The sequence below is a fragment of the Vibrio sp. WZ-1 genome (genome assembly GCF_052037695.1).
Lineage (GTDB): Bacteria > Pseudomonadota > Gammaproteobacteria > Enterobacterales > Vibrionaceae > Vibrio.
Genome location: NZ_JBQEQR010000053.1, coordinates 1 through 80,882 on the forward strand (window position 1 = coordinate 1; position 80,882 = coordinate 80,882).

Sequence of the window (80,882 nt, forward strand, 5' to 3'; positions counted from 1 at the left end):
TCAAACTTTTTTCAAGCGTTTCCGCTCGGCTAATTGGCTTGCTAACTCAACCTCGTTTCTTTCGAAGCGTTGCCGTGTCAGCGAGGTGGCATTATAGAGATTGCGATCACATTGGCAAGCCCTTTTTGACGTTTTTTTTGATTTTTTTATTGTTTGAATGTTTTTTGTTCTAAAAGGCGAGTTTTTGCTACTCTTCTCATTAGATATCACCGTAATTAGCGCTTTATAAGGAGTAAAGATGAGTTCAATTAGAAGTTATAAAGGAATACGCCCTCAACTGGGAGAGCGTGTATACGTAGACTCAACCTCTGTTTTAGTCGGTGATATCCGGATTGGCAACGATTCTAGTATTTGGCCACTCGTTGCAGCTCGTGGTGATGTAAACCATATCCATATTGGTGATCGCACTAATATCCAAGATGGCAGTGTTCTTCATGTAACTCATAAGAATGCCGAGAACCCAAACGGCTATCCACTAATTATTGGTAATGACGTTACTATTGGACACAAAGTGATGTTGCACGGCTGTGAGATTCACAATCGTGTACTGGTCGGTATGGGTGCGATAGTTTTGGATAATGTGATTATCGAGTCAGATGTAATGATAGGGGCTGGCAGTTTAGTTCCGCCTGGGAAGAGACTGGAAAGCGGCTATCTATATGTGGGAAGTCCAGTGAAACAAGCTCGCCCTTTATCAGAGAAAGAGCGAACTTTCTTACAAAAGTCTGCCAACAACTATGTGCAAAACAAAAATGACTACTTAACTGAAGTCGAAGACATCCAAGGTTAGTTAAAACCAAACAGCTAGTCGATGATGATATGGCCTTCTTCGTTGAAGGCTTCATCTTCTATTAACTCTTCTGCGATTTCTTCTAGATCAAAGCGAAAATCAACGAAAGCCTCAATGGCTGCTTGCTCATTATCTATAGCTGAGCCACTCAGCTTTTCTAATTTTTGTTTGGTTACGTAGCACTCAATCAATGCGCCAGACTGTTGAGCGGCAAAGTTTACCGATTGAGATGCTTCATCCCACGACTGCATGTCTGGGAATAGAATAGATTGGTTCATCGCTTATAGACCTTCAAGGTTCTTTCTTAATTCTCTGAGAATTTGTTTTGCGCCGGGACGCAAGCCACGCCATAACATAAAGCTTTCAGCCGCCTGTCCGACCAACATTCCAAGACCATCATAAGCATGAGCCGCACCGTGCTCTTTCGCCCACAGGTTAAAGCTTGTTAACCCTTTCCCATACATCATGTCGTAGCTAGTGCTGTTAGTGGAAAAGATAGCAGAGGAGATCGCGGGCAACTCGCCGCTTAATGAAGCAGAAGTTGAGTTAATAATCACATCGTACGCTTCTTCTATTGTAGTCATCTCTTTCGCTACGATAGAGCCGTGTGACTCGAATAGGTCTGCAAGCTGTTGTGCTTTACTAAAAGTACGGTTAGTAATAGTCAAAGAAGCAGGCTTCTGATCTAGGAGTGGTTTAATCACACCACGCGCAGCACCACCAGCGCCAATGATCAGAATTCGCGCACCTTCCAATACAACTTGATGCTGCAGTAGGTCTTGTACCAAGCCCGCGCCATCAGTGTTGTCACCAATGATTTCTCCGTCATCCAGCTTCTTCAGCGTATTCACAGCACCTGCTAACTCCGCTCGCTCGGTAAGACGGTTGGCAAATCGATAAGCATCTTCTTTAAAAGGTAATGTCACGTTACACCCTTTCCCACCGTCAGCGAAAAACGCTTTCGCAGCTTCAACAAAACCATCAACAGGGGCGGTTTCTGCGGTGTACACCAATGACTGATTGGTTTGACGAGCAAACAAGGTGTGAATGAATGGCGACTTGCTGTGTCCAATAGGATTACCAAACACGGCATAACGATCAATTTGCTGAGTCATTTCCTTACCTTTATATAGAAAACAGGGCCATCTGATTACCGATGACCCTATCACTATCTATCTATATAGAAAAGGAGATTCAGCGCTTACCACTCTCGCGGCGTTAGGTATCGCTCGTAAAGTTCAGCTTCTGGAGAACCCACCTGTGGCTCATAACTGTACTCCCAACGCACAAGAGGCGGCATCGACATAAGAATAGACTCTGTCCGTCCACCACTTTGCAAGCCAAATAGCGTGCCGCGGTCATATACTAGGTTGAACTCAACATAGCGACCACGACGGTACAGTTGGAACTCACGCTCGCGCTCACCGTATTCAATATCTTTACGACGAGATACGATTGGTAAGTAAGCTTGGCAATAACCTTTGCCAACCGCTTTGATATAGTCAAAACACTTGTCAAACTCCCAATGATTTAAGTCATCAAAGAACAGACCACCAACACCACGAGTTTCATGTCGATGTGGAAGGAAGAAGTATTTATCACACCACGCTTTGTGCTCTGGGTAAACTTCGTCACCAAATGGCGCACAAAGCTGTTTTGCTGTGTCGTGCCATGATTGGCAGTCTTCTTCAAATGGGTAGAAAGGCGTTAGGTCAAAACCACCACCAAACCACCAGATTGGGTCTTCACCGTCTTTCTCTGCAATAAAGAAGCGGACATTGGCATGTGAAGTAGGTACATAAGGGTTTTTAGGGTGAATAACCAAGGAAACACCCATCGCTTCAAAACGACGACCAGCTAACTCTGGACGATGCGCCGTCGCAGACGCTGGCATTTCATTACCTTCTACATGAGAGAAGTTCACTCCCCCCTGCTCGAAGATATGGCCATCACGCAATACGCGAGTACGGCCACCGCCACCAAGACGCCCTCCTTTTTCACGTTGCCATGCATCTTCGACAAAGACGGCCTTTCCATCTTCTTGTTCTAACTGCTGGCAAATGGAATCCTGAAGGGACATCAAGAACTGCTTTACGGCGTGCTTATCGATTGCTGACATACGTGTAATACCTATTGATTGCTGACTAGCAGGGTTAGCCCTGTCTTAATATTTGCGAGGTTTTAGCATCACGAATTTCACTAGGCTTGTCACGACCGCTGGTTTCACCACGTAAGATCGCCACAAGTCTATCGCCTAACTGTTCTTCGACTTCTTCCGTCGTCATACAAGGAGGCAGACCAGTAAGATTCGCGCTGGTAGAGGTTAGCGGCTTTCCGAACGCATTACATATCTTTTGTACTAAAGGATGATTCGTCACACGCACTGCGATTGAATCAAATTGCCCCGATACCCAGTGAGAAACTTTGTCACTTGCTGGCATGATCCACGTGTATGGACCTGGCCAAGTTGCATGGACTTTATCTAACTGCTCTTGAGTAAGCTGAGATTCATCAATGTAAGGCAGAAGCTGCTCATAACTCGCAGCAATTAGGATTAAACCTTTCTCTACTGGACGCTGTTTTAGCTCTAGCAGCTTTTGAATCGCTTCTGGGTTATCTGGGTCACAGCCAACACCAAATACCCCTTCTGTTGGATAGGCAATCACCTCGCCTGTTTGTAGTGCCTCTAGCACCTGTTCAAAGTTATCCACTGATGACTTCCTGATAGTATTGTTTGTTGTGTTTGTACTAAGTGTACAAATATTCATTCTCAGAGACTAAAGCAATTTGTTTATAAAATGTATCAATAGCATTTACAAACACACGCAAACGTTTGCTTGAGATAAAAATCCCCGTATAATGCGCACAAATTTATCAGCTCACCTAATTTTGCAGCTTGAAGGAGTTTGAGATGAAAGTCGGTATCATCATGGGTTCTAAATCAGATTGGCCAACCATGAAACTAGCAGCGGACATGCTGGATCAATTTGGCGTGTCTTACGAAACAAAGGTGGTGTCAGCTCACCGTACTCCTCAACTATTGGCTGATTACGCAACCAGCGCCAAAGAACGCGGCATTAAAGTCATCATCGCAGGTGCGGGCGGTGCAGCTCACCTACCAGGCATGGCAGCAGCATTTACTAGCGTTCCGGTACTTGGCGTCCCTGTTCAATCTCGTGCACTAAAAGGCATGGACTCACTGCTTTCTATAGTACAAATGCCAAAGGGTATTGCGGTAGGCACATTGGCTATTGGTGAAGCAGGCGCAGCAAACGCAGGCATTCTGGCTGCTCAAATCCTTGGTACACATGATGAAACGATCATGGCAAAAGTCGAAGCGTTCCGTAACGAACAAACGGAAACCGTATTGGCGAACCCAAACCCTGCTGAGGATTAATCAGATGCATGTACTGGTTCTTGGTGCGGGTCAGCTGGCCCGTATGATGTCTCTGGCTGGTGCGCCACTGAATATTCAAATTTCAGCTTACGATGTGAGTAGCGGTAATATCGTGCATCCACTGACTCAGCACGTGATCGGCAACGGCTTAGAGAATGCGATTGAACAAGTCGACGTTATTACTGCTGAGTTTGAGCACATCCCTCATGACGTGCTTGATGTATGCGAAACGAGCGGCAAGTTCCTACCAAGTACGCAAGCCATCAAAGCAGGCGGTGATCGCCGCATTGAAAAAGCATTGCTTGATGATGCTGGCGTACGTAACGCGAAATACTACGTCATCGAAACTCGTGAAGACTTTGACCGCGCCATTGAACACGTTGGTATGCCAATGGTTCTGAAAAGTGCCTTGGGTGGTTACGATGGCAAAGGCCAGTGGCGTTTAAAAGAAACTTCTCAAGTCAAAGACATTTGGACAGAGATGGCAGAGTGCATTGCGGCAACACCAACTCAAGCGATTGTTGCTGAGGAATTTGTCCCCTTTAACCGCGAAGTTTCACTGGTTGGTGCACGTAGTAAAGAGGGCAGTGTTGAAGTGTACCCTCTGGCAGAGAACGTTCACACCAATGGTGTATTGAGTCTTTCTACTGCGATAGATGCGCCAGAGTTGCAAGAGCAAGCAAAACAGATGTTCACGGCCGTTGCCAACAGCTTGAACTACGTTGGTGTGCTAGCGCTGGAGTTCTTCGACGTTGACGGTACTTTACTGGTTAATGAAATCGCACCACGCGTACACAACTCTGGTCACTGGACTCAACAGGGTGCAGAAACTTGTCAGTTTGAGAACCATCTCCGCGCCGTGTGTGGCATGCCTTTGGGTAGCACGAAGTTGGTTCGTGAAACCTCGATGATTAATATTCTTGGTGAAGACACACTACCAGAAGCATTGCTAGCGATGGATGGTTGCCACATTCATTGGTACGGCAAAGAAAAACGTGTCGGTCGCAAGATGGGTCACATCAACGTATGTGGTGACTACACTGGCGAACTTAATCGCAAACTCTGTGCATTAACAGATGTTTTGGATGAACAGGCTTTCCCTGCTGTGCATGAATTTGCCAAGCAGTGGCAAGCATAGAATAGCATCGGAATAAATAGCAAAAGGGTCGCATGATGCGACCCTTTTTAATTCGTACTGAAGGTTATTGTGATTGAGTATGCTGGCACTTACGACTCGCGCATTGCAGTTTAACCCCGCTGGCAAGTTTCTTTTCTACCAACAAGGTAAATCCACATTCCTCGCAGCGGCCTCTTACAGGCGGCAAGTTCACTGCAAACTTGCACTTCGGATAGTTATCACACGCATAAAATGTTTTACCAAATCGGGTCTTACGCTCAACCAAATGTCCTTTGCCGCATTCAGGGCAAGCATGTAACTCTTTTGCTTGTTGCTCAGGCTCAGGTTGGTTAATCGACTCAATATGATGACATTCTGGGTAATGGCTGCAACCGACGAACATACCGTAGCGCCCCTGGCGGAGAACCAACTCATTACCACACTCTGGACAAGGCACACCTAACTCTTTGACGATGTGGCCGTCATTGCTGTGTAATGGCTTAATGTAATCGCAACTTGGATACTGGCTACAACCTAAAAAAGGGCCATGTTTGCCATGCTTAAGCGAAACTTCCCCACCGCACTTAGGACACGGTTCGCGCTCAAGCGCATGTTCGTGTGCCGAGAAAAGGCTGTGATCTATTTTACTACTCATACTCACCGCTCAAGCAGAAGATATTAATGAAGAATACCTTGTTCCTTGGTGTATAGCAGCTCTTCCATCAGCGTGTAGGCGTTCTCGTTACCCGGAACATTAAACAGTACCATCAAGATAATCCATTTAAGGTCCTCAAGCTCAAACTCATTGGTTTCAAGCCCCATGACACGGTCGATAACCATCTCACGCGTTTCTGTGGTCAGAACATTGATTTGCTCTAGGAACAATAAGAAACCACGACATTCCATATCCAAACGCTGCATCTCAGATGCGGTATAGATACGTGTCGACGCCGCAGCAATGCAGGTTGAAATCGCTGAATGCGCATCGCTTTGTTGCAACGCCGCCAGTTCTTCTAACCAGACAAGGGCTTTGTAGATGTCTTTTTGCTGGAAACCTGCACGAAGCAATTCGTCTTCCAACTCGTCTTGATCGACCTGTAAATCTGCATCGCTATGGATGTAGGTTTCAAACAGATACATAAGTATATCCATCATCATAGCTAGCCCCTCCCCTTTCGAATATAGCCACCGGATACTGCAACAACATGCCCTGAAAGCTCAAGCTCTAAGAGCTGCATCATGACTTCTTGGACAGGTATATTGGTCCTGTTTGCAAGAATATCAACTGGTGTAGCCTCATTTCCTACGTTAGCTAACAGCTGAGGAAATGGCAATTCTTCTTCATCAATTGGCGCAGAAAATAAATCTAAGCTCTGATTAATAGACCAGTCGAGCAGTGACTGTATTTCATTTAACACATCTTGAGTAGTTTGTACGAGGCAAGCTCCGTTACGAATCAATTGATTGCCACCACTGGCGTTGGGTGCATTAATAGAAGCAGGTAGAGCAAATACTTCACGCCCTTGCTCTAAGGCGTAACGTGCGGTTATCAAGGAGCCACTTTTTTCAGCCGCTTCCACCACCAGCACTCCCAATGACAAACCACTAATAATTCGATTGCGGCGAGGAAAGTTTTCAGCACGCGGTTTCGCATCAGGACGAAATTCAGAGACTAGCGCACCACTCTCCATCACTCGTTGCGCTAAATTTCGATGTCTGGCGGGGTACACTTGCTCTAACCCAGAGCCCAGCACAGCAACTGTTTTGCCACCAGCCATAAGCGCGCCATCATGTGCATGACCATCAATGCCCAACGCCAAGCCGCTGGTTACAATAAAATCATGTTGCACCAAGTCAGATGCAAAGCTTCTTGCATGATGTAATCCATCAACACTGGCATTACGACTGCCAACCATGGCAATTTGGGGCTGAGATAAACAACTCGCTTCTCCCTTTACAAATAATAAAGGAGGCGGCGCGACGACTTGCTTAAGGAGCGGTGGATAAAGAGGATCCGTTAAAGTAAGAATATGATGAGAAGACGCTTGCGCCCAGGAAAGACAAGCATCAACTTCTTTGTCGACCTCTGCCCATACTTGTAACTGCTTCGCTGTAAAGCCCAAAAGCTGAAGTTGCTCAGTTGAGTATTGGACAATATTACTCGGCGTGTCTTTACTCAACAGCTTATTCATTTTAACGCCACCAATGCCTGGCAAACAGCTCAGTTTTAGCCAGGCTGCGAGGTCAATATCATTGTGTGGTTTCATTAGTGGCAGGTTCCTCCATCAGAGGAGAAACCACTGATACCTCTTTATTTATCGGCTTAGTGCTATTGGTGATCAGTGCAAGGCTAAAATATTCGTAAGGGCGGATAACAAGGAGCTCACCAACTTTACTCTTAGGCAGCATGACTTCGGAATCAAACAAGTTACCATCTTTTGTATAGCCATCACCGTTTTGATAGATAACATGGGCATCTTCCATCAGGTTTAGCATACTTCCCTGCCGTAAATTATCTTGCGTACCTACCCCCAAGACGACAACTTGATTCGTAGAGCTAAACCTAACTCCTTCAATATTCCCTAAGATTTTTGCCGATATATTTGCGGGAGCTGGTTGCGGGTAAAAGGTGGTTGAAAGGTTACGGTTTTCTACGGGCTCAATTGGTAGAGCAATATCGTTGCGCTCAATCTCCTGGCGTTGACTCATAATTCTGATGCTCGAAAAGTCGTTTTGAGACAAAACTAAGCGTCCTTTCGCAACCAATTTTAAAGCTGTTGCAGATATCGAAATATCTTCTCTATCGTACTCATCTACAGGTCGGTAAATAGCCCAATTCTGATCCGTTTGAGCCCCACTGATATACAACACTTCTTCACTGGTAAAGTACTTACGTCCTCTACTGCTACCCATCACTTTTGCAGCATTCTCTAGCTCGCTACGCTCAACTAATCGGTCTGAATTCAAATAAGGAAGTACCAAACCTTCTTCAATTGTCGGCACCGCTTTTTTTTCAGTAACCCTCACTTTAGGGCTCAATTTTTTAACTGGTTTTAAGCTTAATACTGGCTGACCGTTGATCCACACTAAAGATAATTTGTCGCCTGGGTAAATCAGGTGCGGGTTATCAATTTCTGGGTTCACCTGCCACAAACGAGGCCATAACCAAGGACTATCAAGGTACAGCGCTGAAATATCCCAAAGCGTGTCACCTTTGACTACAACATACGTTTTGGGGGCATCACCTTTGATGGTAAGTGGTTGGGAATCCGTGCTTGCTACCGCACCGAAAGAAAAAAGTAACGGCAACACAATGCGAGAAACACTGCAAAAAATTCGATTCATGACCCGGTCCCTTGGTCTGTTTGGCAGTTGTCGGTATGGAAATTGGTACCGGGATGCTGTCATTTAGGTCATAAAATGTCTAGAATTGAGCCAACAAGGTTTGTGCTGTTACGGCACAGTTCAATATTTCGAGTGAATATGTCTGTATTACAAGTATTAACATTCCCAGATGATCGCCTGCGTACCGTTGCAAAGCCTGTAGAAGAGGTGACACCTGAGATTCAAAAAATCGTCGATGACATGATTGAAACCATGTACGACGAAGAAGGTATTGGCCTGGCTGCAACGCAGGTTGATATCCACAAACGTATCGTAGTGATTGATATTTCAGAAACTCGTGATGAGCCAATGGTGCTGATCAACCCAGAGATTCTGGAAAAGCGTGGCGAAGATGGCATTGAAGAAGGTTGTCTATCGGTACCTGGCGCTCGTGCACTTGTGCCTCGCGCAGCAGAAGTGACAGTTAAAGCCCTAGATCGTGATGGCAACGAATTCACTTTTGATGCTGATGATCTACTAGCAATCTGTGTTCAACACGAACTAGACCATTTAATGGGTAAATTGTTCGTTGATTACCTATCGCCATTGAAGCGTAAACGTATTCAAGACAAGCTAGCAAAAATCAAACGCTTTAACGAGAAACAGCAAAGCGCTTAATCTCGATACAATTTAATTAGAAGGAAGCCTACCTTGAGTCAGTCTTTACGTATTGTCTTTGCAGGTACTCCGGATTTCGCCGCCCGTCATTTGGCGGCGTTGTTGTCTTCGGAGCACGAAGTAATTGCGGTTTACACTCAACCAGACCGCCCTGCTGGCCGTGGTAAAAAACTTACTGCAAGCCCAGTAAAAACCATCGCACTAGAGCACGATATTCCGGTTTACCAACCAGAAAACTTCAAATCAGACGAAGCAAAGCAAGAGCTTGCCGATCTGAACGCCGACATCATGGTAGTGGTGGCTTACGGTCTATTGCTTCCACAAGTTGTGCTAGACACGCCTAAACTAGGCTGTATTAACGTTCATGGTTCGATTCTTCCTCGCTGGCGCGGCGCAGCACCTATCCAGCGCTCAATCTGGGCTGGCGATGCAGAAACCGGCGTGACCATCATGCAGATGGACATCGGCCTAGATACAGGTGACATGCTGAAAATCGCAACACTGCCGATTGAAGCGAATGACACCAGTGCATCAATGTACGAGAAGCTTGCAGGCTTAGGCCCTGATGCTCTGACCGATTGTTTAACGGACATTGCGACTGGCAAAGCAGAACCAGTGAAGCAAGATGACGAGCTAGCAAACTACGCGAAGAAACTGAGTAAAGAAGAAGCGCGCATCGATTGGAATGACGACGCGGCACACATTGAGCGTTGCGTTCGCGCATTCAACCCATGGCCAATGAGCCACTTTGAAGCGGCTGAAAACAGCATCAAAGTATGGCAAAGCCGTGTGGCGGAACAAACCAGTGACAAGCCAGCGGGCACTATTGTGCAAGCAGATAAAACCGGTATTTATGTTGCGACAGGCAATGGCACACTGGTACTGGAACAACTGCAAGTTCCGGGTAAAAAAGCCATGTCAGTTCAAGATATTCTGAACTCACGTGCATCTTGGTTTGAAGTTGGCACTCAACTGGTTTAAAAACCAGGCAATAGTGTCAAAGACCAATAATACGAACTTTTAGAGGGCAGAGATGCCCTCCTTTACTTTAAGGTACTCATCATGAATGTTCGCGCTGCGGCTGCCAACGTCTTGTATCTTGTCGTCGACAAGGGCCACTCACTTTCAAGCGCTCTTCCAGCGGCTCAACAAAACGTACGACCACGTGACCACGCTCTTCTACAAGAGATCTGTTACGGTGCTCTACGTTACCTCCCTCGCCTAGAAATGATTGCAAACCAGTTGATGGATAAGCCGTTAAAAGGCAAACAACGTGTTTTCCATCACCTGATTTTGGTTGGTATTTACCAATTGAGCTTCATGCGTATTCCTGCGCACGCTGCAGTGGGTGAAACGGTTGAAGGTACTAAAGAGCTGAAAGGCCCCCGCTTGCGTGGTCTTATCAACGCCGTATTACGTAACTATCAGCGCAACCAAGAAGAGCTGGACCAAATGGCGGTCAGCAACAATGCGGGTAAGTACGGCCACCCAAGCTGGTTACTTAAACTGCTGCAAGAAGCTTACCCAGAGCAGTGGGAAAGCATTGTTGAAGCCAACAACCAGAAAGCGCCAATGTGGCTGCGTGTAAACCACCAGCACCACACTCGTGATGACTACCTTGCGCTACTCAAAAATGAAAACATTGATAGCACGCCACACACACAAGCAATGGACGCCCTAAAATTGGCCGCGCCATGCGACGTGATGAAACTACCGGGCTTTGAAAAAGGTTGGGTATCGGTACAAGATGCAGCGGCGCAACTGTCGATTAATTACCTAGAGCCAAAAGATGGCGAGCTGATCCTAGACTGCTGTGCAGCACCGGGTGGTAAGACAGCGCACATTCTTGAGCGTACGTCTGGCAGCGAAGTGGTTGCCATCGACTGCGATGATACGCGTCTTAAACGTGTGCACGAAAACCTGAAGCGTCTCAACCTTCAGGCAAAAGTGGTTTGCGGCGATGCGCGTAATCCTCAAGAATGGTGGCAGGGCGAACAATTTGATCGCATCTTGTTAGATGCACCGTGTTCTGCGACGGGGGTAATTCGTCGCCACCCAGACATCAAATGGCTACGTCGTGCTGATGATATTGCCGCACTTGCTGAGCTACAGAGCGAGATTTTCGACGCAATGTGGACGCAGCTGAAACCTGGCGGCACCATGGTTTACGCAACTTGTTCAATCACACCACAAGAAAACGTGGAACAAGTAAAAGCGTTCTTAGCACGTACTGCTGATGCGCAATTGATGGACTCCGATCCAAAGCAACCTGGTCGTCAGATTCTGCCAGGTGAAGAAGATATGGATGGTTTCTACTACGCAGTGCTAACAAAAAAACACGCGTAACAGCATGCTAAATAGGGCGATTGAAGTGAATTCAATCGCCTTTTTCAGATAACGAGTAAAGAGTATGAAAATCATTATTCTTGGTGCAGGTCAGGTTGGCGGCACATTGGCGGAAAACCTAGTTGGTGAGAATAACGACATCACCATCGTCGACAAAAATGGCGACCGACTGCGTGAGTTGCAAGACAAATACGACTTACGAGTGGTTAACGGTCACGCCAGTCATCCAGACGTACTGCATGAAGCGGGGGCACAAGATGCCGACATGCTCGTCGCAGTAACCAACACCGATGAAACCAATATGGCCGCTTGTCAGGTTGCTTTCACTCTATACAACACGCCAAACCGCGTTGCACGTATTCGTTCTCCAGAATACCTAGCAGAAAAAGAAGCGTTGTTTAAATCTGGTGCCATCCCTGTCGATCACCTTATTGCACCAGAAGAGTTGGTGACCAGCTACATCGAACGTCTCATCCAATACCCAGGTGCACTGCAAGTGGTAAGCTTTGCCGAGCAGAAAGTCAGCCTAGTGGCCGTAAAAGCTTACTATGGTGGCCCCTTGGTTGGTAATGCTCTGTCTGCCCTACGTGAACACATGCCGCACATCGATACTCGTGTTGCTGCTATTTTCCGTCAAGGACGTCCGATTCGTCCACAAGGCACCACCATCATTGAAGCCGATGATGAAGTGTTCTTCGTGGCTGCAAGCAACCACATTCGCTCGGTAATGAGTGAGCTTCAACGCCTAGAAAAACCATACCGCCGCATCATGATTGTTGGTGGTGGTAACATCGGTGCTAGCTTAGCCAAACGCCTTGAGCAAACTTACAGCGTGAAGCTGATCGAGCGTAACTATCAGCGTGCAGAGAAGCTGTCTGAGCAACTAGAAAACACCATCGTTTTCTGTGGTGACGCAGCAGACCAAGAGCTGCTGACCGAAGAAAACATCGACCAAGTAGATGTCTTCATTGCGTTAACCAACGAAGACGAAACCAACATCATGTCAGCGATGTTGGCAAAACGCATGGGCGCGAAAAAAGTGATGGTGCTGATCCAGCGTGGAGCTTATGTCGATCTTGTACAAGGTGGTGCGATTGATGTGGCGATCTCACCTCAGCAAGCGACCATTTCGGCTCTACTGACGCACGTTCGTCGTGCTGATATTGTTAACGTATCCTCTCTGCGTCGTGGCGCGGCAGAAGCCATCGAAGCCGTTGCACACGGTGACGAAACCACGTCTAAAGTAGTCGGTCGTGCGATTGGCGATATCAAACTCCCACCAGGAACCACCATTGGTGCTATCGTTCGTGGCGAAGAAGTACTTATCGCACACGATCGCACTGTCATCGAACAAGATGACCACGTCGTGATGTTCCTGGTCGACAAAAAGTACGTACCAGACGTCGAAGCGCTGTTCCAGCCGAGTCCATTCTTCCTCTAGGATTTTCCTATGGTCAACTTACGTCCCGTACTGTTTGTTATCGGGCTGGTTTTATCCAAACTGGCCCTTTTTATGTACGTGCCGACTTTGGTCGCGTTTTTCACCGGTACAGGCGGATTCCTTGATTTCGCTCAGTCCGTAGTGATCACCCACCTAGCCGCATTCATCTGTTTGACGATTGGTCGAACGGCTAAGTTCAAGCTTAGTGTCCGTGATATGTTCCTTATCACCAGTTTGGTATGGACCATCGCTAGTGCCTTCGCTGCGTTACCATTTGTGTTCATTAACCATATCAGCTTTACCGATGCCTACTTCGAGACCATGTCTGGTATCACCACCACAGGCTCAACCGTGTTAAGTGGATTAGACGATATGGCTCCGAGCATCTTATTGTGGCGCTCCATCCTGCAATGGCTTGGTGGTATAGGCTTTATCGTAATGGCGGTTGCTATCCTACCAATGCTTAACGTTGGTGGTATGAAGCTGTTCCAAACTGAATCCTCTGATTGGTCTGATAAAAGCAGCCCGAGAGCGAAAACCGTCGCGAAGAACATCGTATTGGTGTATTTGATGCTAACTGGCTTGTGTATCGTGGGCTACTTGCTAACAGGCATGAACCTGTTTGAAGCGATCAATCACGCCTTCACGACCCTCTCGACGGGCGGTTACTCAACGTCTGACGGTTCAATGAACCACTTCTCTAACGGTGCACATTGGGTTGCCACTACCTTTATGTTCCTTGGTGGGTTGCCATTTCTACTTTTCGTCGTCGCATTGCGCAAACGTAGTATCGATGTATTGGTGAAAGATGCGCAGGTTCGCGGCTTTGCCTATCTATTTTTGTTCTCGAGTTTGGTTGTGTCTGCTTGGTTAGTTATCCGCGATGGCTACACCATTTTGGATGCACTGCGCGTTTCAATGTTTAACATTGTCTCAGTCGTCACCACAACAGGTTTTGGTCTAGAAGACTTCACTGCATGGGGCGCGTTGCCAACCACACTATTTGCCTTCTTGATGATGGCAGGCGCGTGTTCAGGCTCAACCGCTGGCGGAATTAAGATCTTCCGTTTCCAAATCGCAATGACCCTGCTCAATAAGCAGATCATGAAACTCATCCACCCATCAGGTGTATTCGTTCAGCGCTACAACCAGCGCCCAGTGAACGATGACATTGTTCGCTCTGTTGTTGCGTTTGGTTTAATGTTCTTTATCACCATCATCTTTATCGCAGGTTGCTTAAGTGCACTCGGTCTTGATCCGCTGACCAGTATTTCTGGTTCAATTACCGCAGTCGCAAACGTAGGTCCTGGCATGGGCAGCGTGATTGGTCCAACAGGCAACTTTGCACCTCTACCAGATACCGCAAAATGGCTATTAAGCTTTGGTATGTTGCTGGGGCGCCTAGAAATTCTGACTATTCTTGTGCTGTTCTTCCCTGCGTTTTGGCGCCGTTAAACAGACTCAAACAAAAGGTATAACAATGAAAACATGGATCACTCTGGCGACCCTACTCGCCACCTCATCGGTTTACGCGGCAGAGGTCGTGCAACTAGCAGATGGACGTGAAGTAAAACTGAATGATGACTTCACATGGGAATACGTCGTAAAGAAAGCTGAGCCGGAAAGCACATTAGAAAAAGTTGAGGCTGTAGAAGCTGCGGCAGTCGTGGCTTCAACAACTGCTGTTGAAGCGGTTACCATGCAAACCACTAAAGCACCTGAGATTGCAGCAATTCCCGTCGTAAACAAGAAAGTCGGTACTACTGTTGTTATAAACGCGAAGAAGCCAACCATGCAGCTGTCTGATTCGGGTGTGGATGTCTTGATTGGTTCTGCAAGCTACGAAGACGGTGAGCTAGTTCTACCGACTTCTATCACCAACCAAAGCTCACAATCGGTCATTCAGGTTGAAGTAGAAGTACAGGTATTCGATATGTCTGGTAAGCAGTTGGCGAAAGAGAGCGTTACTGTTTGGCAATCTATTAAGCGAATCGCTGATACTTACCTACGCCCACAGCAAGCCGAACAAGGGAAAGTGATCAAACTGGCAGTACCACAATCGCAGCAATACCAGTTCTCAGCTGAAGTGTTGGAAGTGAAAACTCGCTAATGCGATAGTGGATGCTTTGTCGAACCTATCAGCTAGATAGGCTCGACAAAGTAATAAATCGCAAAGAAGTGACACACACAACCCGCCAACACAAAGCCGTGCCAAATTGCGTGATTGAACGGAATTCGCTTAGCAACGTAAAAAATCACCCCTATCGAGTACACCAAGCCACCCGCTGCTAAAAGCGTCAAACCACCAATATCCAGATTTATCGCCAGTTGGTAAATCACGATCAACGATAGCCAGCCCATCACTAAGTAAGTCATCAAAGACAGCTTCTTAAACCGGTAAACAAATGCGACTTTCATGATGATGCCGATCAGGGCAATGGTCCAAATCACAATCATCAATCCTATTGCCAGTGGGGTACGCAGACTCACCAATAAAAACGGCGTATAACTACCCGCAATCAGCAAATAAATGGCGCAATGGTCAAAGGTCTTTAGCCAACGCTTGGCTTTAGGAGACGGAATCGCATGGTAGAGAGTCGAGGCGAGAAACAAGACGATCATACTTGAACCATAGATCGCCATGCTAGTAATAGTCAGCGCATCAGCTTGCTGGTTGACCGCTTTTATCAGCAGTAAAACCAGCCCAACAATACCGAAAATCATCCCGATACCATGAGTAATGGAGTTGGCCAGTTCTTCGCCCTGACTGTATTGTGCTTTCTGAGGTGAAGACATCAACGCGCCTATACTAGAGTTTTGAATGTTAACTCTAGTATGTCACATTAAGCTTACACGTGTAAGCTTAAATTAAAACTCGGGCGCTGCCGTCGTTTGTTCTAAGTAATTCAGAATCATCGGACCGACTTCTTCCAGCTTAGTGTTCACCGGAATGCTCAGCTCACGCTTGAGTTTGCCGCTACCAAGTAAGCTAGCCAGCATACCGCTCGCACCACTACGAGTACGATCAACCTCAAACCAGAGTTTAAGGTTTTGCTCATCACGATGGGCAACAAACTCCAACTCACGCCATACACCATGATACGGGCCGTCGGTTGGTACCATCTCAAACTCTTGCACAAATGGTAGATCGAAGCCTTTCACTTCTTCACACTCAACTTGGCGAATGCGCAAACCTTGCGATTCAAAAGCAGATAACACCGCATCCATGAGTGGGTCGGGTCTGACGGTAAGAATATCTTTGTCGGTAGGGTCGAGCGCCATCGCAACATCCAACCCAGTTTCTAACCAGACTTTGGCATCACCAATGGTAACAGGAGTATTCCAAGGCACATCCAGCTTTACTTCAAAAGTACGCTCTTCACTTGGATGTATGGTAAAAGCGTAAGGTAAAGTCCAATTTGCTAGAACATGGGTTTGTGGAAGACGGCGTAAGCTATGGCCTTCACGAGCACCACGATCATCAGGGACTTCCGCGATGTATCGACAGCATAACTTCAAATCGATGTTATCAATCGCCTGATCACTGGATCCACCATAAACGTGAATTGAGATATCAACACTTTGGCCAGGATAAAGCACATCCTGATTAAGAACTGAATCTACCTTGGCGCTGCCGATTCCAAAACTCGCCAATGTCTTTTTCAAAAATGACATACGCACCTCCTTTGTCGAAATCTCATACTACTGTTGATCATGGTGGTAAAACAAACTTTTCACCTCAGTTCTTCGAAAGAAAATAGCAAAATTGAACGATTTCAATTGCTCAAGTATCGACCAATTATAGCAGGAGTGCTAACCTATACATGATATGCATGCATATCATTATTCCTGATTCATTATTTGGATTGGCGAGAGCCAAAAGAGCCACCCTTCAAGCAGTTGAAGCTCAACTCATAATGCATCAGGCCATTACATTGGCAATGGATATGCCTGGCAGTTAGGTTATTAAATGCGCCCAACAACAGTCAGGTTCGCACACACTAATCGTAGTGCAATGCGCCGTCGCAGTGGTTTCACTACTGCGTTTAAGGCAAAACAAGTTGCGCCAGCAATGACTCTGGTTGAGAAGACAGCGGTTATGCCAAGTGTTCCAAACAAAGTTATCAAAGCAGCTTAATTAAAAAGCGCGGAAATCACCGCGCTTTTTTCTTTGGTCTCCCCTTTTCCTATTTGGTGTTCGCCAAGCAATTTGATACCTTTAGTAGCAAATAACACCTATAAAATCTGTGGAGAAAGAAATGAAGTGTCATCGTATTGAAGAGCTACTTGAGCTACTAGAGCCTGAGTGGCACAAAGACCAAGAAATGAACCTACTGCAGTTCATCATGAAACTGGCAAATGAAGCTGGCTATGAAGGTAAACTGGAAGATCTAACCGACGATGTTTTGATCTACCATCTTAAAATGCGCAACAGCAGCAAAGACGAAATGATCCCTGGTCTAAAAAAAGACCAAGAAGATGATTTTAAAACCGCAATCTTACGCGCACGCGGCCTCATCAAATAAGCGACTCAAGCCAACATTGATTAAGCGACTCACTTGAGTCGCTTTTTTTATAACTAAAGCAAACAGTTCAAAAGCTAGTTATAACTGTTCAGTCATTTATCAGGTTAACTGTACTGACTTTTGTTGTTAAACGTTGACTACGTTAAAGAAACGGAATTGTTATTGATTGTATAATCGCCGTTCATCAGTACTTACTAAAATAATTATGTTCAGTCATGAATAATGGCGTGGACGAAGCAGCAATGTCATCGAGCGACATCGACAGAAGTGTCGCCGTACATTATAAAAGCCCAAAGAAGGATGTATACATGAGTCAGGACAAGATCGATATTAAAGATGTGACTCCAAAAACCTTTAACCCCAAGACTCATAAGGGAAAAGGGGATCGTTTCAACCCCAACAACCGAATTTACGTACGAGAAAGCAAAGGCACCTTCCAAAAGTTGCGCCGTTATGGTGGTTGGTTTTTGCTATTGTTGTTTGCACTGGTTCCGTGGATTCCTTACGGAGAGCGCCAAGCAATACTCTTAGACATTGGCCACCAACAGTTTAACTTTTTTGGCACGACTCTTTATCCACAAGACCTAACCCTACTTGCACTGCTGTTTATGATTGCCGCGTTTGGGTTGTTCTTTATCACTACCTTCTTAGGTCGAGTTTGGTGTGGTTACTTATGCCCCCAGACAGTTTGGACCTTCATGTATATTTGGTTTGAAGAAAAACTTGAAGGAAGTGCCAATAAGCGCCGCAAACAAGATTCAAATAAGATCACTGCGAATCTGGCGATGCGAAAAACCATCAAGCACATAGCGTGGCTCGCGATTGCACTTGCCACTGGTTTTACTTTTGTTGGCTACTTCGTTCCAGTCAAACACCTAGTGGTAGATTTCTTCACCTTTAATGCCAGCTTCTGGCCGGTTTTTTGGGTTCTCTTCTTTGCGGTTTGTACCTATGCTAATGCTGGTTGGATGCGCTCTATTGTCTGCCTTCACATGTGCCCGTACGCACGCTTCCAATCCGCTATGTTTGATAAGGATACCTTCATCGTTGGCTACGACACTAAACGCGGAGAGAAGCGAGGCCCACGCTCACGCAAAGCCGACCCAAAGCAATTGGGTTTAGGTGACTGTATTGACTGTGATTTATGTGTTCAAGTATGTCCAACAGGGATCGATATTCGTGATGGATTACAGTACGAATGCATCAACTGTGGCGCTTGTATTGACGCATGCAACCAAACGATGGATCGCATGGGTTATGAAAAAGGTTTGATCAACTACACCACAGAGCATCGTCTATCAGGTAAACACACCAAAGTGATGCGACCGAAACTGCTTGGTTATGGTGCCGTATTGTTGATGATGATTGGTTTATTCTTCGCCCAGATAGCAGCTGTTGACCCAGCAGGGTTGAGTGTCATTCGTGACCGCAACCAACTGTTCCGAGTAAATAGCTCAGGTGAAGTGGAAAACACCTATACTCTCAAAGTCATCAACAAGACCCAACAAGTTCAAGAATACAACTTGGAGGTAGAAGGGTTAAGTGACGTTAGTTGGTATGGGAAGCAAACCATCCAAGTTGAGCCAGGCGAAGTATTGAACTTACCAATGAGCCTTGGCGCAGATCCTGACAAGCTAGACTCTGCGATCACAACAATTCAGTTTATACTCACCGATAAGAGCAACGAATTCACCATTGAAGTAGAAAGCCGATTTATCAAGAAGCTATAACTTCGATGACCAATGGAAAAAGGCTCAGTAATGAGCCTTTTTATTTATATGTCCCAAGGTACTTTTAACTTTGATGCCCTCACGCCCGACTTTATGTGGTACGCGTTAGAGAGCATCGGCATTCGAGCAGAATCGGGCTTTCTTGCTCTAAACAGCTATGAAAACCGCGTTTACCAGTTCACTGACGAAGAACGCCAGCGCTACGTGGTGAAGTTCTATCGCCCAGAGCGTTGGAGTAATGAGCAGATTCAAGAAGAGCACGACTTTACGCTTGAATTGATTGATAACGAAATCCCAGTAGCACCACCTGTACGCATCAACGGTGAAACGCTGCATCACTATCAAGGCTATGGCTTTGCTTTATTTGAAAGTGTCGGCGGTCGTCAGTATGAAGTCGACAATTTAGATCAACTCGAAGGTGTCGGTCGCTTTTTGGGTCGAATCCATAAAGTGGGTAGCCGACAAGCATTCCAACATCGACCAACCATTGGTTTGCAAGAATACCTTTACCAACCGAGAGAGATTCTGCAAAACGCCAATATGATCCCAATGCATTTAGAAAACAGTTTCTTCAACGATTTAGATATGTTGATCAAATCGATTGAAAACCACTGGCAGGATGGGTTTAACACTATTCGTCTGCATGGCGACTGCCATCCGGGCAATATTTTATGGCGAGATGGACCAATGTTTGTCGATTTGGATGACTCACGTAATGGCCCTGCGGTACAAGATTTATGGATGCTGCTCAATGGCGAGCGCCAAGACAAGCTAATGCAGTTGGATATTGTTCTAGAAGCTTACCAAGAGTTTTGCGATTTTAACTCAGCAGAATTGAAACTAATCGAACCACTTCGCGGTCTACGAATGGTGCACTATATGGCATGGCTAGCAAAACGTTGGCATGACCCGGCATTTCCGCTCGCTTTTCCATGGTTCAATGAGCCAAAATACTGGGAAGGTCAGGTCCTTGCATTTAAAGAGCAGATTGCCAACTTAGAAGAAGCACCACTGTCTTTAATGCCTCAATGGTAAGTCAGGCCGAACAATTAAAAATGGAGATATTTAAATGAAAAAGCTGTTCGCACTGTTTTCTATGCTGATGCTAAGCCTGTCGGCACATGCAGCGCAATTCAAAGAAGGTGAGTATTACAAAGTACTGGATCTAGAGGCATCAAAAAAACCTGTAGTAACCGAGTTCTTCTCTTTCTACTGTCCACACTGTAATACGTTTGAGCCAATCATCCAGAAGCTTAAGAAGCAGCTACCTGAAGGCGTGAAGCTACAAAAAAACCACGTGTCATTTATGGGGGGCAACATGGGGCCTTCTATGAGTAAAGCTTACGCAACGATGGTAGCACTTAAAGTTGAAGACAAAATGGTGCCAGTGATGTTTAACCGCATACACAATATGCGTAAGGCACCACGTGATGATGCAGAAATTCGTCAGATCTTCCTAGATGAAGGTGTAGATGCGAAGAAATTCGACGCTGCATTCAAAGGCTTCGCGGTTGATTCTATGGTTCGTCGTATGGACAAACAATTTGAAAACAGCGGTCTAACAGGCGTTCCTGCGGTTATCGTCAACAACAAATACTTAGTTCAAGCACAAGGCATTAAATCAATGGATGAGTACTTCGAACTAGTGAACTACTTGCTAACACTGAAGTAATTCAGTTAGCGATAAAAAGGGGAGCAATGTGCTCCCCTTTTTATTTATGAATTTCTTTTAGGAGTTGGTCTTTCTCTTGCCACACATCACCTAGCCATTGTTGGAATTGACGCTTATACGGTTTGTCGTTGAAGTAATCACCTAATACGCGCTTATCAACTGGTAAAACATTCACGCGCACTACGATTTTAGTCATGCGCCCCATGAGTATGTCTTTAAATGGCTGATTTGTGTTGTCAGGGTAAGCAAGTGTCACATCAATAATATTCTCAAACTGCTCACCCATCGCCGCCAATGTATAAGCGATGCCGCCAGACTTAGGCTGCAATAAATGTTGGTAACCAGCTCGACTCTTGCGTTGCTTTTCTGCGGTAAAGCGTGTGCCTTCCACATAGTTCACTACTGTCGTTGGTGTATGTTTGAATTTAGCGCACGAGCGGCGCGTGGTTTGTAGATCTTGACCGCGTTTATGTGGATTACGAATCAAATACTCTCGAGAGTAACGACGCATAAACGGCATATCTAATGCCCAACAAGCCATTCCGATAAAAGGAACATAGAGCAATTGCTGCTTAAGGAAAAATTTTGGCATCGGAATGCGATCTTTAAACACGCAACACAGTACAACAATATCAGTCCAACTAAGATGATTACTGATCAACAGGTACCAGCCATCTTTCTTTAGGTTTTCACCACCTTGAACATCCCACTCAACACGATTGAACAAGGCGAGGATGCCAGCATTGACGGTTGCCCAGACCCACATCATTTTGTTGGCAGCTTCGGTGCCTTTGGCTTTGAGCTTCGCAGTTGGAAGCAACAGCTTAAAAATGGCGATGATACAAATTGCGATAGAACAAACTGCAGAATTTATAATCACAAAAGAAGCATTAAAAATGAGTAACAAATATGCCAACATGGTAACCAATCAGTAACTAGTGCGCGTGAATAATAAAACAGCGTGTAATTATACGAATCCGTTGCCACATTGAAACATTTGTAAGAATGGTCAGATTTGTTTCACTGTAAAAACTGGACCAATGCTCAAATAACATCTTTCATTCGATAGATAAGGAGAAAACGAATGAATCCAAGGCTAGCCATACTACCTTTGGCTTTTATCGTCAGTTCAGCTCACGCTCAACTTGCAGAGACTGCAGGTTTTAGTGGGGAAATATCGCTCAACGCCGGCTTCGTTTCATCAAAATCTCATTTTAATACTGATAACAGCAGCACCATCAACTCTCTCAATGAAAGTGCAGAGAGTGACAGTTCCTTTATTGCCGCGCCACTGGGCAACATTGCTTACACTTTTGGCAGCCAACTTAGCCAACAAGTGTACATTGGTACCACACGTGCCGACGTTGCTGTAGGTACGTTAGCGTTCCAGTTGGGTTATCAGTACCAGCTACCATCAGGCACAATATTAGACATCTCTTACCTTCCAACCGTTTTAGAAGGTGAAACATGGCGTGATCCATACAAAACAGGCTCTGCAAGACAAACCACTGACGAAGGTGGCAACGCGTACCGCTTCCAAATCAAACGCTTCTTAGATGACAACTTTAATCTTGATTTGGCGTACGCAGACAAAGATGTGGAAAAAGACGAAGTCACTGACCGAACTTTAGCTCGTGATGCGAAGGTGTATTACTTGAAAGGTGATTACCGCATTCCGCTTAGTCGTACTTCAATGCTGCAACCTGCGTTCACCTACATCCACCATGATGCGGATGGTGATGCTGAATCCTATCATTCTTACGGGGTCGATCTGAGCTGGTTCCAATTTATGAATCGTCATCGCTTTGCCTTAACCGCAGGCTACACCATGAAAGACTACCAATCATCGAGCGATACCTTTGGTAAAACACGTAACGACGACACATTGAGTCTATTTGCGGCATACGAATACGAAAACGTATTTGATTGGCAAAACTGGTCGTTCATTTCTCTGGCTGGCTACAGCAATACCGATTCGAATATCACTTTCTACGATGAGAAAGAGTATTTAATTTCAGTTGGTATGAACTACAACTTCTAAACGTTGGAATCGCAGTAAGTCGCTCTGCTCTCTGCGGTTCCAGTATCCCTTAAACAGCTTGCGCAGTTAACTGCTTAAGTAGCCTATCCATTGCTCGATAGCCCAAAGCTTCTGCAAGATGTGTTCGCTCAATTTGCGGTGAACCCTCCAGATCGGCAATAGTACGCGCAACTTTAATGATGCGGTGATAAGCACGAATTGACAATCCAAGACGATGCAGCGCATTTTCCAAAAACTCCGCATCACTTTTTTGCAGCGGGCAGAAGGCTTCAATTTCACGACTGCCCAATAATGCATTCACCTTACCACTGCGAGCCAGCATACAGTCACGTGCTTGATTCACCCGATCTTTGACGATAGCCGTTGGTTCCCCTCTATCGCCGCCTTCAGAGAGGGTTCCTTTCGGCAATGCAGGAATTTCTAATGACATATCAAAGCGATCAAGAAGTGGGCCTGATAATCGGCCAAGGTAACGCAGGATGGCTTGCGGATTCGTTCTAGCTTGGTTGCCTTCGTAATACCCTGTCGGACTCGGGTTAAGCGCTCCGACAATTTGGAACCGAGCAGGAAAACGCGTCTTACCTTGCGCCCGAGAGATAATAATTTCACCGGACTCCAATGGCTCACGCAAAGAGTCGAGCACCTTACGATCAAACTCCGGCATCTCGTCCAAAAACAATAACCCGTTGTGCGCTAGAGAGATTTCACCCGGTCTCGGCACAGACCCACCACCAACTAAAGCCGCCATTGAGCTGGAATGATGCGGGGCGCGAAACGGCCGCGTCTTCCAGTTGTGTTCATTGATTTCACTTTGAGTCAGTGACGCCACAGCAGCCGTTTCCATCGCTTCTTCATCACTCATCTCAGGTAACAAATCGCATAATCGAGAAGCCAACATGGTTTTGCCAGTACCTGGAGGGCCAAGGAAAAGCAGGTTGTGATTGCCAGCTGCCGCAATTTCTAAAGCGCGCTTTCCTTGCTGTTGACCAATGATATCCTGCAAGTCACGACCGTGTGCTTTGAGTTCTTTCTTCTTGGGCGTTTGGTACAAATTCAATTGATGTTGACCACAAAGCTCTGCACAAACTTCCAATAGTGATTGGGCAGATTTATGCAACTCTTTACCGACAAGTGCGGCCTGATCACCATTGGCATGAGGCACCACTAAACAACGCTGTTTTTTATTCGCGGCCAACGCTGCTGGCAGCACGCCTTTTACCGTTCTCAATCCACCAGAAAGAGCTAATTCACCAACAAATTCGTAGTTTTTGAGCTTATCTGTCGCGATTTGTTCTGAAGCGGCCAAAATTCCTAATGCAATCGGCAAATCGAAGCGTCCGCCTTCTTTGGGCAAATCCGCAGGAGCCAAATTGACCGTGATTCGTTTCGCCGGAAACTGAAAGTTGGAATTGACGATCGCACTTCGTACGCGATCTTTGGATTCTTTTACTGTGGTCTCAGGTAACCCCACCAAGGTAAAGCCCGGCATCCCATTACTGATGTGGACTTCCACGCTTACCGACGGCGCTTGTACACCCACACTTGCTCGACTATGAATGATTGCCAGCCCCATAATTTCCTCAAATTCTTGTACGTTATCTAACCAGACGTTTTTTATATGGATATGTTATATAGCCTGTCCAGAATGGTACTTAATGTGAAAAAAGAATGACTTTTTGCTTGTCATGCAGCAGATTTGTGTGTTACCACTAGTGACGCAAACATTTTCGTAGAACATTACACAATACTTATTAACGAAAAAAGAACGACAGACAGATGAACTTATTCGCTCACATCAACTCACTGCTAGCCCTGATTATCGTGGTCATTATTGGCACCGCGCGGGGTATTGTGGGCGAAAGATAACCACAAATCACAAAAAACCCCCGCACTGAAAAGTCCGGGGGTTTTTTTACAACTACAAGTTGTCATCTGTCTAACCCTTAGACAGCTTAACGGGAAGAATGGGAGTGCACATGAAGTGCAAAACACATGGCGATAGCTACGAGCCACAACGTAGCAAAGGAGGTTTACGATGACCGGTGCAGAACTAGTCGTAGCCGCTTTAAGACAGCAAGGCATCGAGACGGTGTTTGGGTATCCTGGTGGAGCCATCATGCCAATCTACGATGCGTTGTATGACGGAGGTGTAGAACACATCTTATGCCGTCATGAACAAGGGGCTGCAATGGCCGCCATCGGGATGGCCCGCGCGACGCAAGATGTTGCCGTATGTATGGCCACTTCCGGCCCAGGTGCCACCAACCTTGTTACTGGCCTTGCCGATGCCTTCCTCGATTCCGTTCCTCTAGTGGCCATTACAGGTCAGGTTGCTAGCTCTCATATCGGTACCGACGCGTTCCAAGAAATGGATGTGATCGGAATGTCTCTAGCCTGTACCAAACACAGTTATCTAGTGACTGAGATTGAAGACCTTGCCCCAACGCTTGCCGAAGCGTTCGAAGTAGCAAAAACAGGTCGACCTGGTCCGGTGATTGTTGATATCGCCAAAGACGTTCAGCTTGCTCAAGCACCCACAGAACTTCTGCTTCCTTTTGTTCCACCAACCGCTCCACAAGTCAGTGATGCCGATATCCAGCGCGCTCAAGAAGTACTAGCCGCTTCAACTCGCCCAGTTTTATACGTCGGCGGTGGCGTGCAAATTGCCAAAGCGACAGACTCAGTACGCGAGTTCCTACGTTTAAACCCAATGCCTGCAGTAAGCACGCTAAAAGGTTTGGGCACCATTGAACGTCATGACCCACACTATTTGGGGATGTTGGGCATGCATGGCACCAAAGCCGCAAACCTAGTGGTTCAAGAATGTGACCTTTTGATTGTAGTTGGGGCACGTTTTGATGATCGCGTTACAGGTAAGCTCGACACGTTTGCACCGCATGCGAAAGTGATTCATATCGATATCGATGCAGCTGAAATCCATAAGCTTCGCCACGCCAATGCACCACTTCGTGGTGAGATCAGTAAGATTCTTCCTCAATTAGAGCTGACTCAAGACATCACCCCTTGGGTACATCACAGTGAAAGCCTGCGTAGCGGATTCAAATGGCGTTACGACCATCCAGGCGAATTGATCTACGCACCGCTATTGCTTAAACAGCTGTCTGACATGATGCCTGATAGCTCAATTGTGTCGACTGACGTCGGCCAGCACCAGATGTGGGCAGCGCAACACATCCAGCCGCGTGATCCACAAAACTTCATCACCTCTGCTGGTCTTGGCACCATGGGATTCGGCTTGCCAGCTGCTATGGGTGCTGCTGTCGCACGTCCTGATGATCAGTCTATCCTTATTACAGGTGACGGTTCATTTATGATGAACGTGCAGGAATTGGGCACGCTGAAGCGTCGTCAGATTCCAGTGAAGATTGTCCTTCTTAATAACCAACGTCTTGGCATGGTTCGCCAATGGCAGTCATTGTTCTTTGACGGCCGCCACAGCGAAACCATTCTTGATGACAACCCAGACTTCGTGATGCTAGCAAAAGCGTTCGATATCCCGGGTAAAACCATCACCAAGAAAGAAGAAGTCGAACCGGCTCTCAAAGAGATGCTAGAAAGTAAGACTTCTTACATGCTTCACGTTTTAATCGACGAAGAAGAGAACGTGTGGCCACTTGTACCACCTGGTGCATCAAACAGTGATATGTTGGAAAACACTTAGGAGACAATCGCATGGACAGATATTTACTCGACATCAAAGCCGACGATAAACCGGTATTGTTGGAGCGCGTTCTTCGTGTGATTCGTCACCGAGGCTTTGTGATCAAACAAGTCGCTGCTACCCAAAACCACGAAAGCAAAGTAGCCAGCGTAGAGATCATCGTCGACAGCGATCGACCTATCTCGTTTTTGGTCAATCAAATTGAGAAGTTGTGGGATATTCGCACCGTTGAGGTACTCAAAATCCGCAGCGATGAGCTCCCAAATCACAACTTACAACAACATGTGAGTGCATAAGGAAGGCAATAAATGGCAACGAAAACTGCAGATTTCATTTGGTTTAATGGTGAGATGGTTCCATGGGCAGAGGCGAACGTTCACGTTTTGACTCACGCGATGCACTACGGTACCTCTGTATTTGAAGGCGTACGCTGCTACAACACGCCGAAAGGACCAATTGTCTTCCGTCACCGTGAACATGCACAACGTTTAAAAGACTCTGCCAAGATTTACCGCTTCCCGATCCCGTTTTCTGTAGAAGAAATCATGGAAGCGACGCGTGAAACCCTGCGCCAGAACAAACTCGACAGCGCTTACATTCGTCCATTAGGTTTTGTCGGTAATGTTGGCTTGGGCGTGTGCCCACCTGTTGGCACAGAGATGGACCTAATCATTGCCGCTTTCCCTTGGGGCTCTTACTTGGGTGAAGAAGCGCTAGAAGCTGGCGTTGATGCAATGATTTCAAGCTGGAACCGTGCAGCGCCAAACACCATCCCAACTGCGGCTAAAGCAGGCGGTAACTACCTATCTTCGCTACTAGTCGGTGGTGAAGCGCGTCGTCACGGTTACGACGAAGGTATCGCACTGAGCGTAGACGGTTATCTATCGGAAGGTGCTGGTGAAAACATCTTTGTTATCAAAGACGGCGTGATCACCACACCACCAGCAACCAGTGCAATTTTGCCGGGCATCACTCGTGATTCAATCATGACCATCGCACGCGATAAAGGTTATGAAGTGCGCGAAGCGAATATTGCGCGTGAAGCACTTTACCTTGCCGATGAAGTCTTTATGACAGGTACCGCAGCCGAAGTTGTGCCAGTAGCAACCATCGACAAAATTGAAGTGGGCACCGGTAAACGCGGCCCAATCACTAAAGAATTACAAGCGGCCTACTTTGGCCTATTTAACGGCACCACGGAAGATAAGTGGGGCTGGTTAGACTATGTGTACCCAGAACAGAAGTAAGAAGGATTAGGAAATGCCAAAATATAGATCAGCTACCACCACACATGGTCGTAACATGGCGGGTGCTCGCGCACTGTGGCGTGCAACAGGCGTAAAAGACGAAGACTTCGGTAAGCCAATCATCGCTGTCGTAAACTCGTTTACTCAATTTGTTCCGGGTCACGTACACCTGAAAGACATGGGTCAGCTTGTAGCGCGTGAAATCGAAAAAGCCGGCGGCATCGCTAAAGAATTCAATACCATCGCAGTTGATGATGGTATCGCAATGGGTCACGGCGGCATGCTGTACTCACTGCCTTCACGTGAACTGATCGCAGACTCAGTAGAATACATGGTTAACGCGCACTGCGCTGATGCGATGGTGTGTATCTCTAACTGTGACAAAATCACTCCGGGAATGTTGATGGCATCTATGCGTCTTAACATCCCTGTTATCTTTGTCTCTGGTGGTCCAATGGAAGCGGGTAAAACCAAGCTTTCTGATCAGATCATCAAGCTAGACCTTGTTGATGCAATGATCCAAGGCGCGGATCCAAAAGTGTCTGATGATCAAAGCGAGCAGATCGAACGCAGCGCATGTCCGACGTGTGGATCGTGTTCAGGCATGTTCACTGCAAACTCAATGAACTGTCTAACGGAAGCACTAGGTCTTTCTCAACCAGGTAACGGTTCTATGCTGGCAACGCACGCTGACCGTGAACAACTGTTCCTTAATGCAGGTCGTCGTATCGTTGAACTGACTCGTCGTTACTACGAGCAAGATGACGAATCAGCACTGCCACGCAACATCGCTACGTTTGATGCGTTCGAAAACGCGATGGCACTGGATATTGCAATGGGTGGTTCAACCAACACCATTTTGCACCTGTTAGCTGCAGCGCAAGAAGGCGAAGTGGATTTCGATATGGAAGATATCGATCGCCTATCTCGCCAAGTACCACACCTATGTAAAGTGGCACCATCTACCCAGAAATATCACATGGAAGACGTACACCGCGCTGGTGGCGTAATGGCGATTCTTGGTGAGCTAGACCGTGCAGGTCTACTGCACAACCAAGCTCGCACCGTTCTTGGCCTTTCAATGAAAGAGCAGCTAGCGAAATACGACATCATTCAAACAGAAGACGAAGACGTACTTAAGTTCTTCCGCGCAGGTCCTGCTGGTATCCGTACCACTCAGGCATTCTCTCAGGATTGTCGTTGGGATCGCCTTGATGACGACCGCGCAGAAGGTTGTATTCGAACTAAAGAAAATGCCTTTAGCCAAGAAGGTGGCTTAGCGGTTCTATCAGGCAACATCGCATTAGATGGCTGTATCGTTAAGACTGCAGGCGTTGATGAGAGCATCCATAAGTTCACAGGCCCGGCCGTAGTATTTGAAAGCCAAGAAGACGCCGTAGAAGGTATTTTAGGCGGCAAAGTTAAAGCCGGCGATGTGGTTGTTATCCGTTACGAAGGCCCTAAAGGTGGTCCGGGCATGCAAGAAATGCTCTACCCAACCACTTACCTAAAATCAATGGGACTCGGTAAAGAGTGTGCTCTTCTAACTGACGGCCGTTTCTCTGGCGGTACATCTGGCCTGTCTATCGGTCACGCTTCTCCTGAAGCTGCAAACGGCGGTGCCATTGGTTTGGTTAAACAAGGTGATATGATCGCGATTGATATTCCAAACCGTTCGATTTCACTCCAAGTGTCTGAACAAGAACTCGCTGAGCGCCGTGCGAAACAAGACGAACTAGGCTGGAAACCTGTTGACCGCCAACGTGAAGTTTCATTTGCACTCAAAGCTTACGCAAGCATGGCAACCAGTGCTGACAAAGGTGCAGTACGAGACAAATCTAAGCTAGAGGGCTAGCTTATGACTCTGACATCACAAACTGGCGCAGATTATCTGCGCCAAATCCTTCGCGCTCCTATTTACGAAGTGGCGACGGTGACACCACTGCAAGAGATGCCTCGCCTTACTGCGCGTATTGGTAACAATGTGCAGATCAAACGTGAAGATCGCCAGCCAGTGCACTCGTTCAAATTACGTGGTGCATACAACATGGTAGCAAGCCTGTCAGAAGCACAAAAAGCCGCAGGTGTGATTGCTGCATCAGCAGGTAACCATGCTCAAGGCATGGCTCTTTCCGGCACTAAGCTGGGCATTAAAACCACCATCGTAATGCCTAAAACCACACCCGACATCAAAGTCGATGCGGTACGCAGCTTTGGTGGCAATGTGGTATTGCACGGCAGTAACTTTGATGAGGCAAAAGCGGAAGCTGAACGTCTTTCAGAGTTACACGGTTATACCTTTGTGCCACCATTCGATCACCCACTGGTGATTGCGGGCCAAGGCACTATCGGCATGGAAATGCTGCAGCAAAATGGTCACCTTGATTATATCTTCGTCCCAGTCGGCGGTGGTGGTTTAGCGGCTGGCGTAGCGGTTCTTGTGAAGCAGTTGATGCCAGAAATCAAAGTGATTGCGGTTGAACCAGAAGACTCTTCATGCCTAAAAGCGGCATTGGATGCGGGTGAGCCAGTTGTGCTTGATCAAGTCAGCATGTTTGCTGATGGCGTCGCAGTTAAACGTATTGGTGAAGAGACTTTCCGTCTGTGTCAAAAGTACATTGATGGCCATATTGCGGTCTCCAGTGATGAAATCTGCGCAGCAGTGAAAGACATCTTTGAAGATACTCGAGCTATCGCTGAACCTTCGGGCGCACTTGCTCTGGCTGGTTTGAAAAAGTTTGCCGAGCAGAACAAGCTAGAAGGCAAAAACCTAGGCACGGTACTGTCTGGCGCAAATACCAACTTCCATGGTTTACGTTATGTTTCAGAGCGTTGTGAGCTTGGTGAGAAACGTGAAGGCCTGCTTGCGGTCACTATCCCAGAGCGTCAAGGGGCATTCTTTGAGTTCTGTAACTTGATTGGCGGCCGTGCCGTAACGGAGTTTAACTACCGCTACAACGACGACGCATTAGCGAATATCTTTGTCGGGGTGCGTTTGCAAGGTGGTCAAGAAGAGCTGGAAAACATTATTCGTGACCTGCGTGATGGTGGTTATCCTGTTATTGATCTCTCAGACGATGAGATGGCAAAACTACACGTACGCTACATGATTGGTGGCAAACCGTCTAAGCCACTCAAAGAGCGCCTCTACAGCTTTGAGTTTCCGGAGTACCCAGGTGCACTGCTTAAGTTCTTGAGCACACTCGGTACCCATTGGAATATCAGCCTGTTCAACTACCGTAACCACGGTGCTGATTACGGACGCGTTCTATGTGGTTTCGAGTTAGATGAAAGCGATTTAGCTCAGTTTTCTGCGCATTTACGCGAACTTGGCTATCAATGCAAAGACGAAACAGACAACCCGTCGTATAAGTTTTTCTTGTCCTAGAACCATCAAAGCCACTTTCCTTGAAAGTGGCTTTTCTATCAATATTGAAGCCAATCTTGGTGCAGTTTATTCGGTGCGCCGAGGTAATCCACCATCCACTGGATCAGCTTGTGATTGTCATCTTTACGCCATACCAAGCAGCATTGACTGATTGGCATATCATCCTGTAGTACCTTTTCCACCAATGTTCCTTCATGAATCAGTGGCATTGCAATATGACGAGGCATGTACCCGACTCCAACGCCATTCTTCAAGCATTCTATTGCGCTGTACCAGTTAGGCAATAACAAACGACGTTGCTTGGGGTAATGACCCGTGTGACGCTTTGGTAGCACGTTCGATGTATCATCAAGACAGATCGCCGGAAATTGACTGACAAACTCTTCAGTTAGAATTTGCTGACGAACACAAGGATGAGCAGGAGACATCACAAATGCCCAATCCAACACGCCCATGTCTTTGACCTCAAAGTCACCTCCCACAGGAATCGCAGATGTCGCTCCTACAACAATATCAGCACGCCCTTGAGCGATAGCTTCCCATGAACCGTTAAACACTTCCATGTTGATTTGTAGCTCTGCAAATTCGAACTCACGATAGAAGTCTTCAACCAAAGGCTTAAGCTTGTCGAGCTTAACCACGTTATCCAAAGTGAGTTTTAGTGTCGATTGCCAGCCATGCGCAGCGCGGCGGGTTTGCGCTTTAACTTCAGCCATTTGTCTGAGTAGTAAACGAGCTTCTTCGATAAACAACTCACCAGCAGGTGTCAGCTCAACTTTTCTTGGTAATCGGCGGAACAAAACCACGTTTAACTCCTGTTCGACTTGACGAACGCCATAGCTGATCGCTGACGGTACTTTATGCAGAACCTCAGCAGCAGCTGTAAAGCTTCCTAAACGAGCAACGGTATCGAGCATTTCCAACGAAGACTTGGAGAACATGATTTTAACCTTTCAAAAAATTTGATTGATAACCAACAATTTTAGCGTTTTATTTTATCAAAATCGAAAAATAGAATGAAAAGGTAAATAAATCGGGGTTGGCGCCAACGGATATTGACTAAAAAGTGATTAAATAATTTGATTGGTTGAATCATGAAAATCTCAAAATTACAGCTTGTTTATCTAGCAGCCCTATCTATGCTTGGCTTTATTGCCACAGACATGTACTTACCAGCGTTTAAAGCAATGGAAATAGACTTTGCCACTGGTCCTGAACAAATCGCACTTTCTTTAACCGTATTTCTTGTTGGTATGGCCTTTGGTCAGTTGATGTGGGGCTTAGCTTCAGACAAATTCGGTCATCGCAACACGTTAGCCGCAGGCTTGGTGCTGTTTACTATTGCTTCATTTGGCCTCGCGTTCAGTGAGCAAGTATGGCAACTATTAGCACTGCGCTTCGTTCAGGCGATTGGTGTATGTGCACCAGCCGTTATCTGGCAAGCGATGGTGATCAAACGTCACTCAAGCCAGAGCCAACAAATTTTTGCCACTATCATGCCGCTGGTGGCACTGTCTCCTGCGCTGGCTCCTCAGCTAGGTGTATTGCTTACAGATAACTTTGGTTGGCACAGTATTTTCGTTGCACTGACGCTTATGGGTGTGTTGTTGGTCGTTGCTACCATGGTGCAAAAAAATGAAAAGGTAGAAGCCAAACAAACCAGCATGTCTTCAGATATCAAATCATTGCTAGGTTCTAAAACTTACCTAGGCAACGTGTTTATGTTTGCGACAGCATCGGCGGCCTTCTTTGCTTACTTAACCGGTATGCCAGAAATCATGTCTCAGCTTGGCTATGAAGCGAAGGACATTGGTTTAAGCTTTATTCCTCAAACCATCGCTTTCATGGTGGGTGGCTACCTAGGTAAAGTTGGTGTACGTAAATTTGGTGATGAGAAAGTACTGCGTCAGTTAATTGGTCTATTCAGTGTTGCTGCACTACTGATCTTCATCGCATCGCAGTGGGAATTAACCTCAATTTGGCCAATTCTAGCGCCTTTCTGTCTGATCGCAGTAGCGAATGGTGCACTGTACCCAATCGTAGTAAACCGCGCTTTGGCAAGTGCGAAGCAAAGCCCTGCAACCGCAGCGGGTCTACAAAACAGCCTGCAAATTACCGTGAGCAGTCTATCAAGCGCTCTCGTAGCAGCAATGGCTAGCCAAGCTCAGATGGTAACGGGTATTGCAATCATCATCTGTATGGGTGGTTTATGGATGGGGTACATCCTGTCTAACCGTGAATTGTCTCAACACTTCACCACGCCAGATAACGCTCGCGTGGTAAGCGAAGACGAGTTGTAACCCTGTCTTATGTAAAACAATAAACAAAGAGCCACTGAATGTGGCTCTTTACTTTTTACAAATGAAGAGACTAGAGAAAGTACTTACATACTCTGTAAGCCCCATTTTTCATCGGTTTGTTTAAAGAAGCCTTGGGTTTTCTTTAACTCAACCCAGTGGTTTATATAGTTAATCCAGACTTGATCGTCTTGAGGCAATAACATCGCAATAGGTGTTGGCTTGCGAGGCTCTTTCACCGGAACTATCGCCAACTGTTTGAATTTCTCCACCAGCGTTGCCGCCTCTACATTGGATGTCACAGAAACATCAGCACGGCGAGCCAGAAGCTCTTGGAAATCACGCGCAGGCGCTTCTATCACAATGTGCTGGGCGGAAGGGAAGAAGTCTTTGACCATCTTCTCTTGTACTGTTCCCAGTGTTGCGGCTACTTTCACTTCTGGTTTATCAAAGTCAGCCCAATCCGAGAATTTGGCGAGATCTTTCTTTTGTACCACGGGTACAAATGCAAGGTAGAAATACGGTTGGCTGTAACCTGCAACTTTGGCACGCGACATATTCAGTGAAGCGCTACCGGTAATATCATATTTATTGGCAGTAATACCATTAACCAGCGTTTTCCAATCGGTCGCGATGTATTCCACCTCAACACCGAGATCTTTTGCGAGTTCAGTTGTGATATCGATATCAAATCCACGATAACTATTAGTGACGGGATCTTTCATTGTCATCGGGTTCCAATCTCCTGTCGTACCCACTCGAAGCACACCACTGTCCAATATTTCATGCAGTCGGCTCTCTGCATAAGCAAACTGAGTAACGGTCAGCAACCAAAGAGCAACAGCAAACATAAGCTTTTTCATTGTATTTCCCTATATAATTATTTTGATTCAAGATTTACAAACACAACCTTGATAACATAGCAGTAACAAGTGGCATTTTTTAGTCAAGTTAGGAAATGAAGGTTGAATAATCGAACTCTGTGGCTCTTTTTCCCTCTATTACTGACAGGTTGCTCTGATTACCAATGGGGATGGTATGTTCTTGATCCTTCAACCGAACAAGGATTAACTAATATTCAGTTTCTAGTGGCTGGTTTTAAAGACACCATCCAAGTGTCACTGCTAAGTATGGTGTTCGCGATGAGTATAGGACTTCTAGTCGCCCTCCTAGCCCTATCTAATTCCCCATCACTAAAATGGCTCAACCGCATCTATGTCGAGATAATCCGTTCGATACCAGTCTTAGTATTACTGCTCTGGGTTTACTACGGCATGCCTACCCTACTTGATGTATCCCTTAATCATTTTTGGGCAGGTGTGATTGCGCTAACCATTGCCGAAAGTGCCTTTATGGCAGAGGTATTTAGAGGAGGGATTCAAGCCATCAGCCGCGGACAGCATGAAGCGGCGGAGTCGCTGGGGTTGAACTATTGGCAGAAGATGCGTTTGGTTATTCTTCCCCAAGCATTTCGCCAAATCCTACCGCCACTGGGCAATCAATTTGTCTATATTCTTAAGATGAGCTCGCTAGTCAGTGTGATTGGTTTAAGTGACCTAACCAGGCGAGCCAATGAATTGGTGGTAAATGAGTATCTACCGTTAGAAATTTACACCTTTCTCGTCTTAGAGTATTTAGTACTGATCCTTTTAGTCTCTCAAGCGGTCCGTTGGTTAGAGAAACGCATAGCGATCCCGAGCCACTAAACTCTCTCTTTCACAACACCAGATACAACGAAGCCGCTCAGATGAGCGGCTTTGGTTTATTTCGGTTAAAGGAAGCAGCTGAGGCTTACTTTTGCTTTACTGGACGTTGCCAACCGGTGATTTTGCGCTCTTTCGCGCGAGTAATCACTAGCTCACCTTCGGCGACGTCTTTGGTCAATGTCGTGCCAGCACCAATCGTTACACCATCAGCAATCGTCACTGGCGCTACAAGCTGGCTATCTGAACCAACAAAAACGTCGTTACCAATGATGGTCTTAAACTTGTTCGCACCATCGTAGTTGCAAGTGATGGTACCAGCACCAATGTTGGTACGTTGACCGATCTCAGCATCACCTAGATAAGTTAGGTGGTTCGCTTTAGAGCCTTCGCCGATACGTGCGTTTTTCACTTCTACGAAGTTACCCACGTGAGAATCGTTACGCATTTCTGCGCCTGGGCGTAGGCGTGTGAATGGACCAACTGTACATTCTTCACCAACTGTCGCACCTTCAATCACACTGTATGGACGAACAACCGTATTGTCATCGATTTCACAGTCTTTCAGTACACAACCAGCGCCGATCACAACGTTATCACCCAGTGATACTTTACCTTCGATGATCACGTTTGCATCGATTTCACAATCCATACCACATTGCAATTCACCACGTAGATCGAAACGCGCAGGATCGCGCAGCATCACGCCCTGCTCTAGTAGCTTTTGCGCTTGCATTGATTGGAATGCGCGCTCTAGACGAGCAAGTTGCGCACGATCATTCACACCTTCAACTTCAATCGCGTTTACTGGGTGTACAGCCTCAACCGCGCGACCTTCATCGTGCGCTGCCGCGATAACGTCTGTTAGGTAGTATTCGCCTTGTGCGTTTTCGTTATTTAGACCAGCAAGCCAGCGTTTCAGGTCACCACCTGTCGCCACTAGCACACCAGTGTTACATTCTTTAATAAGCTTCTGCTCTTCTGTCGCATCTTTTTGTTCAACGATCGCCACTACAGGACCGTTTTTACGAATGATACGACCATAACCCATTGGGTTATCCAACATAACTGTTAATAGTGCGATGCCACCAGTTGGCTGAGCATCTAATAGATTTTCAATGGTTTCAGCTGAAATCAGTGGTACATCACCGTAAAGCACTAGTACTTTCTCATTATCTTCAAACCTTAGAGAAGCTTGATCAACCGCGTGCCCGGTACCTAATTGCTCAGCTTGCAATACCCAATTAACAGGCTCTTCAGCAAGCGTTTGTTGCATTTGATCACCACCGTGACCGTAAACCAAGTGAATGTTTTGTGCACCAAGACCTGTACATGTATCAATCACATGTTTTGCCATCGGCTTCCCTGCCAAAGTGTGTAGCACTTTAGGCATGTTCGAATACATACGAGTGCCTTTACCCGCAGCAAGAATCACAGCACTAAATTTCATTATTAACCTATTGACGCTCTATTTTAATTGGGCGTTATTTTAAACAGCTTGAAGGGAATAGTTAATGGTGGAAGGTAAATTTCCCTTAAAAAATAAGCAAAAAGGCGACCTAATGGCCGCCTTTTACATGCAACGTTGCTAATTGAGCTTAGCGACGCTTTTTGGTCAGCTCGATAACTCGAAGCTGAGCAATGGCTTTAGCCAGTTCACTGGCCGCTTGTGCGAAGTCCATGTCACCATGCTGATTCTGGATTTGCTCCTCAGCGCGGCGCTTGGCTTCTTCTGCCTTCGCTGCGTCTAGATCTTCACCACGAATCGCTGTATCAGCCAGTACTGTAGCAGTACCCGGCTGAACTTCGACCATACCACCAGAGACATAAATGAACTCTTCGTGGCCGTGCTGTTTCACAATACGCACCATACCAGGCTTAATAGCGGACAGCAGCGGAGTGTGGCCATGGAAAATACCCAGCTCACCTTCGCTACCGGTCACCTGAAACGTTTCTACGCGACCCGAGAAAATACGTTTCTCAGCGCTTACTACGTCTAGGTGAAAGGTTATTGGTGCCATATCGCCTCCTAGTTAGCCTTATAGCTTCTTCGCATTCTCGATAGCATCGTCAATCGTACCGCAGTACATGAACGCTTGCTCTGGAATGTCATCGTATTCACCAGCTAGTAGACCTTTAAAGCCACGTAGAGTCTCTTTAAGAGGTACGTAAACGCCTGGGTCACCTGTAAATACTTCCGCTACGTGGTAAGGCTGAGTTAGGAAACGCTCAATCTTACGTGCACGAGATACAACTTGCTTATCTTCTTCAGATAGCTCGTCCATACCTAGAATCGCAATGATGTCTTTCAGCTCTTTGTAGCGCTGAAGTGTCTGCTGAACGCCACGAGCTGTGTCGTAGTGTTCTTGACCAACTACTAGTGGGTCTAGCTGACGAGACGTCGAATCTAGTGGGTCGATCGCTGGGTATAGACCCATAGCTGCGATGTTACGGTTAAGTACAACCGTTGCATCCAAGTGCGCGAACGTTGTTGCTGGAGACGGGTCAGTCAAGTCATCCGCTGGTACGTATACCGCCTGTACAGACGTGATAGAACCTTGACGAGTTGACGTGATACGCTCCTGCAGTACACCCATCTCTTCTGCAAGAGTTGGCTGGTAACCTACCGCTGAAGGCATACGACCTAGCAGTGCTGATACCTCTGTACCTGCAAGCGTGTAACGGTAGATGTTATCAACGAACAGTAGTACGTCACGACCTTCGTCACGGAAACGCTCTGCCATTGTTAGACCAGTCAGTGCAACACGTAGACGGTTGCCTGGTGGCTCGTTCATCTGACCGTAAACCATTGCTACTTTAGATTCTTCAGGCTTCTCAACGTTTACAACGCCCGCTTCCTGCATCTCGTAGTAGAAATCGTTACCTTCACGAGTACGTTCACCAACACCAGCAAATACTGATAGACCTGAGTGTTGAAGTGCGATGTTGTTGATAAGTTCCATCATGTTAACGGTCTTACCTACACCTGCACCACCGAATAGACCGATTTTACCACCCTTAGCGAATGGACAAACCAAGTCGATTACTTTAACACCAGTTTCTAGAAGTGCTGTTTCGTTTGATTGCTCTTCGTAGCTTGGTGCTTCACGGTGAATAGAGTAAACCTCTTCTGCACCGATCTCACCACGCTCATCAATCGCGTCACCTAGGACGTTCATGATACGACCTAGAGTTTTAGTACCTACTGGTACTGAAATTGGAGCGCCAGTGTTAACCACTTCAACGCCACGACGTAAACCATCAGAGCTACCCATTACGATACAACGAACTACGCCACCGCCTAGCTGTTGTTGAACCTCAAGAACTAAACGCTCTTTCGATTCTGTAACGTTTAGAGCGTCATATACACTTGGTACTTCGCTCTGTGGGAACTCTACGTCGACTACCGCACCGATGATCTGTACGATCTTACCTGTAGCCATCGTTAATCCTCTAAAGTATTTCGTTTTACCTAAGCTTAAACCGCAGATGCACCACCAACGATTTCCGATAGTTCTTGTGTAATCGCAGCCTGACGGGCTTTGTTGTACACAAGTTCTAGATCTTCAATCAAGTTGGTTGCGTTATCCGTTGCAGCCTTCATCGCAATCATTCGAGCCGCTTGCTCACAAGCAAGGTTCTCTACCACACCTTGGTATACCTGAGACTCTACGTAACGCACTAGAAGTGTGTCCAATAGAGGTTTTGGCTCAGGCTCATAGATGTAGTCCCATGAGTGCTCACGCTGCATCTCTTCGCTGTCCGATTTAGGCAAAGGTAGCAATTGATCGATCGTTGGTTGCTGAACCATAGTGTTCACAAACTTGTTGAACACTACGTATAGACGGTCCAGTTCACCTTCATCGTATTTCTTAAGCATTACGCCAACAGAACCGATTAGGTCTTCTAGGCTTGGGTTATCACCCAGACCAGAAACCTGTGCCGCAACTTTTGCGCCACCATTTTTAAAGAAAGCTGTTGCTTTTGAACCGATTACAGCCAGTTCAACTTCAGCACCTTTCTCCTTCCATGATTGCATGTCTGTAACGGCTTTCTTGAACACGTTAATGTTCAAACCACCACACAGACCACGGTCTGTCGAAACGATGATGTAACCAACACGTTTAGCTTCACGCTCTTCTAGGTACGGATGACGGTACTCTAGGTTTGCGTTAGCCACATGACCGATCACTTTACGCATTGTTTCAGCGTATGGACGAGAAGCTTCCATTGCGTCTTGAGAACGACGCATTTTTGAAGCTGCTACCATTTCCATCGCTTTCGTAATTTTCTGCGTGCTTTTAACACTACCGATTTTATTACGTATCTCTTTTGCGCCGGCCATCGTTACTCTCCGTTAGTTGGTGGCAGAAACTGCCACCGACCTAATTACCAAGTTTGGGTTGCTACGAAGTCGTCAGTCAGTTTCTTCAACTGAGCTTCAACTTCATCGTTGTATGCACCCGTCTTGTCGATCTCAGCTGCGAATTCAGCGTATTGACCGCGAGCGTACGATAGTAGAGCCGCTTCGAAATCTAGCAGTTTGCTTAGTTCAACATCTGCTAAATAGCCGCGCTCTGCCGCGAAGATAACTAGTGCTTGGTCAAATACAGACATTGGAGCGTACTGCTTCTGCTTCATTAGTTCTGTAACTTTTTGACCGTGGTCTAGCTGTTTCTTCGTCGCTTCATCAAGGTCAGACGAGAACTGTGCGAATGCCGCTAGTTCACGGTACTGAGCTAGTGCAGTACGGATACCGCCAGATAGCTTCTTGATGATTTTCGTCTGAGCTGAACCACCTACACGAGATACTGAGATACCTGGGTCAACAGCTGGGCGAACACCCGCGTTGAATAGCTCAGTTTGTAGGAAGATCTGACCATCGGTAATCGAGATTACGTTAGTCGGTACGAATGCTGAAACGTCACCTGCTTGAGTTTCGATGATAGGAAGAGCAGTCAAAGAACCAGTCTTACCTTTCACTTCACCGTTAGTGAAACGCTCTACGTACTCTTCGTTTACACGAGCTGCACGCTCTAGTAGACGCGAGTGTAAGTAGAATACGTCACCTGGGAATGCCTCACGGCCTGGTGGACGTTTTAGTAGTAGAGAGATCTGACGGTAAGCTACCGCTTGCTTAGATAGATCATCGTAAACAATCAGTGCATCTTCACCGCGATCGCGGAAGTATTCACCCATCGCACAACCTGCGTATGGCGCTAGATATTGTAGCGCTGCAGATTCAGAAGCAGATGCAACAACAACGATAGTGTTAGCTAGCGCGCCGTGCTCTTCTAGTTTGCGAACTACGTTAGCGATAGTCGATGCTTTCTGACCGATTGCTACGTAGATTGAGAAAATACCAGAGTCTTTCTGGTTAATAATCGCATCGATCGCCATTGCTGTTTTACCAGTCTGACGGTCACCGATCACAAGCTCACGCTGACCACGACCGATAGGGATCATTGAGTCAACTGATTTGTAGCCAGTTTGTACAGGTTGGTCTACCGATTTACGGTCGATTACACCTGGTGCGATTACTTCTACAGGCGAAGTCAGTTTCGCTTCGATTGGACCTTTACCATCGATAGGTTCACCTAGCGTGTTTACTACGCGACCTAGTAGTTCTGGACCAACTGGCACTTCAAGAATGCGGCCAGTACCTGTAACTTTCATGCCTTCCTTAAGGTCAGCATATGGGCCCATTACTACCGCACCAACCGAGTCACGCTCAAGGTTAAGTGCTAGTGCATAACGGCCACCCGGTAATTCAATCATTTCACCTTGCATCACGTCCGCTAGGCCGTGGATGCGGATGATACCATCGCTTACCGATACGATAGTACCCTCGTTGCGAGCTTCACTAACAACTTCGAAAGATTCGATACGTTGTTTGATTAGATCGCTAATTTCCGTGGAATTAAGTTGCATGCTCCAATCCCCATTAAGACTGCAATGCATCGCTCAGGCGGTTCAAACGACCACGCGCTGAGTCATCGATGACTAGGTCTCCGGCTCGAATAATAACCCCACCAAGTAGGGTCTCATCTACGCTGCAATTCAGCTTCACTTTGCGTTCAAGACGCGCTTCAAGTTTGCTGCCAATATTTGCTAGCTGCTCATCAGAAAGTTCGCTTGCTGAAATCACTTCAACATCGATTTCTTTCTCATGCTCTTTCTTCAATAAGAAGAACTGCTCACAAACATCAGGAAGGGCCGTAAGACGACCATTCTCAGCCATAACCTTAATCAGGTTTTGACCGTGCGCATCAACTTGTTCACCGCAAACTGCAACAAAAATTTCTGCCATTTTGTCAGCTGAAACAGAACCTGTTAAAAGTTCATTCATTTGTTCGTTTTTGGCAACTTCAGTAGCGAAAGACAACATTTGGCCCCATTGGTCCAACTGGTCTTTGTCTACAGCAAAGTCAAAAGCTGCTTTAGCATAGGGGCGTGCGATTGTAGTCAAATCAGACATATGCGCCCCCAGACTTAAAGTTTTGCAGTAATGTTGTCGAGAATATCTTTCTGAGCGTCTTTATCGATAGTACGCTCAAGGATTTTCTCAGCACCAGCTACAGCCAGAGTAGCAACTTGTTTGCGCAGCTCATCGCGTGCACGATTACGTTCAGCTTCAAGTTCTGCTTCCGCTTGCGCTAGGATTTTCTGGCGTTCTGCCTGAGCTTCCTCGCGAGCTTCATCAATAATTTGAGACTTACGCTTGTTCGCTTGGTCGATGATCTCAGTTGCTGTGCGCTTCGCTTCTTTCATCTGATCAGAAGCGTTGGCTTGTGCTAGATCCAAGTCTTTTGCAGCACGTTCCGCTGCTTGAAGACCATCAGCAATTTTTTTCTGACGTTCTTCAATCGCTTGCATCAACGGTGGCCATACATACTTCATGCAGAACCACACAAATAGTGCGAACGAGATTGCTTGACCTAGCAGAGTTGCGTTTATGTTCACAACAGCTACCCCTCTATTTGGACTTAGTGTTAATCAGTGACAAGCCTGAGCTCGTCCCGAGTTAAAGGTGATTAACCTAGTTGACCAACGAATGGGTTTGCGAATGTGAATAGTAGCGCGATTACGATACCGATCATTGGAACCGCATCAAGTAGACCTGCGATGATGAACATCTTAACTTGTAGCATAGGAGCCATTTCTGGTTGACGTGCTGCACCTTCTAGGAATTTACCACCTAGTAGTGCGAAACCAATCGCTGTACCAAGAGAAGCAAGACCGACGATAATACCTACGGCGATTGCAGAAAAGCTCAGTAAAGTTTCCATTACTATCTCCAATTTATAGTTGTTGGCTTAGTGCCCAAATAAAAAGCTTAAAAAATTAATGATCAGAGTCTTCGTGTGCCATTGACAGGTAAACAATTGTCAACATCATGAATACGAAGGCTTGAATCGTAATAACCAAGATATGGAAGATTGCCCACGGTAGTGAACCCATCCATTGTAAGTACCATGGTAGCATTGCCGCACAAAGAATGAATACAACCTCACCCGCGAACATGTTACCGAATAGACGCATACCAAGTGATAGAGGCTTCGCTAGTAGCGATACCACTTCAATCAGTAGGTTAAACGGAATCATCAGTGGGTGATTGAATGGATGTAGTGCAAGTTCTTTTGCGAATCCACCTAGACCTTTCACTTTGATGCTGTAGTAAATCATCAAGGCAAAAACGCCTAGAGCCATAGCCATGGTGATATTCACATCAGCAGACGGTACAACCTTAAGATAAGGGATACCTAGCCAATGCTCTGCTGGGTATGGTAAGAAGTCGATCGGGACTAAGTCCATCACGTTCATCAAAAATACCCAACAAAAGATAGTCAGTGCTAAAGGCGCGATCAGTGGGTTGCGTCCATGGAACGTGTCTTTGACGTTTTCCGCGACAAATTCAACGATCATTTCTACAGCACACTGAAGCTTACCTGGTACACCCGCTGTTGTTTTCTTCGCTACTTTGTAAAAAATTCCAAGGAAAATTAAACCAGTAAACCAAGAAAAAAACAGGCTATCGATATGTACGTTCCAGAAACTTGCTTCATCCGCTACCAAGCCTAACTTAGCTAAAGATAGGTTTGATAAGTGGTGGGCAATGTATCCGGACGATGTTAGCGCTTCACCTGGCGCAGCCATAACTCATCCTATTTTTTGTTGTTAATGAATAGCACTGGTGCACAGATATTAATACCTAGTACCAGCAAATAGGTTAGTTTGAGGGGAACGAGTTCCACCTGCATATACATGTAGGCTACGTAGAACAACACAACCGTGATGAGGATTTTCAGAACTTCACCTGTGTAGAAAGAGGCCGCGACACGCTTGGCAGCACGAGCTCCACTAAACATAAAAGCACAAAACGCAAAGACAGCGTTGGCAACAACAAAAATGCCCCCACCAACCAGCGCTGAAAGTCCCCATTCAGGATTCACGGCTATCGCCATTCCTGCAGCCACAAAAATAACCGCGCCAGACTGGATCATCAACAATTGCCTTGCGAGCTCTCGTCCTGGTCTAGCTAACGCAGCTACCATGTATTCGTACCTCTAGTAATATCCACTTTGCACTAAACTCTCTGTGCTGGGAAATTGGCGAAAATTATACGGTCAGTCCAACTGAATGCAATTAAATTGCAGCAAAAACTTACAGTTTTGTTTACAAACCGACAACTTTCACACAAAATTCGATTATTTTGATTAATTGACCTAAATCAATTATCTCATCTAGGCCTCAAGCTTGGCAATTAGTTGCTCCAATTTGTGAGGCTCATCAAGACTTATCGTCACTTTTGCTTTGCCATTCGCTGAACGGACTAAAGAAACTTTAGCATCAAGCAGTCGACTCAATTTATGCGACATTTGCTCTGCTTCGGTATCTTCTTGTTGCGCTTTTTGCTCATTTTGTGGCGCTAAGCACTTTTTTACTAACTGTTCGGTCTGGCGAACAGTCATTTGTTTCTTTGCGACCTGCTCTGCAACTTCGATTTGTTGCTCTCCTTCAAGAGCCAACAAAGCACGAGCATGCCCCATTTCTAATTTTTTATCTGCAACCAAACCTTTTACATCAATTTCTAGCTGATTAAGACGTAATAGGTTACTTACCGTGGTTCTAGATTTGCCAATCACATCGGCAACTTGCTGATGAGTCAGCGTAAATTCATCTTGCAAACGTTCAAGCGCTTGCGCTTCTTCAATCACGTTCAGATCTTCACGCTGAATGTTTTCAATCAACGCCATCGCTATCGCCGCACGGTCTTCGACCTTTTTCACCAAACAAGGTACGCGTTTTAGACCAGCTTGCTTTGCCGCACGCCAACGACGTTCACCGGCAATAATTTCAAACTGCCCACTCGCCACTTGACGCACCACAATAGGTTGAATGATGCCTTGTGACTGAATCGAAGCAGCAAGCTCTTCTAGCGCCTCAGGAGCCATATCTTTACGCGGTTGGTAAACACCCGGCTGAAGCTGACCTATCGCTAAATCTGTCAGTTCTCCATCCGCTGATAGTGCCTGACTTTGAGATGCAATGTGCTGTTTCTCACGCGCTAACGAACTGGTCGACAATAACGCATCCAGTCCTTTTCCAAGACCACGCTTAGACATGGGATGAATTCCTTAGGTTAGTGTTAAACTGGGACTTCTTCGCGGCGAAGCATTTCGCCCGCTAGAGCAAGATACGCTTTGGCGCCAGCAGAGTACTTATCGTAGTACATGGCTGGTTTACCGTGGCTCGGCGCTTCGGCCAAACGCACATTACGTGGAATTACAGTACGGTAAACTTTACTACCAAAGTGCTTTTTCAGTTGATCGGATACTTCATTAGATAGGCGGTTACGTGGGTCGTACATAGTACGTAGCAAACCCTCGATTTTGAGGTTCTCATTGACCACGGCCGCTAACTTGCTGATTGTATCCATAAGAGCAGTTAAACCTTCTAACGCAAAGTATTCACATTGCATCGGCACCAGCACAGAATCGGCTGCGGCCATAGCGTTGATTGTAAGAAGGTTTAGAGAAGGAGGACAATCAATAAAGATGAAATCATAGTTATCGCGAACTGACGCAAGTGCATTTTTCAAGCGCACCTCACGAGCGAAGACTTCCATCAATTTGATTTCTGCAGCGGTCACATCACCGTTTGCTGCTATCAGATCGTATTTTCCAGTGGTCTGCGTACACACGACTTGATCAAACGGCGTATCTTCAACCAAAAGATCATACGCCGTTGCGTCAACCATGTACTTATCCACGCCACTGGCCATCGTAGCATTACCTTGAGGGTCGAGATCGATCACCAAAACCTTGCGCTTTGTTGCCGCCATCGAAGCTGCTAAGTTAATGCACGTTGTTGTTTTGCCGACCCCACCTTTCTGGTTGGCGATTGCTACGATTTTACCCACGATTACCTCGCTAATTTTCCTTGCGCGATAAGATTACTAGATGACGATCGCCTTCCAACTCGGGAACAGCCAAAGATATGATCTCTGTCACACTACACCATTCAGGAAGCAGATCTATTTCATCTTTAGGGTGTTGTCCTTTCAACGCGAGAAACACCCCAGAATCTTGTTTAGGCAGATGATGACACCATTCCACCATATCCGTCATTGAAGCAAAAGCTCGACTCAAAACGCCATCAAATTTTTCTTCTGGTTGGAATTCTTCGACGCGACTTTGAATTGGGGTCACATTTTTCAATCCCAACGTATGGACCACTTGTTTGATAAAGCGAATACGTTTGCCAAGACTATCAAGTAAGAAAAATGTCTTACCTGGATTCATGATTGCCAATGGAATACCTGGCAAACCAGGTCCAGTCCCCACATCAATAAAGCGCTCACCTGGTAAGTGAGTGCTAACAACAATGCTATCAAGGATATGTTTCACCAACATATCAAGCGGGTCACGAACTGATGTTAGGTTGTAGGCTTTGTTCCATTTGTCGAGCAGTTCGACATAACCGACTAACTGCTCGCGTTGTTTTTCAGAGACTTCTAAATCGGTATGGGCGATCAGAGCATCCAGTTTTGTACGTAGTGTGCTCATTACTCTTCCTCACCTTTTTTCAACAAGCCGTGCTTTTTCAGGTGCACAAGCAGAATAGAAATCGCCGCCGGCGTAATACCAGAGATACGTGAAGCAATACCAATGCTTTCTGGTTTTGCTTCTGTTAGCTTCGCCACAACTTCGTTGGAAAGGCCTTTCACGTCTTTGTAATCTATATCAGCTGGTAACTTAGTGTGCTCATGGCGCAGTGACTTTTCGATCTCTTCTTGCTGACGCTTGATGTAACCATCGTACTTCACTTGAATTTCAACTTGCTCTGATGCTTGTTGATCTTCTAGTGCCGGTGCGAACGCATCAAGTTGCGTCAGTTGTGAATATGTGATCTCTGGACGACGAAGAAGATCCTCACCACTCGCTTCACGTGCCATTGGTGTTTTCAATAGCTTGTTCAGCTCGTCGATACCTACTGAGTTCGGGTTCATCCACGTCGATTTTAGACGTTGACGCTCAGTTTCCATGTTATTGATTTTCTTGTTGAAGCGCGCCCAACGCACATCATCAATCAAACCAAGCTCACGCGCTTTTTCTGTCAAACGTAGATCAGCGTTGTCTTCACGCAGCAGCAAACGGTATTCAGCACGAGAAGTAAACATGCGGTACGGTTCTTTGGTACCCATGGTCGACAAGTCGTCAATCAATACACCCATGTACGCTTGGTCACGGCGAGGGCTCCAGCCTTCTTTGTCTTGGCTGTATAAACTAGCGTTTAGACCTGCCATCAGACCTTGTGCTGCGGCTTCTTCGTAGCCTGTAGTGCCGTTAATTTGGCCAGCAAAGAACAAACCACTGATAAATTTAGTCTCATAAGTTTGCTTCAAATCACGAGGATCGAAGAAATCGTACTCAATCGCGTAGCCAGGACGAACAATGTGTGCGTTTTCAAAACCTTTCATTGAACGAACAATTTGTACTTGCACGTCAAATGGCAAGCTGGTGGAAATACCATTTGGATACAGCTCGTGTGTCGTTAGACCTTCAGGCTCAATAAAGATTTGATGGCTGTTCTTATCCGCAAAACGCATTACTTTGTCTTCGATTGAAGGACAGTAACGCGGACCAATCCCTTCGATCACACCAGCGTACATTGGGCTGCGATCTAGATTGTTGCGGATCACCTCATGAGTTTGCTCATTGGTGTGAGTAATAAAACATGGGATTTGACGCGGTTGATGCTCACGTTTGCCCATGAATGAGAATACTGGTGTTGGGTTGTCACCATGTTGAGCTTCTAGCACAGAAAAATCGACACTGCGCGCATCAATACGAGGTGGCGTACCCGTTTTTAGACGATCCACACGGAACGGTAGCTCACGTAGTCGATCCGCCAATGCGATCGATGGTGGATCTCCAGCACGACCGCCAGAAGAGCTTTCCATACCAATGTGGATCTTACCGCCAAGGAAAGTACCTACGGTTAATACCACCGCTTTAGCGCGGAATTTCAGCCCCATTTGGGTCACAACGCCAACCACACGATCTTGTTCCACAATCAGATCATCAACGGATTGTTGGAACAGTGTTAGATTTGGAGCATTTTCCAGCGCATTACGTACATACGCTTTGTACAATGCACGGTCTGCTTGAGCACGTGTTGCTCGTACAGCTGGACCTTTAGAGGCATTTAATGTTCGGAATTGAATACCTGCATGGTCAATAGCTTCAGCCATTAGACCACCCATAGCATCCACTTCTTTTACTAAGTGACCTTTCCCGATACCACCAATCGCCGGGTTACAAGACATTTGGCCTAATGTATCGATGTTATGGGTAAGGAGAAGCGTTTTTTGTCCTGTGCGTGCAGATGCGAGCGCGGCTTCCGTTCCTGCGTGTCCGCCACCGACAACAATGACGTCAAAGTTTTCGTGATAAAGCATGAACTGACCTCAGGTATTCAAAGGATTAAATGGACAGATAAAAAAGAGCGGTATTTTACCTTTTTTATCTGTGAGAGAGAATCGTTTTCTCGCTTTTCACATTTTAGTCTCCAAGACTATATATATAAGATCTATATATATGATCTTTTATTGGATCTATTATTAGGATCGAGCCTTTCTGTGGATAACTAGAAAATGATCAACAAGATCATGGATCTTCTTTGGATCATATCTTGTGATCATGATTTGATCTGATCGAGGATTACCTGGGATCAAAATAGAAGGTTATACACAGGGGGTAAAATGGATCTAAGTTGTTCTTTGGATAACTAAAGGAAAATCACTGGATCTTACCTGGTTTATCCACAGGTGGTTTGAGCGTTTTTTGAGCGGTTGAACAATTAGTTTTGCTAGGAGTTGTGTACAAAGAGGGAAATCAGAGCCGCAATGCGACTCTGTGGAAAGGGAATTAAGCAGAAAAGCGTGGCAGATTCTCTTGTAACCACACTTCTGCGGCATCTTCTGGTACGTCGTGGCTAAGTACATCAATTTTCAGGCAATCTGCAATAGGTGTAGCGCCAATGTCTTCTAATAAGTCATAGGCGTGTTGGCCAGCAGCACAAAACGTATCGTAACTCGAGTCACCGATTGCAATGACAGCGAACTTCACATCTACCATATTAGGTGGTGTATTCTGTAGTGCAGCAATAAATGGTTGGATGTTATCTGGATATTCACCTGCACCGTGTGTAGAAGTGACTAGTAGCCAAGTGCCTTGATTCTCGATCGATGACAACCCTGGTTGGTTGTGGATCGTAGTCTCAAAACCATTTTCATTCAGTAGATCACTAAGGTGATCACCGACGTATTCTGCGCCACCTAACGTACTGCCTGTAATAATGTGGATCATGTGTCTTCCTTTATAAGCCATACCAACGACAGATTTTAGCCGTGCGTCGGTACAAAAAGAAACGCGGTGTTAAACTTCTGCCTAACACCGCGCGTTTTACTATTTACCGATACAGAATGAGGAAAAGATTCGGCCTAGGAGGTCATCAGAGCTGAACTCTCCGGTAATCTCATTCAAGTGCTGCTGAGTAATACGCAGCTCTTCCGCCAATATTTCTCCAGCCATAAAGCCTTCAAGCTGCTCTTGGCCAATCTGAAGGTGCTGAGCTGCACGTTCTAGTGCGTCTAGGTGGCGACGACGAGCCATAAAGCCGCCTTCAGTATTACCGGAAAAGCCCATGCATTCTTTTAAGTGGCTGCGTAAAGCATCCACACCAGCGCCTGTTTTTGCTGAGAGGCGAATTAAGGTTGGATCGTTCACATGGCAGATCCCCATCTCTTCACCGGTTTGATCCGCTTTGTTACGGATCACTGTCATGCCCATATTACTTGGTAGGCGATCAACAAAGTCTGGCCAGATGTCTTTTGGATCCGTCGCGTCAGTTGTGGTGCCATCTACCATGAATAGCACACGGTCTGCCTGGGCTATTTCGTCCCATGCTCGCTCGATACCGATTTTCTCGACTTCATCAGAAGCGTCACGCAGACCGGCTGTATCGATGATGTGCAGCGGCATACCATCAATGTGGATGTGCTCACGTAGTACGTCACGGGTGGTACCAGCAATATCGGTAACAATTGCCGACTCTTTGCCTGACAGCGCGTTCAGTAGGCTAGATTTACCCGCATTAGGGCGGCCTGCAATCACGACTTTCATGCCTTCACGCATGATGGCGCCTTGGTTGGCTTCTTTACGTACTGCATCGAGGTTATCGATGATCGCTTGTAGGTCACCAGACACTTTACCATCGGCCAAAAAGTCGATCTCTTCTTCTGGGAAGTCAATGGCCGCTTCCACGTAGATACGTAAGTGGATCAGAGATTCCACCAGCGTTTGAATACGTTGCGAGAACTGGCCTTGCAGTGATTGCAGAGCTGATTTCGCCGCTTCTTCTGAGCTGGCATCAATCAGATCGGCAATCGCTTCTGCTTGAGTGAGGTCCATCTTATCGTTTAGGAAAGCGCGTTCTGAGAACTCTCCAGGACGCGCGGCACGTACGCCATCAATGCCGAGAATACGCTTAATCAGCATGTCCATAACTACAGGGCCACCGTGACCTTGCAGTTCAAGTACGTCTTCGCCTGTAAACGAATGTGGGTTAGGGAAGTACAGTGCAATGCCTTGGTCTAGCACGGTGCCATCTTCCGCTTGGAATGGCAGGTACTCTGCGTAGCGAGGCTTTAGCGTTTTACCTGTAACTTCTAGCGCCACTTGATTGGCCTTAGGGCCAGAAACACGAATAATGCCGACACCACCACGACCGGGTGCGGTAGCCTGAGCGACAATCGTATCTGTAGTCATAATCTTGCCTTTTGAGCTGGGCTATAGGTGTTGAGACCTAGGGAGCCAGAACCAATTAATTAGCTGAATTGTAATCAGCCAAAAACAAAAAGGCGACCTTTTGGCCGCCTTTCTTATGCTTTTCTATCAAGGTTACTTAGTGTGTAAGCCTTTTTTCTCCAGCGCTTTGTAAATCAAAGTTTGCTGGATAAGCGTAACGATGTTCGACACCAACCAGTATAGAACTAGGCCTGATGGGAAGAACAAGAAGAAGAAGGTAAACATAACCGGCATAAAGGTCATGATCTTCTGCTGCATTGGATCCGTTACTGTTGTTGGGCTCATCTTCTGGATTAGGAACATTGACGCACCCATCAGTAGCGGCAGGATGTAGTAAGGGTCCTGTGCTGAAAGGTCATGAATCCAACCGAAGAATGGTGAGTGACGTAGCTCAACCGATTCCATTAGTGCCCAGTATAGCGCGATGAAGATAGGCATCTGTAGGATAAGAGGTAGACAGCCACCCAGTGGGTTCACTTTCTCTTTCTTATACAGTTCCATCATCTCTTGGCTCATGCGCTGACGGTCATCACCGATACGCTCACGCATTGCTTGCAGCTTAGGCTGTAGCATGCGCATTTTCGCCATAGACGTGTATTGCGCTTTCGTTAGTGGGTACATTGCACCACGAACGATGAAGGTCAAACAGATGATTGCTACACCCCAGTTACCCACGAAGCTTTGAATGAAAGCAAGCAGTGAGTGAAGTGGTTTCGCGATGAACCATAGCCAGCCGTAGTCCACTACTAGGTCTAGGTTTGGTGCCACTGCTGCCATTTCGTTTTGTAGCTTAGGACCAACCCATAGTGTTGCTTCAAAGTTCGCTTGATCACCCGTTGCGATAGTTTTGTTTGGCATACGTACGCCGATGTCGCCTAGGTTACCAATCACGCGAGTGTACAGGTTAGTACCTGGTTCGTTGCGTGGGATCCAAGCTGCAGCGAAGTAGTGTTGGATCATTGCTGCCCAACCTTGGCCATCTGCTAGGTTGATAGACAGGTTACGATCCTGCATATCTTCAAAGCTGTATTTCTTGTAACGAACGTCTTCTGTTGAGTAAGCGCCGCCACGGTAAGTAGGCATTGTGATGCTACCACCCGCGTCCATTAGGTTTTGACGCAAGTGAGCGTACATACCAAATGTTGCGTTGTTACCAGAGTTGTTCACTACATCGTATTCTACGTTCAGCGCGTAGCTGCCACGTTTTAATACGTAAGTCTTGATGTATTCGATGCCGTTCGCAGTGAAAGTCATTGGAACGCGTAGTTCGTCTTGACCGTCAGCTAGAGTGAAGCTGTCTGCGCTCACGTTGTAGTGAGGACGGTTAGTGCTGCTAAGGTCGATACCTTGAGGACCCACTAGACCGCTTTGTGCGATGAACTGGTGACCTTTAGTGTCTTTTAGCAGAACGAATGGGTCTGATGAATCAAGTTCAGCAGAGTATTTGTTCAGGTCGGCATGTACCACATCGCCACCAACGGTGTCGATCGACAGAGTTAAAACATCAGTCGTTACTGTGATAGTTTTTGCTGAAGCTTGCTGTTGACCAGGAACTGGGTCTAGCTCATCCGCAAAAGATGGTGCAGGTAGAGTACTGCTTGATTGAGCCTGTTCGACCGCTTGAGGTGCTGGATTCTTTGCTACTTGCCATTGTTGAAATAGCAAGAAAGAAACCAGTGCCAGAGCGATGAGCAGGATATTACGTTGAGAATCCATCGTTAGTTATCTCTGTCTTGTTTTTGGACTGGTGGAACGGGGTCATACCCCCCTTCATTCAAAGGGTGGCATTTTAATAGACGTTTGCCTGATAACCAACATCCTTTTACAAAACCGTGAGCTCTCAAAGCTTCTAGTGCGTAAGTGGAACAAGTTGGTGTGAACCGGCAGCGAGGACCAATCAAAGGGCTGATAAACCAGCGATAAAGATAAACGAGCCCAATGGCTATCCACGTGAAGGGCGAGACAGGCGATGCCATAGCTTATCAAACAACTTAAATAGTTCCTCATTGCTTAAATCTTGCGCGCTTTTCTTAGCAATCACAACAAAATCTTTATTAGGAAGTTGATGTTGATTGTTACGAAAGCTTTCACGAGCCAAACGCTTAAAGCGGTTTCGACCGACAGCAGTTTTAATTTGCTTTTTCGGAACAGCTAAACCTAATCGTGGATGAGAAAGTTTGTTATTGCGAGCAATGATGGTGAAATGAGGCGAGCCAGCTCGATGAGCTTGCTGGAAGACGTTTTGATAATGCTCGGGAGTTAACAAGCGTAACTCCCGATTAAACGCGTACGTGTTCAAAATAAACTAGCGATTATTTTGATAGGCGCGCACGGCCTTTTGCACGACGTGCGTTGATAACTTTACGACCGTTCTTAGTTGCCATGCGAGCACGGAAGCCGTGAGTACGCTTGCGCTTTAGAACTGTAGGTTGAAAAGTGCGTTTCATGATAATTACCTTTACTGATCAGTAGTTTTAGGTTCTTGTTAAACCCGGCGTGGGCAATATGCTTTCTTTATATAAAGAAGCTCTTTATATAGAGAAGAACAACCGACGCCTCTCAACAAAGAGGCGGAATTGTAATCACACTCACATAATGTGTCAATGACTCATGTGTATGAAATTCCGGCCGGGCGATTATACGTAGTGTGAGTAAAATCTCAAGGATCGATTGATCCTAATGCTTGATCTTTACTCTATTCCCACTTGGTTAAGGAATTTTTTCAATTTAGGATCTTGTGGATTGTCGAAAATATCCTGTGGAGAACCTTGTTCAACAATGTTGCCTTCGGCCATAAAGATCACTCTGTCTGCGACTTCTTTGGCAAATTGCATCTCGTGTGTGACCACCAGCATTGTCTGGTGCTGATTGGCTAACTTCTTCATTAATGAGAGAACTTCTCCTACCCACTCAGGATCCAGAGCAGAAGTTGGCTCATCAAAAAGCAACAGTTCTGGCTGTAGTGCCATTGCGCGGCCGATACCCACACGCTGTTGTTGTCCACCAGACAGTGCCGCTGGATAACTTTCGCCTTTATCGCCAAGACCAATGTCGTCGAGAATCTCTTGCGCGCGTTTCAATGCGTCTTCTTTTTTCCAACCACGCACCGTGATCAGGCCTTCTGCAATATTTTGACGCGCATTCATATGAGCAAATAGGGCGTAGTTTTGAAATACAAACCCTGTACGGCGACGTAATGCCAACACTTCTGCTTTTGTATGCTTTTGCGTATCGACAGAGATATCATCGATAGTGATTCGGCCCTCATCAGCTTGCTCTAAGAAGTTCACGGTGCGCAACAGTGTTGATTTACCGGTACCACTAGAGCCAATAATGACGATGATCTCGCCTTGCTTGATATCAAGATCGATGCCTTTCAGCACTTCAGTATCGCCAAAGCGTTTATGGATATTTTCTAATTTGATCATCGTACATACGCCTTATTCAATTTCGCTTCTGCCCAGATTTGTACTCGAGTCAAAATTACCACCACACCCCAATAAATCAGTGCAACAGCAAGGAAAGCTTCAAAGAAACGGAAGCTAGAAGAGGCCTCCATCTGCGCTTTGGCCATGATTTCTGCCACACCCAGCGTGAAGGCGAGGGAGGTCGACTTAATCATGTCGATAAAGTAGTTCATCAGTGAAGGCAGCGCGACTCGGGTAGCTTGCGGTAAAATCACACGACGCATCGCTTGTGGTGTTGTCATACCTACTGACAAACTTGCTTCCATTTGGCTGCGGTCAATGCCGATGATCGCCGCACGGATACTTTCAGCCATGTAGGCCGCAAAGTGCAAGGTTAAACCAATTACCGCTGCCGAGAAGGCGTCGAGACCGACCATGATCGGGAAGATTTGTGGTAAGCCGTAGTAAAGTAAAAACAGTTGAACTAGCAGCGGGGTTCCACGAAAGAAGCTGATGTATAGTTGGCTCAACTGGTCGAGTACTGGCAGCTTAAATACGCGAATATTGGCTAAAATGATGGCTAAAATCAGTGAAAAGACCAATCCCCATGTGGCCATTTCCATGGTTGTGCCAAGATACTTGAGCAGTATTGGCAGCAGTTCCAACATGTAATTAAAATCAAATCCCATACGACTTACCTTGAGAAAAGAAAAGGTGGAATACGAAGTTCCACCTTGTCATTGAATTAAAAAGGACGCGAAGCCACACTCAGCATCCTAAAAGAAGAGAAGTGTTACTTAGTGATGTCGGCACCAAACCATTTCACTGAAATCTTCTCTACTGTTCCATCGGCGCGCATCTCAGTGAGTGCTTTGTTTACTTCTGCCTGTAGTTTGCGACCTTTTTCGTTGTCTACGAACGGCCATGCGTTTTGAATGGTTTCAAACGGTTCACCTGCAAGCTCTAGTGGCAAACCAGTTTTCTTAATCAGTTCGAGTGCAGATAGGCGATCCATGATGAAGGCATCGGCACGGCCTAGCGCGACATCGTGTTCAATACCAGTATCGTAAGTCTTGATATTGATCTTACCGTCTTTATCGTAATCACGTAGCAATTGTTCAAAGTTAGAGCCTAGGTTAACCGCAACGGTTTTTCCTGCTAGATCTTCTACTCCTTGAATACTGTCATTACCTTTACGAACGGTAATTTGCGCACCATCTACCACATAAGGGTCTGCGAAAAGGTACTTGGCTTTACGTGCGTCAGTCATAGTGATCTGGTTAGAGATGGTATCAATACGCCCCGTTTCTAGTAGGCCAAACAAACCTGAGAAGTTTGCAGTGACGTATTCGATCTTGTAATCGTTGCGCTTACCGATCTCGTCCCACATATCGACTTCAAAACCTTGTAGCTTGTCTTGTTTAACGAAGGTAAATGGGAAGTAGCGACCTGACATACCTACTTTTACTTCAGTAGTCGCTGTATCGACAGCTGCTTGAACCGTAGCGGCAGACAACGCAATGGCTGCAACGGCAACCTTAATCCAGTGTTTCATAATACATCTCCATACTTTTATGGTTGGAAATACTACTGTCAGTTAGCTCAATTAAATAAATAACCAAGTGCAATAACCTAGTCCTGAGAGTAATAAGATCGTGATTGGTATAGATAGTAGGCAATAAATCGCAATAAATGATGAAAAAACGATCGAAAATGGCTGGGGCAGCGATCAAAAAATAGTAGTGAAGGAAAATTCATTCACAGAGTTATCACCAATTGCTCGATCTGGCTAATTTTGCCCAAATGTGGATCATTATGTGGGCAATCTTGGGGCAAGATGTGTTGATCTCACTAAGTCCAGCGAAATAATTGTGAATAACTTGGATCTTATTCACTGGATCGTCGATCAATCGCTGGCGATCTTGGTTATCAACAGGTAAAATTGCCAGTCTTTTCCGATAATTCAAATACTCAGTGGGGGCACCGTGTCATCTTCGCTTTGGTTGCAATGTTTGCAGCAGCTTCAAGAAGAGCTACCAGCTACAGAATTCAGCATGTGGGTTCGTCCGTTACAAGCGGAGCTCAATGACAATACTCTCACTTTGTTCGCGCCCAACCGTTTTGTTTTGGATTGGGTCCGCGACAAGTACCTGAACAGCATCAATCGTTTACTGCAAGAATACTGCGGTAATGACATCCCTAGCTTGCGCTTTGAAGTGGGCAGCCGCCCTGTGGCAGCTCCAAAACCGGCACCGACACGTACGCCGGCGGATGTGGCAGCTGAATCTTCGGCACCAGCACAACTGCAAGCACGCAAACCTGTACACAAAACGTGGGATGACGACGCTCAAGCAATCGCGAACATCAATCACCGCTCAAATGTGAACCCAAAACATAAGTTCAATAACTTCGTTGAAGGTAAATCGAACCAACTTGGTTTGGCCGCTGCGCGTCAGGTGTCAGATAACCCTGGTGCAGCTTACAATCCACTGTTCTTATACGGTGGTACGGGTTTAGGTAAAACGCACTTGTTGCATGCCGTGGGTAATGCGATTGTGGATAACAATCCAAATGCGAAAGTGGTGTACATGCACTCTGAGCGTTTTGTACAAGACATGGTAAAAGCACTGCAAAACAACGCGATTGAAGAATTCAAACGCTACTACCGCAGTGTGGATGCGTTGCTTATCGATGATATCCAATTCTTTGCTAATAAAGAGCGTTCGCAGGAAGAATTCTTCCATACCTTCAACGCGTTGTTGGAAGGTAACCAACAGATCATCTTAACTTCTGACCGTTATCCAAAAGAGATCAGTGGTGTAGAAGATCGTCTAAAATCACGTTTTGGTTGGGGCTTAACCGTCGCGATCGAACCACCTGAGCTTGAAACGCGTGTTGCGATCTTGATGAAGAAAGCGGAAGACCACCAAATTCATCTTGCTGATGAAGTGGCGTTCTTTATTGCTAAGCGTCTCCGTTCTAACGTTCGTGAACTAGAAGGGGCGTTGAACCGCGTTATCGCTAATGCGAACTTTACTGGCCGCCCAATTACGATTGATTTTGTACGTGAAGCGCTGCGTGACTTGTTGGCTCTGCAAGAAAAACTCGTGACCATCGATAACATTCAAAAGACGGTTGCCGAATACTACAAAATTAAAGTGGCGGACCTGCTGTCTAAACGTCGCTCTCGCTCGGTAGCACGTCCTCGCCAGTTGGCAATGGCACTAGCAAAAGAGCTGACCAACCACAGCTTGCCAGAAATTGGTGATGCGTTTGGTGGTCGTGACCACACCACGGTACTGCATGCTTGTCGCAAGATTGAGCAGCTGCGTGAAGAGAGCCACGATATTAAAGAAGATTACTCTAACTTGATTCGCACCCTGTCTTCTTAATCGGGTAGAATGACAGTATTCCAAGCAAATCATTAATTGAGCTGACAGCGTAAAGAGCCAAGCATGAAATTTACTATTGAACGTAGTCATTTAATCAAACCGCTACAACAGGTTTCGGGCGCATTAGGTGGCCGACCAACCCTACCAATTTTGGGTAACCTACTGCTTAAAGTAGAAGAGAATGTGTTATCCATGACCGCGACCGATTTGGAAGTGGAATTGGTGAGCAAAGTGACTCTAGAAGGGGATTGTGAAGCGGGCAGCATTACCGTTCCTTCTCGTAAGTTTCTCGATATCTGTCGCGGCCTGCCAGATGATGCGATCATTACCTTTGTACTAGAAGGCGATCGCGTGCAAGTTCGTTCAGGCCGTAGTCGTTTCTCTTTAGCTACACTTCCTGCGAACGATTTTCCAAATATCGAAGATTGGCAGAGTGAAGTCGAAGTGTCATTGACTCAGTCTGAGCTCCGTACGCTGATCGAAAAAACCCAATTCTCAATGGCGAACCAAGACGTTCGTTACTACCTAAACGGCATGTTGTTTGAAATCGATGGTACCACGCTACGAAGTGTTGCGACCGATGGCCACCGTATGGCGGTATCTCAAACACAATTGGGTGCCGACTTTGCACAAAAGCAAATCATTGTGCCACGTAAAGGTGTGCAAGAGCTTGTGAAGCTAATGGACGTGCCAGAACAGCCTGTTGTACTGCAAATCGGTAGCTCAAATGTACGTGCAGAAGTGAACAACTTTATCTTCACTTCTAAGCTGGTTGATGGTCGTTTCCCTGATTATCGCCGCGTAATGCCGCAAAGTACCACCAAAACATTAGAAGCAAGCTGTGATGAATTACGCCAAGCGTTTTCTCGTGCTGCGATTCTTTCTAATGAAAAATTCCGTGGTGTTCGTGTAAACCTTGCTGGTAGCGAAATGCGTATTACCGCAAATAACCCAGAGCAAGAAGAAGCGGAAGAAATGCTAGACGTGAGCTTTGAAGGTGATGCTATCGAGATCGGTTTCAACGTAAGCTACGTACTTGACGTACTAAACACACTACGTTGCGAGAATGTGCGTGTATCAATGTCAGATGCCAACGCCAGTGCGTTGATTGAAAACGCAGATGATGACAGTGCCATGTACGTGGTGATGCCAATCCGTCTATAAGCCATCTGAATGCCACTTTCTCGTCTCATCATTCAGCAGTTTCGAAACATTAAAGCCTGTGATATTAACTTATCAGCAGGCTTTAACTTTCTTATTGGACCGAATGGCAGCGGCAAGACCAGTGTCCTAGAAGCAATTTATTTGCTCGGACATGGCCGCTCTTTCAAGAGCTCGTTGACTGGTCGAGTTATCCAAAATGAGTGTGATGAGCTGTTTGTTCATGGTCGTTTTTTGAACTCGGATCAATTTGAGCTACCTATTGGCATTAATAAGCAGCGTGATGGCTCAACAGAGGTTAAAATAGGCGGTCAATCTGGGCAAAAATTGGCGCAGCTTGCGCAAGTTCTGCCTTTGCAGTTGATACACCCAGAAGGGTTTGATCTCCTTACGGATGGTCCAAAGCATCGTCGTGCATTTATTGATTGGGGTGTGTTTCATACTGAGCCTGCTTTCTATGATGCATGGGGGCGCTTTAAGCGTCTCAACAAGCAACGTAATGCTCTACTCAAAACTGCCAGAAGTTACCGTGAACTCAGTTATTGGGATCAGGAAATGGCACGTTTGGCAGAAAACATCAGCCAATGGCGTGCGCATTATATTGAACAGATGAAAACCGTAGCGGAAACCATCTGTCAGACATTTTTGCCAGAATTTGAGATCCAATTAAAGTATTATCGTGGATGGGACAAAGACACACCCTATCATGAGATACTAGAGAAAAATTTCGAGCGTGATCAGTCATTGGGTTACACCTTTAGTGGGCCGAATAAGGCTGATCTGCGCATCAAAGTGAATGGAACACCTGTTGAAGATGTTCTATCACGCGGTCAATTAAAACTCATGATGTGTGCGTTGCGTGTGGCGCAGGGGCAACACCTTACTGAGATGACCGGAAAACAATGTATTTATCTAATTGACGACTTTGCGTCGGAATTAGACAGCCAACGTCGTAAGCGTCTTGCGGACTGCTTAAAAGAGACGGGCGCACAAGTATTTGTAAGCTCTATTACTGATAGCCAAATCGCCGATATGTTGGACGATACGGGCAAATTGTTTCATGTGGAACATGGCAGGATAGAGTCAAACTAAAAGAGAGAAACTCATGTCTGAAAATTACGATTCATCGAGTATTAAGGTACTAAAGGGTCTGGATGCGGTTCGTAAGCGTCCAGGTATGTACATTGGCGACACGGACGATGGCACCGGTCTTCACCACATGGTCTTTGAGGTGGTGGATAACTCAATTGATGAAGCGTTGGCAGGTCACTGTAAAGACATCGTTGTGACAATTCATGAGGACAACTCGGTTTCAGTTACGGATGATGGTCGTGGCATTCCAACAGAAATGCACCCAGAAGAAAAAGTATCAGCAGCAGAAGTTATCATGACGGTACTTCACGCTGGTGGTAAGTTCGATGATAACTCATACAAAGTATCGGGTGGTCTGCACGGCGTTGGTGTTTCGGTAGTTAACGCACTGTCTGAAAAAGTAGTATTGACTATCCACCGCGGTGGCCATATTCATACTCAAACATACCATCATGGTGAGCCTCAAGCACCACTAGCAGTCGTGGGTGATACTGACCAAACCGGTACACAAATCCGTTTTTGGCCAAGCGCTGAAACCTTCACAAATATCGAATTCCATTACGATATCCTAGCAAAACGTCTACGTGAGCTTTCTTTCCTTAACTCTGGTGTTTCTATCAAGCTGGTTGATGAGCGTGAAGCAGACAAGAGTGACCACTTCATGTTTGAGGGTGGTATTCAAGCGTTCGTTGAGCATCTAAACACTAACAAAACGCCAATCATCGAGAAAATCTTCCACTTCGACTTTGAACGTGAAGATGGCATTGCCGTAGAAGTCGCGATGCAATGGAACGATGGTTTCCAAGAGAACATCTACTGTTTCACTAACAACATTCCACAGCGCGATGGTGGTACTCACCTTGCAGGTTTCCGTGCGGCGCTAACGCGTACACTGAACAGCTTTATGGATAAAGAAGGTTTCTCTAAGAAAGCAAAAACAGCGACTTCAGGCGATGATGCGCGTGAAGGTCTAACTGCGGTTGTTTCGGTTAAAGTGCCTGATCCTAAGTTCTCAAGCCAAACTAAAGACAAATTGGTTTCATCGGAAGTGAAATCAGCAGTTGAGTCAGCAATGGGTGAAAAACTGTCTGAGTTCCTAATTGAGAACCCATCTGAAGCGAAGATGGTTTGTACTAAAATCATCGATGCAGCACGTGCTCGTGAAGCGGCGCGTAAAGCTCGTGAAATGACTCGTCGTAAAGGTGCGCTAGACCTAGCAGGTCTACCAGGCAAACTTGCAGACTGTCAGGAAAAAGATCCAGCACTCTCTGAACTATACATAGTGGAGGGTGATTCGGCAGGCGGCTCCGCAAAACAAGGCCGTAATCGTAAGAACCAAGCAATCCTACCGCTAAAAGGTAAGATTCTTAACGTAGAAAAAGCGCGTTTCGACAAGATGCTTTCTTCTCAAGAAGTAGCAACGCTGATCACGGCACTAGGTTGTGGTATCGGCCGTGACGAGTACAACCCGGACAAACTGCGTTACCACAACATCATCATCATGACCGATGCTGACGTCGATGGTTCGCACATCCGTACGCTACTGTTGACCTTCTTCTACCGTCAAATGCCAGAGCTTATCGAGCGTGGCTACGTCTACATCGCTCAGCCACCACTTTACAAAGTGAAGAAAGGCAAGCAAGAGCAGTACATCAAAGATGAAGACGCGATGAACCAATACCAAGTTGCTTTGGCTCTTGATAACGCGTCACTACACGTAAACGCAGAAGCGCCAGCATTGGCAGGTGAAGCGTTAGAGAAGCTAGTTCAGCAATACAACGCAGGTATCAAACTGGCGGATCGTATGAGCCGTCGTTACCCAAGCGCGCTAGTTCATGAGCTAATCTACACGCCGCGTCTAACGGCAGAGCAATGTCACGATGCAGCAGCAGTAGAAGCGTGGACAAAACAGCTAGTTGAACAGCTAAACGCGAAAGAAGTGGGCGCAAGCCAATACAGCTTCGAAGTTGAGCAACACGAAGAGCTAGGTCTAAACCTACCTAAGATCATCGTACGTACTCACGGTGTGACGCACAACTACGCACTGAGCATCGACCTACTAAACTCGAAAGAGTACGGCAAGCTAGCGGATCTATCTGAAGCGTTAGATGGTCTGCTAGAAGAAGGCGCTTACATCAAGCGTGGTGAGCGTACTCAACCAGTAGCAAGCTTTGCATCTGCACTTGAGTGGCTAATCAAAGAGTCACGTCGCGGTCTAAGTTTACAACGCTACAAAGGTCTAGGTGAGATGAACCCAGATCAGCTTTGGGAAACCACAATGGATCCAGAGACACGTCGCATGATGCAAGTAACCATTGAAGATGCGGTAGGCGCAGACCAATTGTTCACAACGCTAATGGGTGACCAAGTTGAGCCGCGTCGTAACTTCATCGAAGAGAACGCGCTGAAAGTAGCAAACCTAGACGTTTAGACTATTTTTCCTTTGCTGGATATGCTGATTTCGTTGTCGAAGGTGCTCACATACACTTGTATGCTGCGCGCCTTCTGCTAGAACTAAGCATATCCCCCTGCGGAAAAACGAATCTAAATTTCTTTTGATAGAATTTTAAAAGCACTGCCTTCGGGTGGTGCTTTTTTATTGAGTGAGAGAAACCAGATAAAAGAGGCGAGATACGAGAACGGCTGTGCTCTATGGTTCTAAAAATATTTTCACTGGAGCCCTTGAAAGCCCATTTTTCGACCTTATATCTAGTTATGAAGAGGGATGGCTAGCTTGCTCAACAAGAGAAGAACAGCACCTCTGGAATAGCTAAACGAGATCGCTCAGGAGAGGATACTTAGTATTAGCACACAACTTGACCCTGATTCGACATCATGTCCCCGCACCTAAAGAGTAGGTCAGAGGAATGAATCATCGGATCCCTTAGCTCGGCGTTTTCTTGCATAAATGCGCCACGTGGATGACCCTCATCTGGGCTAAGACTATTGCTTAAAAGAGGATAGATTATGCGTAATGTAGATTTCTCACCACTATACCGTAATGCAATTGGCTTCGACCGTCTGTTCAACCTGATGGAAGCAAGCTCTGCGAAGAACACTTCTGGCGGTTACCCTCCATACAACATCGAGCAAAAAGACGAGCACAACTACCGTATTACGATGGCAGTTGCAGGCTTTGCTGAAGATCAGCTCGATTTGACTCAAAACGAAAACATGTTGATCGTGAAGGGCGAGCGTAAAGCAGAAGAAGGCAAAAACTACGTCTACCAAGGCATCGCAGAACGCGATTTTGAACGTAAATTCCAACTCGCGGATTACGTAAAAGTCGTTGGTGCATCAATGGAAAATGGCCTACTTCATATCGATTTAGTTCGTGAAATTCCTGAAGCGATGCAACCGCGTAAGATCGCTATCGGTGGCAACAACCTGATTGAAAACAGCTAATCAGCTGATGACACTTCAGCTAACCACACGGTTATAGAATGAGAAAGAGCGCCATCTGGGCGCTCTTTTTAGTTTTGGGCTTTCAAAGCCGCTGCTCCAAAGAGAAAAACGGCTGAGTTAACAAGTCTATTTACCTTCGCGGTAAGCCTTTTCCACTTCTTCTGCGATAATCGCAATGCCTTTTTGCATCATCTCATCATCTTGAACGTAGTTCATACGCAAGCATTGGTGTGCATGATCCCACTCGTCCTTCTGACCAATAAAGAAGTATTCACCTGGAACAATCAATACCCCACGCGCTTTCAAGCGTTGGTACAACTCCATTGTCGTAATTGGCAGTTCATCGAACCATAACCACAAGAAGATAGCGCCTTCCGGTTTATGGATGCGGAATCGCTCATCGGTAATCGCTTCTTGTAGCAACTCAACCGCACGTTGCGACTTCTGCTTGTAGAACGGCTTAATCACCTCTGAGCTCAGTTTAAGCAGATCGCCTTTGCCAATGATGTGGTTTGCCAGCGCTGGACCAACACTGCCCGGTGCTAGGCTGATGATGCCGTTCATATTGGTTAACGCTTGAGTGATTTCTTCACTCGCAATCACAATGCCACAACGCACACCTGGCAAGCCAAGCTTGGATAGGCTCATGCATAGGATGGTGTTTTCATTCCAGAACGGTTCTACATCTTCAAAGATGATGTTTGGGAACGGTAGGCCGTAGGCATTATCAATGATCAGTGGGATGTTGTTTTCACGTGCCAGTTTATCCAGCTTACGTACTTCTTCGTCTGTCAGTACGTTACCCGTTGGGTTCGTTGGGCGAGATGCACAGATTGCTGCAACAGAATCATCGACTTTTAGCTGCTCAAAATCGACATGGTATTTAAACAGACCGTTATCTAACAGCTCGATTTCTGGGTGGTAAGAGACAAAGATATCTTCATCAATGCCCGCATCACCATAACCGATGTACTCAGGTGCGATAGGTAGCAGTACCTTCTTGTGTGAGCCGTCTGGTTGTTTACCCGCCAGTAAGTTGAACAAGTAGAAGAAGCCACTTTGGCTGCCGTTAGTTAGACTGATGTTCTTCTCAGAAATATCCCAGCCGTAAGTTTCGCGGAATAACTGAGCCAGTGCTTTAACAAACGTATCTTTGCCCTGTGGACCATCGTAGTTGGCGAGGGCGGCGACGAGCTCTCCACTGGCGAGCATCTCCTCACTGGCTTGGCGAAAGTAATCGAGCATGGCAGGAATGGCGGCTGGGTTACCTCCACCGAGCATGATGGCACCTGGTGTGCGCAGACCATCATTCAAATCGTCCATTAACTGCGTGATACCTGAATACTGATTAAATTTTTCACCAAACTTTGAGAACTGCATTTGTCGTTATACCTAATTCATTGTGATTGCTTTATGTGTCTTAGCGCCAGTCTTTGACTGGTCAATAGGATAATCCTTGACCTTACCTCAATGCGTAATTAACGCAAAGTGTGAATTAAGCCGAAAAAGAAAAAATCGGACCACAATGATTTTTGTTGTGATTAAGTAAACGTTTTCCTATGCGAAAACTGAATCCAACCTGAATGAAATCCTGCTATCTGTCAGAGCTGTGTCAGGCGCTGTGCTCTTTGTTTGCTCAAAAAGCCCTCAATTCTTACTATGCACTCCGTCATCTTTTTGACGTGTTAAAAAATTGAGGAGTCAAAATGTTTACTAACCTATTTGTAAAAACACAATTGTTCATCGAATCATTCAAAAACGACGAGCGCGGCGTAACGGCAATTGAATACGCAATTCTTGGTGTATGTATGTCAGCAATCGTATTGGCAGTATTTAACGATGCACTACGTGAAGCATTACAAGGCGCTATCGATACTATTTCAGGCAATATTGAAGCTGCTAACAAGCCGCCTGTTGCTGGCTAATACCTTGTTAGGAAAACTATGGTGGCTACTTCCCCTTGCCACCATGGCTTTAATAGCCAGTTATCAGGACATCAAATACCGAAAAATACCCAATGGAGTGGCGTTAAGTGTTGCTTTGCTGGGTGTTTTTTTTGTCTTGAATAAAGGGGAATACAGTCACGTTCTATCTTCAATGGCGATATTGGTGATGGGGGGCGTACTGTTTCAACTACGAATCCTCGCAGCGGGGGACAGCAAATTACTGGCGGCATTTGCACTGATGATTGCGCCGCAGTACTTGCCGTTGACGATTTGGTTGATTGTCACTTTGGGCGGAGTGCTCGCTCTAACGCAGTGGCTCGTTAGCCAAATCGGTAATCATCCTGCTGGGATGGAAAGAGGTGTGCCTTATGGTGTGCCCATTTGTCTCGGAAGCCTGTTTGGCATCGCTGCATCTTTATAGGTGAACCATGAATTCAAAAGTCATTCTTGTTTTGGCGGCGATCGCCATTTCAGTCGGGCTTTATGGCGTGACTCAATCACAGCCACCCGCTCCGGTTGTTCAAACACAACAGCCACAGAAAGAAGAGAAAAAATTTAAAGTCTGGACGTTAAAGCGCGACCTAAAACGAGGTGAAGCATTGCAGCGTCGAGACTTAGTGATTGAGTACTTAACCGAATCACAAGCGGCACAACACGGGATTGATGGCGATATCCAACTTGATTGGAGTAAGCGTCTTGTTGCCATTGAAGCGCTAAAGCAGGGTGATTGGGTGACAAAAGAGGTGCTGACTTCCCCAGGAGAGAGTGACTATCTCTCGACCATGGCTAAGCCGGGTTACGCACCGTTCAATATCACTGTACCGGGTGATGATGTAGTAGGGGGAACGATTGCCGTTGGTGACTTGGTCGATATCTCAGTGATTTCCACCATGGATCAAAACCTCTCAGCAGACAACACTGTGTCGGATATTGAACACTTGACCATGACACCGCTGATTGCTCAAGTTCCCGTGCTGTACATGCTCTCGAAGCAGCGCTTAGTTAGCACATTGACCGATCAGAAAACCACTGATGTCACTCTAGTTTTGCAAGTTACTAACCGTCAGTTGGCTAAGTTGTCGGTAGCAAAACGTATCGCAGAAATTACGGTACATAAATCGATTGGTGAGGAGTTTGTGGATGAATTGCATGCGAACTCAAGTGATGTGATTCGCTTTGAAGATAAAAGACAAACGACGAAAACCCAATCGATCAAAGAATATCGATTCAATTAGGAGGCAAGATGAAAACCATAACTCGATTTAGCATCTATTGCTTAATGCTTGTTTCCGCAGCTTTACAGGCTCAGGGCATCACTACGCTTTCTGCTGGTGGCGCGAGAACATTATCGTTTAAAGCTGAAGTGGACTCGGTGTTCGTTTCTAACCAAAAAGTGGCGGACTACCAAGTTATTGATGCTCATAAGGTGGTGTTACTGGGCAAATCAGAGGGAGAAGCATCATTCATCGTGTTTGATCGCGATGGTTCAGAGCTTATTAACCAAACCCTGATTGTCAGTAAAAGTTACCGCAATATTGAGCAGCAGATTCAAGTGCAGTACCCATACTCTGATGTTCAAGTTAACGGTATTGGTAGCAACGTTGTACTGAGTGGCAGTGCATCTTCTGACAATGAACGCGACAACATCTACACCTTAGTGGGGGAGTTGCTGGGCAAGTCTCCTAGAAATCATGACTTTGAAATGCCTGAACTTGATAGTTCGACGGGTGATCTTCAGGTGGACTTTATGTCTCGCCCGACCTATCAAGGCGTGGTGAACAACATCGAAGTGACTGCGACGAAGCAAGTCAACGTCAAACTGACCATTGCAGAAGTCTCTCACAGTTTTATTCAAGACTTTGGTATCAAGATGGGCTCTGGTGGTGATGTGGGCATCTTTGTCGATCAGTTAACCAGTTTTAGTGCTGATGACATTGTTTCCGTAATTTCAGCAGTCGGGTCCGATAAGGTAGGCCAAGTGCTGGCAGAGCCAAACCTGTCGGTGATTTCAGGCGAGCAAGCAAGTTTCTTAGTTGGTGGTGAAATGCCTGTTGTGACAGTGGTCGATGGTGCTAGCGATGTTGATTACAAAGAATTCGGCGTGCGTTTAGACCTGATGGCTAAAGTGTTGCGTGATGACAAAATCAAATTGGCATTGTCCCCCGAGGTGAGCTCTTTAGATAACACTTACACCAGTGAAGTATTTGATTTGCCGGCTTTCAAAACTCGCCGAGCACAAACCACGGTTGAATTAGGTGATGGTCAAAGCTTTGTTCTGGGTGGCCTGCTTAATAGTGAAGAGCGCGAGTCGCTGACACGAATTCCTTTTATTGGTGACATTCCTGTTTTGGGGGCGCTGTTTCGCCACACAGGAACAGAACGCAACAAAACTGAGCTGATTATTGTGGCAACCGTCAACTTGGTGAAACCAGTGAAAGCCAATCAGATTCAGCTACCAACCATGGAAAAAACCGGGACGCTACGACGTTTCTTCGCGCTTGATGGCAGCTATGACAAAGCTCAAGACCAATGGGCTGGTGAAGTTCTTAATGCGGGAGGTTTCCGTCAATGAAAAACTGGATGTTAACTCTACTGGCTATCGCGTTACTGTCTGGTTGCGCTGATCATATTGTTGAACCTCGCGGGACCAGTATCGCGCTCAAACCAACAGAATTTAGCTTTGCGGTGCAAAGCCAGGATGAAGTCTATGCCATGAATAAACTTACTCAGTTTGTTCGCAAGTACCCGAATCAAACGGGCAGTAAATGGCAGATCACTAGCTATAACGCACAAGGTAAGAAGCTGGCACAGCAATACCGTAATACGTTGATTAAGCAAGGTATTACCGCCGAGCAACTGGTAGTCGAATACCGTACTGAGCCTCACCGTTTTGATGTGCAAGTATCGGTGATCCAGCTTCAGGCTCAACTTGAAATATGTCACCAAGAAGTTATCGGTGATTACGGCTTGGGTCACCTAGGTTGTTATACCGATGGCAGCCGCTGGCAGTCGATGGTTAATCCGCAGAATGCACTTTGATATTGAGGAACACTCATCATGTTTGATTTAGTAGATAAGTTGAGTAAAAGCACGCCGAATCACACTCAACAAAAAGAAAATAAGTGTGCGTTCTTATATCAAACCGCTGCGTGCAAAGACTTAGTCCATAAGGCGTTTCGCTTTGAAGGTTTGGTCGAGCCGATTACGTTTAGTAACCAAGAAAAAAACTACTCAGAACTGCATGCGCATTCAAGTGTTGATGTGGTGATTGTTGAGCTAAATAAAAGCCAAAGCGTGGTTGAAGACGCAAAAAACATTGCTCATCAACTGCCTACCCATGTGTCAGTTATTGTGGTTGGCTGCGAAGATGCGATCTCAACCATTCGTGCGTTGAAGCAGCTTGGTTTCTATTACCTATTTTGGCCTGCAACCGACAAAGAAATCATGGAATTTTACCATGGTGTACGTCGGAACCGTCAGCAGCAAAGTGGTGTAGCTTCGAATCGAAAAGCAAAACAAGTGGCTTTTCTTGGCGTTAAAGGCGGTGTTGGAACATCTCTGATTGCCAGTGAAGTAGCGCGCTCATTGGGGCGTCATCATAAAACGCCTACCTTGTTGGTTGATCACACCTATACCGGCAGCAATATCGATGTGCTTTTAGGTTTGCAGAAGTTCAGTAAACGTAGTGTACGCAAAGGTACTTTGGTATCGAGCATTGATGGCGATTTTGCCACTAGCTTGGTGCAACGCCTGGAACGCAACCTTGCTATCTTAGGCTTGGAGTCAGATGCGTTTACGCGTGCTGAGCTACATGAATATACCCAAGCACTCAAAGAACAAGTGGTTAAGAACCATTCGTTCGTGATTGAAGACTATTCACATACCGTCACCACAAATGAAGAGTTCGATCGTGCGGTGGCTGAGATCGATACGTTAGTTGTGGTGTTTGATGCCACAGTGTCGTCGCTAAGAGAGTTAAACCGCGTAGTGTCTGAACTAGAAATGCGCTATCCAGAGTTGCCACTTTTAACTGTGATGAACCAATCACGTCCAGATAATGCGGCCTCAATCAGTATGTCTGATGTCAGCAAATATTTCGGTCGCAAAGCCGACTGCAAAATAGAGTTTGACCACAAAGCGAACCATTACCTACTTCAAGGTCAGCAACTGATTGATACTAAATCAGAAATGCAACAAGGTTTGAGTGACTTAGTTGCACTGCTGGTGGGTGATAAGCCGCAAAAAAAACGTTCTTGGGTACAAGAACTGTTTAATCGCTAAGGGGTAGGGAATGCAACATTCAAAACAAACCTACATCCATTTGCGTGACCAAATTTTTAATGCCTTGGATGCATCAGCGTTAGAAAGCTTATCGAAAAGTGACTTAGAGCGTCAGTTGAGTAATGCGGTTGATATGCTAGTGAGTCGTGACCAGCTATCGGTGTCATCACTGGCGAGAAGTGAATACGTTGTTAGCATGATCCATGAACTGGTTGGTCTAGGGCCGTTACAGGTTCTGATGGATGATGACACTATCACTGACATCATGATCAACGGCCACCAGCAAGTGTATGTCGAGCGCTTCGGTTTAGTGCAGCAAGCAGATGTGCACTTTCTTGATGAAAAGCAACTGGCGGATATCGCTAAGCGTATTGCCAGTCGTGTTGGTCGACGTGTTGATGAGTCGTCACCAACCTGTGATGCACGTTTAGAAGATGGTAGCCGTGTGAATATCGTTCTGCCACCGATTGCGATTGATGGTACAGCAATATCGATTCGTAAGTTTCGGCATAAAAGTATTGGCTTTTCTGACTTAATCGAATTTGGCGCCTTGAGTCCTGAAATGGCCAAGTTGCTGCAATTAGCAGCGCGTTGTCGCCTTAACATCCTTGTTGCTGGGGGAACTGGCTCGGGTAAAACGACGTTGTTGAATGCCTTATCGCAATACATCTCACAAGGTGAGCGAGTGGTGACAATTGAGGATACCGCGGAGCTTCGATTGCTTCAGCCTCATGTGGTACGCATGGAAACTCGGACAGCAGGCATCGAAGGTACCGGTGAAGTGAACTCACGCGATTTGATGATTAACTCGCTGCGTATGCGTCCAGATCGCATTATTGTTGGTGAATGTCGTGGTGCCGAAGCATTTGAAATGCTGCAAGCGATGAATACTGGCCACGATGGTTCGATGTCGACGCTGCATGCTAACAGCCCGCGTGACGCCCTTGCTCGAGTGGAGTCTATGGTCATGATGGCAACTAACAACTTGCCGTTAGAAGCAATTCGTCGTTCGTTAGTGAGTGCCGTGGATTTGATAGTACAGGTTAACCGACTCCATGATGGTTCTCGTAAAGTCATGAGTATTACTGAAGTGATTGGTATGGAAGGGAAAAATGTCGTGCTTGAAGAGCTATTCTGCTTCCAATCTGATCCTCATCATCATGAAGGTAAGATCACAGGTCATTACGAGACAACAGGGGTGATGAGCCGCTCGGTATTGTTTGAAAAAGCGCGTTTCTACGGAGTGGACAAAGAGCTTGCTGACACCATCAGCGCCATCGAAGCTGTGGGGTAAGCCATGTACTGGTTCATTTTAATCGGTGGTGTTGCGTTGATTATTGTTGCCTTGATGGGTGAAAAGAATAAGCGCCTTGATAGTTATCTAACTCAATACCAACAGCGTAACCGTGTAGAAACAACGTTGACTCGTCAAGCGGTGAACTTTGCCAGTTTGTCAGACAGAAGCTTACGCCAAGGCTTAAAAACGCGTTGGGATAATTTAAAGCGCCAACTGGGCCGTTTAGCTCTGCTTAAAATAACGCTCTACACCATGTTGGTCATGGTGCTGGCTCTAGTAGTGAATAGCACATTCACTCGCTTTGCGGTTTATGAGTTATTGCCCTTTGCGGTGCTATTTGGCTGGTGGTTTGGTTATCAATGGCTACAGAAGCGTGAGCAAAAGCAGTTTGATGAAACCTTTCCGGATGCATTGAATATGCTGGCAAGCGCCATCAGTGCAGGAGAGAGCATTGGCCGCGGCATCATGTACGTGGGTGACAATCTCGAGGGTGAAGTCGGACGTGAGTTCAAGTTAATGGGTGAGCGTCTAAAAATGGGCGAGTCAATTGATGAGGTGTTTCGTAAATCTTGTCTGCGTTTTCCAAACCCGAACTTCCATTTCTTCGTGATTACACTGCGAGCCAATATGCAGCGCGGTGGTCAGTTGAAAGAAATCATGACGCGTTTGAATCGTCAGATGTTTGAAGCTCGAGCTGTCGAACGAAAGAAATTCGCCCTGACGTCTGAGGCTCGTATTTCAGCAAAAATCGTTTCGGCGACGCCATTTTTCTTTCTGTTTATTTTGCAGTTTTTAAGTCCAGAGAACTTTGAATTCGTGATGTTTCACCCCGAAGGTCGTCCGCTGCTGTATTACTTAGTGATCAGCGAAGCGATTGGTATGGCAATCATTTGGGCGCTAATGAAGAGAGTGAAGTAATGATGACACAAACGACGTTTTGGCTATTTTTCTCTCTCGTTGGTGTCAGTTTCGGCGTACTTCTGCTTATTTACTGGATGCTAAACCACTTCGGCTATCAACGCCGAGTGGCGAGAATCGTTCGCCAACACAAAGGTGATCAACAAGAAGAGTCTCGATTAGAGTCAATTCTATCTCCACTATCGAGTTTGGTAGAAAAGCGTGATGTGAGTCTGCCGCAGCGTTTACATCTTGCTGGAATTGAGAACCCCAATGCTACCGCTTGGTTTGCGCCATTAAAGTATGCGGCTTTGTTGCTTGGTGAACTATTGATTGCAATCTTGGTTTTTACCTTAGGCATAGCAACCAACTATTGGATTGCTCTTGCTGCCGCTTGGGCGATGGCTGTGATTCTATTGCCTGATATGTGGCTTGGAATTCGTAAGACTAGTCGCCAACGACGTATCAGCCGTAGCTTGCCGTATTTAATCGATCTCATGGCGATATGTGTTCAGACCGGTATGACGATTGAAGCATCATTGAAATACTTGGCGATAGAGATTCAAAGTTTTAACCCAGAGTTGGGTAAGTTATTGGATAACACCAACCAGCGTGCCCGAATTGTGGGCATGGAGCGTGCGTTACAAGAGTTGTATCAGCAAGTGCCATCGTCTGAGATGCGCAGTTTTATGCTGACGCTAACTCAAAGCATGCAGCACGGCTCATCCATCTACACCATGTTGACGACATTGTCCGGCGATATTCGTGAAGTGCAGATGTTGGAGCTTGAAGAGCAAATAGGGAAGTTGGCGGCCAAGATGTCGATTCCGTTGATTGTTTTCATCTTGATTCCACTTGTTTTTGTTATCACCGCTCCTGGGGTGATGAGGATGATGTCCCATGTTTAAAAAAATTCTGATTTGTTTGTTACCAGCCATGCTTGCAGCGTGTAGTTCTACCCAGCAAGCGTGGCAACAGCAAGACTCTAAAGAAGCCATTTACCAGAAAACTAACAACCACACTCAATTGGTAGACCTATATAAACAGCAGCTTCAGCAGAATGATGAAGCAGAAGTACGTGAGAAACTAGCGCAAAGCTATCTCGCACTTGGTGATGCAGAATCGGCGCTGTTTTACATCAAACCATTAACCAATAAGCCAACAGCAAGTGTCGATACCTTACTTATTCAGGCGCAAGCCTATGGTGAATTGGCACAATATACAGCGGCGATCAGCAGTGCAAAAGCGGCGCTGAAAATTGAAGAGAGTAACGCGGAAGCAGAAAACTTACTGGGTACTTACTACGGCTATAACTACCAATATGACTTGGCACGCCGCTACTTCGAGCGTTCACGTGAGTACTTCTTTGATGGCGTAACGGTTAACAATAATTTAGCTGTGCTCGATATTGCAGAAGGTCAGTATAAACAAGCCATTCAGCGTTTACTTCCACTTTATAAGAACGGTCAGGCGGATGAGCAAGTAATGGCGAACCTAACGTTGAGTATGGCAAAGGAAGGTCAATATGAGTTTGTTAAACAAGTACTGAGTGAGAAATACAGTAATCATCAAATCGACAATATTTACCGTGCTCTGCGTAGTTATGACCCATTGAAGGCACAACAGAAAGCGCAAGTATTAGCTGGAGCTAGTCGTGAAAGTTAAGCAACGCGGTGTTGCCAGTATTGAATTTGCGATAGGTTTCTTTGCTTTTTGGTTGATGTGCATGGCGTGGGTCGAGATGAGCTATATGTCTTACATCTCGGCGATCAACGATTTGGCAATTTCAGAGATTTCACGCACTGCCAAAAAGCGTAATGACAATTACATGCAAACGGTTCAAGCGGTGTTGAACCGAGAGGGCAGTATTTGGAATACCGCGGTCGATGTTGAGCGTTTTCGTGTTTCTATCCAATACCTCGACAACATCGAATCACTCACGGCTTATACCGAACAGTGTGAATTAGCGCCAGGACAAGCCAGTAAAGAGTGTGGTGAAGCGGATAATGCAGCCTTAGCTGTGTATCACATTGACTACAGTTTTCAACCAATCTTCAGTTACTTCCTTGGCTTACAAAGCACTATGAGCCGAGAAATGGTGGTGGTGCAAGAATATGAACGCTCTCAATTTGGTATCTAATCATCGCCAAGGGCGACATACACAACGTGGCACCTTCAGTATTGAGTTTGCCATTGTCGGTATTTTCTTCAGCTTATTATTGGCCTTCAGTGGTGATGTGATCATTAAGCTGTCGGTAAAAGGTAAGTTGGACCGATTGACCTATTCATTGGTGAATGTGGTGAAAGAACGCACTCAACTTTATGGTGCGGATTATGAGCTTTCAAAAGAAGAGGCTGATGATGTTGATACCATCACTCACCACTCATTAGAGCGCACGTTCGGTAACTTTCAAACCAGTCAGTATGGATTACAAGTTGAAGAGTTGAGCTTCGCTGCAGTGGATAAACCGAATCCTGTGATCATCGAAAAACGTGGCGCGATAGATTGCCAAGTCGGGGAAAACATCAGTTCGTTGAGCTACTTATCTGTGGTAAGTAACCGAGGTCGTCAAATGCCGTTGTATCGAGTCTCTATTTGTTATGAAACCGACAACTGGATCGGTAGTTTGTTGGGTGTTGAGTTTACTCGGGTTGAATCCGATGCTGTTGTGATCGGGAGGTAACATGCCACAAAGAATCCAATATTCATCTTATTTGAAAAAGCAGAGCGGTCATGTCGGCATGTTATTCGCCATGATCATTCCTATTCTGTTTGGTGTTTTCATGTTGGGCTCCGACGGGGCGAGAGCCTTGCAGACCAAAGCCCGGTTAGAAGAGGCCGCAGAAGCAGCGGTGCTTGCCGTCTCAGCAGAAGATTCAGAAAATCACGCGTTGGCACAGAACTACATTGAGCACTATGTGTATGACGTTGATAGCGTTGAAGGTCTAAAAGTACAACGCTTGTCATGTGATGAGATGCCAGATTGCCAGGCTGGGCTATCAAAGGGACAAGCGCGCTACTTTGAGTATCGTGTTGCGGGGAAAACTCGCCATGAATCATGGTTCCCTGGTCAAGGTGTGATCGTGGGCTTTGGCGATACCTTTGATGTAACTGGTAGCTCAAAAGCTCGTCGTTATCAAGGTCAGCCAGTTGATATTACTTTTATTGTCGATTTCTCTGGTTCAATGAACTTTGAATGGAGTGGTGGTAAAAAGTCAAAGATCGAAGATCTGAAAGACATCATCGAAAAAGTGACCGATGAGCTAGAGCAGTACAATATCTTAAATGTTGAGCATCCCCACCGAGTCGCTATCACAGGCTTTAACCGTCGCACCATTAACACCGGTGACAATAACAAGCTGATAATTCGCGATCAACGCATTACTAAGTTTGACGCGGATGGTTGGGATAAAGACGATACGTTTTATCCGCAAAAAACCATTAATAACCAGTTTGTGGTTAAAGGTGCAGCGAAGCGCATCCCAAATGAAGATGATTTAGCGGAGTTCTATGACATTTTCTATACCACGGACTTTAATAGCTTTACTCGTCAGGTGAATAGTTTTAAAGCCTCCGGTGGTACGGCTTCGCTGCAAGGCATTATTCGAGCAGGACAAATCGTCACTCAACTAGCAAAGAACCCCAAGCAGTTGATCATTATTTTGTCCGATGGTGAAGATTTCAATCACTATGCTGGGCAAACCGAAGAACTCGTGGATCGTGGTATGTGTTCGAACATCCTCAATATGATTAATGGTGGAAAAGTGACGGCAGATGGAGCCAGTGATTCGATAGAGGTCATTAACGGCGTGAGCCAAGGCATGAAAACACCAGAGGGCGAACAGATGAGTGCCAGTATGTCGGTGATTGGTTTTGATTATGAACTGAATGCCAATGTGGGCTTACGTAATTGTGTCGGGGCGGACAACGTCTACAAAGCAGAAAACACTGACGACATACTGAATCAAATTTTATCTCTGATCACCGAAGAAGTCGGTCACCTAACCTTGTAGAGAGTAATACAATGAACAAGTTAATTCTGGCGTTAGCCGTGAGCTTACCCATGCCATCATTCGCACAAGACAACACTAATCAAGCGCTGTATTACTATTGCCAGCAAGGGCAGAATCAGTACCAAGAATCGGCGTCTTTCGGGCATCAAACGGAAGTGAAATACCATCAAGGTCCGTTTATGCAAATTACAGTCGATGGTGAACAGAGTGCGCTTGAACCTATGTTACTGTCTCAGTTGGAACAAACTGGCATCGATAAATCCTGTGCGACCTACCTATTGAGCCGTGCACAACTAACTGAGAGTCAGCAGGGCGAACTTGCTGCCCGAGTGCTGTTTGAGTTTGACGAAGCGAGCTTAAACACTCAATCGAAGTTCATTCTCACTCAGTTGAATCAGCAACTGAAGCAGAGACCTCAATCTTCATTACTGGTGGTTGGTAATACGGATGCTAAGGGCAGTAATGGATATAACCTAACATTGGGTTTAAAGCGCGCAGACGCAGTCGCTCAATATATTGAAGGCCATGATGAAGTAGCGTCTTCTTCGCGCTCTGATGGCGAAACGCACCCAGTGAGTAGTAATGCAAATACTCATGGGCGCGAGTTAAATCGCCGCGTTGATATCAGTTTACCGAAGCAGGGTTAGCGGTAAGGCAGGAGCACTTTTAAGCTTGCACCCATGGATGGGTCAGTTGGTGTTTCAAACCATATTGCCCCTTTGTAGCTGTGTACGATCTCATCACACAGAGCCAAACCTAATCCTGTTCCTGGGTTTTTCTCGTCAGCACGCACACCGCGTTTAAATAATGTCTCGCTTATAGACTCATCCACGGCAGGGCCGTCGTTGTTAAAGGTGATGACAATCCCACCTTCAGTGTTGTTGATGAACACATCGATACGTTTTTCTGCGTAGCGATATGCGTTCTCCAAAATATTGCCAAACACTTCCATGACGTCCGCTTTACTCATCGGCAAAGTCTGATCATTATTGATAAACTGTTCGACGCGAATGCCCTTATCCATGTGGACCTTATCAAACATAAGCAAGAGGCTGTTGAGGATAGGTTTGATTGGAGTGGCGTTTTCAACAATCCCTTTCACACCGAATGATGCACGTTTAAGTTGGCCCTGAATCACATCATCCATTTCTAATAACTGTTGGTTGATATCGTGAATCTTGCCTTCTTCAATATCATCCAATAAGGCTTGCGACACTGCGACTCGTGTTTTCAAACTATGTGCAAGATCGTTTAATGCTCGGCGATAGCGCTGTTCGTTTTCTTGTTGTTGGAACATCAGTTCATTAAACGCCCTTGTGATACTTTGCAGATCTTCTGGGTACTGATCGTTTAATCTCGTTCGTTTACCGGCTTTGATCTCTGATAGTTCAACTTGCAGTGTATTCAATGGCTTGAAACCAACAGTAAAAAGAAAATACACAATAACCAATGTTATCAGAGTGCCTAAGAGAGCAAACTTGATGATTCTCCACTTAAGTTGTTCAATGGGTTTAATGCTCTGATCCATTTTTTTTATGGATATTAAGCGCCCACCAGGAATCTTGTCTTGTTCAGACAAGCCAATTGTGTGAAGGAGTACATGTGAACCTGAGTTAAGCGCTATCATTTTTATTGAGCCAATTTTTTGTGAAAGCGCATTGCTACGACATAGGTCGTTGAGTTTTACTCCGTCGAGCTTTGATAAGGAATGAAAAGCGTCTGGTGAGATAGAGCGCCAGAGTTCGTTATTTTTCTTGTCGCATATCACCATTGAAAACTTATCGGAGCTATTTGCGTAGCTATCCTGCCATTGCTCAAATGGAGGTAGGAGGTTTGAGCTCCATATCTCAGCAAGGAATGAGGGTAAATCATTCGTCAACTCAACAGCATATTGAGCTAGCAAACGGTTTTTTTGGTATTGATAACCCATTATTCCAAGCAGTGAGCCTATTGTGACAGTCAAAAGAACCGATGCTACGACAACTTGTCTGCGAAACCTTGTTGTTAACATTAAGCTTCCCCTATTTAGCCTCTAATTCAAATCGATAGCCTTGACCACGAATGGTGCTAATGATTTTGTCATCGGTATGGGCTGCAAGCTTTTTACGCAGGCGCGAGATGATTACTTCAATATTGTTAAGTTGTACGCTCTCTCCGGCATCGTAGAGTGAGTCAGCAATCTGTTCTTTTGAAATCACTTTTTGGCGATGACGGATAAGATACTCAAAGATTTGATATTCCAATGCGGTGAGATCTAGTACGTTGTCTGCGTAGCTGATGCTTTTCGCTTGTGTGTCTAACGTCATGTCGCCTGCGTTTATGGTGCTATTAGAGAAGCCTTGATAACGGCGGACAAGCGCTTCTAAGCGAGCCATTAACTCTTCGAACTGAAACGGCTTGGTGAGGTAATCATCAGCACCAGAGTTCAGCCCCTCTACTTTATCTTGCCAATCGCCACGAGCGGTTAGGATGAGAATAGGGACATTAATCTCTTTGCGGCGGATCTGCTTTATTAAGGTGATACCATCAAAATCAGGTAAGCCAAGGTCAATGATCATGGCATCCGCATTGGGGTGTTTTTGAATGGTTTGCAGGCAAGCGGATGCGGTTTTATCGGCATAAACGGTATGACCGCGATCTTTGAGCTGCGAAGATAAATGGTGATTGAGAATTTCGTTGTCTTCGACCAGTACGACTAACATGAACAACCTAATCAATGGATTTCATAACTGGATTAACCTTAGCATTCAACAAAAAAAAGGGAAGCTATGCTTCCCTTTAAACCTTGTTAATTCACCATATTCTTGTTGCTGAGCACATTACTCACCGGTGTAAACAATCAGTACTTTGTCGTCTTGGTATTGGCGTTCGAACGCGTAATAACCTTCTTGATTGCGAGTGATGTGCTTGCCTTGTGCAACCGCTGGGTGGCGTTTACGGAAATCCCCCAACTTTTGCCAATGCTGCAGTAAGTCTTCACGCTCGCCATTAATCTTATCCCATGGCATATCAGAGCGAGTACCTTGGTGAGCGTCCGAGCCGGTAACACCAAAGTCACGGGCGATCTCGTCACCATAGTAGATTTGCACTGCACCCGGCGCCAGCATCAACGCATTGGCTGCACGAGCTTGGTCATCAAAGCTACGGCTGCGTGCCGCCCAGAAAAGTTGAGTATCGTGTGAAGACAGGTAGCTCAACACATTGAACTCAGTGTCGCTGTTGATGCGTTCTGCATAGCGGCGGTAGTCTCCATCAAGCTGAGCAAAACACTTCAGTGCTTTTGGTGCGACATCAGATTGGAACTCGAAGTTGATGATGGAATCGAAGCCGTTATCGAAATACGGGCTCTTCACCACGCTGTGTGCCCATACTTCACCTGTCATCCAAAATGGCAGGTCATCTAGTGCTTTGTCTGGATTGTTTTGCTTCCACTGGGCAAGCGCTTGAGTGGTACTGGCTTTCAACTCTGCCCACGCTTCCATTTCAACGTGTTTAGCGGTGTCGACGCGGAAGCCATCAATGCCATAGTCACGTACCCAGTCGGATAACCACGTAATCAGATGCTCACGCGGGGTTTGCAGTTCATCTTGCGCATTGGTGTCTTTATTGCGGAAGAAGTTTGGTAGTCCGGTTTTCTGAGTTGATTCGGTTTTGAGATCCGGTAAGTAGTTCAAAGACATGGTGATGTCGTTGTATCCCGGCGCATCGTAATCGCCAATGTCGGTGCGGAGCCAATCTTTGCCCCACCACTTTTCCCACGCTTCGCTATCACCGTATTTGATGTAATCGTTGAAGCTGTGCCAGCTTTGTCCCGATTTTGGCTGCCAGTCGGTCCATTTCTCACCAAGGATTTCTTTGGCTTCTTGGTCATCAAGGTAAAGCTGACCAAATCCGAACTCCTGCATGTCTGCTAATGTCGCGTAGCCAGTGTGGTTCATGACCACATCCCAAATCACGCGAATGCCTTTCTTATGCGCGGTATCGACGAAGGTTTTTAGTTCATCTTCGGTACCCATATTGGCATCGAGTTTGGTCCAATCTTGATGGTAGTAACCGTGGTAGCCGTAGTGTTTAAAGTCGCCTTTATCGCCGCCGCCAACCCAACCATGGATTTGTTCCAGTGGCGAGGTTATCCAAATAGCGTTCACACCAAGAGATTCGATGTAATCGAGTTTTTTCGTCAGACCCGCTAAGTCACCACCGTGGAAGGTGCCAATCTCGTATTTTCCGTCTTTACTACGACCGTAGCTGTTGTCATTGTCTGGGTTGCCATTGTAGAAGCGGTCAGTCATGACGAAATACACCGTCGCGTTGTCCCAGCTGAACGGTTTTTCGGCTTGCTGCTCTACTTCTTCTAGCAATAACAGACCTTGGCTCATAGGCCCCGGCTGCATGGTTACGTTGCCATTGGCGACGGTCGTTTCTTGTCCGGTTAAGGCATCACGAACAACCGTGCCGTCAGTAAAGGTGTTGGCAACATTGATGGTTTTTGGTGTGTCAGTTGCGACAGGGCAAGAGTAGGTGATGTCCTGACTCTGCTTTGGTTTTATTTTTACCGTTAGCTCGTTGGTGGTTGGGTCGAGCGTAAATTGATAGGTATTGGCTTTGAAGATGCGCAGCGGCATTTGCACATCTGTGGCGCAATTATCCATTTTTAATGGACGATTAAATTTGATGCGGCTTTCTTCTGCTAGGGCAAAGCTACTGCCACAGCTCTGTTTGCTGTCGGCAATGGTAAAGGTGTAGCTACCTTTTTCCAGTTTTTGCTCTGCGATAAGTAGTCCTTCAGAGCTTTGTTCGAATACGGTAGTGTCGTCACCAACACTTAATACGATGGCATTTTCTGGAATCTGGCTGCAGGCGCTCAGTAGACCGATAGAGAGTGCGAGAATTGTTTTTTTCATTGTGTCCTTCCCCCGAATAAACAGCCCAGTTATAGCAAAACAGTGCCTCTACAATCCGAGCTCTGCACCGAGAAGTTAAATGCCTCTCACCCTACAAATTTTCGTATTGTTCACAAAATGAATAATAAATGCCGCTCACATCAGTTTGAAGGCAACAAAAAAGGGAAGCATCTGCTTCCCTTTTACTTATTTCTGTACCGTCCTAAATAAGGTTGACACATTTCCGACATGAAATTGGAGAGTGTCATGAAATCAACAAGTAAACGAACCCAACGAGATTATTCTCTTGCTTTTAAATTGACGGTCGTTGACCAAGTAGAAAAAGGTGAAATG

82 protein-coding genes are annotated in these 80,882 nt (G+C 46.1%); 41 read left to right on the forward strand and 41 right to left on the reverse strand.

Annotation, left to right across the window (positions count from 1 at the left end; all coding sequences use genetic code 11):
- Positions 1 to 238 precede the first annotated feature (238 nt).
- Positions 239 to 790: a gamma carbonic anhydrase family protein gene (locus tag ACTS60_RS04035; RefSeq protein ID WP_440887226.1), complete on the forward strand. Its 552-nt coding sequence runs from the start codon at positions 239 to 241 to the stop codon at positions 788 to 790.
- 14 nt (positions 791 to 804) lie between these two features.
- Here ACTS60_RS04035 and ACTS60_RS04040 read toward each other — a convergent pair whose 3' ends face one another.
- From ACTS60_RS04040 to ACTS60_RS04055, 4 genes are all read right to left on the reverse strand, one after another.
- A complete protein-coding gene (locus ACTS60_RS04040; protein WP_440887227.1) occupies positions 805 to 1,068 on the reverse strand; it encodes a DUF1488 domain-containing protein in 264 nt (87 codons plus the stop codon).
- 3 nt (positions 1,069 to 1,071) lie between these two features.
- Positions 1,072 to 1,905, reverse strand: a complete 834-nt coding sequence (aroE, locus tag ACTS60_RS04045; RefSeq protein WP_440887228.1) for a shikimate dehydrogenase — start codon at positions 1,903 to 1,905, stop codon at positions 1,072 to 1,074.
- Positions 1,906 to 1,991: 86 nt separating this feature from the next.
- The gene (gene hemF / locus ACTS60_RS04050; RefSeq protein ID WP_440887229.1) at positions 1,992 to 2,909 is read right to left on the reverse strand and encodes an oxygen-dependent coproporphyrinogen oxidase; all 918 of its coding nucleotides are present in this window, start codon (positions 2,907 to 2,909) and stop codon (positions 1,992 to 1,994) included.
- Positions 2,910 to 2,943: 34 nt separating this feature from the next.
- Complete coding sequence (locus ACTS60_RS04055; RefSeq protein WP_440887230.1) at positions 2,944 to 3,501, reverse strand: L-threonylcarbamoyladenylate synthase; 558 nt, start codon at positions 3,499 to 3,501, stop codon at positions 2,944 to 2,946.
- 200 nt (positions 3,502 to 3,701) lie between these two features.
- Between ACTS60_RS04055 and purE the strand changes: the two genes are divergently transcribed.
- Together purE and ACTS60_RS04065 are read left to right on the forward strand one after the other, a co-directional pair.
- Positions 3,702 to 4,187 (forward strand): 5-(carboxyamino)imidazole ribonucleotide mutase, encoded by a 486-nt coding sequence (gene purE, locus ACTS60_RS04060; RefSeq protein WP_440887231.1) that lies wholly within the window; start codon positions 3,702 to 3,704, stop codon positions 4,185 to 4,187.
- Between the two features lie 4 nt (positions 4,188 to 4,191).
- Positions 4,192 to 5,325, forward strand: coding sequence for a 5-(carboxyamino)imidazole ribonucleotide synthase (locus ACTS60_RS04065; RefSeq protein ID WP_440887232.1), 1,134 nt, complete (start codon positions 4,192 to 4,194; stop codon positions 5,323 to 5,325).
- Positions 5,326 to 5,389: 64 nt separating this feature from the next.
- Here the strand turns inward: ACTS60_RS04065 and ACTS60_RS04070 are convergent, their stop codons facing one another.
- The 4 genes from ACTS60_RS04070 to ACTS60_RS04085 are packed head-to-tail and all read right to left on the reverse strand — an operon-like array spanning position 5,390 to position 8,649.
- Positions 5,390 to 5,959: a DNA topoisomerase family protein gene (locus ACTS60_RS04070; protein ID WP_440887233.1), complete on the reverse strand. Its 570-nt coding sequence runs from the start codon at positions 5,957 to 5,959 to the stop codon at positions 5,390 to 5,392.
- 23 nt (positions 5,960 to 5,982) lie between these two features.
- The gene (locus ACTS60_RS04075) at positions 5,983 to 6,462 is read right to left on the reverse strand and encodes a DUF494 family protein (protein WP_440887234.1); all 480 of its coding nucleotides are present in this window, start codon (positions 6,460 to 6,462) and stop codon (positions 5,983 to 5,985) included.
- Between the two features lie 2 nt (positions 6,463 to 6,464).
- Entirely contained in the window at positions 6,465 to 7,571 is a 1,107-nt protein-coding gene (gene dprA / locus ACTS60_RS04080) for a DNA-processing protein DprA (protein WP_440887235.1), read from the reverse strand.
- Positions 7,555 to 8,649, reverse strand: a complete 1,095-nt coding sequence (locus ACTS60_RS04085; RefSeq protein ID WP_440887236.1) for a LysM peptidoglycan-binding domain-containing protein — start codon at positions 8,647 to 8,649, stop codon at positions 7,555 to 7,557. The genes dprA and ACTS60_RS04085 overlap by 17 nt, the downstream gene beginning before the upstream one ends.
- Positions 8,650 to 8,787: 138 nt before the next feature.
- On the opposite strand from ACTS60_RS04085, the gene def reads away from it, so the two are divergent.
- The 6 genes from def to ACTS60_RS04115 all read left to right on the forward strand — a co-directional run bounded on the left by def (position 8,788) and on the right by ACTS60_RS04115 (position 15,203).
- Positions 8,788 to 9,306: a peptide deformylase gene (def, locus tag ACTS60_RS04090; protein WP_440887237.1), complete on the forward strand. Its 519-nt coding sequence runs from the start codon at positions 8,788 to 8,790 to the stop codon at positions 9,304 to 9,306.
- 33 nt (positions 9,307 to 9,339) lie between these two features.
- Positions 9,340 to 10,287, forward strand: a complete 948-nt coding sequence (gene fmt / locus ACTS60_RS04095; RefSeq protein WP_440887238.1) for a methionyl-tRNA formyltransferase — start codon at positions 9,340 to 9,342, stop codon at positions 10,285 to 10,287.
- An 81-nt stretch (positions 10,288 to 10,368) separates the two neighbouring features.
- Positions 10,369 to 11,652 (forward strand): 16S rRNA (cytosine(967)-C(5))-methyltransferase RsmB, encoded by a 1,284-nt coding sequence (rsmB, locus tag ACTS60_RS04100; RefSeq protein ID WP_440887239.1) that lies wholly within the window; start codon positions 10,369 to 10,371, stop codon positions 11,650 to 11,652.
- Positions 11,653 to 11,716: 64 nt separating this feature from the next.
- Positions 11,717 to 13,093: a Trk system potassium transporter TrkA gene (gene trkA, locus ACTS60_RS04105; protein WP_440887240.1), complete on the forward strand. Its 1,377-nt coding sequence runs from the start codon at positions 11,717 to 11,719 to the stop codon at positions 13,091 to 13,093.
- 9 nt (positions 13,094 to 13,102) lie between these two features.
- Positions 13,103 to 14,548, forward strand: coding sequence for a TrkH family potassium uptake protein (locus ACTS60_RS04110; protein ID WP_440887241.1), 1,446 nt, complete (start codon positions 13,103 to 13,105; stop codon positions 14,546 to 14,548).
- 25 nt (positions 14,549 to 14,573) lie between these two features.
- Complete coding sequence (locus ACTS60_RS04115) at positions 14,574 to 15,203, forward strand: DUF3157 family protein (RefSeq protein ID WP_440887242.1); 630 nt, start codon at positions 14,574 to 14,576, stop codon at positions 15,201 to 15,203.
- Between the two features lie 32 nt (positions 15,204 to 15,235).
- On the opposite strand, the gene trhA is transcribed toward ACTS60_RS04115, so the two are convergent.
- Positions 15,236 to 15,889: a PAQR family membrane homeostasis protein TrhA gene (gene trhA / locus ACTS60_RS04120; protein WP_440887243.1), complete on the reverse strand. Its 654-nt coding sequence runs from the start codon at positions 15,887 to 15,889 to the stop codon at positions 15,236 to 15,238.
- A 72-nt stretch (positions 15,890 to 15,961) separates the two neighbouring features.
- On the reverse strand, positions 15,962 to 16,768 hold the full coding sequence (locus ACTS60_RS04125; protein ID WP_440887244.1) for a sporulation protein: 807 nt from the start codon (positions 16,766 to 16,768) through the stop codon (positions 15,962 to 15,964).
- A gap of 295 nt (positions 16,769 to 17,063) precedes the next feature.
- On the opposite strand from ACTS60_RS04125, the gene ACTS60_RS04130 reads away from it, so the two are divergent.
- From ACTS60_RS04130 to ACTS60_RS04150, 5 genes are all read left to right on the forward strand, one after another.
- A complete protein-coding gene (locus tag ACTS60_RS04130; protein ID WP_440887245.1) occupies positions 17,064 to 17,231 on the forward strand; it encodes a hypothetical protein in 168 nt (55 codons plus the stop codon).
- Positions 17,232 to 17,352: 121 nt separating this feature from the next.
- On the forward strand, positions 17,353 to 17,619 hold the full coding sequence (locus tag ACTS60_RS04135; protein WP_440887246.1) for a YihD family protein: 267 nt from the start codon (positions 17,353 to 17,355) through the stop codon (positions 17,617 to 17,619).
- A 308-nt stretch (positions 17,620 to 17,927) separates the two neighbouring features.
- A complete protein-coding gene (gene ccoG / locus ACTS60_RS04140; RefSeq protein ID WP_440887247.1) occupies positions 17,928 to 19,349 on the forward strand; it encodes a cytochrome c oxidase accessory protein CcoG in 1,422 nt (473 codons plus the stop codon).
- 48 nt (positions 19,350 to 19,397) lie between these two features.
- Positions 19,398 to 20,384: a serine/threonine protein kinase gene (locus ACTS60_RS04145; RefSeq protein ID WP_407833140.1), complete on the forward strand. Its 987-nt coding sequence runs from the start codon at positions 19,398 to 19,400 to the stop codon at positions 20,382 to 20,384.
- 34 nt (positions 20,385 to 20,418) lie between these two features.
- Positions 20,419 to 21,021, forward strand: coding sequence for a thiol:disulfide interchange protein DsbA/DsbL (locus ACTS60_RS04150; RefSeq protein WP_440887248.1), 603 nt, complete (start codon positions 20,419 to 20,421; stop codon positions 21,019 to 21,021).
- Positions 21,022 to 21,061: 40 nt separating this feature from the next.
- Here ACTS60_RS04150 and ACTS60_RS04155 read toward each other — a convergent pair whose 3' ends face one another.
- Positions 21,062 to 21,940: an acyltransferase gene (locus ACTS60_RS04155; protein WP_440887249.1), complete on the reverse strand. Its 879-nt coding sequence runs from the start codon at positions 21,938 to 21,940 to the stop codon at positions 21,062 to 21,064.
- A gap of 165 nt (positions 21,941 to 22,105) precedes the next feature.
- On the opposite strand from ACTS60_RS04155, the gene ACTS60_RS04160 reads away from it, so the two are divergent.
- On the forward strand, positions 22,106 to 23,062 hold the full coding sequence (locus ACTS60_RS04160; RefSeq protein WP_440887250.1) for a DUF2860 domain-containing protein: 957 nt from the start codon (positions 22,106 to 22,108) through the stop codon (positions 23,060 to 23,062).
- 49 nt (positions 23,063 to 23,111) lie between these two features.
- Here the strand turns inward: ACTS60_RS04160 and ACTS60_RS04165 are convergent, their stop codons facing one another.
- Positions 23,112 to 24,635: a YifB family Mg chelatase-like AAA ATPase gene (locus tag ACTS60_RS04165; protein WP_440887251.1), complete on the reverse strand. Its 1,524-nt coding sequence runs from the start codon at positions 24,633 to 24,635 to the stop codon at positions 23,112 to 23,114.
- Positions 24,636 to 25,097: 462 nt separating this feature from the next.
- On the opposite strand from ACTS60_RS04165, the gene ilvG reads away from it, so the two are divergent.
- Genes ilvG through ilvA form a run of 5 tightly spaced genes read left to right on the forward strand, consistent with a single transcriptional unit; the run spans position 25,098 to position 31,379 of the window.
- Positions 25,098 to 26,744: an acetolactate synthase 2 catalytic subunit gene (gene ilvG / locus ACTS60_RS04170; protein ID WP_409386044.1), complete on the forward strand. Its 1,647-nt coding sequence runs from the start codon at positions 25,098 to 25,100 to the stop codon at positions 26,742 to 26,744.
- An 11-nt stretch (positions 26,745 to 26,755) separates the two neighbouring features.
- Positions 26,756 to 27,040: an acetolactate synthase 2 small subunit gene (gene ilvM / locus ACTS60_RS04175; protein WP_005429819.1), complete on the forward strand. Its 285-nt coding sequence runs from the start codon at positions 26,756 to 26,758 to the stop codon at positions 27,038 to 27,040.
- A 12-nt stretch (positions 27,041 to 27,052) separates the two neighbouring features.
- On the forward strand, positions 27,053 to 27,991 hold the full coding sequence (gene ilvE, locus ACTS60_RS04180) for a branched-chain-amino-acid transaminase (protein WP_005429790.1): 939 nt from the start codon (positions 27,053 to 27,055) through the stop codon (positions 27,989 to 27,991).
- A 13-nt stretch (positions 27,992 to 28,004) separates the two neighbouring features.
- Positions 28,005 to 29,846 (forward strand): dihydroxy-acid dehydratase, encoded by a 1,842-nt coding sequence (ilvD, locus tag ACTS60_RS04185; RefSeq protein ID WP_440887252.1) that lies wholly within the window; start codon positions 28,005 to 28,007, stop codon positions 29,844 to 29,846.
- A 3-nt stretch (positions 29,847 to 29,849) separates the two neighbouring features.
- On the forward strand, positions 29,850 to 31,379 hold the full coding sequence (gene ilvA, locus ACTS60_RS04190) for a threonine ammonia-lyase, biosynthetic (RefSeq protein WP_440887253.1): 1,530 nt from the start codon (positions 29,850 to 29,852) through the stop codon (positions 31,377 to 31,379).
- Between the two features lie 38 nt (positions 31,380 to 31,417).
- Here ilvA and punR read toward each other — a convergent pair whose 3' ends face one another.
- Positions 31,418 to 32,320: a DNA-binding transcriptional activator PunR gene (gene punR, locus ACTS60_RS04195; RefSeq protein ID WP_038885233.1), complete on the reverse strand. Its 903-nt coding sequence runs from the start codon at positions 32,318 to 32,320 to the stop codon at positions 31,418 to 31,420.
- A gap of 153 nt (positions 32,321 to 32,473) precedes the next feature.
- Between punR and punC the strand changes: the two genes are divergently transcribed.
- Positions 32,474 to 33,679 carry a purine nucleoside transporter PunC gene (gene punC / locus ACTS60_RS04200; protein ID WP_440887254.1) on the forward strand — a complete coding sequence of 402 codons (1,206 nt, stop codon included), beginning with the start codon at positions 32,474 to 32,476 and terminating at the stop codon, positions 33,677 to 33,679.
- Between the two features lie 83 nt (positions 33,680 to 33,762).
- Here punC and ACTS60_RS04205 read toward each other — a convergent pair whose 3' ends face one another.
- Positions 33,763 to 34,539, reverse strand: a complete 777-nt coding sequence (locus ACTS60_RS04205; RefSeq protein WP_440887255.1) for a transporter substrate-binding domain-containing protein — start codon at positions 34,537 to 34,539, stop codon at positions 33,763 to 33,765.
- A 102-nt stretch (positions 34,540 to 34,641) separates the two neighbouring features.
- Between ACTS60_RS04205 and ACTS60_RS04210 the strand changes: the two genes are divergently transcribed.
- Positions 34,642 to 35,382, forward strand: a complete 741-nt coding sequence (locus tag ACTS60_RS04210; RefSeq protein WP_440887256.1) for an amino acid ABC transporter permease — start codon at positions 34,642 to 34,644, stop codon at positions 35,380 to 35,382.
- Positions 35,383 to 35,467: 85 nt separating this feature from the next.
- Here ACTS60_RS04210 and glmU read toward each other — a convergent pair whose 3' ends face one another.
- From glmU to ACTS60_RS04325, 23 genes are all read right to left on the reverse strand, one after another.
- Complete coding sequence (glmU, locus tag ACTS60_RS04215; RefSeq protein WP_440887257.1) at positions 35,468 to 36,829, reverse strand: bifunctional UDP-N-acetylglucosamine diphosphorylase/glucosamine-1-phosphate N-acetyltransferase GlmU; 1,362 nt, start codon at positions 36,827 to 36,829, stop codon at positions 35,468 to 35,470.
- Positions 36,830 to 36,977: 148 nt separating this feature from the next.
- Complete coding sequence (locus ACTS60_RS04220; protein WP_005429758.1) at positions 36,978 to 37,400, reverse strand: F0F1 ATP synthase subunit epsilon; 423 nt, start codon at positions 37,398 to 37,400, stop codon at positions 36,978 to 36,980.
- A gap of 18 nt (positions 37,401 to 37,418) precedes the next feature.
- Positions 37,419 to 38,822 carry a F0F1 ATP synthase subunit beta gene (gene atpD / locus ACTS60_RS04225; RefSeq protein WP_411065023.1) on the reverse strand — a complete coding sequence of 468 codons (1,404 nt, stop codon included), beginning with the start codon at positions 38,820 to 38,822 and terminating at the stop codon, positions 37,419 to 37,421.
- A gap of 35 nt (positions 38,823 to 38,857) precedes the next feature.
- Positions 38,858 to 39,724 (reverse strand): F0F1 ATP synthase subunit gamma, encoded by an 867-nt coding sequence (gene atpG, locus ACTS60_RS04230; protein WP_010444718.1) that lies wholly within the window; start codon positions 39,722 to 39,724, stop codon positions 38,858 to 38,860.
- Between the two features lie 44 nt (positions 39,725 to 39,768).
- Positions 39,769 to 41,310, reverse strand: a complete 1,542-nt coding sequence (gene atpA / locus ACTS60_RS04235; RefSeq protein WP_005451027.1) for a F0F1 ATP synthase subunit alpha — start codon at positions 41,308 to 41,310, stop codon at positions 39,769 to 39,771.
- A gap of 13 nt (positions 41,311 to 41,323) precedes the next feature.
- Positions 41,324 to 41,857, reverse strand: a complete 534-nt coding sequence (gene atpH / locus ACTS60_RS04240) for a F0F1 ATP synthase subunit delta (RefSeq protein WP_440887258.1) — start codon at positions 41,855 to 41,857, stop codon at positions 41,324 to 41,326.
- Positions 41,858 to 41,871: 14 nt separating this feature from the next.
- A complete protein-coding gene (gene atpF / locus ACTS60_RS04245; protein WP_005451032.1) occupies positions 41,872 to 42,342 on the reverse strand; it encodes a F0F1 ATP synthase subunit B in 471 nt (156 codons plus the stop codon).
- Between the two features lie 71 nt (positions 42,343 to 42,413).
- Positions 42,414 to 42,668 (reverse strand): F0F1 ATP synthase subunit C, encoded by a 255-nt coding sequence (gene atpE, locus ACTS60_RS04250; RefSeq protein WP_002540812.1) that lies wholly within the window; start codon positions 42,666 to 42,668, stop codon positions 42,414 to 42,416.
- Positions 42,669 to 42,723: 55 nt separating this feature from the next.
- Positions 42,724 to 43,536, reverse strand: coding sequence for a F0F1 ATP synthase subunit A (gene atpB, locus ACTS60_RS04255; RefSeq protein WP_010444751.1), 813 nt, complete (start codon positions 43,534 to 43,536; stop codon positions 42,724 to 42,726).
- Between the two features lie 8 nt (positions 43,537 to 43,544).
- Complete coding sequence (locus tag ACTS60_RS04260) at positions 43,545 to 43,934, reverse strand: F0F1 ATP synthase subunit I (protein ID WP_010444753.1); 390 nt, start codon at positions 43,932 to 43,934, stop codon at positions 43,545 to 43,547.
- A 189-nt stretch (positions 43,935 to 44,123) separates the two neighbouring features.
- The gene (locus ACTS60_RS04265) at positions 44,124 to 45,005 is read right to left on the reverse strand and encodes a ParB/RepB/Spo0J family partition protein (RefSeq protein WP_440887259.1); all 882 of its coding nucleotides are present in this window, start codon (positions 45,003 to 45,005) and stop codon (positions 44,124 to 44,126) included.
- Between the two features lie 23 nt (positions 45,006 to 45,028).
- Positions 45,029 to 45,802: a ParA family protein gene (locus tag ACTS60_RS04270; RefSeq protein ID WP_010444758.1), complete on the reverse strand. Its 774-nt coding sequence runs from the start codon at positions 45,800 to 45,802 to the stop codon at positions 45,029 to 45,031.
- A gap of 10 nt (positions 45,803 to 45,812) precedes the next feature.
- Positions 45,813 to 46,448, reverse strand: coding sequence for a 16S rRNA (guanine(527)-N(7))-methyltransferase RsmG (rsmG, locus tag ACTS60_RS04275; RefSeq protein WP_440887260.1), 636 nt, complete (start codon positions 46,446 to 46,448; stop codon positions 45,813 to 45,815).
- A complete protein-coding gene (mnmG, locus tag ACTS60_RS04280) occupies positions 46,448 to 48,343 on the reverse strand; it encodes a tRNA uridine-5-carboxymethylaminomethyl(34) synthesis enzyme MnmG (protein ID WP_440887261.1) in 1,896 nt (631 codons plus the stop codon). The genes rsmG and mnmG overlap by 1 nt, the downstream gene beginning before the upstream one ends.
- 469 nt (positions 48,344 to 48,812) lie before the next feature.
- Complete coding sequence (gene mioC, locus ACTS60_RS04285; RefSeq protein WP_440887262.1) at positions 48,813 to 49,253, reverse strand: FMN-binding protein MioC; 441 nt, start codon at positions 49,251 to 49,253, stop codon at positions 48,813 to 48,815.
- A gap of 99 nt (positions 49,254 to 49,352) precedes the next feature.
- Positions 49,353 to 50,714 carry a tRNA uridine-5-carboxymethylaminomethyl(34) synthesis GTPase MnmE gene (gene mnmE / locus ACTS60_RS04290; protein ID WP_440887263.1) on the reverse strand — a complete coding sequence of 454 codons (1,362 nt, stop codon included), beginning with the start codon at positions 50,712 to 50,714 and terminating at the stop codon, positions 49,353 to 49,355.
- A 132-nt stretch (positions 50,715 to 50,846) separates the two neighbouring features.
- On the reverse strand, positions 50,847 to 52,469 hold the full coding sequence (yidC, locus tag ACTS60_RS04295) for a membrane protein insertase YidC (protein ID WP_440887264.1): 1,623 nt from the start codon (positions 52,467 to 52,469) through the stop codon (positions 50,847 to 50,849).
- Between the two features lie 2 nt (positions 52,470 to 52,471).
- The gene (gene yidD / locus ACTS60_RS04300; RefSeq protein WP_440887265.1) at positions 52,472 to 52,729 is read right to left on the reverse strand and encodes a membrane protein insertion efficiency factor YidD; all 258 of its coding nucleotides are present in this window, start codon (positions 52,727 to 52,729) and stop codon (positions 52,472 to 52,474) included.
- Complete coding sequence (rnpA, locus tag ACTS60_RS04305; protein ID WP_009699098.1) at positions 52,696 to 53,019, reverse strand: ribonuclease P protein component; 324 nt, start codon at positions 53,017 to 53,019, stop codon at positions 52,696 to 52,698. The genes yidD and rnpA overlap by 34 nt, the downstream gene beginning before the upstream one ends.
- Before the next feature lie 46 nt (positions 53,020 to 53,065).
- The gene (gene rpmH, locus ACTS60_RS04310; RefSeq protein WP_005378825.1) at positions 53,066 to 53,200 is read right to left on the reverse strand and encodes a 50S ribosomal protein L34; all 135 of its coding nucleotides are present in this window, start codon (positions 53,198 to 53,200) and stop codon (positions 53,066 to 53,068) included.
- A gap of 243 nt (positions 53,201 to 53,443) precedes the next feature.
- Positions 53,444 to 54,181, reverse strand: a complete 738-nt coding sequence (locus ACTS60_RS04315) for an amino acid ABC transporter ATP-binding protein (protein ID WP_440887266.1) — start codon at positions 54,179 to 54,181, stop codon at positions 53,444 to 53,446.
- Entirely contained in the window at positions 54,178 to 54,849 is a 672-nt protein-coding gene (locus tag ACTS60_RS04320; RefSeq protein ID WP_038870202.1) for an amino acid ABC transporter permease, read from the reverse strand. Before ACTS60_RS04320 ends, ACTS60_RS04315 begins: the two co-directional genes overlap by 4 nt.
- Positions 54,850 to 54,953: 104 nt before the next feature.
- On the reverse strand, positions 54,954 to 55,715 hold the full coding sequence (locus ACTS60_RS04325; protein ID WP_440887267.1) for an amino acid ABC transporter substrate-binding protein: 762 nt from the start codon (positions 55,713 to 55,715) through the stop codon (positions 54,954 to 54,956).
- A gap of 430 nt (positions 55,716 to 56,145) precedes the next feature.
- On the opposite strand from ACTS60_RS04325, the gene dnaA reads away from it, so the two are divergent.
- The 5 genes from dnaA (at position 56,146) to ACTS60_RS04350 (ending at position 63,210) form a co-directional block, all read left to right on the forward strand.
- Positions 56,146 to 57,552, forward strand: a complete 1,407-nt coding sequence (dnaA, locus tag ACTS60_RS04330) for a chromosomal replication initiator protein DnaA (protein WP_440887268.1) — start codon at positions 56,146 to 56,148, stop codon at positions 57,550 to 57,552.
- A 63-nt stretch (positions 57,553 to 57,615) separates the two neighbouring features.
- Positions 57,616 to 58,716 carry a DNA polymerase III subunit beta gene (dnaN, locus tag ACTS60_RS04335; protein WP_440887269.1) on the forward strand — a complete coding sequence of 367 codons (1,101 nt, stop codon included), beginning with the start codon at positions 57,616 to 57,618 and terminating at the stop codon, positions 58,714 to 58,716.
- 9 nt (positions 58,717 to 58,725) lie between these two features.
- Positions 58,726 to 59,805 (forward strand): DNA replication/repair protein RecF, encoded by a 1,080-nt coding sequence (recF, locus tag ACTS60_RS04340; RefSeq protein WP_440887270.1) that lies wholly within the window; start codon positions 58,726 to 58,728, stop codon positions 59,803 to 59,805.
- A gap of 13 nt (positions 59,806 to 59,818) precedes the next feature.
- Positions 59,819 to 62,236: a DNA topoisomerase (ATP-hydrolyzing) subunit B gene (gyrB, locus tag ACTS60_RS04345; RefSeq protein ID WP_440887271.1), complete on the forward strand. Its 2,418-nt coding sequence runs from the start codon at positions 59,819 to 59,821 to the stop codon at positions 62,234 to 62,236.
- Between the two features lie 536 nt (positions 62,237 to 62,772).
- Positions 62,773 to 63,210 carry an Hsp20 family protein gene (locus tag ACTS60_RS04350; RefSeq protein WP_005426066.1) on the forward strand — a complete coding sequence of 146 codons (438 nt, stop codon included), beginning with the start codon at positions 62,773 to 62,775 and terminating at the stop codon, positions 63,208 to 63,210.
- Positions 63,211 to 63,336: 126 nt separating this feature from the next.
- Here the strand turns inward: ACTS60_RS04350 and ACTS60_RS04355 are convergent, their stop codons facing one another.
- Positions 63,337 to 64,590, reverse strand: a complete 1,254-nt coding sequence (locus tag ACTS60_RS04355; RefSeq protein ID WP_440887272.1) for a valine--pyruvate transaminase — start codon at positions 64,588 to 64,590, stop codon at positions 63,337 to 63,339.
- 326 nt (positions 64,591 to 64,916) lie between these two features.
- Here ACTS60_RS04355 and ACTS60_RS04360 point away from each other — a divergent pair, with 326 nt between their 5' ends.
- From ACTS60_RS04360 to ACTS60_RS04425, 14 genes are read left to right on the forward strand one after another with little or no spacing between them, the layout of a single operon-like run.
- The gene (locus tag ACTS60_RS04360) at positions 64,917 to 65,135 is read left to right on the forward strand and encodes a Flp family type IVb pilin (protein WP_440887273.1); all 219 of its coding nucleotides are present in this window, start codon (positions 64,917 to 64,919) and stop codon (positions 65,133 to 65,135) included.
- Between the two features lie 4 nt (positions 65,136 to 65,139).
- Positions 65,140 to 65,577, forward strand: coding sequence for an A24 family peptidase (locus ACTS60_RS04365; RefSeq protein ID WP_440887274.1), 438 nt, complete (start codon positions 65,140 to 65,142; stop codon positions 65,575 to 65,577).
- Between the two features lie 7 nt (positions 65,578 to 65,584).
- Positions 65,585 to 66,391 carry a Flp pilus assembly protein CpaB gene (cpaB, locus tag ACTS60_RS04370; RefSeq protein ID WP_440887275.1) on the forward strand — a complete coding sequence of 269 codons (807 nt, stop codon included), beginning with the start codon at positions 65,585 to 65,587 and terminating at the stop codon, positions 66,389 to 66,391.
- Positions 66,392 to 66,399: 8 nt separating this feature from the next.
- Positions 66,400 to 67,728 carry a type II and III secretion system protein family protein gene (locus ACTS60_RS04375; protein WP_440887276.1) on the forward strand — a complete coding sequence of 443 codons (1,329 nt, stop codon included), beginning with the start codon at positions 66,400 to 66,402 and terminating at the stop codon, positions 67,726 to 67,728.
- A complete protein-coding gene (locus tag ACTS60_RS04380; protein ID WP_440887277.1) occupies positions 67,725 to 68,195 on the forward strand; it encodes a hypothetical protein in 471 nt (156 codons plus the stop codon). The genes ACTS60_RS04375 and ACTS60_RS04380 overlap by 4 nt, the downstream gene beginning before the upstream one ends.
- Positions 68,196 to 68,213: 18 nt before the next feature.
- Positions 68,214 to 69,437, forward strand: coding sequence for an AAA family ATPase (locus ACTS60_RS04385; RefSeq protein ID WP_440887278.1), 1,224 nt, complete (start codon positions 68,214 to 68,216; stop codon positions 69,435 to 69,437).
- A 10-nt stretch (positions 69,438 to 69,447) separates the two neighbouring features.
- A complete protein-coding gene (locus tag ACTS60_RS04390) occupies positions 69,448 to 70,731 on the forward strand; it encodes a CpaF family protein (protein WP_440887279.1) in 1,284 nt (427 codons plus the stop codon).
- A 3-nt stretch (positions 70,732 to 70,734) separates the two neighbouring features.
- The gene (locus tag ACTS60_RS04395) at positions 70,735 to 71,652 is read left to right on the forward strand and encodes a type II secretion system F family protein (RefSeq protein ID WP_440887280.1); all 918 of its coding nucleotides are present in this window, start codon (positions 70,735 to 70,737) and stop codon (positions 71,650 to 71,652) included.
- Complete coding sequence (locus ACTS60_RS04400; RefSeq protein ID WP_440887281.1) at positions 71,652 to 72,539, forward strand: type II secretion system F family protein; 888 nt, start codon at positions 71,652 to 71,654, stop codon at positions 72,537 to 72,539. Before ACTS60_RS04395 ends, ACTS60_RS04400 begins: the two co-directional genes overlap by 1 nt.
- Entirely contained in the window at positions 72,532 to 73,296 is a 765-nt protein-coding gene (locus ACTS60_RS04405; protein WP_440887282.1) for a tetratricopeptide repeat protein, read from the forward strand. Before ACTS60_RS04400 ends, ACTS60_RS04405 begins: the two co-directional genes overlap by 8 nt.
- Positions 73,286 to 73,771, forward strand: coding sequence for a TadE/TadG family type IV pilus assembly protein (locus tag ACTS60_RS04410; protein WP_440887283.1), 486 nt, complete (start codon positions 73,286 to 73,288; stop codon positions 73,769 to 73,771). Before ACTS60_RS04405 ends, ACTS60_RS04410 begins: the two co-directional genes overlap by 11 nt.
- Positions 73,746 to 74,315 carry a tight adherence pilus pseudopilin TadF gene (gene tadF / locus ACTS60_RS04415; protein ID WP_440887284.1) on the forward strand — a complete coding sequence of 190 codons (570 nt, stop codon included), beginning with the start codon at positions 73,746 to 73,748 and terminating at the stop codon, positions 74,313 to 74,315. Before ACTS60_RS04410 ends, tadF begins: the two co-directional genes overlap by 26 nt.
- A gap of 1 nt (position 74,316) precedes the next feature.
- Positions 74,317 to 75,645 (forward strand): pilus assembly protein TadG-related protein, encoded by a 1,329-nt coding sequence (locus ACTS60_RS04420; RefSeq protein WP_440887285.1) that lies wholly within the window; start codon positions 74,317 to 74,319, stop codon positions 75,643 to 75,645.
- A gap of 11 nt (positions 75,646 to 75,656) precedes the next feature.
- Complete coding sequence (locus ACTS60_RS04425; protein ID WP_052439726.1) at positions 75,657 to 76,292, forward strand: OmpA family protein; 636 nt, start codon at positions 75,657 to 75,659, stop codon at positions 76,290 to 76,292.
- On the opposite strand, the gene ACTS60_RS04430 is transcribed toward ACTS60_RS04425, so the two are convergent.
- From ACTS60_RS04430 to ACTS60_RS04440, 3 genes are all read right to left on the reverse strand, one after another.
- Complete coding sequence (locus tag ACTS60_RS04430; RefSeq protein ID WP_045380174.1) at positions 76,289 to 77,656, reverse strand: ATP-binding protein; 1,368 nt, start codon at positions 77,654 to 77,656, stop codon at positions 76,289 to 76,291. The two genes, ACTS60_RS04425 and ACTS60_RS04430, sit on opposite strands and share 4 nt — an antisense overlap.
- A gap of 10 nt (positions 77,657 to 77,666) precedes the next feature.
- Entirely contained in the window at positions 77,667 to 78,347 is a 681-nt protein-coding gene (locus ACTS60_RS04435; RefSeq protein WP_409582126.1) for a response regulator, read from the reverse strand.
- A 117-nt stretch (positions 78,348 to 78,464) separates the two neighbouring features.
- The gene (locus ACTS60_RS04440; protein ID WP_440887286.1) at positions 78,465 to 80,549 is read right to left on the reverse strand and encodes an alpha-amylase; all 2,085 of its coding nucleotides are present in this window, start codon (positions 80,547 to 80,549) and stop codon (positions 78,465 to 78,467) included.
- Between the last annotated feature and the right edge of the window lie 333 nt (positions 80,550 to 80,882).

Coding starts and splice junctions, on each gene's coding strand:
- ACTS60_RS04040 (WP_440887227.1), bottom strand. CDS start 1,068: ATGAACCAATCTATTCTATTCCCAGACATGCAGTCGTGGGATGAAGCA.
- ACTS60_RS04380 (WP_440887277.1), top strand. CDS start 67,725: ATGAAAAACTGGATGTTAACTCTACTGGCTATCGCGTTACTGTCTGGT.
- ilvA (WP_440887253.1), top strand. CDS start 29,850: ATGACTCTGACATCACAAACTGGCGCAGATTATCTGCGCCAAATCCTT.
- ACTS60_RS04395 (WP_440887280.1), top strand. CDS start 70,735: ATGTACTGGTTCATTTTAATCGGTGGTGTTGCGTTGATTATTGTTGCC.
- ACTS60_RS04315 (WP_440887266.1), bottom strand. CDS start 54,181: ATGATCAAATTAGAAAATATCCATAAACGCTTTGGCGATACTGAAGTG.
- ACTS60_RS04260 (WP_010444753.1), bottom strand. CDS start 43,934: ATGGTAGCTGCGTTAGCTAGACCAGGACGAGAGCTCGCAAGGCAATTG.
- ACTS60_RS04375 (WP_440887276.1), top strand. CDS start 66,400: ATGAAAACCATAACTCGATTTAGCATCTATTGCTTAATGCTTGTTTCC.
- dprA (WP_440887235.1), bottom strand. CDS start 7,571: ATGAAACCACACAATGATATTGACCTCGCAGCCTGGCTAAAACTGAGC.
- dnaN (WP_440887269.1), top strand. CDS start 57,616: ATGAAATTTACTATTGAACGTAGTCATTTAATCAAACCGCTACAACAG.
- ACTS60_RS04130 (WP_440887245.1), top strand. CDS start 17,064: ATGCGCCCAACAACAGTCAGGTTCGCACACACTAATCGTAGTGCAATG.
- ACTS60_RS04085 (WP_440887236.1), bottom strand. CDS start 8,649: ATGAATCGAATTTTTTGCAGTGTTTCTCGCATTGTGTTGCCGTTACTT.
- ACTS60_RS04155 (WP_440887249.1), bottom strand. CDS start 21,940: ATGTTGGCATATTTGTTACTCATTTTTAATGCTTCTTTTGTGATTATA.
- atpG (WP_010444718.1), bottom strand. CDS start 39,724: ATGGCCGGCGCAAAAGAGATACGTAATAAAATCGGTAGTGTTAAAAGC.
- mnmG (WP_440887261.1), bottom strand. CDS start 48,343: ATGCTTTATCACGAAAACTTTGACGTCATTGTTGTCGGTGGCGGACAC.
- ACTS60_RS04035 (WP_440887226.1), top strand. CDS start 239: ATGAGTTCAATTAGAAGTTATAAAGGAATACGCCCTCAACTGGGAGAG.
- trkA (WP_440887240.1), top strand. CDS start 11,717: ATGAAAATCATTATTCTTGGTGCAGGTCAGGTTGGCGGCACATTGGCG.
- yidD (WP_440887265.1), bottom strand. CDS start 52,729: ATGGCATCGCCTGTCTCGCCCTTCACGTGGATAGCCATTGGGCTCGTT.
- ACTS60_RS04435 (WP_409582126.1), bottom strand. CDS start 78,347: ATGTTAGTCGTACTGGTCGAAGACAACGAAATTCTCAATCACCATTTA.
- ACTS60_RS04430 (WP_045380174.1), bottom strand. CDS start 77,656: ATGTTAACAACAAGGTTTCGCAGACAAGTTGTCGTAGCATCGGTTCTT.
- atpE (WP_002540812.1), bottom strand. CDS start 42,668: ATGGAAACTTTACTGAGCTTTTCTGCAATCGCCGTAGGTATTATCGTC.
- ACTS60_RS04145 (WP_407833140.1), top strand. CDS start 19,398: ATGTCCCAAGGTACTTTTAACTTTGATGCCCTCACGCCCGACTTTATG.
- tadF (WP_440887284.1), top strand. CDS start 73,746: ATGAACGCTCTCAATTTGGTATCTAATCATCGCCAAGGGCGACATACA.
- ACTS60_RS04165 (WP_440887251.1), bottom strand. CDS start 24,635: ATGGGGCTGGCAATCATTCATAGTCGAGCAAGTGTGGGTGTACAAGCG.
- ACTS60_RS04110 (WP_440887241.1), top strand. CDS start 13,103: ATGGTCAACTTACGTCCCGTACTGTTTGTTATCGGGCTGGTTTTATCC.
- punR (WP_038885233.1), bottom strand. CDS start 32,320: ATGTTCTCCAAGTCTTCGTTGGAAATGCTCGATACCGTTGCTCGTTTA.
- ACTS60_RS04265 (WP_440887259.1), bottom strand. CDS start 45,005: ATGTCTAAGCGTGGTCTTGGAAAAGGACTGGATGCGTTATTGTCGACC.
- ACTS60_RS04400 (WP_440887281.1), top strand. CDS start 71,652: ATGATGACACAAACGACGTTTTGGCTATTTTTCTCTCTCGTTGGTGTC.
- ilvD (WP_440887252.1), top strand. CDS start 28,005: ATGCCAAAATATAGATCAGCTACCACCACACATGGTCGTAACATGGCG.
- atpD (WP_411065023.1), bottom strand. CDS start 38,822: ATGGCTACAGGTAAGATCGTACAGATCATCGGTGCGGTAGTCGACGTA.
- rsmB (WP_440887239.1), top strand. CDS start 10,369: ATGAATGTTCGCGCTGCGGCTGCCAACGTCTTGTATCTTGTCGTCGAC.
- ACTS60_RS04070 (WP_440887233.1), bottom strand. CDS start 5,959: ATGAGTAGTAAAATAGATCACAGCCTTTTCTCGGCACACGAACATGCG.
- ACTS60_RS04160 (WP_440887250.1), top strand. CDS start 22,106: ATGAATCCAAGGCTAGCCATACTACCTTTGGCTTTTATCGTCAGTTCA.
- def (WP_440887237.1), top strand. CDS start 8,788: ATGTCTGTATTACAAGTATTAACATTCCCAGATGATCGCCTGCGTACC.
- ACTS60_RS04205 (WP_440887255.1), bottom strand. CDS start 34,539: ATGAAAAAGCTTATGTTTGCTGTTGCTCTTTGGTTGCTGACCGTTACT.
- ACTS60_RS04440 (WP_440887286.1), bottom strand. CDS start 80,549: ATGAAAAAAACAATTCTCGCACTCTCTATCGGTCTACTGAGCGCCTGC.
- ACTS60_RS04075 (WP_440887234.1), bottom strand. CDS start 6,462: ATGATGATGGATATACTTATGTATCTGTTTGAAACCTACATCCATAGC.
- ACTS60_RS04320 (WP_038870202.1), bottom strand. CDS start 54,849: ATGGGATTTGATTTTAATTACATGTTGGAACTGCTGCCAATACTGCTC.
- mnmE (WP_440887263.1), bottom strand. CDS start 50,714: ATGACTACAGATACGATTGTCGCTCAGGCTACCGCACCCGGTCGTGGT.
- ilvM (WP_005429819.1), top strand. CDS start 26,756: ATGGACAGATATTTACTCGACATCAAAGCCGACGATAAACCGGTATTG.
- aroE (WP_440887228.1), bottom strand. CDS start 1,905: ATGACTCAGCAAATTGATCGTTATGCCGTGTTTGGTAATCCTATTGGA.
- ilvE (WP_005429790.1), top strand. CDS start 27,053: ATGGCAACGAAAACTGCAGATTTCATTTGGTTTAATGGTGAGATGGTT.
- mioC (WP_440887262.1), bottom strand. CDS start 49,253: ATGATCCACATTATTACAGGCAGTACGTTAGGTGGCGCAGAATACGTC.
- ACTS60_RS04150 (WP_440887248.1), top strand. CDS start 20,419: ATGAAAAAGCTGTTCGCACTGTTTTCTATGCTGATGCTAAGCCTGTCG.
- ilvG (WP_409386044.1), top strand. CDS start 25,098: ATGACCGGTGCAGAACTAGTCGTAGCCGCTTTAAGACAGCAAGGCATC.
- yidC (WP_440887264.1), bottom strand. CDS start 52,469: ATGGATTCTCAACGTAATATCCTGCTCATCGCTCTGGCACTGGTTTCT.
- purE (WP_440887231.1), top strand. CDS start 3,702: ATGAAAGTCGGTATCATCATGGGTTCTAAATCAGATTGGCCAACCATG.
- cpaB (WP_440887275.1), top strand. CDS start 65,585: ATGAATTCAAAAGTCATTCTTGTTTTGGCGGCGATCGCCATTTCAGTC.
- recF (WP_440887270.1), top strand. CDS start 58,726: ATGCCACTTTCTCGTCTCATCATTCAGCAGTTTCGAAACATTAAAGCC.
- atpA (WP_005451027.1), bottom strand. CDS start 41,310: ATGCAACTTAATTCCACGGAAATTAGCGATCTAATCAAACAACGTATC.
- ACTS60_RS04405 (WP_440887282.1), top strand. CDS start 72,532: ATGTTTAAAAAAATTCTGATTTGTTTGTTACCAGCCATGCTTGCAGCG.
- ACTS60_RS04360 (WP_440887273.1), top strand. CDS start 64,917: ATGTTTACTAACCTATTTGTAAAAACACAATTGTTCATCGAATCATTC.
- ACTS60_RS04425 (WP_052439726.1), top strand. CDS start 75,657: ATGAACAAGTTAATTCTGGCGTTAGCCGTGAGCTTACCCATGCCATCA.
- ACTS60_RS04385 (WP_440887278.1), top strand. CDS start 68,214: ATGTTTGATTTAGTAGATAAGTTGAGTAAAAGCACGCCGAATCACACT.
- ACTS60_RS04355 (WP_440887272.1), bottom strand. CDS start 64,590: ATGCAGTTCTCAAAGTTTGGTGAAAAATTTAATCAGTATTCAGGTATC.
- rpmH (WP_005378825.1), bottom strand. CDS start 53,200: ATGAAACGCACTTTTCAACCTACAGTTCTAAAGCGCAAGCGTACTCAC.
- ACTS60_RS04420 (WP_440887285.1), top strand. CDS start 74,317: ATGCCACAAAGAATCCAATATTCATCTTATTTGAAAAAGCAGAGCGGT.
- punC (WP_440887254.1), top strand. CDS start 32,474: ATGAAAATCTCAAAATTACAGCTTGTTTATCTAGCAGCCCTATCTATG.
- ACTS60_RS04220 (WP_005429758.1), bottom strand. CDS start 37,400: ATGGCACCAATAACCTTTCACCTAGACGTAGTAAGCGCTGAGAAACGT.
- glmU (WP_440887257.1), bottom strand. CDS start 36,829: ATGAAATTTAGTGCTGTGATTCTTGCTGCGGGTAAAGGCACTCGTATG.
- atpH (WP_440887258.1), bottom strand. CDS start 41,857: ATGTCTGATTTGACTACAATCGCACGCCCCTATGCTAAAGCAGCTTTT.
- ACTS60_RS04115 (WP_440887242.1), top strand. CDS start 14,574: ATGAAAACATGGATCACTCTGGCGACCCTACTCGCCACCTCATCGGTT.
- trhA (WP_440887243.1), bottom strand. CDS start 15,889: ATGTCTTCACCTCAGAAAGCACAATACAGTCAGGGCGAAGAACTGGCC.
- ACTS60_RS04350 (WP_005426066.1), top strand. CDS start 62,773: ATGCGTAATGTAGATTTCTCACCACTATACCGTAATGCAATTGGCTTC.
- ACTS60_RS04390 (WP_440887279.1), top strand. CDS start 69,448: ATGCAACATTCAAAACAAACCTACATCCATTTGCGTGACCAAATTTTT.
- ACTS60_RS04125 (WP_440887244.1), bottom strand. CDS start 16,768: ATGTCATTTTTGAAAAAGACATTGGCGAGTTTTGGAATCGGCAGCGCC.
- ACTS60_RS04135 (WP_440887246.1), top strand. CDS start 17,353: ATGAAGTGTCATCGTATTGAAGAGCTACTTGAGCTACTAGAGCCTGAG.
- ACTS60_RS04065 (WP_440887232.1), top strand. CDS start 4,192: ATGCATGTACTGGTTCTTGGTGCGGGTCAGCTGGCCCGTATGATGTCT.
- rsmG (WP_440887260.1), bottom strand. CDS start 46,448: ATGAGCACACTACGTACAAAACTGGATGCTCTGATCGCCCATACCGAT.
- gyrB (WP_440887271.1), top strand. CDS start 59,819: ATGTCTGAAAATTACGATTCATCGAGTATTAAGGTACTAAAGGGTCTG.
- ccoG (WP_440887247.1), top strand. CDS start 17,928: ATGAGTCAGGACAAGATCGATATTAAAGATGTGACTCCAAAAACCTTT.
- atpB (WP_010444751.1), bottom strand. CDS start 43,536: ATGGCTGCGCCAGGTGAAGCGCTAACATCGTCCGGATACATTGCCCAC.
- ACTS60_RS04325 (WP_440887267.1), bottom strand. CDS start 55,715: ATGAAACACTGGATTAAGGTTGCCGTTGCAGCCATTGCGTTGTCTGCC.
- hemF (WP_440887229.1), bottom strand. CDS start 2,909: ATGTCAGCAATCGATAAGCACGCCGTAAAGCAGTTCTTGATGTCCCTT.